At 62.8% G+C, this 115,343-nt stretch carries 95 protein-coding genes and 3 pseudogenes (1 of these 98 running past the window's edge); 51 read left to right on the top strand and 47 right to left on the bottom strand.

What is annotated here, in order from left to right; translation table 11 throughout:
* Together WS61_RS35605 and WS61_RS10210 are read left to right on the top strand one after the other, a co-directional pair.
* Window positions 1-306 (top strand): annotated as a pseudogene (locus WS61_RS35605) (hypothetical protein); the annotation flags it as partial.
* 208 nt (window positions 307-514) lie between these two features.
* Complete coding sequence (locus WS61_RS10210; protein ID WP_257127234.1) at window positions 515-724, top strand: hypothetical protein; 210 nt, start codon at window positions 515-517, stop codon at window positions 722-724.
* A 460-nt stretch (window positions 725-1,184) separates the two neighbouring features.
* Here the strand turns inward: WS61_RS10210 and WS61_RS10215 are convergent, their stop codons facing one another.
* From WS61_RS10215 to WS61_RS10225, 3 genes are all read right to left on the bottom strand, one after another.
* Window positions 1,185-3,488, bottom strand: a complete 2,304-nt coding sequence (locus WS61_RS10215; protein ID WP_059500378.1) for an NADP-dependent malic enzyme — start codon at window positions 3,486-3,488, stop codon at window positions 1,185-1,187.
* A 36-nt stretch (window positions 3,489-3,524) separates the two neighbouring features.
* Window positions 3,525-4,886, bottom strand: coding sequence for a C4-dicarboxylate transporter DctA (gene dctA, locus WS61_RS10220; protein WP_059500379.1), 1,362 nt, complete (start codon window positions 4,884-4,886; stop codon window positions 3,525-3,527).
* A gap of 150 nt (window positions 4,887-5,036) precedes the next feature.
* Entirely contained in the window at window positions 5,037-6,203 is a 1,167-nt protein-coding gene (locus WS61_RS10225) for a mandelate racemase/muconate lactonizing enzyme family protein (protein WP_059500380.1), read from the bottom strand.
* A 130-nt stretch (window positions 6,204-6,333) separates the two neighbouring features.
* Here WS61_RS10225 and WS61_RS10230 point away from each other — a divergent pair, with 130 nt between their 5' ends.
* Window positions 6,334-7,293, top strand: a complete 960-nt coding sequence (locus tag WS61_RS10230; protein WP_059500381.1) for a LysR family transcriptional regulator — start codon at window positions 6,334-6,336, stop codon at window positions 7,291-7,293.
* Window positions 7,294-7,599: 306 nt separating this feature from the next.
* Here the strand turns inward: WS61_RS10230 and WS61_RS10235 are convergent, their stop codons facing one another.
* Window positions 7,600-9,060 (bottom strand): cytosine permease, encoded by a 1,461-nt coding sequence (locus WS61_RS10235; RefSeq protein ID WP_059500382.1) that lies wholly within the window; start codon window positions 9,058-9,060, stop codon window positions 7,600-7,602.
* A 460-nt stretch (window positions 9,061-9,520) separates the two neighbouring features.
* On the opposite strand from WS61_RS10235, the gene WS61_RS10240 reads away from it, so the two are divergent.
* A complete protein-coding gene (locus tag WS61_RS10240; protein WP_059500383.1) occupies window positions 9,521-10,465 on the top strand; it encodes a helix-turn-helix domain-containing protein in 945 nt (314 codons plus the stop codon).
* Between the two features lie 48 nt (window positions 10,466-10,513).
* Here the strand turns inward: WS61_RS10240 and WS61_RS10245 are convergent, their stop codons facing one another.
* Window positions 10,514-11,449 carry a helix-turn-helix domain-containing protein gene (locus WS61_RS10245; RefSeq protein WP_059500384.1) on the bottom strand — a complete coding sequence of 312 codons (936 nt, stop codon included), beginning with the start codon at window positions 11,447-11,449 and terminating at the stop codon, window positions 10,514-10,516.
* Window positions 11,450-11,658: 209 nt separating this feature from the next.
* Here WS61_RS10245 and WS61_RS10250 point away from each other — a divergent pair, with 209 nt between their 5' ends.
* The 7 genes from WS61_RS10250 (at window position 11,659) to WS61_RS10280 (ending at window position 21,974) form a co-directional block, all read left to right on the top strand.
* Window positions 11,659-12,705, top strand: a complete 1,047-nt coding sequence (locus WS61_RS10250) for a tRNA-dihydrouridine synthase (protein ID WP_095211663.1) — start codon at window positions 11,659-11,661, stop codon at window positions 12,703-12,705.
* Window positions 12,706-12,735: 30 nt separating this feature from the next.
* On the top strand, window positions 12,736-13,167 hold the full coding sequence (locus WS61_RS10255) for a nuclear transport factor 2 family protein (protein ID WP_059500385.1): 432 nt from the start codon (window positions 12,736-12,738) through the stop codon (window positions 13,165-13,167).
* A gap of 13 nt (window positions 13,168-13,180) precedes the next feature.
* On the top strand, window positions 13,181-14,824 hold the full coding sequence (locus tag WS61_RS10260; protein ID WP_059500386.1) for a GMC family oxidoreductase: 1,644 nt from the start codon (window positions 13,181-13,183) through the stop codon (window positions 14,822-14,824).
* A gap of 149 nt (window positions 14,825-14,973) precedes the next feature.
* Window positions 14,974-16,692 (top strand): GMC family oxidoreductase, encoded by a 1,719-nt coding sequence (locus WS61_RS10265; RefSeq protein WP_095211664.1) that lies wholly within the window; start codon window positions 14,974-14,976, stop codon window positions 16,690-16,692.
* An 18-nt stretch (window positions 16,693-16,710) separates the two neighbouring features.
* Window positions 16,711-18,060, top strand: a complete 1,350-nt coding sequence (locus WS61_RS10270) for a sugar MFS transporter (protein WP_095211665.1) — start codon at window positions 16,711-16,713, stop codon at window positions 18,058-18,060.
* Window positions 18,061-18,144: 84 nt separating this feature from the next.
* Window positions 18,145-19,248: an alkene reductase gene (locus WS61_RS10275; protein ID WP_059500388.1), complete on the top strand. Its 1,104-nt coding sequence runs from the start codon at window positions 18,145-18,147 to the stop codon at window positions 19,246-19,248.
* 959 nt (window positions 19,249-20,207) lie between these two features.
* Window positions 20,208-21,974 carry a hypothetical protein gene (locus WS61_RS10280; protein WP_059500389.1) on the top strand — a complete coding sequence of 589 codons (1,767 nt, stop codon included), beginning with the start codon at window positions 20,208-20,210 and terminating at the stop codon, window positions 21,972-21,974.
* Between the two features lie 208 nt (window positions 21,975-22,182).
* Here the strand turns inward: WS61_RS10280 and WS61_RS10285 are convergent, their stop codons facing one another.
* The 6 genes from WS61_RS10285 to WS61_RS10310 all read right to left on the bottom strand — a co-directional run bounded on the left by WS61_RS10285 (window position 22,183) and on the right by WS61_RS10310 (window position 29,039).
* The gene (locus tag WS61_RS10285) at window positions 22,183-23,058 is read right to left on the bottom strand and encodes an arginase family protein (protein ID WP_059500390.1); all 876 of its coding nucleotides are present in this window, start codon (window positions 23,056-23,058) and stop codon (window positions 22,183-22,185) included.
* Between the two features lie 204 nt (window positions 23,059-23,262).
* Window positions 23,263-24,225 (bottom strand): ABC transporter permease, encoded by a 963-nt coding sequence (locus WS61_RS10290; protein ID WP_059500391.1) that lies wholly within the window; start codon window positions 24,223-24,225, stop codon window positions 23,263-23,265.
* A gap of 24 nt (window positions 24,226-24,249) precedes the next feature.
* The gene (locus WS61_RS10295; RefSeq protein ID WP_059500392.1) at window positions 24,250-25,257 is read right to left on the bottom strand and encodes an ABC transporter permease; all 1,008 of its coding nucleotides are present in this window, start codon (window positions 25,255-25,257) and stop codon (window positions 24,250-24,252) included.
* Entirely contained in the window at window positions 25,254-26,762 is a 1,509-nt protein-coding gene (locus tag WS61_RS10300) for a sugar ABC transporter ATP-binding protein (RefSeq protein WP_059500393.1), read from the bottom strand. The genes WS61_RS10295 and WS61_RS10300 overlap by 4 nt, the downstream gene beginning before the upstream one ends.
* Window positions 26,763-26,829: 67 nt before the next feature.
* Window positions 26,830-27,828, bottom strand: a complete 999-nt coding sequence (locus WS61_RS10305; protein WP_059500394.1) for a sugar ABC transporter substrate-binding protein — start codon at window positions 27,826-27,828, stop codon at window positions 26,830-26,832.
* 17 nt (window positions 27,829-27,845) lie between these two features.
* Complete coding sequence (locus WS61_RS10310; RefSeq protein WP_059500395.1) at window positions 27,846-29,039, bottom strand: porin; 1,194 nt, start codon at window positions 29,037-29,039, stop codon at window positions 27,846-27,848.
* 421 nt (window positions 29,040-29,460) lie between these two features.
* Here WS61_RS10310 and WS61_RS10315 point away from each other — a divergent pair, with 421 nt between their 5' ends.
* Window positions 29,461-30,402, top strand: a complete 942-nt coding sequence (locus tag WS61_RS10315; protein WP_059500396.1) for a helix-turn-helix domain-containing protein — start codon at window positions 29,461-29,463, stop codon at window positions 30,400-30,402.
* Window positions 30,403-30,520: 118 nt separating this feature from the next.
* Here the strand turns inward: WS61_RS10315 and WS61_RS10320 are convergent, their stop codons facing one another.
* The 12 genes from WS61_RS10320 to WS61_RS10370 form a co-directional block, all read right to left on the bottom strand.
* Complete coding sequence (locus WS61_RS10320; RefSeq protein WP_157692718.1) at window positions 30,521-30,856, bottom strand: EthD domain-containing protein; 336 nt, start codon at window positions 30,854-30,856, stop codon at window positions 30,521-30,523.
* Window positions 30,857-31,097: 241 nt separating this feature from the next.
* Window positions 31,098-32,771: a glycoside hydrolase family 3 protein gene (locus WS61_RS10325; protein ID WP_059500398.1), complete on the bottom strand. Its 1,674-nt coding sequence runs from the start codon at window positions 32,769-32,771 to the stop codon at window positions 31,098-31,100.
* A 62-nt stretch (window positions 32,772-32,833) separates the two neighbouring features.
* Window positions 32,834-34,186, bottom strand: coding sequence for an MFS transporter (locus WS61_RS10330; RefSeq protein ID WP_059500399.1), 1,353 nt, complete (start codon window positions 34,184-34,186; stop codon window positions 32,834-32,836).
* A 50-nt stretch (window positions 34,187-34,236) separates the two neighbouring features.
* Entirely contained in the window at window positions 34,237-35,199 is a 963-nt protein-coding gene (locus tag WS61_RS33035) for a porin (RefSeq protein WP_095211666.1), read from the bottom strand.
* Between the two features lie 1,162 nt (window positions 35,200-36,361).
* Window positions 36,362-37,816, bottom strand: coding sequence for an NAD-dependent succinate-semialdehyde dehydrogenase (locus WS61_RS10335; RefSeq protein ID WP_059500400.1), 1,455 nt, complete (start codon window positions 37,814-37,816; stop codon window positions 36,362-36,364).
* Window positions 37,817-37,837: 21 nt separating this feature from the next.
* Complete coding sequence (gene hpaI, locus WS61_RS10340) at window positions 37,838-38,653, bottom strand: 4-hydroxy-2-oxoheptanedioate aldolase (RefSeq protein WP_059500401.1); 816 nt, start codon at window positions 38,651-38,653, stop codon at window positions 37,838-37,840.
* A gap of 8 nt (window positions 38,654-38,661) precedes the next feature.
* Window positions 38,662-39,465 carry a 2-oxo-hept-4-ene-1,7-dioate hydratase gene (gene hpaH, locus WS61_RS10345; protein ID WP_059500402.1) on the bottom strand — a complete coding sequence of 268 codons (804 nt, stop codon included), beginning with the start codon at window positions 39,463-39,465 and terminating at the stop codon, window positions 38,662-38,664.
* 3 nt (window positions 39,466-39,468) lie between these two features.
* Window positions 39,469-39,915, bottom strand: a complete 447-nt coding sequence (locus tag WS61_RS10350; protein ID WP_059500403.1) for a 5-carboxymethyl-2-hydroxymuconate isomerase — start codon at window positions 39,913-39,915, stop codon at window positions 39,469-39,471.
* Window positions 39,916-39,940: 25 nt separating this feature from the next.
* On the bottom strand, window positions 39,941-40,864 hold the full coding sequence (hpaD, locus tag WS61_RS10355; protein WP_059500404.1) for a 3,4-dihydroxyphenylacetate 2,3-dioxygenase: 924 nt from the start codon (window positions 40,862-40,864) through the stop codon (window positions 39,941-39,943).
* A gap of 22 nt (window positions 40,865-40,886) precedes the next feature.
* Window positions 40,887-42,347: a 5-carboxymethyl-2-hydroxymuconate semialdehyde dehydrogenase gene (gene hpaE, locus WS61_RS10360; RefSeq protein WP_059500405.1), complete on the bottom strand. Its 1,461-nt coding sequence runs from the start codon at window positions 42,345-42,347 to the stop codon at window positions 40,887-40,889.
* A 27-nt stretch (window positions 42,348-42,374) separates the two neighbouring features.
* A complete protein-coding gene (locus tag WS61_RS10365) occupies window positions 42,375-43,130 on the bottom strand; it encodes a fumarylacetoacetate hydrolase family protein (protein WP_059500406.1) in 756 nt (251 codons plus the stop codon).
* Window positions 43,127-43,900, bottom strand: coding sequence for a fumarylacetoacetate hydrolase family protein (locus tag WS61_RS10370; RefSeq protein WP_059500407.1), 774 nt, complete (start codon window positions 43,898-43,900; stop codon window positions 43,127-43,129). The genes WS61_RS10365 and WS61_RS10370 overlap by 4 nt, the downstream gene beginning before the upstream one ends.
* 185 nt (window positions 43,901-44,085) lie before the next feature.
* Between WS61_RS10370 and hpaR the strand changes: the two genes are divergently transcribed.
* The gene (gene hpaR / locus WS61_RS10375; RefSeq protein WP_059500408.1) at window positions 44,086-44,487 is read left to right on the top strand and encodes a homoprotocatechuate degradation operon regulator HpaR; all 402 of its coding nucleotides are present in this window, start codon (window positions 44,086-44,088) and stop codon (window positions 44,485-44,487) included.
* Window positions 44,488-44,500: 13 nt separating this feature from the next.
* Here the strand turns inward: hpaR and WS61_RS10380 are convergent, their stop codons facing one another.
* On the bottom strand, window positions 44,501-45,397 hold the full coding sequence (locus WS61_RS10380; RefSeq protein WP_059500409.1) for a LysR family transcriptional regulator: 897 nt from the start codon (window positions 45,395-45,397) through the stop codon (window positions 44,501-44,503).
* Between the two features lie 91 nt (window positions 45,398-45,488).
* On the opposite strand from WS61_RS10380, the gene WS61_RS10385 reads away from it, so the two are divergent.
* From WS61_RS10385 to WS61_RS10395, 3 genes are all read left to right on the top strand, one after another.
* A complete protein-coding gene (locus WS61_RS10385; protein ID WP_059500410.1) occupies window positions 45,489-46,193 on the top strand; it encodes a DsbA family protein in 705 nt (234 codons plus the stop codon).
* 85 nt (window positions 46,194-46,278) lie between these two features.
* Entirely contained in the window at window positions 46,279-47,256 is a 978-nt protein-coding gene (locus tag WS61_RS10390; protein ID WP_218921203.1) for a zinc-binding alcohol dehydrogenase family protein, read from the top strand.
* Window positions 47,257-47,288: 32 nt separating this feature from the next.
* Window positions 47,289-48,179 (top strand): arginase family protein, encoded by an 891-nt coding sequence (locus WS61_RS10395; RefSeq protein ID WP_059500411.1) that lies wholly within the window; start codon window positions 47,289-47,291, stop codon window positions 48,177-48,179.
* A 95-nt stretch (window positions 48,180-48,274) separates the two neighbouring features.
* On the opposite strand, the gene WS61_RS10400 is transcribed toward WS61_RS10395, so the two are convergent.
* Window positions 48,275-49,210, bottom strand: a complete 936-nt coding sequence (locus WS61_RS10400) for a LysR family transcriptional regulator (protein WP_059500412.1) — start codon at window positions 49,208-49,210, stop codon at window positions 48,275-48,277.
* Window positions 49,211-49,290: 80 nt separating this feature from the next.
* On the opposite strand from WS61_RS10400, the gene WS61_RS10405 reads away from it, so the two are divergent.
* From WS61_RS10405 to WS61_RS10415, 3 genes are all read left to right on the top strand, one after another.
* Window positions 49,291-49,878, top strand: coding sequence for a nuclear transport factor 2 family protein (locus tag WS61_RS10405; protein WP_257127235.1), 588 nt, complete (start codon window positions 49,291-49,293; stop codon window positions 49,876-49,878).
* An 88-nt stretch (window positions 49,879-49,966) separates the two neighbouring features.
* Window positions 49,967-50,578: a YbhB/YbcL family Raf kinase inhibitor-like protein gene (locus tag WS61_RS10410; protein WP_059500413.1), complete on the top strand. Its 612-nt coding sequence runs from the start codon at window positions 49,967-49,969 to the stop codon at window positions 50,576-50,578.
* Between the two features lie 191 nt (window positions 50,579-50,769).
* A complete protein-coding gene (locus WS61_RS10415) occupies window positions 50,770-51,840 on the top strand; it encodes a maleylacetate reductase (protein WP_059500414.1) in 1,071 nt (356 codons plus the stop codon).
* A gap of 132 nt (window positions 51,841-51,972) precedes the next feature.
* Here WS61_RS10415 and WS61_RS10420 read toward each other — a convergent pair whose 3' ends face one another.
* Window positions 51,973-53,040: an MBL fold metallo-hydrolase gene (locus WS61_RS10420; protein ID WP_257127236.1), complete on the bottom strand. Its 1,068-nt coding sequence runs from the start codon at window positions 53,038-53,040 to the stop codon at window positions 51,973-51,975.
* 123 nt (window positions 53,041-53,163) lie between these two features.
* On the opposite strand from WS61_RS10420, the gene WS61_RS10425 reads away from it, so the two are divergent.
* The 4 genes from WS61_RS10425 to WS61_RS10440 all read left to right on the top strand — a co-directional run bounded on the left by WS61_RS10425 (window position 53,164) and on the right by WS61_RS10440 (window position 56,904).
* Window positions 53,164-53,574: a carboxymuconolactone decarboxylase family protein gene (locus WS61_RS10425; RefSeq protein WP_059500415.1), complete on the top strand. Its 411-nt coding sequence runs from the start codon at window positions 53,164-53,166 to the stop codon at window positions 53,572-53,574.
* Between the two features lie 180 nt (window positions 53,575-53,754).
* Window positions 53,755-54,717: a D-2-hydroxyacid dehydrogenase family protein gene (locus WS61_RS10430; RefSeq protein ID WP_059500510.1), complete on the top strand. Its 963-nt coding sequence runs from the start codon at window positions 53,755-53,757 to the stop codon at window positions 54,715-54,717.
* 73 nt (window positions 54,718-54,790) lie between these two features.
* Window positions 54,791-56,131 carry an MFS transporter gene (locus tag WS61_RS10435; protein ID WP_059500416.1) on the top strand — a complete coding sequence of 447 codons (1,341 nt, stop codon included), beginning with the start codon at window positions 54,791-54,793 and terminating at the stop codon, window positions 56,129-56,131.
* 89 nt (window positions 56,132-56,220) lie between these two features.
* Window positions 56,221-56,904, top strand: coding sequence for a GntR family transcriptional regulator (locus tag WS61_RS10440; RefSeq protein ID WP_059500417.1), 684 nt, complete (start codon window positions 56,221-56,223; stop codon window positions 56,902-56,904).
* A gap of 182 nt (window positions 56,905-57,086) precedes the next feature.
* Here the strand turns inward: WS61_RS10440 and WS61_RS10445 are convergent, their stop codons facing one another.
* The 4 genes from WS61_RS10445 to WS61_RS10460 all read right to left on the bottom strand — a co-directional run bounded on the left by WS61_RS10445 (window position 57,087) and on the right by WS61_RS10460 (window position 62,832).
* On the bottom strand, window positions 57,087-59,096 hold the full coding sequence (locus WS61_RS10445; RefSeq protein WP_059500418.1) for an aconitase family protein: 2,010 nt from the start codon (window positions 59,094-59,096) through the stop codon (window positions 57,087-57,089).
* Window positions 59,097-59,138: 42 nt separating this feature from the next.
* Entirely contained in the window at window positions 59,139-60,578 is a 1,440-nt protein-coding gene (locus tag WS61_RS10450; protein WP_059500419.1) for an MFS transporter, read from the bottom strand.
* 135 nt (window positions 60,579-60,713) lie between these two features.
* Entirely contained in the window at window positions 60,714-61,865 is a 1,152-nt protein-coding gene (locus tag WS61_RS10455) for a CaiB/BaiF CoA-transferase family protein (RefSeq protein WP_059500511.1), read from the bottom strand.
* Between the two features lie 7 nt (window positions 61,866-61,872).
* Window positions 61,873-62,832: a hydroxymethylglutaryl-CoA lyase gene (locus tag WS61_RS10460; protein WP_059500420.1), complete on the bottom strand. Its 960-nt coding sequence runs from the start codon at window positions 62,830-62,832 to the stop codon at window positions 61,873-61,875.
* A 138-nt stretch (window positions 62,833-62,970) separates the two neighbouring features.
* Between WS61_RS10460 and WS61_RS10465 the strand changes: the two genes are divergently transcribed.
* The 3 genes from WS61_RS10465 (at window position 62,971) to WS61_RS10475 (ending at window position 67,277) form a co-directional block, all read left to right on the top strand.
* Window positions 62,971-63,882 (top strand): LysR family transcriptional regulator, encoded by a 912-nt coding sequence (locus WS61_RS10465; protein WP_059500421.1) that lies wholly within the window; start codon window positions 62,971-62,973, stop codon window positions 63,880-63,882.
* 864 nt (window positions 63,883-64,746) lie between these two features.
* On the top strand, window positions 64,747-66,204 hold the full coding sequence (locus WS61_RS10470) for a sugar porter family MFS transporter (protein WP_257127237.1): 1,458 nt from the start codon (window positions 64,747-64,749) through the stop codon (window positions 66,202-66,204).
* The gene (locus WS61_RS10475) at window positions 66,201-67,277 is read left to right on the top strand and encodes a LacI family DNA-binding transcriptional regulator (protein ID WP_059500423.1); all 1,077 of its coding nucleotides are present in this window, start codon (window positions 66,201-66,203) and stop codon (window positions 67,275-67,277) included. The genes WS61_RS10470 and WS61_RS10475 overlap by 4 nt, the downstream gene beginning before the upstream one ends.
* 124 nt (window positions 67,278-67,401) lie before the next feature.
* On the opposite strand, the gene iolB is transcribed toward WS61_RS10475, so the two are convergent.
* From iolB to iolD, 4 genes are all read right to left on the bottom strand, one after another.
* Window positions 67,402-68,199, bottom strand: coding sequence for a 5-deoxy-glucuronate isomerase (gene iolB / locus WS61_RS10480; protein WP_059500424.1), 798 nt, complete (start codon window positions 68,197-68,199; stop codon window positions 67,402-67,404).
* Window positions 68,196-70,142, bottom strand: a complete 1,947-nt coding sequence (gene iolC, locus WS61_RS10485) for a 5-dehydro-2-deoxygluconokinase (protein ID WP_257127238.1) — start codon at window positions 70,140-70,142, stop codon at window positions 68,196-68,198. Before iolC ends, iolB begins: the two co-directional genes overlap by 4 nt.
* Before the next feature lie 56 nt (window positions 70,143-70,198).
* On the bottom strand, window positions 70,199-71,062 hold the full coding sequence (locus WS61_RS10490) for a sugar phosphate isomerase/epimerase family protein (RefSeq protein WP_059500425.1): 864 nt from the start codon (window positions 71,060-71,062) through the stop codon (window positions 70,199-70,201).
* Window positions 71,063-71,128: 66 nt separating this feature from the next.
* Window positions 71,129-73,078, bottom strand: a complete 1,950-nt coding sequence (gene iolD / locus WS61_RS10495; RefSeq protein WP_059500426.1) for a 3D-(3,5/4)-trihydroxycyclohexane-1,2-dione acylhydrolase (decyclizing) — start codon at window positions 73,076-73,078, stop codon at window positions 71,129-71,131.
* Between the two features lie 576 nt (window positions 73,079-73,654).
* On the opposite strand from iolD, the gene WS61_RS10500 reads away from it, so the two are divergent.
* The 9 genes and pseudogenes from WS61_RS10500 to WS61_RS33040 form a co-directional block, all read left to right on the top strand.
* Window positions 73,655-74,674, top strand: a complete 1,020-nt coding sequence (locus WS61_RS10500) for a Gfo/Idh/MocA family protein (RefSeq protein ID WP_059500427.1) — start codon at window positions 73,655-73,657, stop codon at window positions 74,672-74,674.
* An 82-nt stretch (window positions 74,675-74,756) separates the two neighbouring features.
* The gene (locus tag WS61_RS10505; RefSeq protein WP_059500428.1) at window positions 74,757-75,698 is read left to right on the top strand and encodes a sugar phosphate isomerase/epimerase; all 942 of its coding nucleotides are present in this window, start codon (window positions 74,757-74,759) and stop codon (window positions 75,696-75,698) included.
* A 179-nt stretch (window positions 75,699-75,877) separates the two neighbouring features.
* Window positions 75,878-77,404, top strand: coding sequence for a sugar ABC transporter ATP-binding protein (locus WS61_RS10510; RefSeq protein ID WP_059500429.1), 1,527 nt, complete (start codon window positions 75,878-75,880; stop codon window positions 77,402-77,404).
* Complete coding sequence (locus WS61_RS10515; RefSeq protein ID WP_218921204.1) at window positions 77,401-78,423, top strand: ABC transporter permease; 1,023 nt, start codon at window positions 77,401-77,403, stop codon at window positions 78,421-78,423. The genes WS61_RS10510 and WS61_RS10515 overlap by 4 nt, the downstream gene beginning before the upstream one ends.
* Before the next feature lie 111 nt (window positions 78,424-78,534).
* The gene (locus WS61_RS10520) at window positions 78,535-79,455 is read left to right on the top strand and encodes a sugar ABC transporter substrate-binding protein (RefSeq protein ID WP_059500430.1); all 921 of its coding nucleotides are present in this window, start codon (window positions 78,535-78,537) and stop codon (window positions 79,453-79,455) included.
* Between the two features lie 88 nt (window positions 79,456-79,543).
* Window positions 79,544-80,740, top strand: coding sequence for a porin (locus tag WS61_RS10525; protein ID WP_257127239.1), 1,197 nt, complete (start codon window positions 79,544-79,546; stop codon window positions 80,738-80,740).
* 134 nt (window positions 80,741-80,874) lie between these two features.
* On the top strand, window positions 80,875-81,339 hold the full coding sequence (locus tag WS61_RS10530) for a hypothetical protein (RefSeq protein WP_157692719.1): 465 nt from the start codon (window positions 80,875-80,877) through the stop codon (window positions 81,337-81,339).
* Window positions 81,340-81,343: 4 nt separating this feature from the next.
* Window positions 81,344-82,249 (top strand): MurR/RpiR family transcriptional regulator, encoded by a 906-nt coding sequence (locus WS61_RS10535; RefSeq protein WP_157692720.1) that lies wholly within the window; start codon window positions 81,344-81,346, stop codon window positions 82,247-82,249.
* Between the two features lie 93 nt (window positions 82,250-82,342).
* Window positions 82,343-82,966: pseudogene (locus WS61_RS33040) on the top strand (transposase); the annotation flags it as partial.
* Here the strand turns inward: WS61_RS33040 and WS61_RS10545 are convergent.
* Window positions 82,966-83,187 (bottom strand): annotated as a pseudogene (locus WS61_RS10545) (transposase); the annotation flags it as partial. The pseudogenes WS61_RS33040 and WS61_RS10545 sit on opposite strands and share 1 nt — an antisense overlap.
* A gap of 147 nt (window positions 83,188-83,334) precedes the next feature.
* Entirely contained in the window at window positions 83,335-84,618 is a 1,284-nt protein-coding gene (locus tag WS61_RS10550) for a lipase family protein (protein WP_095211668.1), read from the bottom strand.
* 385 nt (window positions 84,619-85,003) lie between these two features.
* On the opposite strand from WS61_RS10550, the gene WS61_RS10555 reads away from it, so the two are divergent.
* A complete protein-coding gene (locus WS61_RS10555) occupies window positions 85,004-85,684 on the top strand; it encodes a class II aldolase/adducin family protein (RefSeq protein WP_006491011.1) in 681 nt (226 codons plus the stop codon).
* 120 nt (window positions 85,685-85,804) lie between these two features.
* Window positions 85,805-86,929, top strand: coding sequence for a sigma-54-dependent Fis family transcriptional regulator (locus WS61_RS10560; protein WP_059500435.1), 1,125 nt, complete (start codon window positions 85,805-85,807; stop codon window positions 86,927-86,929).
* On the opposite strand, the gene WS61_RS10565 is transcribed toward WS61_RS10560, so the two are convergent.
* The 4 genes from WS61_RS10565 to WS61_RS10580 are packed head-to-tail and all read right to left on the bottom strand — an operon-like array spanning window position 86,920 to window position 90,763.
* Window positions 86,920-87,708, bottom strand: a complete 789-nt coding sequence (locus tag WS61_RS10565) for an ABC transporter permease (protein WP_006495717.1) — start codon at window positions 87,706-87,708, stop codon at window positions 86,920-86,922. The two genes, WS61_RS10560 and WS61_RS10565, sit on opposite strands and share 10 nt — an antisense overlap.
* A gap of 22 nt (window positions 87,709-87,730) precedes the next feature.
* Window positions 87,731-88,549 (bottom strand): ABC transporter permease, encoded by an 819-nt coding sequence (locus tag WS61_RS10570; RefSeq protein WP_059500436.1) that lies wholly within the window; start codon window positions 88,547-88,549, stop codon window positions 87,731-87,733.
* The gene (locus tag WS61_RS10575; protein WP_059500437.1) at window positions 88,549-89,655 is read right to left on the bottom strand and encodes a PhnD/SsuA/transferrin family substrate-binding protein; all 1,107 of its coding nucleotides are present in this window, start codon (window positions 89,653-89,655) and stop codon (window positions 88,549-88,551) included. The genes WS61_RS10570 and WS61_RS10575 overlap by 1 nt, the downstream gene beginning before the upstream one ends.
* Before the next feature lie 31 nt (window positions 89,656-89,686).
* Entirely contained in the window at window positions 89,687-90,763 is a 1,077-nt protein-coding gene (locus tag WS61_RS10580; protein WP_059500438.1) for an ABC transporter substrate-binding protein, read from the bottom strand.
* A 440-nt stretch (window positions 90,764-91,203) separates the two neighbouring features.
* Between WS61_RS10580 and WS61_RS10585 the strand changes: the two genes are divergently transcribed.
* The 8 genes from WS61_RS10585 (at window position 91,204) to WS61_RS10620 (ending at window position 100,317) form a co-directional block, all read left to right on the top strand.
* Window positions 91,204-92,376 (top strand): LLM class flavin-dependent oxidoreductase, encoded by a 1,173-nt coding sequence (locus tag WS61_RS10585; protein WP_059500439.1) that lies wholly within the window; start codon window positions 91,204-91,206, stop codon window positions 92,374-92,376.
* A 50-nt stretch (window positions 92,377-92,426) separates the two neighbouring features.
* A complete protein-coding gene (locus WS61_RS10590; protein WP_006482991.1) occupies window positions 92,427-93,473 on the top strand; it encodes an ABC transporter substrate-binding protein in 1,047 nt (348 codons plus the stop codon).
* Window positions 93,474-93,506: 33 nt separating this feature from the next.
* Window positions 93,507-94,322 (top strand): energy transducer TonB, encoded by an 816-nt coding sequence (locus WS61_RS10595; protein ID WP_059500440.1) that lies wholly within the window; start codon window positions 93,507-93,509, stop codon window positions 94,320-94,322.
* A gap of 41 nt (window positions 94,323-94,363) precedes the next feature.
* Complete coding sequence (locus WS61_RS10600; protein WP_059500441.1) at window positions 94,364-95,080, top strand: MotA/TolQ/ExbB proton channel family protein; 717 nt, start codon at window positions 94,364-94,366, stop codon at window positions 95,078-95,080.
* Window positions 95,080-95,490, top strand: coding sequence for a biopolymer transporter ExbD (locus tag WS61_RS10605; RefSeq protein WP_059500442.1), 411 nt, complete (start codon window positions 95,080-95,082; stop codon window positions 95,488-95,490). Before WS61_RS10600 ends, WS61_RS10605 begins: the two co-directional genes overlap by 1 nt.
* Before the next feature lie 35 nt (window positions 95,491-95,525).
* On the top strand, window positions 95,526-96,590 hold the full coding sequence (locus WS61_RS10610; protein ID WP_059500443.1) for an ABC transporter substrate-binding protein: 1,065 nt from the start codon (window positions 95,526-95,528) through the stop codon (window positions 96,588-96,590).
* Complete coding sequence (locus tag WS61_RS10615; protein WP_034202781.1) at window positions 96,587-97,804, top strand: MFS transporter; 1,218 nt, start codon at window positions 96,587-96,589, stop codon at window positions 97,802-97,804. The genes WS61_RS10610 and WS61_RS10615 overlap by 4 nt, the downstream gene beginning before the upstream one ends.
* A 197-nt stretch (window positions 97,805-98,001) precedes the next feature.
* The gene (locus WS61_RS10620; RefSeq protein ID WP_059500444.1) at window positions 98,002-100,317 is read left to right on the top strand and encodes a TonB-dependent receptor; all 2,316 of its coding nucleotides are present in this window, start codon (window positions 98,002-98,004) and stop codon (window positions 100,315-100,317) included.
* A 255-nt stretch (window positions 100,318-100,572) separates the two neighbouring features.
* On the opposite strand, the gene WS61_RS10625 is transcribed toward WS61_RS10620, so the two are convergent.
* Together WS61_RS10625 and WS61_RS10630 are read right to left on the bottom strand one after the other, a co-directional pair.
* The gene (locus WS61_RS10625) at window positions 100,573-102,981 is read right to left on the bottom strand and encodes a hypothetical protein (protein ID WP_059500445.1); all 2,409 of its coding nucleotides are present in this window, start codon (window positions 102,979-102,981) and stop codon (window positions 100,573-100,575) included.
* Between the two features lie 38 nt (window positions 102,982-103,019).
* On the bottom strand, window positions 103,020-104,582 hold the full coding sequence (locus WS61_RS10630; RefSeq protein ID WP_257127240.1) for an anion permease: 1,563 nt from the start codon (window positions 104,580-104,582) through the stop codon (window positions 103,020-103,022).
* A 165-nt stretch (window positions 104,583-104,747) separates the two neighbouring features.
* Here WS61_RS10630 and WS61_RS10635 point away from each other — a divergent pair, with 165 nt between their 5' ends.
* From WS61_RS10635 to WS61_RS10645, 3 genes are all read left to right on the top strand, one after another.
* Complete coding sequence (locus tag WS61_RS10635) at window positions 104,748-105,533, top strand: GntR family transcriptional regulator (RefSeq protein ID WP_059500446.1); 786 nt, start codon at window positions 104,748-104,750, stop codon at window positions 105,531-105,533.
* Between the two features lie 368 nt (window positions 105,534-105,901).
* The gene (locus tag WS61_RS10640; protein ID WP_059500447.1) at window positions 105,902-107,257 is read left to right on the top strand and encodes an MmgE/PrpD family protein; all 1,356 of its coding nucleotides are present in this window, start codon (window positions 105,902-105,904) and stop codon (window positions 107,255-107,257) included.
* Entirely contained in the window at window positions 107,254-108,585 is a 1,332-nt protein-coding gene (locus WS61_RS10645; protein WP_059500448.1) for an LLM class flavin-dependent oxidoreductase, read from the top strand. Before WS61_RS10640 ends, WS61_RS10645 begins: the two co-directional genes overlap by 4 nt.
* Before the next feature lies 1 nt (window position 108,586).
* Here the strand turns inward: WS61_RS10645 and WS61_RS10650 are convergent, their stop codons facing one another.
* From WS61_RS10650 to WS61_RS10665, 4 genes are read right to left on the bottom strand one after another with little or no spacing between them, the layout of a single operon-like run.
* On the bottom strand, window positions 108,587-109,426 hold the full coding sequence (locus tag WS61_RS10650; RefSeq protein ID WP_059500449.1) for an amino acid ABC transporter ATP-binding protein: 840 nt from the start codon (window positions 109,424-109,426) through the stop codon (window positions 108,587-108,589).
* Window positions 109,413-110,198 (bottom strand): amino acid ABC transporter permease, encoded by a 786-nt coding sequence (locus WS61_RS10655; RefSeq protein ID WP_006481076.1) that lies wholly within the window; start codon window positions 110,196-110,198, stop codon window positions 109,413-109,415. Before WS61_RS10655 ends, WS61_RS10650 begins: the two co-directional genes overlap by 14 nt.
* Window positions 110,188-110,922, bottom strand: coding sequence for an amino acid ABC transporter permease (locus WS61_RS10660; RefSeq protein ID WP_059500450.1), 735 nt, complete (start codon window positions 110,920-110,922; stop codon window positions 110,188-110,190). Before WS61_RS10660 ends, WS61_RS10655 begins: the two co-directional genes overlap by 11 nt.
* On the bottom strand, window positions 110,919-111,761 hold the full coding sequence (locus WS61_RS10665) for a transporter substrate-binding domain-containing protein (protein WP_006481078.1): 843 nt from the start codon (window positions 111,759-111,761) through the stop codon (window positions 110,919-110,921). Before WS61_RS10665 ends, WS61_RS10660 begins: the two co-directional genes overlap by 4 nt.
* A gap of 414 nt (window positions 111,762-112,175) precedes the next feature.
* Here WS61_RS10665 and WS61_RS10670 point away from each other — a divergent pair, with 414 nt between their 5' ends.
* From WS61_RS10670 to WS61_RS10680, 3 genes are all read left to right on the top strand, one after another.
* Window positions 112,176-112,376, top strand: a complete 201-nt coding sequence (locus WS61_RS10670; protein ID WP_059500451.1) for a hypothetical protein — start codon at window positions 112,176-112,178, stop codon at window positions 112,374-112,376.
* A gap of 14 nt (window positions 112,377-112,390) precedes the next feature.
* A complete protein-coding gene (locus WS61_RS10675) occupies window positions 112,391-113,281 on the top strand; it encodes an AEC family transporter (RefSeq protein ID WP_059500452.1) in 891 nt (296 codons plus the stop codon).
* Window positions 113,282-113,523: 242 nt separating this feature from the next.
* Window positions 113,524-114,609 carry a sigma-54-dependent Fis family transcriptional regulator gene (locus WS61_RS10680; RefSeq protein ID WP_006481080.1) on the top strand — a complete coding sequence of 362 codons (1,086 nt, stop codon included), beginning with the start codon at window positions 113,524-113,526 and terminating at the stop codon, window positions 114,607-114,609.
* 86 nt (window positions 114,610-114,695) lie between these two features.
* On the opposite strand, the gene WS61_RS10685 is transcribed toward WS61_RS10680, so the two are convergent.
* Window positions 114,696-115,343, bottom strand: the 3' portion of a protein-coding gene (locus WS61_RS10685) for an LLM class flavin-dependent oxidoreductase (protein ID WP_059500453.1). 462 nt of this gene lie beyond the right edge of the window; 648 of the gene's 1,110 nt are visible here — the last part of the coding sequence; the start codon falls outside the window, past its right edge — the gene reads right to left on this strand; the stop codon is at window positions 114,696-114,698.

Here is a 115,343-nt window from a genome sequence, read left to right on the forward strand (position 1 = left end):
GGCAGTGGCGATATTGAGTCGATCGCCACGCTGTCCAATATGCTCGCGCTCGCGTTCTATTTGCGTTCCGACGGCGACGCGGAACTGTATCGCTCCGCGGATTTCGCACTCAACCAATGCATTGCGCGGGCGGAGCGGGGTGGCAAGTGGACTTTTACAGACGCGGAACGGACTGCACTCGAAGCGTTGCTTTGTGTTCATGATAAGCAACTTGCTGCGGTGCCGGTCCATCGCTATCTTGAAGCGCTGGAGCACGTGCAGCATGTTGGCACGCCTTCCTTTAACTTGCCGTTCGAATCGGACTGATGCTGGACGTTTTCTGCCTGTCGTGGCGAATACGCCGGCGGTTGATATGCACGGGTAAATCTGTGAGTTGGCACCGCCTCGTAGTCGTCAGTTTCTACGTAGAAACTCTAGGAAGCGAGTCACGGCGTGTGTATTTGTATCGTCAAAGGGCACCGCGTCGCGCAATTTCGGTGTGCAGGAATGGTCAGGGACCGAGCCGCCGAATTTCGTGATTCAGGAACTCAAGGGGCCGAAGGCGGCATTGCTCGATGTATTCCGCGGTCTGCCCGAGTTCCGGAACGGATACGTGTACGCCAACGACAAACCGGGGTTGGGCGTGGATATCGATGAGGTCGAGGCAGCGAAATATCCGTGTGAAAACACGGTGACTACATGGACGCAGACACGGTTGAAGGACGGTACCTTGCAGACTCCGTAGAGTAGAGTGCTTGAGCCCAGCGGCCGATACACATGTCCGCGCGAGTCGCTGACCTCGGAAGAAGGTAGCGACTCGCGGTGAGCCCATGCACCACCAATCTTTGCCACCGCGGCTGATATGGCTCCCCTAGCGTGCACACTTGGTAACGACAGTTGAGCGAACATCGCTTCTCTCGAACCGAATGAGGCTCGTGAAGGCCGCAATAGTGCACGGGCCGCGCGGGGAGGGTGCGTATAGGCACCGCGCGATTGCTGACAACCTAGACGCCGGAATGGATGCGGTCACAGTGTGCCGGAAGTGCTGCTCGAGACTACTAAGCCGCATCCTTGCGAAGTGTGCGAAGTGATTGATCGGTTGCGTCGGCCGCAGCTTGTTCGGAAGCTGGCGACCAGACTCCGACGTAAGTATCTAGTGCCCGAGTCGAGGCGGACGATTGCAGACCGGGGGTAACCGAACGCACTCAATTGGCTGTGGTATCCGAAACGTCCGCCACCAGCAGCGCCGCCATGTTGACGATGCGACGAACGGTCGCCGACTCGGTCAGCACGTGCACCGGCTGCGCCGCACCGAGCAGGATCGGCCCGATCGCGATGTTGTTGCCGGCGGCCGTCTTCAGCAGGTTGTACGCGATGTTCGCGGCGTCGATGTTCGGCAGGATCAGCAGGTTCGCGTCGCCTTCCAGCGTCGATTCCGGCAGGATTTCCTTGCGCAGTGCCGCGTCGAGCGCGACGTCGCCGTGCATTTCGCCGTCGACCTTCAATTCCGGCGCACGTTCTTGCAGGATCGCGAGCGTATCGCGCATCTTCTGCGCCGAAGGCGCGTTGCTCGTGCCGAAGTTGGAGTGCGACAGCAGCGCGACCTTCGGTTCGATGCCGAAGCGGCGCACTTCCTCGGCAGCCATGATCGTGATCTCGGCGAGTTGCTCCGGGGTCGGATCGACGTTCACGTGCGTGTCGACCAGGAAGATCTGGCGGCCCGGCAGCACGAGGCCGTTCATCGCCGCGTACACGCTGCAGCCCGGGCGCTTGCCGATCACCTGGTCGATGAAGTGCAGGTGGCGGTGCGTGGTGCTGATCGTGCCGCAGATCATCCCGTCCGCTTCGCCCTTCTTCACCAGCATCGAGCCGATCAGCGTCGTGCGGCGGCGCATCTCGACACGGGCCAGCTGCTCGCTGATGCCCTTGCGCGCCATCATCTTGTGGTACGTCTGCCAGAAATCGCGGTAGCGCTCGTCGTGCTCGGTGTTGACGACCGTGAAGTCGGTGCCCGGCGTGAGGCGCAGGCCGTAACGCTGGATACGGTGCTCGATCACCGACGGACGGCCGATCAGGATCGGCTTCGCGAGTTTCTCGTCGACGATGATCTGGACGGCGCGCAGCACGCGCTCTTCCTCGCCTTCCGCGAACACGACGCGCTTCTTCTCCGCCGGCGCGCTGCGCGCGAGCTGGAAAATCGGCTTCATCGTCGTGCCGCTGTGATACACGAATTGCTGCAGGTGCTGCTTGTACGCTTCCATGTCCTCGATCGGGCGCGTCGCGACGCCGCCGTCCATCGCGGCCTGCGCGACGGCCGGCGCGATCTTGACGATCAGGCGCGGATCGAACGGCTTCGGGATCAGGTATTCGGGCCCGAACGACAGGTCCTGGATCCCGTAGGCGGTCGCGACGATGTCGCTCTGCTCGTGCTGCGCAAGTTCGGCGATCGCGTTGACGGCCGCGATCTCCATTTCACGCGTGATCGTCGTCGCGCCCACATCCAGCGCGCCGCGGAAGATGAACGGGAAGCACAGGACGTTGTTGACCTGGTTTGGGTAATCCGCTCGCCCGGTAGCAATTATTGCATCGGGACGAACTGAGAGTGCGACGTTTGGCTGAATCTCGGGCGTCGGATTCGCGAGCGCCATAATCAAAGGCTTGGTACCCATCGCCCTGAGCATCTCGGGTTTCAGCACGTTTCCCGCCGAGAGGCCGAGGAAGATGTCCGCGCCGTCGATCACCTCGGCCAGCGTGCGAGCTTGGGTTTCGCGGGCGAAACGCTCCTTGTCCGGATCCATCAGCTCGGTGCGGCCCTTGTAGACCACGCCGGCCAGGTCGGTCACGGTGATGTTCTCGAGCGGCAGGCCGATGTCGACCAGCAGGTCCAGGCACGCGAGTGCGGCCGCACCCGCGCCCGACGCGACGAGCTTGACCTTCTTGATGTCCTTGCCGACGACCTTCAGCCCGTTCGTGACGGCCGCGGCCACGACGATCGCGGTGCCGTGCTGGTCGTCGTGGAACACCGGGATCTTCATCCGCTTGCGCGCTTCGCGCTCGACGATGAAGCAGTCCGGCGCCTTGATGTCTTCCAGGTTGATCCCGCCGAAGGTCGGCTCCAGCGCGGCGATCACGTCGACCAGCTTGTGCGGGTCCGACTCGTTCAGTTCGATGTCGAACACGTCGATGCCGGCGAACTTCTTGAACAGTACCGCCTTGCCTTCCATCACCGGCTTCGACGCGAGCGGGCCGATGTTGCCGAGCCCGAGCACCGCGGTGCCGTTCGTGACGACGCCGACCAGGTTGCTGCGCGCGGTGAAGCGCGCGGCGTTCAGCGGGTTCTCGACGATCTCCTCGCACGCATAGGCGACACCCGGCGAATACGCAAGCGCAAGGTCGCGCTGGTTGGTCATTTGCTTCGTCGGTGCGATCGCGATCTTCCCGGGCGTCGGGAATTCGTGATAGTCGAGCGCAGCCTCTCGGAAGCGCGCGGTGTCGGAGTATGAAGTCATTTCAATAATTTCTGTGATGGCGGGGATCAACACCGGTCAATGAAAATTGGACCGGATTGCAGGCTCGCTTGCAGTAACCGAGCGACCGTCGGACTGCTTTCCAGGAGGCTCAAGCACATCCACGCTCACATCAATATCTCGGTCGAGTACGGCGCGCGCTGTATTCATATCGAGTACGCCTTCCCAGCGGGCGACCACGACGGTAGCGACGCCATTGCCGATCAGGTTCGTAACCGCACGAGCTTCATTCAGGAAGCGGTCGATACCCAGCAGCAACACCAATCCCGAAACCGGAACCGAATGCATCGTGGAGAGCGTAGCCGCCAACGCCACGAAGCCAGCACCGGCAACGCCGGCTGAACCCTTGGACGAAAGAAGCAATACACCGAGCACCAGCAGCTGATCCCAGATCGACAAGTGGATGTTCATCGCTTGTGCAATGAAGAGGGTAGCCATCGTCAGGTAAATGGATGTTCCATCTGCGTTGAATGTGTAGCCCGTTGGAAGCACCATTCCTACGACAGGGCGCGAGCACCCAAGCTTTTCCATCTTGATGAGCATCTGCGGCAATACTGCTTCGGTCGACGCAGTGCCCAATGTGATGAAAATTTCGTCCTTGATGTAGCGAAGGAATTTCCACAGCGAGAGCCCGCACATGCGCATTGCGGCGCCAAGAACGAACACCACGAAGATGATCGATGTAAGGTAAAGGCAGACCATCAATTCACCGAACGACGTCAGCGTACCGATCCCGTACTTGCCGACGGTGAATGCCATCCCACCAAATGCGCCAATGGGAGCCACATACATCACGATTCGGACGACGCCGAACATCCCTTGCAGAAACATGTCCAGCATGTCTACAAACGGGGCCGTACGTGGCCCCAGTTTGGCAAGCGCGATTGCCAGCAGAACCGAGAAGAAGATGATTGGAAGGATCTCGCCGTTCGCGAATGCCCCAACGATGCTGTTCGGCACGATGCTCATGAAAAAATCGAGCATGCCGTGTTGTTGTGCCGTATGGGCGTATCCGGCAATCGCTGAACTATCGATATGAGCTGGATCGATGTTCATCCCCCGGCCGGGCTTCATGATGTTGACGACTACCATCCCGATGGCGAGCGCGATCGTGGATGCCACCTCGAAATAGAGCACGGCTTTAACGCCAACTCGACCAGCTTCATGGAGGTCGTTCATACGCGCTATGCCGACGACGACGGAAGCAAAGATGATAGGCGCCAGCAACATCCGGATCAGCTTGATGAACAGATCACCAAGCGGCTTGAGTTGGGAGCCGATGTCCGGGTAGAAATGTCCGACAAGAATGCCGGCAATGATGCCGATCAGAACTTGGACGTAGAGCTTGGAAAGATACTTCCTGATTTTAGAAACCCGCATGTCTGTCTCCTATGCGTGGCGTCACATTCGGAACCGAGCGATCGGTCACAAGGGCTTCGCCGATGCGACCGATACGGCCGGAATTCGCCTGCTTATTTGTGTTTTTTGCTACGGTGCGCCGGCGTTGTGCCGGCGCGAATCGTTGTCTGCTTATGCGGACAGCTTTTGCATTTCTGCAAAGAGATCGGCTTTACCTTCGAAGCCGATACCAGGCAGGTCAGGCATCGTGATGTAGCCGTTGTCGACCTTGACGCCATCCGGGAATCCGCCGTAGGGCTGGAACAAATCGGGGTACGACTCGTTACCGCCCAAACCCAGACCTGCCGCGATGTTCAGCGACATCTGATGACCGCCGTGCGGAATGCAGCGGCTCGGCGACCATCCGTGCTGGTGCAACATGTCAAGTGTCCGGAGGTATTCGACCAAGCCGTAACTCAGTGCGCAGTCGAATTGCAGCCAGTCGCGATCGGGACGCATCCCGCCGTAACGGATCAGGTTGCGGGCGTCTTGCATCGAGAACAGGTCTTCGCCGGTCGCCATCGGCTTGTCGTAGTAGTTGCGCAGCGTCGCCTGAAGTTCGAAGTCCAGCGGATCGCCCGGCTCCTCATACCAGAACAGGTCGTATTGCGACAGCGCCTTCGCATACTGAATCGCGGTGTCGAGATCGAAGCGGCCGTTTGCATCGACCGCGAGCTTCTGACCATCACCCAGTACGCTGAGGATCGAGTCGATACGGCGCAGGTCTTCGTCGAGCGATGCGCCGCCAATCTTCTTCTTCACGACCGTGTAGCCCCGGTCGATGTAGCTGCGCATTTCGTCTTTCAGCTTTTCGTGGTCCTGGCCCGGATAGTAGTAACCGCCGGCCGCGTACACGAAAATCTTGCGGTCGGGCTGGCCATTGCCATAGCGGTCAGCCAGCAATTGGAACAGAGGCTTGCCTTCGATCTTCGCCACTGCATCCCAGATTGCCATGTCGATCGTGCCGATTGCCACCGAGCGCTCGCCGTGACCGCCAGGCTTCTCGTTGGTGAACATCGTTGCCCAAATCTTGTGGGGATCGAGGTTGTCGCCTGCGTCATTGACGAGGCTTGCGGGTTCGGCTTCCAGAATGCGCGGGATGAAGCGCTCGCGCATGAGCTTGCCCTGACCATAACGGCCGTTGGAATTGAAACCGTAGCCGACGACCGGTTTGCCGTCGCGGATCACGTCGGTGATCACGGCAACGAGGCTCAGCGTCATCTTGCTGAAGTCGATGTAGGCATTCCGGATCGGTGAGCTGATCGGGACGGTTTTTTCGCGGATTTCGACGATTCTCATGACGATGTCTCCTGAGTATTGAGCACGTATTGCATGCATGGGGTTGCAATGGAACGTAGCTTATCCGCGAAATCAGGCGCTATACTTCACCTCAATTCATTTCATTTTTTACCGTGGGTGAATAACGGAAATGGCAACCGACATCGCTCCCGACTTCGAATTTTTCATCCTCCTTGCGAGGCTCAAGAGTATGTCCGGTGCGGCTCGCGCACTTAATCTGACCCCACCTGCGGGTACCAAGCGCTTAGGGTTGATCGAGCAGCGGCTAGGGGTCCGACTGGTCAACAGGACGACTCGAAACGTCAGTTTGACGCCGGAAGGTGAGACTTACCTGCGCTACGCAACCCAAATTGTCGGACAGGTTCGGCAAATGGAGGAGGAGATTTCCGGAGCGCGCATCGATCCACACGGACTACTCCGTATCAACGCGACCCTGGGATTCGGACGCACAACCATATCGCCGCTGGTGTCCGATTTCGCAAAGCGATTTCCGAAGGTCGAGATCCAGTTTGAAGTGACCGACCGCCCGATCGATCTTGTTGCCGAAGGTTTTGACATGGCAATCCGTTTTGGCGAACTTCCCGATAGCCGTCTGAGCGCGCGGCGCATCATGAGCAACCGACGATTTCTTTGTGCCTCTCCGAAGTACTTGGAGCGCTTCGGGACGCCGGAGCATGTCGAAGATCTGGTCAACCATCGTTGCATCATCCATCGTCAGAATGACGACGCGTACGGCGTTTGGAAGTACATACAGGACGATCACCTAGAAGCGCTGAAGGTCAAAGGGGCGCTCTCAAGCAACGATGGCGACATCGTGCTGCGGTGGGCGCTGGACGGGCACGGCATACTGATTCGTTCCGAATGGGACCTTGCGAAGTACGTACAGAGTGGGCGGTTGAGGCTGGTGTTGCCGGATACTCCATTGCCTTCTGCTGACTTGTTCGTGTATTACCCGAGTCACCGAAATCAGACCGCGCGTGCTCGTGCATTCATCGATTTTTTGATCGATCATTTCCGCGCGCCGTTCGTCCCGGTGGAGACAGGGGCGTTGATATATGCCCAGAAGAAGCGGACGGGACGGAAGGGATGAGCGGGACGCCTGGCATGCGTCTCCGCGCTTGGGGCGCGTGGCTGTCGATGCGAGAAAGGCGGCTCCTTTCTTCAAGCTGGCACGCAGCGTATCGTTGATTCCGGGACTGGCGGACCGCGGACGCGGTTATGCGAGGTGACTCAGTGCCTCGCATAACGGCCTAGAGTTGGAGTGGACGGCAACTGGGCAGAAGACCTGGCCGGGAGGCTCCGTATCCGCCGGCCACCGTTGCGGATGTGATCCGCATCGGTGGCGCGATGGCGGTCTGACACGTGCGTCCCGCGTCAGATGAAGGTCGGATTGCGCTTAGTACTGAGCGTGTGCGCGCCGCTCAGTAGCCGTTGTGAACAACGGGGGAGCATCGATCGTATTCAGCTTGGCGGAGGCAACGGCCTTAACTTCTTCCTCAAGATCGAAATTCCGCATGAAGAACAGATATGTGGAGGTTGCCACCAGCAGTCCGACAGCGAAAGCAATATCAGCTTTGTCTAGCAGAAGGGAGACAGGTCCCGTGTATAGCGATGTGCTGAAGAACGGGATCATCGCAATGAAACCGATCGCGTAGCTCGCGATGCCGGCCTTGCCCCATCTACCATAGATTCCGCCATCCGGCCGCATGATGTCGGAAATCGAAAAGACGCCTCGCCGTACAAAGTAGTAGTCCGTGAGATTGACCGCCGTCCATGGGATCAGGAAATAGCCCAGAATGGCGAGGAACGCGGAGAACGAGTCAAGGATGTTCTGCGGGATAAGCAGCGCCGTGACGGTCATGATGGAGCCCCCGCAGACAATTGTCCCTGCACGCAGAGCGATCGTCGATCGAATGGGGCGGAAGCCTTCTGCTGCGCTCAGCAACGCGACAGTTCCGCTATAGAGCGAGATCGCACACGTGATCAGGCACGAGGCCGCGGCGACGATCATCGTGATCGATCCAAGGCCATATCCGAAGCTGTCACCCATACGCCGGATTGCCGCGATGACATCCGTGCCTGGGAATGCGACCGAAAGGATCGCCCCGAGGCTTTCGAGCCACACCGCGGAGATCAATGTGCCGAAGAAGACGGCAGACGAGACCGACGAACCTTTCATCTTGCTCGGCAGATACCGCGTATAGTCGGAAACGATCGGGGCGATAGCGATCTGATACGTCGCCGCCGCACCAAATTGCGCTAGGAACGGCACGAATGCGAAATGCTGTGTCGCGAAAAGCGATCGAATCGGAAGAACGGTCGTCGCAGCAACTGTCAAAAGAATCAAGTTGATCAGCGTCGCATACGAAGCAAGCTTTTCGACTTTCAGAACGAGCTTGTACCCGACAATTGCGATGAGCATCGCGGCGGCCCCGAATACAATCTGCGTGGCTGATGCATGGGTAATGTTCACGACGTCGTCGATGGACTGTGCACCGGTCTGCACGAAGAAGATCGCGAAACCAAATTGGCACAGCGTCGCTGCCAGCAGCGGCAAAACCGCACCGCGTGATCCGAATTGGACCCGTGACTGAATCATCTGAGGAAGACCCATGCGGGGTCCCTGGGCACCATGAAAGGCCTGGAACAGTGTGCCGAACACGCTTCCTGCTACGATCGCGACAAGCGTCCACATGAGATCGAGTTTATAGAGCGACCCGACGGCGCCTGTGAACATGGTGATCAGTGTTGCATTGATCATGAACCACAGTTGAAGCTGGCTTGCCACGCTACCATGGCGCTCACTTTCCGGGATGTGGTCGAACGAGCGAGATTCGACGATATCTGACTGACTCACACTTCCTCCTTCGTAGTCCGATGTATTGTTGTGTTGAATTGCAGAGAGGCGGGGACGAAGCCATCAAGATCGCTTAGCGATCAGAGGGCAATGTCGGCACAATTTCTTCTTACCAGCACGCTTCCGCGTGGCAGTCACGGTGTCGTGTCACGTATGCAAAATGACAGGTTCCATTGCACGTAGACGCCGACGACGCGTACGCAAGCGTAAGCGCGCCAAATTTGGATGGCTGTGCCGCACGTGCTGTAGGTATCGGCTGCGAGTGCCAGTAGCTGCTAACATCGTCTCGGGCGAGCAAGTTGGACTGGGGACAGAGACGACTTCCGTGCGCCGATGGCTGGGCGCGATCTTTGATCCCAGCAAGGAAACGTCACGGTAGCCTCGCCGCGAGCTCGATACCCTGTTGGGGGCGCCGCGAAGGCGGATGTCAATTTAGGCGATCTGGAGTGGTAGATTGGCAATGACTACAGCACAGGTATTAGCAGTGCCAGAGGGAAAGGCCGACTTGGCGTGCTGGATCGATGCGGTTTGTTCTGGGCAAGATCCGGTCGACACACGTGTAATCGGAGAAACGCCATTCAGTGGCTACCTCTCTGTGCAGCAATTCGGAGCCGTCTGGCTACGCCGATTCAGGTCGACGCCAGTCCAATATTCGCGACGTCAGAGAGGTTCAAATTTCGAGTCGAGCGGGTTCTTCGAAGCGTCTCTTACATTGAGTGGCAGATCGATCATCACGCAAAGTGGCCGGGAAGTGGTCCAGAGGCCAGCCGATATTGTTCTGTTCGACAATGCTCGTCCGTACGAGTACGTTTTGCCGGACGGCGACGACCAACTGGTCGTGGGTATCCCGCATGCTTTGCTTCGAGAGCAGTTGCCGAATGCGGATGCGTTGACGTGTACGGTGTTGAGCGGCGCCTCTACCTTTGGGGGGCTTGTGCGCCAGCTACTTCAAGGGCTCGAATCGACTGGGAATCTCGAAGATAGCGCGGCTTCCGGGCGGATTGGTAGCACTATCGTCGATCTTCTGGCTACGGCGTTTGATGTCGAATTTTGCTCCGACGCATCACAAACCCCGGCCTATTCCCGCCCTCTCGAACGAGTCAAGGCCTACATGATCGATCATCTGTCCGATTCAGAATTGGATATAGAGTCGATCGCACGTGCCAACAATATTTCCGTTCGTACTTTGCACCGGCTGTTTTCCGGGCAAGGGACAACGGCGATGCGATGGTTGTGGCAACAGCGGTTGTCAGCGAGTTATAAGGTATTGTCAGTGGGGCGTTTCAAGCGCGTGAGCGACGTTGCGGCAATGCACGGGTTTACCAATTTTTCGCACTTTACGCGCTCGTTCAAGCTGACCTTCGGCATCCTTCCGCAAGCGCTCCTGCGCGAGCGTATGAAGTGAATTACCACCTGCTTGATTTCTCCAGCTGTGTACCCGCAACCTACAGCCTTAGTGTCCTTTGCGCAGTACTTCGTGCGGCAGCCGACCGTATCGTTTTTTGAACGCGCGACTGAAGTGCGAAAGGTCATTGAATCCGCAATCGAAGGCTGCTTGGCTGACTTGTCGGACTTTTCCTTCGCTCAAGATTTTATAGCTCGATGCCAGCCTTCGAGTCCAAATCCAATTGATTGCGGTCGTGCCTTCAGAGGCGAACATTCGGTTTAGCGTCCGTACAGAAACGCTGTGGCGCTTGGCGATTTGCTGAACGTTCAGCTCCGATTCTGAGAGATGGTCTTCGATGTATTGCTTGATATTCGATAGGGCAATATCGAACCTCCCACACGCTTCCGACGGAAGGTTGCTTTCAATTGCGGCGGCAAGAATCTCCAGCAATCCGTTAGTCACCCGTACGTCGTGATGGGGGGTCTCAAGGTAGCCGTTTATACATTCTCGGACGAGGCTTCGGACCAACATGCCGGCCGGTGAGCCAACATCCACCGAAGTTGCTGCGATGCGTTCCGCTGATTTGACACGCTCGCTCAGAAGCGAGCGCGGGATCTTAACGACTTGAGTGGTCGACCCTTCCGGAAATGAAATTTCCGACTGCTCTAGGGAGCTATAGATTACGAGGTCGCCCGGACTAATCGGGGTGCGATTGCCTCGTTGCTCGACGAATCCATGCCCTTCGACGGCAAGCACCAACTGATAATGTTCTTCGCCGCCCGCCTTGATCTCGTCACTGCCTCGATAGTACGTCATGGGAGGGGACGTAACTTCGCTGAGCTCCAGGCAGCCGAAGGGGCGTGCCCGAATGGCGCCGTTCAAGGTACTGCTTCCGAGCCTTCTGCAGTCGACCGTCAGATAAGTCTGAAAGATCGCCTCCTGCCAATAATTCAGCCGCTGGGACTCGGGGACCTTTTGAAGGCTGAAGGTCGAGGCGATCATGGCTACGTCTCCATACTGTCTTCTATGTTGCGTAAACTGCGGAGGATGCGACGCCCTAGTGGTCGTGTCAAATAAGGTGAAACCCTAGGCGCGCATAGTCTATCGATTGGCGCGAAAAGCAGAGTCGGCCTTCCTCTTCCGGCGTAAGTTGAACCTCGAGTCCGTCGCCGACAACTCGGCACGGGTAGCGTTTAATACACCGAGGTCGTATGAGTTTGATATTCAAGCCGCTTACGTTGCGTGGGATCACGATCAAAAACCGAATCGCGATGGCGCCAATGCTGATGTACACGGGAAACGAAGAAGGCGTAGTTACCGATTTGCATTTGGCCCACTACGCTGCACGAGCGCTGGGCGGGGTCGGGCTTATCACAACGGAAGTGGTGGCCGTCGATCCGAGCGGTCGGATCAGCCATAAAGATCTTGGTCTGTGGGATGACGCGCAGATCGATGGACTGCGGCGCCTCGCGGGCATGATCCGAATTTGCGGGGCCACCAGCGCGCTCCAACTGGCTCATGCGGGACGGAAATCCTTGATCGACGGCGAGATTTTTGCGCCTTCAGCAATTCCGCACGGTGCGCAAACGAAAGTCCCGACTGAACTCACTGTCGACCAGATCGTGGCGATTGTCGCGTCGTATCGTGCCTCCGCAGCGCGAGCCGCTGCAACGGGGTTCGATTGCCTGGAGATCCATGCAGCTCACGGGTATCTGATTCATGAGTTCCTCTCACCGATCTCAAATCGTCGGGAGGACCGCTATGGCGGCACAAGGGACAACCGATGGAGACTCATTCTTGAAATCGTCAAGGAAGTGCGGTCGGTATGGCCCGAGGACAAGCCCTTGATTGTGCGACTTTCCGCTGAAGACAAAGCCGGGGGTGGGGGCGGAACGGTCGCTGACACGATAGATCTGGGCCAGAAACTGAAGGAGCTTGGTGTCGATCTGCTTAGCGTTTCGGCTGGAGGGTTGTCACCGACGTTCGACGGTGAAATCTATCCTGGCTATCAAGTGGAATATGCGGCGAAGCTGAGGAATTGCCTCGGAATTCCCGTGGGATGCAATGGATCGATCACATCCAGTGAACTCGTCGAGTCGATTCTCCATAGCGGGTCGTCAGACCTGGTCTATATGGGGAGAGAGCTTCTGAGAAATCCTTTCTGGGTGCTGGGAGTCGCGAAAAGTGCTGGTGTCGACCCGGCGCTGACCATCCCGACTTATGCCCGTGCGACTGGCCCATACGAGCGTGGTCATTAAGAAAGAAAAGACGAGACTAAGGAGACATTCATGGAGCACTTCACTAACGCCGAAGATCGAGCGTTGATTCTCGATTGCATCGCGAAATATGGATGGGGTTACGACGAAGGCGACTTCGCGATGTTGGCGGATGCGTTTACCGAGAACGCAACCACGGGTGGGATCGTGACCGGTACCGACATGTGTTGGGGGCCGGTTACCGGACGCTCCCAGATCGTTGGGACCTTGTCAGCGATTCGTGAGGCGCAGACAGATCAGCGGCGCCATACGATACACACACACCGCTTCGAGGCGCAGACACCGACAACAGCAAGTTTGTCTGCGTACATCGTTGTCCTCGCGTCAGAGAATGGCGAGACGCGGATCGTCACGGCGGGCCGCTACAGTATCGACGCAATCAAGGAAGCTGATCAGGTGTGGCGAATGAGCCGCCTCGACGCAGTTCTGGACAGTCCGTTTTGACAGGCCAGTGCGTATGGACCTGTTTGATTACATTGTCGTCGGCGGTGGCGCGGCGGGATGCGTGGTAGCGGCGCGGCTGAGCGAGGCCGGGAGCGAGCGGGTACTTTTGCTTGAAGAAGGACCCGATGACAAGTCACTGTTCGTCAAAGCTCCAGGCGGGTTCTTCAAGTTGCACGGTACGTCCCGAACCTTCACTTATATGGGTGAACCGGAGCCCGCAAGCGGCTTGAGACCCTACCCGTTCCTGCAGGGGCGGGTGTTGGGTGGCGGACTGTCGATCAACGCCATGGTGTATATCCGGGGGCAGAAAGCTGACTTCGACGAGTGGCGTGAGATGGGGTGCGCGGGCTGGGGATACGAGGACGTTTTGCCATATTTTCGGAAATCCGAAAGCAATGCGCGCTTCTCAGTGCCTTACCACGGTGTCGATGGTCCGCTTAAGATTTCCGACGGTGTGCATCGTCACGAGCTGTCGGACGCATTTGTTCGCGCGGCACAAGAGGCTGGGTACCTTGACGGGCGCTCCATCAGGTTTAATCCGGATTTCAACGGCATGGACCAGGAGGGCGTAGGGTATTACCAGACCTTCACCTATCGAGGCGAGCGGGTGAGTAGCGCTCGAGCGTACCTGGAAAGCGCTCGCTCCAAACCGAACCTGATCGTACAGACAAATTCTATGGTGACACGGGTCATTGTGGAAAATCGCCGTGCGATCGGGGTCGTCGTGCGTACCCGCGACGGCGAGCGCCGGATCGTGGCGCGCAAGGAAGTGATTCTCTGCGCCGGCGCCTTTATGACCCCCAAGATACTGATGCTTTCCGGCATCGGCCCCGCGGATCACCTGGCTGAGTTTGGGATTCGAGTCGAGGCGGACTTGCCGGGTGTTGGATCGAACTACCGGGATCACCTGATCTCGCCGGTGGACGTCGTTCTGAAAGACCCGATCAGCTTGATGGGGCAGGACCGCGGTTGGAATGCGGCAAGAAACGGTTTGCAATGGCTGCTGTTTCGTACCGGAGTTCTATCGTCAACCGTTGTCGAATGTGGTGGCTTCTTCGATATCGACGGCGACGGCCGGCCGGAAATAAATCTGAACGCATTAGCCGTCTCATCAGCTGGGTGGGGCGACCCGCTTCCGCAAGGCGAACACTTCTTTTCGCTCGCTCCCCTTTGTCTGACCTGCCATTCGAAGGGAGAGGTTCGTTTAAGAAGCACAGATGCCGAGCATCCCCCGCGCGTTCTCGGCAACTTCTTTGCGCACGAGCAGGAGATGCGCAATCAGGTTCAAGGTATTCGACTGGCAAGGCGCATCCTGCGCGCCCCATCACTTGAAAAGTATTTGAAGTTCGAGCGATTGCCTGGGACAGGAGTGTCCGACGACACCGCCGAGATTGAGGCTTATGTACGTGCGCGCAGCACGACAGGCCTCCATGCCGCCGGGACGTGTGCGATGGGGGGCACCGACGAGGCCGTAGTGGATCTCGAGCTGCGTGTGCGTGGCATCGACGGGCTGCGCGTTGCGGATGCGTCTGTGATGCCCAATGTGGTGCGCGGCAATACCGCAGCTGCGACGATCATGATTGCGGAGCGGGCCGCGGATTTCATCAAACAGCAGCGGGAACCGCAGCTGGCAGCGGCAAGCGTGCTGCTGGCGTGACTCCTTCGCGGCCAGCCATTTTGATTGCTTGAGGGTGGCGCGACCGGGCCATCGATTGTCGCGCATGTTCGAGAGGTTCAGACGGCTGTCGACTACGCTGGAGACTCCATACTTAGATGCGGGCTCACTATAGGTGAGCATGGAGACAGATGAACAACGATATCTACGACTACATCGTAGTCGGTGGGGGAGCGGCGGGATGTGTCGTCGCCTCGAGACTGAGTGAGAATCCGGCGACTTCGGTCCTGCTCCTCGAGCAAGGCTGCCATGACCGGTCAATCGCAATCAAGGTTAACGGTGCGTACTTCCGCACGATGGGTACGAAGCGAACCGTTCAGTACCTCGCGGAACCCCAACCCTATACGGGCAACCGGCAGATTCAGGTCATGCAGGCCAACACGCTCGGAGGCGGGCATTCGATCAACGCGATGTTGTACGTTCGTGGTCAGCGACAGGACTACGACGGCTGGAGTGCAGCGGGTTGCACGGAATGGAAGTACAGCGACGTTCTACCCTATTTTCGGCGTGCAGAGAACAATTCGCGGATCGTGAACGAGTTTCACGGAAACAGCGGACCCTTGACTGTTTGTGACAGTCGTTACCGCCATGTGTTGAGCGATGCGTTCATTGAAGCGTCGCTGCAGGCTGCGAGTAACGCAGGCCTCCACCTGGATGTCAACGACGACTTCAATGGCGCGACACAGGCAGGCGTTGGTTATTATCAGATTACTAGCAAAAACGGTGAGCGCGTCAGCACGTCGCGTGCCTATCTCAGACCGGCACTCGAGCGCAGTAACCTGACCGTTCGAACCGACACCCGCGTTCTCCGAGTCCTGATCGAGAACGGAAAAGCGACGGGCGTTCTGATTCGCGACGCGCATGGGCAAGAGCGCCGGGTCGCCGCACGGGCCGAGGTGATCGTCGCGGCTGGAGCCGTCATTTCTCCGAAGCTGCTCATGCTGTCCGGCATTGGTAACGCCGCTGAGCTGGAAAAGCTCGGAATTGCGACGCATGCAAACTTGCCTGGCGTCGGCGAAAACTTCCAGGACCATCTTGTTGTGCCCGTGGACGGCGAACTCAAGAACCCGATCAGTCTGCTTGGTCAGGACAGGGGGCTGAATGCATTTCGCCACGGCTTGCGGTGGCTTCTCTCCAGAAGTGGGCTCCTGAGCTCGAATCTTGTTGAGGCTGGCGGCTTCCTCGATCTGGATGGCGACGGTCGCCCGGAAATCCAGATCCATACGCTGGCGATGGCGTCGACAAGTTGGGGAAAACTCGCGGGAGCTGATTCCGTCCACGGATTGTCTGTCGCACCGTGCTGTCTCACCAGCCATTCTCGCGGGTCAATCAAGCTTAAGAGTGCCGATCCCGCTGATGCGCCCGTCATTGTCTCGAATTATCTCAAGGACGATCGCGATGTCGCGAACCTGATTCGCGGCGTCCGGTTTGCACGGACCATCTTGAAGGCGTCTCCGCTGGCGAAATACATCAAGCAAGAAATTATGCCGGGTGGGGACGTCGGCGACGACGACGCGGCGTTGGAGCGCTACGTTCGGGACCATGTGCAGATGGCGTTTCATCCGGCCGGAACGTGCGCCATGGGCACGGATGAGAATTCCGTTGTCGACACTCGGTTGCGCGTGCATGGGATCGAAGGGCTTCGTGTTGCCGATGCATCCATTATGCCGACGCTGGTTCGCGGTAATACGACAGCGCCGGTCGTCATGATCGCGGAACGTGCGGCGGAATTCATCAAGGAAGATGCCGTAGGAAAACGAGCCGTATCCACCGCCGGCGCGTCATGTGGTTCCCATTCGGTTCAAAACGGTCAAGGACAAAACGTGCTGGCGACCTCGGCCACGCTATAAGTAGATGGAGACAAGATCATGAGCATGCTGGATCAACAGAAGACGCTCGACAGCTTAAAGGGCGTGCCGGTAGGCCGGATTTTCGTGGCCGCCTTCATCACCCAGTTCTGCATGGGCTTGGAGATGTTACTGCGAATCAATGCAGCGACGGCTATCAAGGTTCAGTTCTTCGACGCGGTCGATCCGCTGACTTCAGGTGCCCAAATCGGCGAGATTCTGGGCGTTCTGTTTCTCGGCTTTGCCATCGCCAATTTCGTGATGTCTCCGTTTGTTGACGCAATCGGGATGCGGCGATTGCACTTCGTGGGCGTTTGCACGTATCTCGTCGGAACCGTATTGGTTTGCTTCGCGCAACCCGGGACGCAGCACGCCTATGCGTTGCTATGGGCAGGTTCCCTAATGCAGGGGCTGGCGTGGGGCGCACTCGAGAGTGTCCTCAACCCTCTGGTGGTCAGCATCTATCCGACCCGCAAGGTCGGCAAGCTGAACCTTTTCCACGGGGCATATGCGCTGGGCATGATTGTGGCCGCTCCGGTCTGTGTGGTCGTCGAGAAGCTGTCGCTCGGTTGGCGCTTCGAACTGTGTGTCGTCTTCGTTCCTGCCTGCATCGCTCTGGTGCTGATCACGCGGCTGAAGTACCCACTAAGCGAGCGCGTTATTCACGGTGTTTCATTCGGTGAGATGCTGCATCAGACGCTGAAGCGCCCGCTCTTCTATCTGTGCATGGCCGCAATGTTCCTGACGGCAGCGACGGAGCTCGTGCCAAGCAGTTGGATCGACTTGACGCTGACGAAAGTTGTCGGCTTGCAAGGATTCTGGATCGTTGCCTTCATTTACTCGGTCCAGTTCGTTGTCAGGTTGTTTGCAGGGCCGCTGAATCGTCGACTGGGGTCCGCGGGCCTCCTGCTGTTTGCCTCGATTTTCGCATTTGTGGGCTTACTGATGCTCAGTCACGCGACCACGCCCGCCACGGGGTTGTTTGCGGCGTTGTTGTTTGGCGTTGGCACATCGTTTATGTGGCCGACGACACTTGCCGCCGCATCGGAACGATTCCCGGCGGGCGGGTCGTTCGCAATCGGAACCATGGCTTCGGCCGGCATGCTGTCGACGTACGTAATGATGCCGATCTTTGGGAAGATGTTTGATGCCGCGAAGATCAGTGCGGCTGGTGGTGCAGAGGCGTTTCGGCATCTCGCGCTCGGCACACCGGCATTTGACAAGACGCTCGCGGTTGCCGCCGCAACGATATTCCGAAATGGAAGCGTCATGCCTGTCGCGACTTTGATCTTCTTCGCATTGCTATGGCTATACGACAACCGCAGGCGGCAAGTGAAGTACTCGCTTTCGGAGTCCAGGGTGGCTGAGTGACATCGTACGGCCCACTCGGTTGATCGCACTTAGAGCGGGCTGGTCGTCGTTATACCAATTGTGGTGGCTTTATCAGGAGCACATATGAGCAGTTTGTTTGATCGATTTGAGCTAGGAGATCTCGATCTCGCGAATCGTCTAATCATGGCGCCTCTTACTCGCGCACGGGCAGCGCACGGCGACGTGCCGACCGAACTCATGGCTGAGTACTATGCGCAACGGGCGAGCGCGGGCCTGCTGATCTCCGAGGCAACGAACGTGAGCCCGATGTCTCGACCTTTCGATCGTGCGCCGGGGCTGTATACCGAAGACCAGGTAAGAGGGTGGCGCTTGGTGACGGAAAAGGTACACGACGCCGGCGGACGCATCTTCGCGCAGCTCTGGCATGGCGGGCGAATTGGTGCGATGGGGTTGCTGGACTGGCAACAACCGATCTCTCCATCTGGCTTCAACGACGACATCGAGAGCCTCAACGTATGGGGCCTCCTTGCTAACGGCAACTATGTCAGAGTGACGGCGACGCCGTCGCGTGCCATGACGGTGGATGAAGTGCACTCAACCGTGCACGAATATCAGCAGGCGGCTCGAAATGCCGTGGACGCAGGCTTCGACGGTGTGGAAATCCACGCTGCAAGCGGGTATCTTCCTCACCAGTTCCTCTCCGCGCGTGTTAACCGACGTACGGACGAATATGGCGGTTCGGTTGAGAACCGAGTGCGCTTTTTGCGGGAGATCATCGATGCCGTGTCGCAGGTGATTCCGCCTTCGCGAGTGGGTGTGCGGATATCTCCATATGCTGCCTACAATGGCGCGCTCGACGACCAGGTCGAAGAGACGTATGCATATCTTGCCGACTTACTGAATAGGAGGGAGGTTGGCTATTTGCACATCGCCGATACGAACGGATGGTTCGGGACACCTGACCTCGAAAAGATTCTCGGAATCGTGAGGCCTCATTTCAAGGGCGCCTTGATTGCGAATGGCGGGATCTCAGTGGACAGCGCGAAAGCTCTGGTCGAAGACGAGCGAGTGCAGCTCGTTGCGTTTGGGCGAAGCTTCATTTCAAATCCCGATTTGGTCGAGCGCATCAAGGCGGGAGCGCCGTTGAACGCATTCCAAGAGAAGGGGATGTATGCGGGCGGAGAAATCGGGTATACGGATTATCCGCGCTATGGCGAGTACGAGTGATCAGGCTTAGGCAGGGTACGATCATTCACGATTGCGCCTCGTAAGATCCATGCGCACCACAAGTTCGCGAGGACCGACGCGCTGACGAAGTAACGGTGCCAGCCCGTTTCGTTGCCGCGGCCACTACGGCCGCGGCATGATGCCTGGCGATCAAAGCGGGTTTCCTGCAGCTTCTAGCACCCACCACGTTGGACCGCTATCAAACATAGCGCAAACACCGCGTTCCCCGAATCGGATCTGTGCGAGCGTTGACCCTGAAGCTTCGGCCGAAGTTGGGGAACAACTCGACTGGTCTAATGCAGATCATATTGAATTGCGGGTAAGCGGCCGGGCAACCCGTCTTGAGTTTGGCCGCGGCGCTTGGGAGTATCGTGTCCATCTAACGAATAAGCGGACACGTGAACACTATCGAATCGGAAGTACTCCCCGAGCGTCGTCGTCGGCAACGCTACACCGACGAGTTCAAGGCGTAGGTGGTTGCAGCCTGCCAGGGAATCGGCGTATCGGTTGCTGCTGTCGCGCTTGAGCCTAGGCTCAACGCGAACCTGCTGCGGCCCTGGATCGATCAGGCGGAAGGTCGACTTCCCAAGAGACCAACGGGCAGTCCGCCGGCCGCGCCACCGTCGCTGCCAGCCTTTGTCGTGGTGGCACTCGGAACGCCGAGTCCACATTCACCAGAGATCCGCATCGAGGTACGCCGCGGAGATCAGTCGATCGCGGTGAGTTTGCCGGCATCCGAGGAAACCCAGTGTGCCGCCTACCGCATCGCTCGCAGCCTTTCTCGACCGCCGCATAAACTCGCCGTCAAGATGGGTTAGCTGGCCGCTTACTGTCTGATCGCTACTCGTCCAGAAATACGTATGCTAGCCTGCGTTATGCACTCATTCTTGTAGATACATGTGGGCCCAAACAGCTGCCAGCAAGAGACCTTGGGGTTTGGCATTTCAAAGGGATTAGCGATGAACCGAGACTGGATTCTGCAAACAAAAGAAACGCGCCGAACCTTCGCTGGGGCAACTTGGGTTCCTTTGAGGGCGTCGCACAACGACGAGCAGGGTGACGTTCGGAAGGTGGGCTATGTCAGCGAATACTTCGGGTGTGGGTCTGTTGCGTTCCCACCGGAGCATCGTGAGGTCGCGGAACGACTTGGCTGGTCGGATATCGGAATCGGTCACAATGTGCAGCCGTATGCTTACGAGGATGGACACTATTCGCCTATCGATCAGTATCAGTACAACGACAAGGAACCCATCGGAGTCGAACTTGTTTTCGAACATCCACAACCTGTCATTGGTGGAACGCAGTGGATTCTGAATCCCGATCTTGTCGTTGCTCTGCATCTTATAAAGGACGGAAACAACTGGGTAAGGCCGGAAGAAGATTTCGTGGTCGTAGCCCGCGAGGTTCTTGATGAAAAGGGAAAGTTTCATCTGATCGAGATCAAGCGCGAATTTCTCATGGATTATTTGGCAGCTAGGAACCTTTCGCTTCGCCTCTCTTACTACCGCCAAAGAGTCGAAAACGTCGCCGCGCTCGAAGGCAGCGCATACGAGAATCTGGAGGACCGCGAAGAAGAACGGGACGGCGGGCGGTTAGAGCTTCGCGTCCGCAGCTTGGACGATGTGTTCGGCGGAAGTTGGGCAAGCTTCCGGGCATGGCGAACCGATGTTGATGAAGATGAAGACGCTCCTGTGATGGGGCCCGAAAGCGATGACAACACTGATTATGAGACAGCGCAGGGGCATCACAGCGGTTCAGATGGTGTGCGGGTCGAGGGCGAATTTTGGCGCGACGAATGGATCGAACACCAGGGGCAGAGCGTTCGCGTTAGAGGCGACGCGGATCGGAACCTTCCTCAATTCATCGTTGAGACTGACGGAAAGCGAATGGCGTCATCCGATTTAAACAATGAGGATATCGGTCGTTGGCTGTGGTTCCGCTCTAGCATAGTAACCGAACTGCTTGGCCATCGCGGCTTTTCTCTTGAGTGGTACACAGCGGAAACGGGCGGTATTCGCTCCACTTCTGGTTACGTCGCGCACTTCGGAATTAACGCGTCCGATTTAGTCACGGTCTACGCCCATGATGTTGCGCGCGTTTCCGCATGGGAGCAGCACGTTTGGGCGGCTCACAACGTGGTGCCTGATGGAAAGGTTTCCAATGAGTTGCTGTCGGCGCAAGTGAAGGCGCAGGTAGCGCCCACGCATGCTGTCGAAGAATTGTTGTTTGCAAGCATGCGGATGCTAGAAGGGGGCTTTCGCGAGAGCTTCAATGTCGGGCTGTACACACACGAGATTGATGATGCGGAAGTCATGCAGCACGTGTCGCGCTTCGCGAGCAAGGACCAATCTTCATTGCTCAGGCTCGCGAAGGAGCTTGTTCGGGTGTTTTCGGATCGTCTCGATGTGCGCGCACTTCGCAAGCTTTCGACACATGCGGAAAAGGAGAAGCTGGGATCAAACAAGCTCCTTCAGGATATCTTGGCGGAAAAGGTTGGAGCCGAGAAAGCTCGCCACATCTTTGGCCCTATCGCTGGCACCTATGATATGCGGGTAGGTGACGCGCATCCGACCAGTTCGAAGATCGGAGAAGCGCTCAAGCTTGCCGAAATTGATGTGAGCCGTTCGTTCATGCGGCAGGGCGAGCAACTGATCCACAATTTTGGACGATCAATCTGGTGGATAGGCAAATTGCTATTTTCCGAGTTGGAAAAGGAAGGAACCTAGGCGGCGCGATGCGTTATCTAGAGATGCGGGCTTGGGGTCGATGTTCGATAGTGCTCTCGGCCCATTGGCTCTCGGAAATAAATCGACGCTCGCGTGGGAACGTGTTTGTTTAGGCGCAGGGGCCTAATGTGCGGGTGACCGGTGACATGTCCGTATGGACTTGATGGTCGACGCAGATGCCCTGTAGGGCACCTGCACGTGTTGATCGTCAAGCCAGCAAGGGAAGCTGCGTCAACATACGCTTCATCGCAAGAGCGTCCCACGGGAGATGCTCGGTGATACCGAGGCCGACTACGTCGGTCACGTTGGCGACATCGTTGATAAGTCGAACGACCTGCTCGATCGACATGGAGCCTTGAGGGATTCCGTCGAATGTGCCGGCGGGTGCTTGCGGATCAGCGAAGAGAAGGGACCGGAACTGAGCTGCATCCAGGACGTCCAGATCGAAGTGAATCGCGAGATGCTGTGTTTTCGTTTCCTCAAGCCAGCGCAGTACGGGTTCACTGCTGGTCGCGAGTTCTTCGGGACCTGCTCGTCGGAGGGTATGTCGATGGATAAAGGACTCCTCCGGCGGCGAAGCCGGTTTGAGTCCCGCATACATCACCCGTGCAGGCTCCAGCGGACGGCTTACCGCTTCTACGAAATCATGGTCACCTTCGCCGAGGAGGTTTCCGAGGACCATCGCATGGGCGTGCTGGAACTCGCTCGGCGTCATGATGTCCGGATGCGCGTCGATCCATAGAACCGACAATTTGCCGTCGTACCGTTCGTTCAAATAGGCGAACGGTGCCAGATCTACCAGGCAGTCGCCGCCAAGCACTACGATACGGTCCGGCATATGGCGGTCAATGCAACTCCGTGCAGCTCGCAGTTGTTCGAGCAGAGCGGTCCGGGCGACGATACCATCTTCAAGCGGCAACGGGCGGTCGGTCGGTGGTGCAACCTCAACCGTTTCGACAGGGCCGGTTGCCGGTGGGGCGAGCCACGAGAGTAACTGCGCGCCAAAATGGTAAGGGGGGTTGTTGCCACCCTGCCATTGAGGCATCAGCAAGCGCAAGGTGTTTTTCGCATGATCGGAGGACATGATTCCTTCTCCAGTAAAAGAAATAATAGCTTCACTGAAACGGTAGTCCGGAACTGGTCTGTGAGCGTCGATAGATATGCTCGGCGTGTCAATAACCGCGAGTCCCCGGAAATGGGGGTTGAACCAGCTCGGAATGCGGTGGATTGTTGCGACGCGCAGTGCAGGCCTGCCATTGACAGTGACGCCCGTCGCAATCCGGTGTACTCAGCCCCGACTCGGTGTTCGCAGAGATGCAGAAATGCGACGGGGCAGTGTGTCGCGGCGATCCATGACGAGAACGACGAATAACATCGTGCCGTTGAGGAGCAGTATCGTCGACGACGGAACGCCCAGAAGGCTGAGACCATTGTTCAGGATCGCGAGCGTCAATGCTCCGCAGGCAATTCCCGCTGGTGTCCCGACACCTCCCGTGAGTGTGACCCCACCGATAATCGCTGCCGTTGCGGCTTGAAGAACGAGGTCACCTCCGAATCTTGACGACGCGGTCGAGAGGCTGATCGATGTCAGCGCACCTGCTAGTGCGGCCAATCCACCCGACAGTGCAAACGAGGCGTAGAGCGCTATCGATACGTTGGCGCCCGCCATTTCGGCCGCCTTCCGATGGCTACCTGCCGCTCGTATGTCGCGGCCGAGTCGCGTAACGGCAAGGATCAGAGCAACGAGCAGGAAGCAGCCAATCGCGATAAGGCTTCGCGTCGAGAAGATGCCGGCTATCGCCTGATCGAGCAGATCTGCCTCTTCGAAGTTGTTGTAGGCCAGTACCTTGCCACCTTCCAGCCAGACGGCGAGCCCGTTGAGCAAAATCATCGTTCCGAGTGTTGTGACCAGCGACGAGACGCGCAGCGTACGCGTAAGTGCACCATTCACCACACCAATCATGATGCCCGTGGTTATCGCGAGGACGACTCCCAGTATGGCATGTGCTTCTCCCGTTTTCACGAGAACCAGTCCGGCAACGGCCGAAACCGCGCCCACGCTGAGATCGAACTCACCGGCGACCATCGTCATCGAGATGCCCAGCGTAACGAGACCGAGCAGCGCAAATGCCTGCATTAGCGCGTAGACGTTTCCGACAGCGAGAAAGTCGTGGTTGAGAAGAAAGAAGATTATCAACAACGCGATCGGAAGTGCAGGCCGCCAGTTGATGCGCAAAAGGATTGTATTCATGGCAATCGGAGATTCGATAAGCTGTTAGCGACGCTTGCCGCCAAGGACGGCACCAATCGCGACCGACAAGAGCACTGCTGCGCCTTTGACGGCGAGTTGAGCCTCGTACGGAAGGTTCTTTACGAGCAGCAGGTTGCCGATAATCGCGAGGAATAAGGCACCGAATGCCGCGTCCGAGATGCGGCCGCGACCTCCCGCGATCCCGATCCCGCCGACCAGCACAGCGGCGATCGCGCTGAAGTTCAGGTCGCTTCCGACGAGCAGGTTGGCAGTAGCGGACTGTGACGCGATGAGTACACCAGCTGCTGCTGCAGCGCCGCCTGCGAGTGTGCAACTCAAGAGAACGGTCGTCCTGCCTCTCAAACCAGCGATCCGAGCGGCCACACGATTGATGCCAACAAGTCGCAACTCGCGGCCGAATCGCGAGCGTTGAACGACAAGCTCGAGCGTAGCGGTCGCAATCATGAGGATTACCCCCTGATGCGGTAATCCCGGGAATACCACACCGAGGCCCAGCCACGATGCGTCGCCTTCGCCAATCAGAGTACGTCCGCCGGTGAGCAACGAGGCGATACCGGTGATTACCGAGGCCGCCGCGATGGACGTGATAATGGGATTGCACCGCAGAAATCCGATCGCGATTCCCTGAAGGGAGCCAGCAACGAGGCCCGTCGCCAACGCCGCAAGAGAAGCCGGCACTATGCCGAAACCGAGCGTTGAGACGAATACGATTGCGGAAAATGCTGCAGTCGCGCCTGTCGACAGCAGGAACAGTTCGCCACAAAGTGTCACGGCGGCGAGCCCAATGGCCGCGATGCCGATGGCCGCTGTCGAATAGATGATCGCTGCCAGATTGGACGCGGAGGCGAAGTTCGGAACGATGGCTCCGGCGACGAGTAGTACGGCGACGCACAGGATACGGATCGACGTTGCTTGCACGCGGTTGGGGCTGAACTGACTACGGAACCACATATAGAGCCTTGAGTTGGCTTTGCCGGGTGCGTGCGAGACGGAGTGGGCTGCGACTTTCATGCGGCCTCCGAGGCACTCGCGCCGTGCAGGATGTCATGGAGAATGTCGTCGCTTGTCGTTCCGGCCCGCTCGAGGAGACGAACGACATTGCCGCGATAGATTGTTACGATGCGTTGCGCGACCTCCATGATCTCCTCCAGATCTGTCGAATAGAAAATCACGGTCATCCCCGTCCGTGTCATTTCGCGCAGCCGCGCGTAAATTTCTGCGCGCGCCCCGACATCGACACCGCGGGTCGGCTCGTTGAGTACCAGCACGCGAGGTCCAGTGGCGGCTGCTTTCGCGATTGCAACCTTTTGCTGATTCCCACCGCTGAGCGTCGAGACATCGTGAGGGAGCCGGGTAGGGTCGATCTGGAACTCGGTTGCAAGCGAAAAGGCGCGAGCTTGCTCCGCATTCGAAGAGAGCCACCCTTTAGCGCTGACCGTGTCAAGGATCTGTGATGTCAGATTGATCCCGATAGCGGCGTCAAGGAAAACGCCCTTTCCGGCGCGGTCTTCGGGCACGTAGGCGATACCCGAACCGAGCGCGCGTTCGATGCTGTTCAGATGAATCGGCTCGCCGTCCACTTCGACGTGCCCGGTGTATTCGGCGTGCATGCCAGCAAGCGCCTCGACGAAGGTTTCGGCTCCCGAACCAAGTTGTCCCGCGATGGCCACGATTTCGCCTTTGGCAAATGCGAGCTCGACCGAGTTGAACCGGCCAGGAAGCGATAAGGCGCGCGTGCGGACACGGGGAACGCCGGAGGGCTGCAGTTGCGAAGATGGCGCCTGTGCGCCTCGGACCAAGTCGCGGCCGATCATTCCACGTACCAGTTCGGGGCCAGTGATTTCGGGCGTCGGCCGTGTCCATATGTGTTGACCACTCCGGAACACAGTAACTCGGTCCGTCAATGCGAAGATTTCGTCAAGGCGATGACTGATGATCACGAGCGAAGCTCCGTTGTCCCTAAGGCGACGAAGAACCGTAAAGACTCGCTCGATTTCGGCGTCGGACAAGGTGGCAGTCGGCTCGTCCAGCAGTAGGACTTTCGCACCCCGTGCAACGCCGCGTGCAATTTCGACGAGTTGCCGCTCGGCAAGGCTTAAAGTCGAAGCCGGTTGAGCTGGATCGATGTGCGTGAGGCCGACAGCATCAAGATGCTCACGTGCGATTGCTGCATAGCGGTTCCGTAGATAGATCATCCCTACCTCGGATGCCCCGAGCATGATGTTGTCCAGTACGGAGAGGTGGGGAACAATCGACAACTCTTGATGGACGATCGAGATCACCCGGGGATCGACGCGTTCGCCTAGAGGTAACGATTGTCCGTCGACGGTGATCGACCCAGAGTCTGGCTTGACGAATCCGCCGAGGATTTTGACGATCGTGCTTTTGCCGGCGCCATTCTCACCGCATAGCCCATGAATTTCCTGGCGCCCGAGTTCGAAGTTGACATCGCGGAGTGCCTGTATCCCGCCGTATCGCTTGCTCAGATTCTGCGCGATCAATATGGAGTCGGACATGATGCTTCTCTATGAAAGGATGACGGGTATCGCGATGGATACCCGTTTGTTCGTAATGCAGATCAGCTTATCGGGATGCTGCCGGCCAAGGCTTGCAGACGTGGTCGACGTCGTCCTTTGCCGTGACGGCCGGCGAAGGTACGTACCGGACCTTGTCGAGCTTTTTCCCGCCGAGCGCTTCGACCGCGCTGTCGACGGCGTAGTGCGCTTCGTCCATCGGCGACTGAAGAACGGTACCGTACAGTTTTCCGGACTTCAGTAAGCCGACACCGATCGGCTCGCAGCCCATGCCTACGACCGACAGCTTCGAAGGATCCAGGCCGGCTCGCTCAGCGGCGACAACCGCGCCGGCCGCCATTGCGTCTTCTTGTGCGAAGACACCCTTAACGTCCTTCCCGAACTTCGTGAAGAGGCCGGCCGCGGCTGTCGTCGACGTACCTTGGTCCCAATTGCCGGGCTGCGAGCCCACGATTTTGATACCGGGCGCGAGCTTGGCCAGTTCTTCTCGGAAGCCCTTGGATCGCGCGATCACCTGAGCCTGGCCGACATAACCCGTGATCTCGATGATCGAGCCGGTATTCCCGAGGCCCTTTGCCTTGAATCCGTCGACCATCAGACGAGCGGCGGTACGCCCTTCGGCTTCGTGGTCGCCGCCGGTGTACTGCAGCCACATACTGTCGTACTTTTGGTCCGGAAGGACGTCCGTCAGAAGGAGGGGAATGCCAGCCTGCTTGATCTTGTGCATCGATGGGAGGAGTGCCGTGCCATCGATGGCCCAGAGGAGAATTGCGGCAGGCTTTTGGGCGATCGCCTGATCGACTTGGGAGGCTTGCTGTGCCGCATCGAACTTGTTGGTGACCAGTTTGAGGTCGATGCCCTTTTGCCTCGCATACTGCAGGGCGGTCGTGTTGTACGCCGCGCAGTATCCGCATACGTCGTCTGCGGCGAGCAGAATGACTTTCGGGTTCGACTGGGCGGCATGCGCCGGGCTAGCGATCGCAGCCAGGGTCACGACGACCGCGGCCACATGACGCACGAGCGGAACCATGGATTTCTGGATGAACATGGCGATTGGTCCGTAGGTTAGAAGGAGTGGGAAATGCCAGCCATCACGCCATACTGGTTGACCGACTTGAGGTTCGGGTTGTCGGTCCCGGTCCAGTAAAAGATCTGGTCGCGTGCGGCGCCGCCACGGAGACGGTAGGTGTCTGCCTCCAGATAGAGCTTCGTCCGCTTGGACAGAAAGTACTGCGCCGACAGCGCTACTACGTTCGCGTGTCCGGTGCCGCCGCCGGCGCTGATGCCGTAGATCTGTCCGCCGCCGCTGCCGCCGGACGCGGTAATCCCCGGAGTGCACACGCCGTTACACTCCGACTGTTGGTAGTAGAAGTAGCCGCCGGACAGCAGGAACGCCGGGGTTACTTCGTACTGGGCGCCACCGAAGTAGAGATTGCGCCGTTGGCTTTCGGCGCCGCTCATGGCGTTATGCATGTATCCGGCAAACAGCGAGAGCTTGCCGACCGTGTACCGGCCCCCTGCGGTCCAGTCTTGCACAAGAGTGGTACCGTCCGTGCTCTTGAACTGCTCATATGCGCCGCCGATCAAGGCGTTCGACATCGTGTAGGTAGCGCTGCCACCGAAGGTTCTGCCTTTCGCGACACTTCCCGGCTGTCCGCCCAGTCCATAGTCCAACTGAATGGAGACCGGACCGAAAGACTTCTGATACACGGCGCTGCTGTTAGTGCGGTAGCCGAGCGCGAAATTGTCACCGGCAACGTAGAACGGCGATGCACCGTCGACCCAGATCGGTGCGTACCCGAACAGAACGTTCATGGCGTTGTACTGGTGGCCGAACGTCAGCTCACCATACTTGTCGGAATCCAGACCGACGAATGCCTGGCGCCCGAAGAGTTGCGGACTGGTGCTGACGGGCGGCGCAGAACCATTCGCGGCCGAGAATTGGTTTTCGAGCGTGAAGACCGCGCGGGTGCCGCCACCGAGATCTTCGGTGCCTCTGATACCCCATTCGTTCGGATCCATCCCACCGGTGGAAAGATAGGTGTTGGCGTGTTTCCCGTCGAAAGCGGAAACGTATCGAACGCCGGCATCGATTTTCCCGTACAGCGTCACGCTCGACTGCGCGTGGACGCTTCCCGAGCACGCGAGCGCAAGCGCCCCTGCGGCAAAACACGAGAGGCGAACGGAAAGGGATGCGACCTTGTTCCCGTGGCCCGATGCACGACGAATCGTGATGTTTCCCTGCACTTCGATTGACATGAAGCTTTCCCCCAAATGGCGATAAGTGGCGTTTGTCGTTGGCTCCTCGGATGACGATGACTGTACGAATGCGAAATTCGACGCACTCGCTTGAGAACGCCATGTGTTGGACTTGACTCGCCAGTTTTCGCAACAATGATTGATTAGACATTTGGTGTGGGAGGGAAAACGCTCGTTGCTGGAAACCCTCAGATAGAGCAAAGTTACTGTCACCGGTGCGACATTTATGGCGGTGCCCCTACGAGGCACCGGGGGTCTTGGATACCCGTCCAAATTGGTGCCTTCGGCACTCTCGCGGCGCGCTGCCGGACCGACGTTGTGAATCCGATGGCCAGAACGGTTCGACGAAGTGCAAACGGTGCGCTAATAGTTGGTCTGGTTTTTGCTTTGTGTATGGTGTTTATTGTTTTGGTATAGCGCTATGGCGACGACACATTTCTCCACTTCCGAGATCGCACCGCTGGATCGCCTCGAGTTCTGGCAGGACGTGGTTTGTCGCACATACGTGTCGGTGGATTGCGATTCGCTTGATGGGCAACTGGATGCTGAAGTGACCGTGCGTCCGTTTGGCTCAGCGCAATTGACGGATATTTCGTCGACAGCGACGTCTTATGCGCGAACGATGGACACCATCCGGCAGCACCCTAGCGAAGACCTCCAGGTTTGTCTGATCCAGGAGGGCTGTCTTTCGATAGAGCAAGGTGGCCAACGTGCGGTACTCGGCCCCGGTGACATCGGGTTGTACGACGCGGCGCAACCGTTTTCGCTGCTTTTCGGGGAGCGCTACAGAGCGCTGAACATGAAGGTACCGCGGCCGGTTTTGCTGGCGCGCGTTTCGGACGTTGACAAGCTGATGGCCCGGCGATTTCCCGGTGACTCAAAGCTTGGGTCGCTCGTCAATTCACTGCTTCGTGAGTCCGTCAGGGTCGGCGACTTTGCGGATGAGCGACTAGCTGCCCGTCTGAGCGGCTCGGTCGTCGATATCCTGTCAGCCGCGATCGAAAATGAATTGCTCGGGTGCAGAGAGAACGACTCGCGGCAAGGCGCCCAGCTCGAGCGCGTCAAACGCTACATGCTCGATCGCCTTGGCGATGCCGATCTTGATATCGCGGTGATTGCGGCCGAGTGTCATATAGCGCCGCGCACCATACACCGTCTGTTCGCGATCGAGGGGACAACTGCGATCCGGTGGCTGTGGCAGAGACGATTGGCGGCGAGTTACCGTGCGCTCGCCGAAGGACAAGTCCGGCAAGTTTCTGAGGCTGCGATCATCTTCGGTTTCAGCGATTTTTCGCATTTCACTCGTGCCTTCAAGAAGGCGTTCGGTATCGTGCCGAATAGTCTTCTCGGTAAGGCGCATTGATGTCGTAGCCCTGCGGCGCGAGAGTCCTCTACGCGCTTCGCGAGCGCTTTTTCGGTCTTGTTCTCGGATCCCTTCTTTGGTTTGCCGGGTGAATGCGTGGCGTTCACCCGGCAAATGCTCAAACCACCTTGCGAAGCACCAGTGGAAGCGTGACCATCGTGTCGAGATCGATGAATTCGAGGGTGTCCGCCTGAACCGGAATGTTCTCAGGCGAATTCCATGCGGCTTCGGCAGCCTCTTCACTTTCGAACGTGTAGACGGAAAGTGCATCGAAGCCGGGCGGGATGTGTGCGTGAACATCGCCGCGGTTTGCGTCTCGAACGGGGTAATGCCGGTACTCAAGCAGTCCCGGCAGCTTTGCCGCGATGGGACCGTGAACGACTTTGTAGTGGTGCTCGAATTGTTCGCGCGTCAAGCCAGGCTTGCGTTTAAACAGAAAAGCGATGGTATGCATCATATTGTCCAGCAAGTAGAGGTAGTGATCGGAGGTTCTACCAGCCGCTGCGCCTTTGACAGGGCAGTCGACATGATTGACCCAATCAGATTAATGTGAACGGCTTCGGCTGACCTGTCTGAGGGTGACAGTTCGTTGGTTTGATGCTGCCACTGCGGTGGTCATCCAGGCGACTATCCGGTCATGGCGGACGCAGCCTGGTCATGTGGGCGCATCCAATCGGCGAATGCGCCCGGCGTCGTCAAAATCGCGCGTCTCCTAGCCCGCAGAACGCGTCGACAGGGCTATCCGTATTCCACGGTTGCCGCCCCAATAGACATTCGACAACCGCCTTCTGCACTTCATGCAACGTACTGTATGCATTGATGTAGGTCGGGACGCGTGGGGCATCATACAAATGATATGGATGCCCAAACGAAATCATTACCGTAGGAATCCGATGCCAATATCGCTCCATGGCGCGGCCGATTCCGCCGCCGATACTCGCCCAGTCGATGAAAATTCGACTGCGGGTCAGTAGAGATTCGTCGCCTAACGCATAGATGACGAGATCGAAGTCGTCCGGAGAGACTGCCAGCGAAGGGTCGTAAGCAACGACCGTAAAGCCTTCGTCGCGAAGGAGATCAGGGAGCGCGAACTCCGCGGGTCCGACCAACGGATGGGTGATTCCATTCGTAATAAAAAGAACCCTACGAGAAACGGCCGGATCCAAAGGGAAAATCGACTGCGTATCTTTCACCAGCGTTGGTGATCGTGCAATTACGGCCGAAGAGCGTGCAGTGCTCTCGGGCTTGGCGAAGTGTTGGCGTATTGAATCGGGCGGAGCCAACAGGGGGCGACTGGGATCGTGGAGTCGTAGCGCGGCCTTCATGCCAAGCATTCTGACGACTGCCTCGTTGAACCGTGATTCTTCCAGCGTTCCGTTGGCCAGCGCAGAATCAATTGCTGCCATGTCCTTTTCGGGCTCGATGGAGAACAGAACGACGTCGCAACCGCTCGCGATGATCTGCGGGATCGCTTCAGTTCGATCGCACCACGCGCCGAGACCTGCCATTTCGGTTGCATCGGAGACGATGAGGCCGTTGAATCCAAGTTCCTCGCGCAACAGCTTTTGATTGAGCAGGTAATTGATCGATGCCGGACGATATGCCTCGACGCCGGCGTCCGGAACGTGCTTCTTGACGTACGCCGGAAATGCGATGTGTCCGGACATTACCGACATGACGCCGGCGTTGATCATCGTTCGGTAGAGGCGTCCGAAGTGACGTTCCCACGTGTCGACATCAAGCGGATTGATCGTGGTGACCAAATGTTGGTCTCGATCGTCGAATCCTTCGCCGGGCCAGTGCTTCACTGTTGCTGCAACACCGGTTTCCTGCATGCCGCGGATGTGCGCAAGTGCATGTCGTTCGATGCGTGCAATGTCGCTGCCGAATGAGCGCGTTCCAACGATTGCGCTCCGAAACGCAGCGTTGATGTCGATAACCGGAGTAAATGACCATCGGATGCCTAGCGCACGCCCTTCGCTGGCTAGAATGCGGGTACAAGCTTGCGTCGCATCGACATCGTTGACCGCAGCTAACCCTAGCTGATTTAGCACTGCGGTGCCGAAAGGAAAGCTCTGGCGGCTTCCTTCCAGGTCCGCAGTGATCACCGGTGGAACGGTACTCGAGTCGATGATGCTGGCCAATTGTGAACGCTCATACTCGATATCGCTCGTGAAGAACCGGGTCACGCCACCTGGCTTCAGTCGGCGGACGAGGTCGAAATCCTCCTCGCGGGTGCCGAGTAGCAGCAGGATGAAAAGCTGGCTGATGCGTTCAGCGCGCGTAAGCTGCGCGAAGGTTTTTCTTACCCATTCGATTTCCACGTCGCCCAGGTTGAAGGGTGACTTTCTCAACAGTTCATCGTTCACGTGTAGCGTCTCTTAGTCATGGGGTTCGGTATAGAGGAGCGGACAGGGTCGCGCGACCGGCGTCATCCGTTCGCAGCTTCTCGTTTTCGACGGGCAACCTGCAACTGTGACTCGAGCTCGCTTCTTACGGCTTTTGTGACGGGGAAGTACATGGCGGCCACGGAAAAGCACACATAGCCGACGGCTGGGAAGATCGTCATCATCATCGTGATGCCAGCCTGCGTGGTTCCAGATTGTGCTGCGTTTGCGACGTATCCATAGTGGGTCAGCGTGTAGCCAACCAGCGCACCCCCAACCCCCGAGCCGAGCTTCATCGCGAACGAGACCGAGCTTGCAGTGAGGGCGACGACGCGTCGGCCGCTATCCAGCTCGATATAGTCCGCGCAATCCGCGACCATTGCCCAAAGTGCCGGCGCACCAACGCCCACGCCCATCAGTGCGAGAAAGACGCAGGCGTTCAGCGCGATTGCGTGGCCAGGTTCGACGAGATGCATGGCCATTGAAAAAACGGCGCCCCAAAATCCCGCGACTACCGCCAACAAGCGCGAATCTAGAACCTTGACAAGCGCCATGTTGAGAATCGCGCCGAACAGCATTCCGCACGTCGCGACAGTGAAGAAAGTCGATGCTGCGGACTCTTCGAGGAACACATACTTAAGGAAATACATGCCGCTGTAGAACGGGAAGAGCGAGAGGGAAAACATCATGCAGCCCATGATTAGCAGCATCCACCAAGCACGTGAGGCGAATACGGTCCGGAGGTCGGACCGCAGATTCGACGGTTGCCGGTATTGATGCACGACACGCTCCTGCGTCAATCCGAAGCATGCCCACCAGCCGATGACGGCTAATACGGCGAGAAAGGCCGTGGCAAGTTGATAACCGCGTGCGCTGTCGCCACCGAACCAGTGCACGACCGGTAGCGTGACGAGATTGACGACGATGCCGCCAGAGAATGCAAAGATCATTCGATACGTCGTGAGTTCGGCCCGCGCGCGTGGATCGCTCGTGAGAACTGCTGGCATCGAACCGTAAGGGATGTTAACGACGCTATACAGTGTCATGAGCGCGATATATGTCACGTAAGCCCACGCGAGCTTGCCCCCCGACGCCAAGTCCGGCGTCGAATAGGTCATGAGTGCGACGACCGCGATCGGGATTGGCGTGAACAGCAGATACGGCCGAAACTTGCCCCAGCGTGTCCTGGTGCGGTCTGCGGCAGCGCCGACTACCGGGTCGACGATTGCGTCCCAGACGCGTGCCACGAACAACAGCGTACTGGCTGCAGCTGCCGCAAGGCCGAATTTCTCGGTATAGAAGAACAGGAGGTACGTGTTGACGCTATTGAAAATCAGATTGCTCGCGAAATCGCCGAGCCCGTATCCGATTTTTTCGGAAAGTCTCAAGTTCTTCATTTTTTGCCCTGTTGCTCAGGAGGTTTGATAATTTATCGCCGGGATGAATCTCAGAACATGGTTTTCATGCCGAAATCAAATCCGCACTTTCCGCCCGAGATCTTCGAGTCATACGAGAAATCTGTGTAGAGCGTTGTGCTTTTTGAAACATTGTAGAAATATCCGACTCCGAGTTGCTGGGAATCTGTTGTTCTCGCTGTCAGGTTGTCGAATCGATCGAAAGAGAATCGAATTTCGGCCGTGCTCACTGGAACGACAAGCGCAACAATGAGATTGCGCAAAATGTTGTTTGTCGATGCGTCGCGTCCGTAGGAGAACCCAAAATAAGGTTTCGCAATACCAAAGTCGTACTTGGCCGTTGCTGCAGTAAGTCGAGTCTTGGCGATTCCCGAGTCCCACCAGGCAACCGATGCGTAGGCCGGGCCGTCCGAGTATGTTATGCGCGCGCCCTTCGGCATTCGCTGCGCGTCGCCAGCGTCCGGTTGGTAAGGATTGAGGTTTCCCTGCTTCCCCGAGACCTGCGCCGTCACATTAACTGGGCCGAAGTCCTTGCTGTAGGTTACGGAACTATTCGACCACCAGGGGTCATTGTAATTTAGAGAGATTTGCCGGCCATTTCCTGCCACCGTGTCGTACCACCACGGGTCTGCATTAACCATGGTGATCAGCACGGGCGTATATTCCCGTCCGAGCGTCAACTTCCCCCAGTCGCCTTTAAGGCCGACAACGGATTCGCGAATCCAGAATTGCGAGATTAGTTGTCCATTTTGTCCATGGAAGGCGCTTTCAAGAGCGAAGAATGCTTTCGTTCCGTTTCCAAGATCCTCTGTTCCGCGTAGGCCGAATCTGTCGGCTGCTCCGCTTTGCATGACGATCCCTGAGTTACCTGTATTCCGGGCAATGCCCAAATCCATGATTCCCCAAAGCTCAACGCTGGATTGGGCAAAGGAGTGTGAACTTGCAGCTAGCGCAATAGACGCAACTAGCCCAACGGCGATCTTCTTCGTAGACATTTATCATCCAAACAGTTTATTAAGTTTTATTTAAAATGAGATCGTCGAACGAAGAATCGCCGGAAAAATGCGTGCCGATTCAATCGACCGTGTCCCGTACGCTTGCAAGTACGCGCGAACTGTTGGATATACAGTCGCTTGGAGAAAGCCTTCTGCGAAGCTGGAATGTAGTTTAGTTACAAAAAATCGAGCAGCGGATGACTGCGAGTGACTATCTATAGACTCCACGCGCCAATGGTGGCGGTGACAATCATCCGGTGACCGCGTAGGTCACGTAGTTTTCCTACGGGGACGGTTAGGGCGGCGGTTACCCCTGGAGACCAGCTTCGTCCGTTCGGATGCGCAATGGGGTAGCGGAATCGTACTGACCGCCCGACGCCAGATAGTCGGGGAGAGCGGTGCTCGGTGCAGCCGCGTTGGCGACAATCGCAAGCGGTCTTCGATTGTATTAACGGGTCGGTCAGATGCGAGCGTACCGAGAGTCGGCGCTGCAGTGCGGCCGAGAGACGTTGAGTGCGCTGTCTGTGTCAGGTTGTCGTTTCTGCATACACGCGGCATGCCGGGGATTGGCCGAACACGACTGGAAAGCCGCCGGTACCTCTGACCGTAGCTTTTCGAGCTTTAAGGCCAAACGACAATATGACACGGTGCGGTCTCGAAATGCTTCGGCTCAGCAAGGCATCTATCGGGGCCGGCTTGACATCAATGGCGCGGGTATCGCTGTCGATACCGGTCGCGGCCGCCAACGTAACCACGAGCGCCTTGTCTGGCCGCAGCAGGACACCAATGTGGAAATGATGGGCGTTGCGATATACCTGTCGCGGCAGAGTATTCTCCGTGTGCCGCGAGCACTGAACGTCCTGATGCTTCGTTGGCAGAAGCTACCGACCGGGGAATGCAGTCCAGTCAGCAAGACTTCGCAAGCTGTCTCTCTGCCCCACCGACTCGGGTTAAAGGACGCCACACGTGAAATATCGGATGTCTACGGGAGGACACTAGATTTGGCGCGACGCTAAACGGGGTTTCGAAAGTCGCTGCGTGCCGGGAATTGTCGGTGAGTCCAGGATTCGCTAGCCATCGGGACCGATGGCTAGCGAAAGTTCAGTTGCAAGTGCCGGTGCAACTGAGAGTGCGTGGACCGCCGCTGGAAGAGGCCGCGGTTTCAGCCGACTGCGAGACAGAGGTACTTGATCACGACGTAGTCGTCGATGCCGTAGTGCGAGCCTTCGCGGCCGAGGCCCGACTGCTTGACGCCGCCGAACGGCGCGACTTCGTTCGAGATCAGGCCCGTGTTGATGCCGACCATCCCGTATTCGAGCGCTTCGGCGACCTTCCACACGCGGCCGATGTCGCGGCTGTAGAAATACGCGGCGAGACCGAACTCGGTGTCGTTCGCGAGGCGGATCACCTCGTCGTCGCTGCTGAACTTGAACAGCGGCGCGAGCGGCCCGAACGTCTCTTCCTTCGCGACCTTCATCGCGGGCGTCACGCCCGTCAGCACGGTCGGCTCGAAGAAGCCGTGGCCGAGCGCGTGACGCTTGCCGCCCGTCACGACGGTCGCGCCCTTCGCGAGCGCGTCTTCGATGTGCGCCTCGACCTTCAGCACGGCCGCTTCGTTGATCAGCGGACCCTGCGTGACGCCGGGCTCGGTGCCGCGGCCGACCTTCAGCTGGCCGACCGCCGCCGCGAGCTTCTGCGCGAACTGGTCGTACACGGCTTCATGCACGTAGAAGCGGTTCGTGCACACGCACGTCTGGCCGCTGTTGCGGTACTTCGACGCGATCGCGCCCTGCACGGCCGCATCGAGATCGGCGTCGTCGAACACGATGAACGGCGCGTTGCCGCCGAGCTCCAGCGACACCTTCTTGACCGTCGCCGCGCATTGCGACATCAGCAGGCGGCCGACCGGCGTCGAGCCGGTGAACGACAGCTTGCGCACGATCGGGTTCGACGTCAGTTCGCCGCCGATCGCCTTCGGGTCGCCCGTGACGACGCTGAACACGCCGGCCGGCACGCCCGCGCGCTCGGCCAGCACCGCAAGCGCGAGGGCGGTGAGCGGTGTTGCCTCGGCCGGCTTCACGACGATCGGGCAGCCTGCCGCGAGCGCCGGGCCGACCTTGCGCGTGATCATCGCCGCCGGGAAGTTCCACGGCGTGATCGCCGCGCACACGCCGATCGCTTCCTTTGTCACGACGATGCGCTTGTCGCTCGCCGGCGTCGGGATCGTGTCGCCGTACACGCGCTTGCCTTCCTCCGCGAACCACTCGAGGAACGACGCCGCGTAGCCGATCTCGCCCTTCGCCTCGGCCAGCGACTTGCCCTGCTCGGTAGTCAGGATCAGCGCGAGGTCGTCGGCGTTTTCCATCATCAGGTCGTGCCACTTGCGCAGGACCGCCGCGCGTTCTTTCGCGGTCTTCTTGCGCCACGCCGGCCATGCGGCGTTCGCGGCCTCGATAGCGCGACGCGTCTCGATCGAACCCATGTGCGGCACCGACGCAATCAGTTCACCGTTGGCCGGATTGACCACATCGAACGTCTGACCGGCATCGTCTGCCGACTGCCACTGACCGGCAATATAGGCCTTCGGTTGCAGCAGAGCTGCGTCCTTCAAGTTCATCGTCTGTTTACTCCGGTATGTTCAGTAGACGCCCGCGGATGAGGCGTTGTCATCCTCTGCGCGCGCATTCTTCTGCCTGTAGCGTTGCGAGAGCGAGGACGCAGATTGAACGAGCAGCGTGGTATCGACCCCGACCGCGACGAACCTTGCGCCGGCATCGAGGTAAATCTGCGCAACCTCTTGGTTGGCCATCAGCACACCCGCGGTCTTTCCGGCGTCGAGGACGGTGCGAATGCCTTCGATGATCGTTCGCTGCACTTCCGGATGATTGGGTTGTCCACGGTATCCCATCGATGCCGACAAATCGGCCGGACCGAAGAACACGCCGTCCACGCCATCCACCTCTGCAATGTCGCGCAGATTCTCAATGGCTTCCGTCGTCTCCGCCTGCACGAGGAGACACATTTCGTCGTTTGCTCGGTCAAGGTAGTCCTTGATCTGGTTCCATCTCGACGCACGGGCAAGCGCCGCGCCCATGCCGCGGATTCCCTCGGGCGCGTAGCGCATCGCACGCACCGTCTGTTCGGCATATGCGGCGGTGTTGACCATCGGGACCAACAACGTTTGTGCACCGACATCCAGGTACTGCTTGATGAGTGCCGGATCGCCGCAAACTGGCCGGACGATCGGATGAACCGGGTAGGGCGCGAGGGCCCGCAGTTGTTCGAGCACGACGCGCACGTCGTTCGGAGCATGCTCTCCGTCGAGCAGCAACCAGTCGAAGCCACACGTCGCCAGTAGCTCCGCAGCATTGGCATCGGCCAACCCGACCCACAGGCCGATCTGGGTCTGGCCCGCGCGCAGGGCGTCGCGGAACGTGTTCGTTGGGATCTGCATGGCGTCTCTCACGCGAAGCGGAACGAGATCGACCCGAGCGGGCCGTAGTCGACATGAAACGCGTCGCCGGCCACGGCTGCGGTCGGACGGGTGAACGAACCGGCCAGCACGACGTCACCCGCGTTCAGCGATTCGCCGTACGGTGCAATCTTGTTTGCGAGCCATGCAACACCGGTGGCAGGATGATTGAGAACCGCGGCCGCGAGTCCCGTTTCCTCGATCACGCCGTTCTTGTAGAGCATGGCGCCGACCCAGCGAAGATCGATATCCATTGGCTTGACGGGGCGTCCGCCGAGAATGATTCCCGCGTTCGCTGCGAAATCGCTGATTGTGTCGAACACCTTGCGCATCGCACGCGTTTCGCGATCGAACTGCTCGATACGCGCATCGATGATCTCGATTGCCGGCACGACGTAGCCGGTTGCGGACAGTACGTCGAACAGCGTGACTCCCGGCCCTTGAAGCGGCTTGTCGAGAATGAACGCAAGCTCCACCTCGACGCGCGGTGCGATGAAGCGCTCGATCGGAATATCGCCGCCTGCGTCGAAGAACATGTCGTCCATCAGCGGCGCGTAGTCCGGTTCCGTAATCTGGCTCGCCTGTTGCATCGCGCGCGACGTCAGGCCGATTTTGCGTCCCCGGACTACCCGACCGTCCGCGAGTTCGAGCTTTACCCATTCGCGTTGGATGGAATAGCCGTCCTCGATGGTCATCTCCGGATGTTGCTTCGAGAAATGACGCAGTTGCGTGCGCGTTTTGCGCGCGTCGTACAACTGGCGGGCCAGTGACGTGATCGTATCTTGCGGAAGCATGAGTCAGCCTTGTGTGAAAAGCGGATGCAGTGAACTATTGCGCGAGTTGTAGACCTCGTTGCCTTCGTCGATCTGCAGTGTGATACCGATGTGTCGCGTGGCGAGCAGCGGCGCGAAATGTTCTTGAGTCGTCGCGTCGAGCGCACGACCAACGGCCTGGTGCACGGCGGAACTGCGCCCACGTGCGATTCGCAGGTTCAGGTAGACGAATGCGTATTCGCCGGTACCTCCCGCCGCGCGTCCGGCGGCACCGCCGTCCGCGATCGAGCAGTGGGTGGCCGGATACGCGAGCACGCGGATGCCGCCCGTGGGAAACACCGGTTGGCCAGCTTCGTCTCTTTGCGCGTGCATCGTATCGGCGAGCTTCGCGCACAGCGCGTGCATGTCCGTGCCGCCATTTTCGACGGAGCGGTCGAGGTCCGAGGTGTAGAGGATCGTCAGGTGTGGCATCGTGTTCTCCCCGCAGTCGGCCGATTCAAAGGCGCGGAAACGCGCGATATTGCTTGGCCGACGACGCTTCGCTTGCCGGAATCGCATCGCCGGTTTGCGGTGTAACCGGAAATACCGCGTTGATCTGTCCGGTACCCGACGCGGCGAAGTACGGCGTCAGCACTTCCGCGCGACCGTCGTAGTCGGACCAGCCGAGTGCGCCGAGCATCATCGCGGTGTCGTGCATAAAACCTTCGCCGTGTCCCTTCGCTGCATATTCCGGCAGCATCTCGCAGAATGTCTTCCAGTCGCCGCGCTCCCACATGTCGATGACCTGCCGGTCGAGGGTTTCGAGCAACGGACTCCAGATCTTGTACGCGTATTCGGGTGCGAGTCCGTTCTGCGCGAAACGGTGACTCAGGCTGCCGCTTGCAAGGAACGCGACCTTACCTTCGTAGTGCTCTTCGACTGCACGGCGCATCGCCCAGCCGAGCCGCGCGCTGTCGTTCAGGTAATGGGCCATGCAGAGCGCAGAAACCGAAACGACTTTGAAATGTCGATCCGCATTCATATAGCGGAGAGGAACGAGCGTGCCGTACTCGGGCGCGAGCGTTGTCGCGTCATGCGCGAGTGTTTCGACGCCGTAGTCGTTGCAGGTTTTCGCGAGCAGCCGGCCGAGCTCCGGATTCCCCGATGCTTCGAACGGCATGTTCGCGATGAAGTGGGGCAGCTCATTGCTCGTATAGAGCCCTTCGAAGTGCGGCGCGCAGTTGATGTGATAATTCGCGTTTACGAGCCAGTGCGTATCGAACACGACGAGCGTGTCGACGCCAAGCGCCTTGCAGCGCTGTGCGATTTCGCGATGGCCGTCGATCGCGTCCTGGCGGCTGCCTTTTCGTGGCCCGTCGAGTTCCGACAGGAACATCGACGGTACGTGCGTAATTTTCGCAACGAGAGCGAGTTCGCCCATGATCGTCTCCTGATCGCGCCTTTTAGACGCGTCCCCACTGCGGGATGTGATGCGAGCCCAGCGACAGACAGACGTTCTTCGGTTCGAGAAATACCTCGTAGCTCCACGTGCCGCCTTCGCGCCCGACACCAGAGGCCTTCGTGCCGCCGAAAGGCTGACGCAGGTCGCGTACGTTCTGGCTGTTCACGAAGCACATTCCCGCCTCGATTTCCGCTGCGACGCGATGTGCGCGGCCCGTGCTCTCGGTCCACACGTAGCTCGACAGCCCGTATGCAATGTCATTCGCGATCCGGATCGCGTCGGCTTCGTCGTCGAACGGGATCAGGCACGCGACCGGGCCGAAGATCTCCTCCTGGGCGATGCGCATCTTGTTGTCGACGTCGACGAACACGGTCGGCGCGACATAGTTACCCTTTTGCAGCGATGCGGGCAGGTCGAGCGCGTCGAGGCCGCCGCTTGCGAGCGTCGCGCCTTCCTTCGATCCGAGCTTGATGTAGCTTCTTACCTTCGCGAGGTGGCCTTGGCTGATCATCGGGCCGATGATCGTATCGTCGGCGAGCGGATCACCGACCTTGATTCGCTTCGCACGCTCGATGAAACTCTCCGCGAAACGCGCGTAGATCGACTTCTGAACGAGGATCCGCGAGCCAGCCGTGCAGCGTTCGCCATTGTTGGAGAAGATCATGAATACGGCCGCGTCGAGCGCACGCTCGAAATCCGCGTCTTCGAAGATCACGAACGGCGACTTGCCGCCGAGTTCCATCGAATATTTTTTCAGCCCGGCCGCTTGCACGATCCGATTGCCGGTAGCAGTCGAGCCGGTGAACGAAATCGCGCGCACGTCGCGATGCGCAACGAGCGGCTCGCCCGTTTCCTGACCGAAGCCGTGCACGACATTCAACACGCCCGCCGGAATCCCGGCCTCGAGTGCGAGTTCGCCCAGGCGCGCGGCGGTGAGCGGCGAAAGCTCGCTCATCTTCAGGACGGCGGTGTTGCCGAATGCGAGGCACGGCGCGACTTTCCACGTCGCGGTCATGAACGGGACGTTCCACGGCGAGATTAGCGCACACACGCCGACGGGATGAAACAGCGTGTAGTTCAGATGCGTGTCGGTCGGATACGTATGACCGTCGACATGCGAGCAGACCTCCGCGAAATAGTGGAAGTTGTCGGCGGCGCGAGGCACGAGCTGTTTGCGCGTCTGCGAGATCGTTTGGCCCGTGTCGTTCGTCTCCGTTTCCGACAGATCCGGCACGTGCTTCGTGATCAGTTCGCCGAGATTGCGGATCAGCTTCGCACGCTCCTTCGGCGTCTTTTTAGCCCATGCAGGAAACGCGTCCTTCGCAGCCGCGACGGCAGCATTGACGTCATCGGCGTCGCCACGGGCGACCTCGGCGAGCACGTCCTGGTTCGCCGGGTTCACAGTCTCGAAGTAGTCGCGCCCGGCGCGCGCCTTACCATTGATCAGATGCTCGATACGCATGGGATTCCTCTTTCGTTCCTTCGTTCATTAGCGCCCGAATTCCGCGTCCGACGCGATCGCGTTGACGAGACGTCCGAGCCCATCGATTTCACAGACGACCTCGTCGCCCACGTCGACATTCACGATTCCCTCCGGCGTGCCTGTCAGAATCACGTCGCCAGGAGCAAGGGTCATGAAGCTGCTCAGGTATTCGATCAGTGCAGGTATGTCGGTGACCAGATCGCGCGTGTTGCCACGCTGACGCAACGTGCCGTTGACGTAGGTGCGCAACTCGATATCGGATGCGTCGTGTACATCGGCTGCATCGACGAACCACGGCCCGAGTACGGTACCGCCGTCTCGATTCTTCACACGGAGGTTCGGCCGGTAGTAGTTTTCGAGGTAGTCGCGGATCGCGTAGTCGTTCGCGATCATGTAGCCGGCAACGTATTCCATTGCCTGATCGCGGCTGACGTTCTGTGCGGGGCGACCGATCACGACCGCGAGTTCGCACTCGTAATGCATGTAGGTAACGTCGGCCGGCCGGCGCGTGATTCCGCGGTGACCGAGTACGGTGCCGGGACCCTTCAAGAATACGAGAGGTTCGTCCTGCTTCGTGAACTGCAGTTCTTTCGCGTGATCGGCGTAGTTCAGGCCGAGCGCGAAGATGGTGCCGACATCGATCGGCGCGAGCCAGACCACTTCGTCTTCACGACAGATCCGACCGTCGGCGAGCCGTACGCTGCCGTCTTGCGGATACGCTTCGTGAATGGCGCCTGCATAGGCGACGCGACCGCGCATCATTCCGATTCTCCGTTCTGTTGAGGTGCACCGGCGAACGACACGACGAGCGGCGCGAATCCGTCAAACGTGATCGTCGCTTCTTCGCCGGCGTGAGCGATCGGCGTGGCGTGCGGCACGCCCAGCGTGATCACGTCGCCAGCAGCGAGCGTCATGAAATCGGTAACGTCGGCGACCAGTTGCGAAACGCCACGCAATGCCGTTGCCGTGCTTGCTTCGAATGCGGGTTTGCCGGGTATCTCGACACGAATCGCGATGCTGTCCGGGTTGGTGACATGTCGCTTTGCCACGACCGCCGGACCGATGACGCAGAAGCGGTCGCGTGCGCGAAAGCGCACCGACGGGCGATAGACGCTCGAGTGGGGGATGCTCAGATCCGCGACGATCACATAGCCCGCGACGAAGTCGAGTGCGTGTTCGGCGGACACGCGTGTCGCGGTGCGACCAATGACGATGCCGAGCGATGCACCGACCTCAATGCCGCTCGCGTCGACGGGTACCTCGACGCGGGCGCGATGGCCGGCCAGCGTGTTGCGCGGCTTGAGATAGAGGATCGGCGCTTTTGGTGGCGCCTTATAGGGGGCAGCATGCATCGCGTCGCCGAGTGCGTCGAGCGCCGCGCGGTCGTTGAGGAGCGTGCCGTAGACCGCGCCCGATACGGGCGGCCGGCAAGCGACACCGCTTGCGAGCAGCATGCTGACCGCATGGGCATCGATATCGCGCGGCAGCGGATCGCCTTCGACATGAAGCAGGTGATCGGTTACTGAGAACATGGTCGACTTGGTTTTGGGTTTTGCCAAAATCACTAAGATGTTAGTGATAATGCGCCTGATATGATTTCGGGTCAACTGGTTTGTCGTGTGGTCGGGGGCTTTCCCCTAGACGTCCTTTCGCCTTCCCCTTCGGTGTTTTTATGTCTGATTCTTTCGTCGACGGCTCCCTGCATCGCAATCTGCCAATGTTGCTGCTGCGTGCGCGAGAGAAAATGATGGAGCGATTCCGTCCGTTGATCACGGCTCAGGGTCTGACCGAGCAGCAATGGCGGGTGATCCGTGCGCTCAACGAGCAGGGGCCACTCGAGCCTCGGCAGATTTCCGACCTGTGCACGATTTCCAGCCCGAGCATGGCTGGCGTGCTGGCGCGTATGGAACTGCTTGGTCTTGTGACGAAAGAGCGGTTCGAGGATGATCAGCGCCGAGTACGCGTGTCGCTGACCGCGAAGAGCATCAAGCTGGTTCAGGTGCTTTCCCGCGACCTGGAGGCGGAATACGGCGCCATCGAGCGTGCGGTCGGCGCTGACGTGGTTGCTCGGGTCTATCAGGCTGTCGACACGCTGCTCGCAGGTCTGGAAGAGGCGTAGATCCCGCTAGCGTCTAACGGGAGCCAGTCGGAAGATCGAGGTTTTCCGCCAAAAAATCAATCAGTGTGCGCAACGACGACGGCATGCGGTGGCGCGAGAGGTAAACGGCGAAAACGCCCAGTGGCTCTACCTCGAAGTCGGGCGTCAGCTCGATCAGTAGGCTGTCATGAAGGGCTTGCTCGACTGCGAACCGCGGTAGAAGCGCGACACCAGCTCCGCGCAGCGCCGCCCGCACGACAAGGGAGGCCTCATTCGTGACGAAATTGCCCGAAACCGGGACGTCGATGCTTTCGCCATCGGCCTTGAAATGCCATAGGGATCGGCCGTAATGGGAATAGGTGAGGCAATTGTGTGCCGTCAGGTCGCGGACATGTACGGGTGTCCCGTAGGCCGCCAGATAAGCGGGGCTGGCGCATACAACCGACCGGACCTCGCCCAGCTTGCGTGCAATCAGGTTGGGGTCCAGCGCATTGGTGACACGGACAGCAAGGTCGATGCCATCCTCGGCCAGATTTGTCTGGCGATCGACGACTTGCAGGTCGACCGTGATGGCCCGATGGCGCTGCAGGAATGCCATTAGAGCATCGGTCAGGCAATACTCGGCGAAGATGGACGAGGCGGTAACGCGCAACAGCCCTTTGGGGGCATCTCCGGTTTGAGCGCCGACCACGCTCACGTCCCGCGCTAGAGCCAGAATCTCCTTGCAGATCTCCAGTACCTCCTCACCGGTTGCGGTGAGGCTGAGTTTGCGGGTGGTGCGATGGAGCAGCCGGGAGTCGGCCCATTCTTCCATTTGTGCGACGTAACGCGCGGCCATCGCGCGCGACATGCCGAGGCAGACGGCGGCTGACGAAATGCTGCCGCGCGCAACCGTTTCAAGGAACACTTCTGCTGCAGTGATTCGGTCCATCTGATCGATTCATGCGACAAAGCGTCAATTGTAGTCCCGTATTTCTCCTTCCTGTAATCAAATACAGTGTCGGTGTCGCATCGATAACCTGTTGATTGCTATGTCGGAGATACGCCTGCAGTACGTCTTTGACCCCTTGTGCGGCTGGTGCTACGCCAGTGCTCCCGCGCTGAGCGGCTTGGCGACCGCATATCCCGATCTGCTGGAATTGATGCCAAGCGGATTGTTCGCCGATCAAGGCGCGCGTGCATTGACACGGGACTGGGCCAACTACGCGTGGACCAACGATCAGCGTATTGCGTCTTTGACCGGGCAGAAATTCAGCAAGGCCTATCTGCTGGACGTGCTGCTCAGCAATGGGGCGATGTTTGATTCCGATGTGATGAATCGTGCGTTGACAGCCGTGCGCGCGATCGACCGCAGGCTGGAACCCGGTCTGCTGCAGCAACTGCAGATCGTTCGATATGTGGCCGGGCAAGACACTGCGCGCGCCGACGTAGTCGCCAACGTGACGGCAGAGTTCGTCAACGCAGCCGGGCATTCGATCGACGGGGATGAGTTGACCAACCGCCTTGAGCAGGACGTCGTACTTGAGGAGCAGAGTAATGCCCGCATTCGGGCCACGCAGACACTGATGAACGACCTGGGTGTGCGTGGTGTGCCGCAACTGGTCGTGAGCGTCGACGGGGCGGTGACGGTGCTACGCGGAGACGCCCTTTACGAAGGATACGAACCTATGCTGGCCGTACTTCATACGCTGATTGAACGTCCGCGCCCCGGTTCGGCCTTGAGTTGATTCTTCGTGTTCTTGTCTTCTGCGAACGGATGCCATCTGCATCCTGACTGAATAGCACTTCTGCCGTTGCGCGGCGATCCGAGGAATGCTGATGAAAGCTTTAGTTGCCACCCAGTTTGGCTCTGCTCCGCAAATGGTGATCGAACAGAGGCCGGTTCCCGAGGCACGTGAAGGGTACACGCTGGTGAGAATGCACGCGGTAACCGTCAATCCACTGTCGAGCCAGGTTCGATCGGGTGTCGTGGCCATGGCTGCGCCGCCTTTGGTGCTGAGCAACGACGGCGCGGGGATTGTCGAACACAGCACGCGCTTCAAGCGCGGCGCTCGCGTCGCCATTTACGGCGGCGGTCAACTCGGCATCACCGAGGATGGTCTGCAGCAAGAGTGGGCGCTGGTCGAAGACAAACGCATTGTCGAGCTGCCGGACGGTCTTGAGCTCGACGAGGGCGCAGCGCTGCCGATCAACTACGTCACGGCTTACCAGGCGCTGACCCGGACCGGCAAGGTGGTTCGCGGGCAGACCGTCCTGATATCAGGAGCATCAGGTGCCCTCGGGCACGCGCTCACGCAAACAGCTCTCGCACTCGGCGTCGTGCCGATCGGTGTTGTTTCCTCAGCCGAAAAAGTGTCGCGTGCCATGCAATCTGGAGCCCGGGTGGTCATTGACCTGTCGTCGCAGGAACTGCGTGAAGCGGTCCTGGCGGAGACCGATGGGCTGGGTGCTGATTTGGCGTTCGATCCTGTTGGTGGCGCGTTGCTTGGCCAGCTACTCGGCGCGGTTCGTACTCGTGGCGCTGTTGTCTCCATCGGGTACGTCGGCGGCACTGTGGCCGGTTTGGATCTCGCGGATTTGGTGGTTCACGAAAAGCGCGTATTGGGATACGACGCGTGGCTAGAGACCGATGCCGACGTTGCCGACGCGTTGCGGGTGATCGGCCGCTTTATTGACCAGGGATTGTTGCGTCCCTCCGTCGACAGCGTCTTTCCGCTGGACCAGTTCGAGAGCGCCTATGAGCGCCTGGCATCGCGGATGGCCACTGGGGCGATCCTACTTCGCCCCTAGTCAGACAACCCACATTCTCTGGAGCATATTTCATGAGCGCTTTCAACGATAAGACTTTGCGCCTCATTTTTCCGCAGTGGCAGGGCGGTAACAACCCGCCTTACCACTTCGGTGCCAAGCTGCTGTCCTGGCTTGCCCCGGACCCTACCGGGCCGGTTGAAGAGGTTCCGGTGGCTCTACCTTCCGACGAGCCGCTGCAAAAGGAAGAGGGCATCGTGGCGCGTGGCGCTCTGCTCGAGCAGCTGCGTCAGGCTCGGCAACTTATCGACAAGCATCAACCGGATCGCATCGTGATCCTGGGAGGCGATTGTCTGGTGGACCTTGCGCCGTTTGCCTATCTGAATGAGCGTTACGATGGCGACCTGGCCGTGCTATGGGTTGATTCACACCCGGACATCATGACGCCCGAGCAATTCTTTAACGCACACGCGATGGTCCTCGGCAATCTGCTTGGCCAGGGGGATGCCGACTTCGTGAAGGCAGTCGCACGACCAATTGAGCCGCAGAACGTCATGTTCGCGGGCTTGCACGACCCGTCGGAGTGGGAAGCGACCGAGATGAGTCGGCTGGGGCTCAGGAATGTCGGGCCGGCGCAATTGGCAACGGAGGGGAGCAAGCCGGTTTTGGAGTGGTTCGAGTCGACGGGCGCGAAGCACCTGGCCATTCACTTCGACCTCGATGTGCTGGATCCAGCACTGTTTCACGCGTTGTTGTTTGCCAAACCTGGTCTTCCTGAGGATGCGTACGCCGGAGTCGCGCGTGGCGAGATGACGATCGAGCAGGTTGTCCGGCTCTTGAGGGAGGTCGCGGCCGTAGCGGATGTCGTCGGGCTCGGAATTGCCGAACATTTGCCTTGGGATGCGCTCGCGTTGAAGAACATGTTGGCGAGATTGCCGCTGCTCGGGCGGTCGGCAACCGTTTGAGTCAGTGCTCTGCTGATGGCTGACTAGCAAATGCCCTGGATGTTGCAAGCATCTGTGCGAGCAGCAACGCTCACACGTGTCCTTCGGCCATGGCTTTAGAGTGGTTGCGCGACCGGTGATGGGGTGTTTTCGCTCGGCGGGAAAATATTCGACGCCGAGCTAATAGTGCTTTTCACCTCGTCGAGGAAGCGGGTGGTTATCGTATCCGGCGTGTGATCTCGGTTGAACGCGACACCGATCTGGATAAACGCCGGCGGTGTCAGCGGCCGGCTTGCGAGACGGTGGCCGAGGCTTCTGGCGGCGGAGGCAGGCGCCAGCGTCACGCCGAATCCGGCAGCAATGAACTCGGTGCGCAGGTAAGTATCGCTTATGCGAGCGGTCATATCTCGGACATGATCACCCAGCACTTCCTTGATCTTTCGGTTAGTCCCGCATTTTTCTCCCTCGGCGGGCCAAATCACCTGCTCGCTCGCGATTTCGCTTGGCCCGATGCTTTTGTTCCCGACGAGTCGGTGATCGGGAGCCATCAGGACCAGCAGCTCCTCCTGCAAGAGGAGTTCGACTTCGATCTCGCGGTCGGTAGCAGGTGGCACGATGAACCCAAGGTCAATTTCCCCACGCTTCAGCGCTGAGATCTGATCGTCTGTCGTCGATTGGACGAAATCGATGACGACGTCGGGGTAGCGTTGTCGAAACCTCGCCGCTGCAATCGGCAGGAAGCGGAGCGCGGAAGAACCTTCGAAGCCTACGACCAGGTGGCCGATTTCACCGTCAGCACCGCGTTGAGCGATGCGGACGCTCGATTCCATCCTGCCAAGGATGGCTTGCGCTTCCCGAAAAAAAGCCTGCCCGGCACGGGTCGGCTCGACATTTCGCTTGTCGCGCATCAGCAGCAGTACGCCAAGTTCGGCTTCGAGCCCCTGAACCGCTCGCGTAATCGATGGTTGCGCGACGTGCAGCCGCGCCGCGGCCCGGCCGAAGTTGAGTTCCTCGCATACGGCGACGAAGTATCTAAGTTGCCAAATTTCCATGGCTCATGTTTCCCGCTTATCAGTGTGAGACGGACTCTATATTAGACAGCAAAAATGTCATCACGTAGGATTGTCTGACAATGTTTCATCGCGCATGGCGCGACCGCGCAACGGGCGACAACGTGCAGGCTGAATGGAGAGAACGGATGAATAGCCGGAATTTGCGGTTCCGGATTTCGGTCGGCGGCGCGCTGTGCAGCCTGTGCGTCGCGCTGTCGGTGTTGCTTGTCGCGCAAGTTCACGCGCAGGCGGCTGTTGTAGCGAATCCTGATCAGCAACGAATGCTGGCGAGCGGCAATGCCGTATTAGCACGGAACAAGCAACTCGTGTACGACTTCTGGCGAGAGGTGTTCGAGGCGCGGCATATGGAGTTGGCCGACAAGTATCTGACCGAGGCCTATATTCAGCACAACCCAAATGTCGGAAGCGGGCGCGCAGCTTTCGTCGCTTTCTTTTCTAAGCGCGGAAACCCGATAGCCATTGAGCAGCGAATCAAGGGACCGTTGGTTTCGATCGTTGCTGAACGTGACATCGTGGTACTGGCTTTTTCTCGCGACTACGTCGATCCGAAGGACGCCGATCGGCACTACACGTCGACGTGGTTTGACATGTTCCGCATCGAGAACGGAAAGATTGCCGAGCACTGGGATCCGGCCCAGGTTCGATAGCGTCAAGAAATCATCTTGGATGTTGCGCTTGCCTGACGGGCGGGATCGCAACACATCTAATCTCCCACACGCCTTTAAAAGGAATGCGATGAAGCTGCTTTACCGTTTTCTGTCCGTAACAAGCATGGTCGTTAGCCTGGCAGGTGCGGCCGTCGCGGAGTCACCGGCCCGCTTCGAACTCTCGAGCCCCGACATCTCGGCGGGCAGCAAGATCGATAACCGATTTGTGCTTCATGCGTTCGGCTGCACTGGCGAAAACGTATCGCCGGAGCTCATCTGGAAGAATGTACCGGTGGGGACCCGCTCGTTAGCCCTGCAGGTGTACGACCCGGATGCGCCGACAGGGAGCGGCTGGTGGCACTGGGCGGTCTACAACATTCCTGCCTCCGCCACGAAACTGGCGCGCGGCGCCGGTAACGATCCGTCCCGTTTGCCCACCGGCGCCAATCCCGGTGCGAACGATTTTCAGAACACCGGTGCGGTCGGAGAAAACGGCAACTATGGCGGCCCGTGTCCGCCGGTGGGAGACAAGCCTCATCGCTATGTCTTCACACTGTTTGCGCTGTCGGTCGACGATATTTATGCCGCAGCGGGCATTCCAAAGACCGGTACCGCAGCCGTCCATGGCTTCGCGTTGAATAAAGCACTGGGAGACAAGGTGCTCGGCCGGGCGTCGTTCGTCGCTTACTACGGTCGGTAACGCCACAGCGAATGGGGCAATGTGCACGCCACGCCGGATCAAGGCGTCCGCGGTGACTTCTCGGATGGCGTCTGGATGGCCGACATCTTTCATGAACTTGCTTTTGCGTACGTCTAAAACGGCACGGAGGAACAGCACGCATGATCTCGGCGGCAATACGGCGCTCCATGAGACTTGACAGTCGAATCCACATGGAGGCATTCACCTACCAAACTCAGCCGGCGCGTGTCATCTTCGGGGTTGGCACCGTTGAGCGGTTGATCGAGGAAGCCGACAGGCTAGGGCGTCGTCGCCTGCTCGTGCTTTGCACGGCGAGTCAGGTTTCGTTGGAGAGGCGCGTATTGGCCGGACTTGGAAGCCGGGCCGTCGGTGCGTTTACTGATGCAAAAAGGCATACGCCGGCCGAGGTTACCGAACGGGCGCTAGCGGAAGTCCGGGCGCTGAATGCGGACGGTATCGTCTCCGTTGGTGGTGGTTCGGTGATCGGGTTGGGAAAGGCACTCGCATTTCGCACGGACTTGCCACAAATCGTTGTGCCGACGACCTACGCTGGCTCGGAAATGACGCCGATACTGCACGAAACACGTGACGGCGTCAAAACGACTCAGCGTAGCTCTAAGGTTTTGCCGGAAGTCGTCATCTACGACGTTGATCTGACGTTGTCTTTGTCACTCACGCTTTCGGTACTGTCTGCATTCGATGCTCTCGCACATGCCGTAGAGTCGCTCTACGCGCCGGATGGCAACCCTGTTGTATCGATGATGGCCGAAGAGGGCGTTCGCGTGATTGCACGTTCCCTGCCGCACCTGATGACGAATCCGCAGAACGCCTCGGTTCGAAGCGATTTGCTGTTTGGCGCGTGGCTATGCGCATGCTGTCTCGGTACGGTCACGATGGGGCTGCATCACGAGATGTGCCGCGTCCTCGGTGGGCTTTACGATCTTCCGCACGCGCAAATTCACGCCATCGTGTTACCACATGTGCTCGAGTTCAATTCCAGGGCAGCACCAACCGCGATGTCGCGGCTTTCGCATGCACTCAATGCAAGTGATTCGGTCGGCAGAATTTTAGAGCTTCAGCGAGCGTGTTCTGTACCCGTCGCGTTGCGCGACATTGGCATGCCGCGAGAGGGGATCGAACGCGCAGTGGAGCAGTTGATGGCGAATCCCTGCGCGAATCCACGTTCGCTCGGCGCCGACGCTGTCACGATGTTGCTTGAACGAGCGTGGGCGGGTAGTCGGATTCAGCGGAGTGCCGTGTGAAGGGATCGTCACCCAAACGACCTCCGTTCAAGTGAGCAAAACGGGCGGCGATCCGCATGCGACAAGGGTTCCGGCGATTGCTGTCTGCTTTCATCGAACCGATGCCGGTACCCTGGTTCTGGTCGATTCCGCCTATGCGACGGTTGAATAATTTAGGGATACGAAGGAGTAGACGTTTTCACCGTCGGTCCGCAAATGTCCCAGTCCTGGAAACGCCAGATGTGCTCCTCCGACTAGCCAACCATTGTGCGCTGCATCGGCGAAGATCTTGAGGCGTTGCTGAGCTGCCTCGACGTTGTTGTAGTCGTAGGTGATCGTAATCGACGGATCTTCAAATTGCACCGAAGCAACATGAACGGTGTCCCCCCAGAGCAGCAACGTTTCGCCGCGGCTCTCCACCAAATACGTCGTGTGACCGGGCGTATGGCCGTATGCGGACAGGGCACGGATGCCGGGTATCAACACTCGGTCCCCGTCGAACGTCTTCACGTTGCCCGCCCGGAGATACGGAGAGAAGGAAGCAACTGCCGTTTTCGCAACGCTCCTGGTTCGATCAGAAGGTGCGCGGATGCTCGCGTCGCTCAACCAGTAGTCAGCGTCTCGCTGGCTGACGCGCACGATGGCATTGGGATAGGTCGGTCGACCGTCGGCAGTCAGTCCGCCGACATGATCGGGGTGCATATGTGTGATGTAGACCTCGTCGACCTGTTCCGGACCATAACCGGCGGCATGCAGGCTGGCGATGAGATGGCCCGTTCCCGGTACCAGGGTCTTGCCCGCACCGGAATCGATGAGCACCAGCCTGCTACCGGTGTTGATCAGAAAGGCGTTATACGAGGTTTCGACCTGTACGCCGAGATAGTTGCGCTTCAGCGCTTCGGCGATCCGATCGGGATCTCCTTGCAACAGCTTCATCACGGACATCTGTGCCGTTCCGTCGGAGAGGGCGGTGACCTCGAAGTCGCCGACCAGGGCGCGATGATATCCCGGCGCCTGTGTCTTGATGAGTGGCGCCTTGGCAAAAACGGATGCAGGAAAGAGCGACCCGGTAGTGCACAGGCAGGCCACCGCGGTAACAAAGGTTCTTCGATTGATCGTCATGGTTTTTTCCTGATCGATGAAAGCCGCGAGGGCATCGCAATGTTCGGCTGTTTGGTTGCGGTTGAGGTGGCCACATTCCACACGGAATGCCAGAACCATCTCAATTTAACGTTGGCATGATTGTATGACAGCAATACAATCATGCCAACGTCGCCAGGCACAGCCCTCGGAGTGGGGGGCTGTGTGGTCCCGATCAATCTCTCACCGCAATCCGGAGAAGCTATGTCGTTGCCTGCTGAATTCGATAACCCGCAGTTCAAGAAAGGCCTGGAGGTTCGTCGTGCCGTGCTTGGGGCGGAATATGTCGACAAGTCCGTCAATGAAGTCGAGGACTTCATGAAGCCCATGCAAAAAATGACCACCGAGTGGTGTTGGGGCGAAATCTGGACGCGACCGCAAATCGACCGCCGCACACGCAGCATGATCAACATCGCGATGCTGACCGCACTCAATCGGCCGAATGAGGTGGCTCTTCATGTCAAAGGGGCCGTCAACAATGGCGTTACCGCGGAGGAGATTCAGGAGGTGCTGCTCCAGGCATGCATTTATTGCGGGGTTCCCGCCGCGCTCGATAGCTTCAAGATCGCAAACGAAGTTCTGAAGAAACTGGGGCAGGAAGAGGCATCCGTGTAAAGCAACAGGGGCATCGGATGGGCTGAAGCCTCTTTGGCGGATTGCCGGTGTCTCCGCCGCAATGAGTTGGACGCGAGATGAGTTGCTCGGATGCCTCAGCGGCATGCGAATCGCGAATCGTTGGATTCAACAAGACCCAGGTCAAAATTTATGACGAATATTTCAGACGGGAATGCGCGCATGCGTGTTGCCATCCTCGACGACTATCAGGATGCGGTACAGCATCTCGCTGCCTTCAGGCTGTTGGCTGACCATGACGTGTCGATCCAGCGACAGGTCATCGAGGATCGCGCGGCGTTCGCGGCGAGCATAGAAAGTGCTGAGGCGATCGTGCCGATTCGGGAGCGCACGGTGATCGATGAGGCATTGCTCAGTCGTCTCCCGAACCTTCGGTTCATCAGTCAAACAGGGAAGGCCGTGGCCCACATCGACGTAGAGGCATGCACGCGCCGTGGGATTGCCGTCGCGGCAAGCGGCGGGAGCCTGTATGCACCAGCCGAGTTGACGTGGTCGCTTGTTCTCGCCGCTGCCCGAAACCTACCGCGTGAGGTCAACAGCGCGAAGGCGGGCTACTGGCAGGCGGGAACGATAGGGACATGCCTGCGGGGCAGGACGCTCGGGATATTCGGATACGGGTCCATCGGCAAGATCGTCGCTCAATACGGCAAGGCCTTCGGCATGCGCGTGCTGGTCTGGGGGCGTTTTGCGTCCCTGTCAAGTGCGGTTCAAGACGGTTTCGAAGCCGCGCCAACCAAGGAGGCCTTCTTTGAGCAAAGCGACGTGCTGAGCGTTCATCTTCGGTTGAACGCAGAGACACGCGGGATTGTCAGCGCCAGTGATCTGGCTCGGATGAAGTCGTCGGCGGTCTTTGTCAATACCAGCCGCGCGGACCTGGTGGAAAAGGGGGCGCTGGCGTCGGCCCTTGCTGCGGGGCGTCCGGGATTCGCTGCGGTGGACACGTACGAGATCGAACCGGCTTGGGACGATCCTCTGTTTCACCTCGAAAACGCAATTTGCTCACCTCATCTCGGTTATGTCGAGAAGGACACCTACGAGGTCTTCTTTGGTGGCGCGTTCGAGAATCTGCTGGCGTTCGAGGCCGGGAAACCTGTCAATCTCGTGAATCCGCAGGTGTTGGGCTAGCACGGTTGAAAAAGACGAGCGCATGCCGAAAGAGTGCGCGCCGACAGTGAACTCTCATCGGAGACAGAGAGCAATGAATGCACGCACCGCGCCTGATCACGCCGGCGATGCAGCCGAACGTACCCCAGAGGAAAGGAGTCGCAATGCGCTCAAGGGCGCGTTCTTCTCCGAGTTTGTCGACATGTTCGACGTGTTCTTGCCAATTGCGATCCTGTCGCCGGTGCTCTTTCTGTTCCTGCCGCCATCGGCTTCCGGGGCAGCGAGCACGCCCCTTGCGTCGCTTGCGTTTGTCGTCACGCTGCTTGGGCGGCCGGTTGGAGCACTGCTCTTTGGCGTTGTAGCTGACCGCGTGGGCCGCAGGCGAGCATCGATCTGGTCGACCGCCGGATTCAGCGTCTTTACACTGTTGATTGCAGTACTGCCCGGCTACGAGACTATTGGTGCGGCGGCGTATTGGCTCCTTGTGCTTTGTCGATTCATCGACGGGATATTTCTCGGTGGAGGTTATACCGGTGCTGTCCCGCTCGCCTTCGAATATGCGAAGAAGGCGCGTCGGGGTTTTGTCGGGGGGCTCATCATTGCCGGTTTTCCGACCGCGTATCTGACCACGAATCTGCTGGCAGTCTTGATGTTAACGATCGCTCCGCTGGGGGGACACGATTCTCCGTATGCTCGCTGGGGCTGGCGAGTTCCATTCGTGTTCGGCGGAATCCTGGCGGCACTCTTGACGCTCTACTACGTCTACAAGGTTGAGGAGTCGCGCGTCTGGCATGACGAGACGACGCGCGCTTCCAAGTCGGTGCCGCTATCGGATCTTTTCTCCGGCGCGAGCGCTTTTCCATTGCTCCAGGTGTTCGTCATGATGACGGGTTTCTGGCTAACCCAGAATCTGATCACGATCTATCTACCGATGGGTTTGCTTGCCGGTGCGCTGAAGCTCGACCATATTCACGTGAACCTGATACTGGTACTGACGTATTCGGTGATGTCGCTGACGTATGTTGGTGCTGGTGTGCTCAGCCAGCGCATCGGGCGCCGGCTGTTCTTTATCGCAATCGGTCTCGTGATCGCGACGGCCGGGGCCGCGCTCCTCTTCGCATTGTCAAATGCCGGCAGAATGCCGTTCGTTTGGGTTGCACTGCTGGTGTGTTTGCTTGCGGTGATTGTTACTTCGCCGTGGGGTGTCATCCTGACGTACATCAACGAACGCTTCATCACGGACGTTCGAGCGACTGGTTTTGGAGTCGGGTTCAGCTTCTCGATCATCGCACCGTCTTTCTATGCGTACTACATGCATTGGCTCGATGCCGTGTTGTCGCCGGGGTTCGCGCCCTCGGTTCTGATGTGCGTGGGCGGGGTCATTGGTGCCATCGGTGCGACAATCGGCCCTGAAACCCGTGACGTCGAATTTTGAGTCCTTGGTTCCGAGATGCACGCTGCGGTGACGCCACTGATGTCTTGTATGATATGAGCCATCTCGCGTTGTATTACAGGAATACAAGAATGTCGGAAGGGATCGGTTTGCTAAGGCCGGAGACGTTGCGTCACCAAGTGGAACACGCGCTGCGGCAGGGAATCATGTCCGGGCATTTTCCTCCCGGTAGTCGACTCGTCGAGCGCGAACTCTGTGAACTGCTGGGGGTAAGCCGAACGTCGATTCGCGAAGCGCTCCGCAAATTGGAAAGCGAGAAACTGGTTTCGATTGTTCCGCACAAGGGGCCGGTGGTTGCTGTTGTTTCGAAGAAGGAAGCGGCTGAGCTGTATGCGATTCGAGCCCTACTGGAGGGATATGCGGCCGCCGAATTTGCCCGCGGAGCGAACGACGACGCAATCGCGCGACTTGGGGAGTGCATTCGGACATTGAAGGCAAGCGGGGGGACCGCCGATCGAACTTCCATCTTGAAGGCGAAGGCCGAACTCTATGATGTGTTGCTCGACAATTGCGGAAATTCGCTGGCGAAAGAAGTGTTGAACGGGCTCTATTCTCGTATCAACCTTCTGCGAGCGACCTCACTGATGCAGGCGAACAGGCTGCAGGCGAGTCTTAAGGAGCTCGATAAGCTATACCGCGCAATTAAAGCGCGGGATCCTGAGGCAGCTGCGGCGGCGGCGCGGATTCACGTGTTGAACGCAGAGACGGCGGCGATGCGGATGCTCGAGGCGGGAGAGGAAGGCCCCAACTCGTAAGCGGGTCATAGCGGCCGGGGATTCAACTATGTGGCCCAAGACGCCTTTCCAACCCGCCACGTCATCCCGGGAAGATGATCGGGTTGGTCAATATTGCATAATCTTGATGGCCCGAAGGGATTGTGCGGTGAGTGGAGTCCCTCATGTGGCTCTCCCTCTCTAATACCGATGATCTCGCGAGATCATTGCGAATGATTTTTGTTAAGCGCGATCAGTGACGACGCGTTATGCGTCGATTTTCGCAATTGCTCGAAACTGACGATGCGCCCTGCAATGGCGCTTGCCGCAACGGTGGAAGGGCTGGCCAGCCACACTTGGCCCGGCCCCGATCGTCCGTGGAAATTGCGATTGATCGCGCTGACCGTCACCTGGTCCGGCCGCTCCGACACGCCCGGCCCGGCGTTCACGCATGCGCCGCAGCCGGGCTCGATCAGCTCGACGCCTGCCCGCTCGAACGCGTCCATCATCCCTTCGCGCACGCAGTAGTCGCGCACGTCCTGGCTGCCGAACTGCAGCAGGAAACGCGTCGAGCCGGCCACCTTGAGGCCGTGTGCGAGTGCCCATTCGACGACTTCATGGCAGCGCCGCAAGTCCTCGCGCTTGCCGCCTGTGCAGGAACCGCCGTACGCGATGTCCACCGCGACGGTGTCGGCAAGTTCCGACATCGCGATGCCGCGGCCCGGGTCGCCCGGCTGCGCGAGCATCGGTTCCAGTCGCGCGCAATCGACTTCGATCGTGTGCGCGACGTCGGCATCGTCGTCGCTGCACATCCACGGCTCGATCTCGAAGTCGATCCCTCGGCGCTCGCGCAGGAAGCGCCGCGTCTCGTCGTCGGGAATCACGATGCCGGTGAATCCCCCGATTTCCGCGACCATGTTCGTCAGCGTCGCACGTTCGTCGGTCGACAGCGCGGCGAGCGCTTCGCCGCGATATTCGAAGATCTGTCCGATCGCGTGGCCGTCGCGCACGTAAGGCAGGCGCAGCAGATGGAGCACGATGTCCTTCGCCTCGACGCCGGCCGGCAGCCGGCCCTGCAGATCGACGCGGCAGGTCGGCGGCACCTTCACGCGCACGTCGCCGGTGAGCCACGCGTTGGCCATCTCCGTCGCGCCGATGCCGAACGCGACGGCGCCCAGCGCACCGCAGTGCGGCGTGTGCGAATCCGTGCCGACGGCGAGTTGTCCGGGCTTGACGTAGCGCTCGGCCATGATCGAATGGCTGATGCCTTCCGAGCCTTCGCGATCCGCGAGGAAGCCGTGGTGCCGCATGCGATGCTCTTCGCAGAATTGGCGCTGAACCTGCGCCATCGATTGCGCGACGTCCAGCAGCCCGAGCGCGCGGCGCTCGGCGGGCATGCTGCGATGGATGGACGTCAGATGATCGGAGAAGCACACGATGCTCGCGGGGTCGTGCAATTCGATGCGGTCGCCATACTCGCGGCGCAGGAAACTGATCGACATCGGCGACACGTATTCGTGCGCATAGCGCCAGTCGGTTCGCGCAAACACGCTTTGTCCGGGCGCCACGCCCGCGTGGTCGCTCGCCCGCGCGATGATTTTCTCGGCGTAGGTCATCGGGCGCGGCTGCGCGGGCGGCAGCGGCGGCTGCCAGCCCGCGCGCCTGGCTTCGGTCAGCCGGAACAGTCCGCCGCGTCGAATCAGCTCGGCGGTGAGCGCATCTTCGCCACGTATGAGTTCTTCGAGCGGAATGTCCTCGCCGCGCCGGATGCGCTCGATCAGCCCGAAGTCGGTCGACGTGAAGATGCCGAGGTTGTGGCAGTTCTGCCGATAGATGCGCTCGAAGCTTTCCGCGATCACGAGCCGGATCCCCGCGCACCATTCGGCGAACGGGCTGGCTTCGCGTGACGATCCTTTTCCATAGCGGCGTCCGGCGACGGTGACGGCGAAGCCGCCGGCCTTCACGCTGCCCTGGCCGACCGGTCTCGTCCCGGCGCAATCGAGGCCGACGTACGGATAGTCGCCCAGCCTTTCGTCGTAGTAGTAGCAGATCGTCGCGGGCGTGATTTCGTCCGTCGAGATGTCGTAGCGCAGCGGCAGCGCGTCATCGAGCGAAATGTTCTCGCCCTGCAGTTGTCGTTGAATGGCGTGCGCGTTCTGCGACAGGAAAAGGATCCGCCCGTCGAAGCGCACGGTGGTCGGTGAACGGGAAGGCTGCGGTGCGGATGGGGGCACGGTTGTCTCCGGAAAGGGGAGCTTTGCTGGGTGCGCGGCACGTCAGCGGTTGAGTTCCTCGAGCCGCACACCGTTGGTCCGCGGGCCGAACATGCCGATGACTACCGCCACCAGCAGCATGAAGATCGTGATCCCGGTGAAGACGCCGGGCACGCCGAAGTCCTTCAGCAGCGCCGCGATGATGAAGCCGGACATCATCGCGCCGATGCGGCTCGCCGAATACACGATTCCGCTCGCCCGGGAACGCACCGCGGTCGGGAACAGCTCGCACTGGTATGCGTGAAACGATACAGATATCGTCTGCCCTGCGAGGCTGATCAGCACGCCGAGCACGATCAGCGGCACCACCGCCTTCATCTGTCCGAACGCGAACCCGCACACGGTCACGGCGAGCGCACCGCCGACGATCAAATGCTTGCGCTGGATGCGGTCCGCATAGAGCATTGCGAGCAGCGGCCCGGCCGGCATCGCGAACGCGATGATGAACGAGTACAGCAGGCTCTTCGTGACCGTTATCCCCTGGCCGATTAGCAGCGTCGGCACCCAGTTCGCGAATCCGTAATAGCCGATCGCCTGGCAGAAGTTGAACGCGATCAGCATCAGCAGGCGCGAACGGTAGGGCGCGCGCCAGAGCACCGCGAAGGCCGCGCGCGGCACGTCGGGCTGCGTGAGCGCATCGACCACGGACGGCAGCGGCGCGCCGGACTGGCGCTCGACGATCGCTTCCATCTTGCTAACGATCCGCTCGCTTTCCTCGACGTCGCCGTGTGCAGCGAGCCACCGCGGGCTTTCGGGCACCGCGCGGCGAATGAACCAGACGATCACGGCGCCGGCCGAACCGGCGAGCACGACGATGCGCCAGCCGTCGAGCCCGAACACCGTCTGCGGGACGAGCCACCACGACTGGATCGCGGCAACCGGTGCGGCCGCGAACATCACGACCTGATTGAACGCGATTGCGCGGCCGCGCATCTGTTGCGGCACCAGCTCGGTCACGTAGGTGTCGATCGTGACGATTTCCAGGCCGACGCCGATGCCGGCGATGAAGCGCCACAGCAGCACGCCTTCCGGTGTCGTCTGGAACGCCATGATGGCCGAGCCGACCGAGTACCACAGCAGCGAGAACGTGAAGACGGCGCGCCGTCCGTAGCGGTCGGGCATCCAGCCGCACCCGAACGTGCCGACGAACAGCCCGGCGAACGTCGCCGCGATGAACGCGGCGATCCCGGTGAAACCGAAGAATGCCTGCGTCGTCGTCTGGAGCAGGCCGCTCTTCGTCATGCCCGGCGCGATATAGCCGGTGAAGATCAGGTCGTAGACCTCGAAGAAGCCGCCGAGCGAGATGAGCAGCACGAGCACCCACAGATGCCGGGTGGCGGGAAGCCGGTCCATGCGCGCGGAAATTGCCGCGCCGAGATTGGCGCCGGCGCGGGCATCGGGCGTGTCGAGCGCGGCGCTTCCCGCGGTGATGGTCTGCTGCATGTCTGTCTCCTGACATTTTGCATCGGCGGCGTTTTTTATCGACGTGCCTGCCGTGACGAAGGTATAGGGGCGCACGTCGGTCGTGCGCGGGTCCGGCTGCTCGCTAAGGTTCGCCGAGCGCGTTCGAAAGCACGCTCATGCAATCGCCCGGCGCCTCAGGCGCGACAGCACTTCCTGCGTATGCTCGCCGACGCGTGCGAGTGCCTGGCGCACGCCGGGGCGCCGTCCGCCCATCGTGATCGGCAGCAACACGACCTCGGTCGTGCCGCCGTCGTCGGTCTGCATCGGCACGAGGCCGCCGCTCGCTTTCAGGTGCGGATCGCCGAGCAGTTGCTCTGGACGCGCGATCGGCGCGTACGGAATTCCTGCTGCCTCGAGCCTCGGCGACAGCTCGTCCGCGCGATGGTGTTTCAGAATGGCGCCGAGCCGCTCGAGCAGCAGCGGGCGCACTGCGACGCGCGACGCGTTGGTCGCGAAGTCCGGTTCGGCCGCGAGTTCGGCGCATTCGAGCACGTCGCACAGCGTGACGAACTGCTTGTCGCTCACCGCACCGATGAAAAGCTGCTCGTCGTCGGCCAGCGTGAACACGTCGTAGACGCTCCACGCCGACACGCGTGCGGGCATCGGCGGCGGCGCCTCGCGGGTCATCGCGTACTGCTGCATGTGTTGCGCGCACAGAAACACGCAGTTCTCGAACAGCGCGCTTTGTATTTCCTGGCCGCGACCCGTGCGTTCGCGTTCGCGCAGCGCCGCAAGTACGCCGATCGCGCCGAACATGCCGCCCATGATGTCGTTGACCGACGTGCCCGCGCGCAGCGGCCGGCCGACCGGCCCTGTCATGTACGACAGCCCGCCCATCATCTGCACCACTTCGTCGAGCGCGAGGCGCTTGTCGTACGGGCCGGGCAGGAAGCCCTTGTGCGACACGTAGACGAGCGCGGGGTACTGCTTCGACAGCGTCGCATAGTCCAGGCCGAGCTTCGTCATCAGGCCCGGTCGGAAGTTTTCGAGCATCACGTCGCAGGTGCCAATCAGTTCGACCGCGGCTTCCTTGCCTTCCGGCGAATTGATGTCGAGCACGACGCTTTTCTTGTTGCGATTGAACGAACGGAAAAAGCCGATGCCGAGGCCGGGCAGGTTGCGGGTCTTGTCGCCGCCCGGCGGTTCGATCTTGATCACTTCGGCACCGAGGTCGGCGAGGATCATCCCGCAGGTCGGCCCCATCACCATGTGCGTGAATTCGACGACGCGAACGCCATCGAGAGGGAGTAGTGTGTCGTGGTTCATGGCCATGTCAGTCGATCGTGATGGTCGTCGCGGCCGTGGCCGTTGCCGTGGCGTGCGTGCTGGGCAGGCCGGCGCGCCACAGCGCACCGTGCAGCGTCTCGCCGTCGAGCCAGCCGGCGACCTTCGCGCGCAGCGCGAGCAGCGCGGCAATGTCGATGCTGGTTTCGATGCCCATGTCGGCGAGCATGAACGCGAGGTCCTCGCTCGATGCGTTGCCGCTTGCGCCCGGCGCATGCGGACAGCCGCCGATGCCGGCGAGCGTCGCGTCGAAGCGCGTGACGCCCGCTTCGAGCGCCGCATAGACGTTCGCGAGCGCGAGCCCGCGCGTGTCGTGGAAGTGGCCGCACCAGAAGCGCGTACCAGCGATCTCGAGCGCCTTATCGAATAATTCGCGCACGGCGGCCGGGCTCGCATAACCGACGGTATCGGCAAGGCTTACGCGATCGGCGCCCGCATCGAGCAGCGCCTGCATGCAGCGCAGCACCTCCGACTGCTCGACGCGGCCCTGGATCGTGCAGCCGAACGCGGTGCCGATTCCGCCTTCGATCAGTGCGCTGGAACCGGCCGCGTCGCGTGCCGCGCGAATGCGGGCGACTTCGGCGACGACTTCGTCGGGCGTCTTGCGCAGGTTCGCCAGACTGTGTGCGCGGCTCGCCGACAGCGGCACGAGGATCAGGTCGGCGCCCGTCTCAAGCGCGCGTTCGGCACCCTTCAGGTTGGGTACCAGGGTCGACACCAGCAAACCGGGCAGCGTCTTCGCGTACGACACGAGTTCGGCTGTATCGGCGAGTTGCGGCAGCAGCCGCGCCGGCACGAATGAACCGACCTCGATCTCGCGCTGGCCGGCTGCATGCGCGTCGCGGATCCATTCGAGCTTGCGTTCCGTCGGAAGAATGCGCTGGATGCTTTGCAGTCCGTCGCGCAAGCCGACTTCGCGAACGACCACGTGCTTGGGGAACGAGGGCAAGGGGCTGTCTCCATTTGCTTGGCCGGTCGTGGATGCGCCGACGTTGTGCTAACTTTAGACATTCCTATTGAACATTAAAGTGGTATTTCGGAGGCGCCATGCTTCCGAGCCGGAATGTCTGAGCCCTGGAGACGGCGAATGCGCGATATCGACCTGAAGACGCTGCGGCTGCTGGTGGCCGTGTGCGATCACCGCAACATCGCGCGGGCAGCGGAGGAAGCGCATATCGAGCCGTCCGCGATCAGCAAGCGCATCGCGCAACTCGAAAGCGATCTCGGCGTGCCGCTGCTCACGCGTTCGCGGCGCGGTGTCGAACCGACGGCCGCCTGCAATGCGCTGCTCGAGCATGCGCGCAGCATGCTGTTCACGATGGAGCGCATCGCGAGCGATATCGCGGCGTTCGGCGGCGGGTTGAAAGGGCACGTGAGCATCTGCGCGTCGGCGTCCGCGATCGCGGAAGCACTGCTCGACGACATTTCATCGTTCATGCGCGAGCCGGCCAACGAGAACATCCGCGTCGACGTGGAGGAGCGGCTGTCGTCCGAACTCGTGCGGCAGCTGCGCGAAGGCGCGGCGAGCGTGGGCGTGTGCTGGGACAGTGTCGACCTGCAGGGCTTGCAGCACCGGCCGTATCGGCAGGATCGGCTCGCGCTGGCCGTGCATCGCGATCATCCGCTCGCGAACGAGACGTCGTTGTGCTTCGAACAGACGCTCGGCTACGAGCACGTCGGCCTGCTGCCGTCGACGGCCGTGCATACGATGCTGCAACGCGCGGCGGCCAGTGCCGGCAAGACCGTGTCCTACCGCGTGATCGTGTCGAGCTTCGATGCCGCGTTTCGCGTAGTCGCGGCAGGGCTCGGCATCAGCGTCGTGCCTGTCGAAGTGGCCGAGACCTACCGGCCGGTGCTCGGCATCAAGGTGATCCCGCTCACCGACGCGTGGGCGAATCGACGGTTCGTCGTGTGCTTCCGGCGCTTCGATGCGCTGCAGCCGGCGGCGCAGCGTTTAGTTGACTATCTGGTGAGTCGGGCGGGCGTGCAAGCTGACTAATTCTGGTTCAGGGTCACATGAGACGATGGGGCCGTGCCTTGAATGGATCAAGGCAGTGCATTCGTTCGCGCAATTGTGCGGTCTCGTCTCGCGGTCGACTCACCTCTGCTTCAATCTCCGAAGATTGCGTGCGATCGTGCGATTGATGTCCAATGCGTTCAGGTACTGCTGAATGCTTTTCTTGATCAGTTGCAGACGCTTGTCGATCTTGCCCGATGTGAAAATGCGCGCGCATGGTTGATAGCGCTGAACTCACTGCCGCCAATGGCATTGTAGTAGTCCAACGTTCCAGCATCGACGATCGCAATGCACGGCGATGTAACAGCCCATTGTCACTACCGGCTCGTCATCACGATGTTTGGCGGCTCGGCAAAGCGACTCCAAGTCGTTGCAAGACGTCGGCCCGCATGATATCGCGCGCGTTTCGTATCCCGATTCGGGGCCAACTAACAGAAGTTGGTCGCGAGCTGAAGCTGGAAAGCCGCGATAGAACTGGGCGGGCAGTTCACTTCACGGCATCATTGACTAAAAATGGTCAATAGTCGCGTTGCACGTCGATGCCGCTTTGTCTACGGTTAAGTCTCCCACGCAGAATCCGCGCAGAGGTCGCGTCGCGCTGCGGAACGTCGGTTGATATCGCGCGACAACGCAATGACAGCGATTTTGGGGCGTCAATGCCGGACGTCGAGCTTGTCGCCGGAGTTCGATCCAAAGCTCAATTGGCGCCCGGCACGATGACCGCCGGCGGCCCACGTAAATGATCGGTCCGACGTGGGGGCTTACGTGTTTGCGCTGCGTTGGCGCCGCCCGAGCCGCCGCACAGGCAGCGAATGGAGGCAGGACGCTGCCATAAACATACAAATCATGGAGACACTGATGCAGGAAGTCTGTGAGACGCTCTCGTCCGTCGAACCCGCTCCGTCCGCAATGGCCCTGCCCGCTCAGGCGCGCCGCTCGATGCGGTTCATCGCGATGATCGCGACGCTCGGTGGCCTGCTGTTCGGCTATGACACCGGCGTCATCAATGGGGCGCTGGCATACATGACCCAGGATCTCGGGCTGACCCCGCTGACCGAGGGGCTCGTGACCAGTTCGCTGCTGCTCGGCGCCGTGATCGGGTCGGTGGCGTCGGGCTTGGTAGCGGACCGCTACGGGCGCCGGATGAGCATCATGATCTTGGCGGTGCTATTCCTCGGTGGCGCGTTGTCCTGTACCTTCGCCCCTACCGTCGACTTGCTGATTGCCTCGCGATTCGTGCTGGGCATTGCGGTCGGCGGGGCGTCGATCTGCGTGCCGACCTACTTGGCCGAATTGGCGCCCGTGCATCGCCGAGGACAGATCATCACACAAAACGAGCTGATGATCGTGTCCGGGCAAATGATCGCGTTCATCGTCAACGCGACGATCGGCAGCTTGTGGGGTAGCGAGCATGGCGTCTGGCGCTGGATGCTTGCCGTCGCGACGTTGCCGGCGGTCGGGCTGTGGTTCGGCATGCTGGTGATGCCGGAAAGCCCTCGCTGGCTGGCCTCGAAGGGCAAGCTGCACGCGGCCTGGAAGGTATTGCAGCAGGTTCGGGACAGCCAGTCAGCCCAGAAGGAGTTCGATTCGATTCGCAACGCCGGGTACCGCCGCGCCCATCCTACCGACCGTACCGGGCCGGGCTTGTCGACGCCCTGGGTCCGACACGTTTTTTGGGTCGGGATCGGGATTGCCATCGTCATGCAGGCGACCGGCGTCAACTCGATCATGTTCTACGGTACGCAAATCCTGACGAATTCCGGTTTCGGGCGGGAGACGGCGCTGATCGGCAACGTCGCGAACGGAGTAATCTCTGTGGTTGCGACTCTGATCGGCATTCAGGTGCTGGGCAGGATCGGCCGCCGACCAATGTTCTTGATCGGGCTGAGCGGGACGACGCTGTCCTTGCTGATGATCGGCCTGTTCTCGCTATTCCTGCCGGTATCGTTCCTGCGCGCGGGCCTGATTCTGGCCGCCATGGCCTGCTTCCTCGGCTTCATGCAGGCGCTGATTGCGCCGGTGTGCTGGGTGCTGCTGGCCGAACTGTTTCCGCTGCATATCCGCGGCTTCGCGGTGGGTGTGGCCGGCTGCGTGCTCTGGATGGTCAATTTCGTGCTCGGCCTGAGCTTCCCATCGCTGGTTGCCTACGCCGGCATTTCGAGCACCTTCTTCGTATTCTTTGCCATCGGTTTGATGTCGATTGTATTCATCTGGCGCAACCTGCCCGAAACGCGGGGCCGCAGCCTCGAGGAGATCGAAGCGCATTTCCGCAACCTGTGCGGCGGCACGGAGCAGGCGAGATGAGCGAGGACCCGGTCGTGACACCAGCCGGCAGGAGGCGCAAGCGCGACGCCCGGTTCGTCGAGATCGCGGCCGAGGCCGGCGTCAGCGAGGCCACGGTCAATCGGGTCCTCAACGAGCGGGGCAGCGTATCGGAATCGGCGCGCGAGCGCGTGATCGCGGCGGCACGCCGGCTAGGTGTGCGCCGCGTGCTACCGGATAGCCGGCACGGGCTGATTCATATCGACGTGCTCCTCTCGCACGGCGACACGCCGTTTTTCCGTCGCCTGAACGCAGCATTGCAACGGTCGGCGCAGATCCTCGACAAACGCATCGTCCTGCATCGATTGATTCTTCCGGAATCGGACCGGGCGGTGGTCGACGCTATAGGCAACTGCCGCTACCGCAGGGCCGGCATGATCATCACGACGCGCGACACTGCGCCGGTGCGCGCGGCGCTGAGCGATGCGATAGATCGGGGCGAAAAGGTGGTAACCCTGATGACCGACATCAGCGAGATTTCGCGTATTCATTTTGCAGGAATCGACAACGTTGGTGCCGGTCGCACCGCAGGTTACTTCATCGGGCGGCTCGCCAAGCGGGCCGGGCGCGTGCTCAAGCTTTGCGGAAGCCGCAGTTTCGGGGCGCACCGCGACCGGATCGCCGGTTTTCGCGCGGCGCTCGAGGGGGCCGAGACCGAGCTCGAGTATCAGGGCGTCGAAATCGAGACGCTCGACAATGCCGACGCGTGTTATCGCGCCGTATTGCCGGCGCTGAAGCAGGGGGACCTGGTCGGCATCTACAACAGCGGTTACGGTTCGGCGGGCATCGCCGCGGCGCTCAGGGAATTCGATGTGGCCGGCAAGGTAGTATGGGTCGGTCACGAGATGCTGGACGAGCATCGCGACTACATCGACGAAGGCACGATGGATATCGTGATCGACCAGAATCCCGACGCACAGGTGATTTCTGCGTTGCAGCACATGCTGTATGGTTGCGGGGTGCTCGAGGCCCCGCCGCCGGTCGGCCCTGTCGAGTTCGGTGTGTTCTGCGCCGCGAATGTTCGTCGCAGCCCCTATCTTTCCCCCGACGATTAAGCGGCCGCGACAAGTGCCCATGGGGCGGCCAATGGCCGAACCGCATTGCTAACAGTCGTCCGCCGTTGTCCGCAGTGCATGCCAGCCGGCCCCTCTAGCGGGGCCGGCGCTACATCCCGGGCGACTATTTCGCCAGCATCCATTCATGCGCCGGATCATTGCGAAAGTGCCAGACGCGCTTCGGTCCCGCCATTACGTTCAGGTAGTAGCTGCGATAGCCATGCGGCGCGACCACCGGGTGATAGCCTCGCGGCACCATCACCACGTCGTGATTCTCGACCGCATAGGCTTCGTCGATGTCGCGCGAATCGGTGTAGACACGCTGGAATGCGAACCCCTGCTCGGGGTCGAGGCGATGATAGTAGGTCTCTTCCAGCACGCTTTCGACTGGGATTGCATCGACGTCATGCTTGTGCGGCGGATAGCTGGACGCGTGGCCGGCTGGCGTCACCACCTCGACCACCAGCAGCCCTTCGGCCGGTTCCGTTTGCGGAAGGATGTCGCAGACGTAGCGGGTATTTGTGCCGCTGCCGCGTACCGAACGCGTGATCGACGCGGGCTCGATCAGGCGGGCCTCGTATCGGCCGGTGGCAGGCGCCGTGCAGAGCGCGATTTCGGCCGCGTCGGCGGCTTCGATCGACACCCTGCGACCCGACGGCACATATGCCGCATGGGGGGAGAGGTCCTCAAACACACTGCGGCGCCCGCCAATGTCGCGCCAGACTTGTTCGCCGGTTGTGATCGTCACGGTGCCGGTCAGTACCACGATGCACAGCTCGTCAGCGGCCGTGTCGAGCGCGAGTCGCTCGCCGGCGGCGAGCCGTTTGGCGGCGAAACCGACATGACGCCAGCCTGCGCTGGCCGGCGTGACCGTAACGATATCGCGCCCGCTTGCGCGGCCCTTGATGAGCAGATTAGTCATGCTGCCTCCTGTTCCTGTTGCGGGCGAGCCTGGCGCCAGAGGCGGATCAGCGTCTCGAACGACACGCGCACGCGGCGTATTACCTCGTTGTCGTCGATCTCGCCGGCAAACCACCCACGGCTCGGTTCGTAAAAGATTGAGCGACCGACCGTGAAACCGCGGCAGGTCCGGCTGGCGGCAGCGTCGATGAAGCCTTGCGCGAGCGTTTCGAGCGGGGCGTTCAAGCCGAGCAGCACGACGCCACGGCAATACGGATCGTGCGCCTCGATCAGCGCGTCGATGCGGCGCCAGGTTTCAGCCGGCATCGATTCGAGTTTCCACCAGTCGGGCTTGATGCCGAGATCGTAGAGGCGTTCCAGCGCGCGGACCACGGCGTCCTGCGATGCGGGGCGATCCTTGGGCGGGATCACTTCCAGCAGCAGTTCGTGACCGCTGACCGATACCGCCTGCTGGAGCGCCTGCAACTGCGCTTCCTGTTCGAGCCGATGTTCAGGGGCATCGTCGGGGTGGTACTGAACGAGGCACTTCACAATATGCTCGCGCGGCCAGGACAGCAGTGCCGACCCGATCGACCGTCCGTGTTCGAAGCGCAGCGGGTTCGAACCCGGCAGTTCGACAGGGCGGCCGATCCACCAGTTCCGTCCGGTGGCGGCATTGAGTGCATCCTGACCGAATCGGTCGTCGATCAGCACGGCCATCTTGCCCTGGCCACCGATTTGGGCCTCGGTCTCGGCAACGGCTTCGACGAAGAGCTGCTTGAGCGTGCCGATCCGCCGTTCGTCGGCGCCGGCTTGCTGAGCCAGGTCGGCGAGCTGGTCGCGGTGGTCGAACGCAAAGCCGAGCACCTCGTCCCACGGCTTGCGGTTCGGACTGACGCGATGCAGGCGGTTCAGCGCGGGGTCACGGTCGGGCCGGCCCATGCGGGCCGAATTCGCGAGGAAATAGTCGAGTTCGGCCGTCGTCGGCATGGCCGGCGCACAAGCGTGGCGCGAGACCACCAGCGCGCCGCAAGCGTTGGCGTACGCGCAGCAGGTGGTTTCATCGGCGCCGGTCAGCCAGCCCTTGAGGAAGCCGGAGATGAAGGCATCGCCTGCGCCGAGCACGTTCAGCACCTCGACTTGCACGCCGCCATGCAAGCGGCCGTCGTCGATGCTCGCCGGAATCGCCCCGTCGAGTATCGTGCAGCCGAGCGGACCGCGCTTGACCACCAGGGTGGCGGGCGTAGCCTCGCGAACGACGCGTAGGGCGGCCATCAGATCGTCATGGCCGCCGGCGATGCGGAATTCCTCTTCGGTGCCGACGATCAGGTCGAACATCGGCAGGATGCCGCCCAGGTGGCGGCTGACGCTGCCATCCGCGATGAAGCGCGTCTCGCCGTCCGCCTTGCCGGTGAGGCCCCACAGCACGGGCCGGTAATCAATGTCGAGCACTGTGCGCACATCGCGACGTCGCGCGTATTCGAGCGCCTTCATGCTGGCGCGATGGACACGCTCGGTCGAGAAGTGCGTTCCAGTGATCAGCAGGGCGCGGCTCGACGCGATGAACGCCTCGTCAATGTCCTGCTCGTCGATCGCCATGTCGGCGCAATTCTCACGATAGAACACGAGCGGAAACGTGTCGCGATCCTTGAGGCCAAGCAGGACCAGCGCGGTCAGGCGCTCGGGGTCGATGCGGACCTGGCTGACGTCGCAGCCTTCCTGCGTGAGCGCATCGACGAGAAAACGGCCCATGTGATCGTTGCCGACCCGCGAGAGCATCGCCGATTTCAGCCCGAGCCGGGCCGTGCCGAAGGCAATGTTGGCGGACGACCCGCCCAAGTAGCGGGCGAAGCTGGTGACGTCCTCGAGGCGGGCGCCGACCTGCTGGCCGTAGAGATCGACGGCGAGCCGTCCCAGGCAGATCAGGTCGAACTGGCGTTCGGACGCGAGCGTCGGTGTATGCACGATGGTTTCCTGTCGTCTTGAGTCTGAGCGGATAAGCGGTTGAGCGGTGCCGGATGTCAGGCGAGGCCGAGGCCGCGCTTGACGGTCTCCAGCATCATCCGGCTCGATTCGTCGGCCCGGTCTTCCCACGCGAACACGGCCACGGTCGCGATGCCGTCGAAGCCGATCTCACGAACCTTCGAGAAGAACGTGTCCCAGTCGATTTCGCCCTGGCCGATGTCGAGGTGCTGGTGCACGGTGGCTGTGACGCCGGGGGGATTCACGATGTAGCGCAGGTTCGAGGACGCGCGATGGTTGTACGTGTCGGCGATGATCAGGTGCGTGAGCTTCGGCTTTGCATACTCGAGCATCGCGGCGATGTCGCCGACGCCGTCGTCGTAGAAATAGGTGTGCGGTACCGCGTAGAGATAGTTGAGCCACGGTTTGTCGAGGCCGCGGACGATATCGACGGACTCGTTGTTGCGCTCACAGAAATCGTACGGATGCGCCTGGATGTCGAGACTGATGCCTTCGCGCTCGAACACGGGCAGCAGTTCCTCCATCGAGCGCATGAACTGGTTCTCGCTGGCGAGCGCATGGTTCGACTGGCCGCTGAATTCCGTGTTCATCAGCGGGCATTCCATTTCGACTGCCACCTGGATCGCGCGTTTCCAGTTGCGCACCGCCGCCTCGCGCAGCGACTCGTCCGGGCTGGCCCAGTGATACAGCGGTAGGAGCGATGACAACTGCACACCGGTGTCGCGCAGCGCAGCCTTGAATTCCTGAATCCGCGCCTTGTCAACGCGCGGGTATTTGTAGAACGGCAGGAAGTCTTCGCGCGGCGACAGCTCGATATAGCTGTAGCCGAGCTCGGCAACTTTCTCGACCATCTTGGGCAGCGGCAGATGGCGGTACATGTAGGGATCAAGTGCGATACGCATGTCGGTTCCTGGTGAGTGGTGGTGCGGAATGCGGAGGCGCGCCCCGCATTGGATCGATTCGGTGGATCAGTAGCGCCGGGCGGTGGCGAGTGCGGCCTTCATTCGCTCGGCGGCGCGCTCGATGCGCTCGCTGGTAGAGACTTCCGGCACGCCTACGTGCCACCACGAGCCGTACTTGTGCACCATCGTCTTGGGGAGGACCTTGATGTCGATGAGGGTGGACACGCGCTGAGTGCGGGCATCAGTGAGCGCGGTCTCCAGTTCGTCGACGTTGCGCACCGTGTAGGTCTTGCAGCCGTAGGCCGCCGCATTGGCGGCGAAATCGACGGGCACGAATGCACCGTCGAGCCGGCCGGTGTCGGCATTGCGGCGCCGGAACTCGGTGCCGAAGCTGCCCATACCGTGTTCCATCTGCAGGTTGTTGATGCAGCCGAAGGTCATGTTGTCGAACAGCAGGACGTTGATCTTGCGGCCTTCCTGGATCGACGTGACGAGTTCCGAGTGCAGCATCATGTACGACCCGTCGCCGACGAACGCGAACACGTCCTTCTCGGGTTGCGCGAGTTTGACGCCGAGTGCCGCGTTGACTTCGTAGCCCATGCAGGAATAGCCGTATTCGACGTGATAGCTGTCCTCACCCTTGGCCCGCCAGATGCGCTGCAGGTCGCCGGGCAGGCTCCCGGCGGCGGCCACCACCACGTCGTGTTCGGTCAGCTTGCGGTCGAGCACGCCGAGCACGCGCGACTGGGTCAGCGACGAGCCAGTAATGCGCACGAATTCATCGAGCACGGCGCGATCGAGGTGATCGTCGATTTCAGGTACAAAATGTTCGGCGCCGTAAGTTACGGCAAACAGGCGTTCTTCTTCCGCACGCAGGCGGTCGATTGCCTGTGCGATCTCGTCGCGATAGCCGTGCCGGCCGTCGCTCGGATAGCCGGCGCGGTCCAGCGCGGCGGCGAGCGCGCTCAGGCCGGCCTTCGCATCGGCCTGGATCGATAGACCGTCGAGCTTGCCGGCGTCGAAACCGTTGAGGTTGAGGTTGACGAAGCGCACCTCGGGAACCTGGAACAACCATTTCGATGCGGTCGTGAAATCGGTGTAGCGCGTGCCGACGCCGATCACGAGGTTCGCGCGGCGCGCGATCTCGTTGGCTGCCAGCGAGCCCGTTTCGCCGATGCCGCCGAGATTGAGCGGATGGTCCCAGGGCAGCGCGCCCTTGCCGGCCTGCGTATGGGCGACCGGAATGCCGAAGCGCTCGGCGAAGCGGCGCAGCTCGGCAGCGGCGCCGGCGTAGCGTACGCCGCCGCCGCAGATCAGCAGCGGGCGCGTGGCCGGCGCGATCAGGGCCGCGGCACGCGCGATCGATTCCGGTGCGGCGGGGCGACGGTCTAGGTAGTGCACGCGCTCGGCGAGGAAGCTTTCCGGATAGTCGTAGGCCTGGGCCTGCACGTCTTGCGGCAGCGCAAGGACCACCGCGCCGGTGTCGGCCGGATCGGTCAGCACGCGCATCGCGTTGAGGCAGGCGCTCATCAGTTGCTCGGGGCGCACGATGCGATCCCAGTACTTGCTGACCGCGCGGAATGCGTCGTTGGTGCTGATCGACAGGTCATGCGTCTGCTCGATCTGTTGTAGCACCGGGTCCGGCTGGCGCCCAGCATGCACGTCGCCCGGCAGCAGCAACAGTGGAATGCGGTTCGCGCTGGCGGTCGCGGCGGCCGTCACCATGTTGGCCGCGCCGGGGCCGACCGACGAGGTACACGCGTAGATTTGCCGACGGCGCCATTGCTTGGCGAAGCCAATTGCCGCATGCGCCATGCCCTGTTCGTTGCGGCCTTGATGCACGACGAGCCGGCCGGGGTCCTGCTCGAGCGCTTGGCCGAGGCCCAGTACGTTGCCGTGTCCGAAGATCGTGAAGATGCCCTTGACGAACTTGATGCGCTCGCCGTCGATCTCGACATACTGATTGTCGAGAAAGCGTACGAGCGCCTGCGCCATCGTTAGCCTGATATGACCCATGAATGATCTGATCCGTGTGGTGAAAGGATGAATGCGAGGAGGCAACGCGAAGCGATGCCAGCGCGAAAGCGCCGACCTCATCGCTTCGCCTGCAAGCGCAAATGCGTGGCGGGCAGGGACGTGTCTCCGGCATTGTTTTCGCGGCGCAGACAAGGGTGGACCGGCTCGGTTCGCTATGTGGACTGCGTCGCGTTCGTCAATAAATTACGAGGTCCGGCGCTTGCCCATCAACAGAAAGATTGACCATTTATGGTCATCTGTTGGGCGCAAATCCGGTCCCGAGTGTCATGACCATTTATGGTCACGATTGTTGTTGCGGCGGCATTGTGCGCCTCTAAACTTCGATACCGAACAATCGAATGAGGTCTCGAGGCTCACGGTCCGAAACGGCAGTGAGAGAACCAATCGAGTCACCGGAGACATGCAACCGACCCCGTCCGCTTGCCGCGCAAGCGCGCCGCAGGCCCTGCTCATCTCTCTCGTACTTACCCCGTTCGTTTGAATCTTTGCCGGTCGCGCAGGGAATGTACGTACTTCGACCGGCAGGCCAACTAAAAATACTTAGGAATTCGACATATGAGCAAGAAGCTTCGTATCGCGGTCGTCGGGGCCGGTCTGATGGGATCCGATCATGTCGAGCGCATCGCCCGCCGCATCGTCGGCGCCGAGGTCTCGGCCGTGGTCGATATCGATACGGCTCGTGCGCGGGCCGTCGCCGACAAGGCACCGGGCGCCGTGGCGGTCGCAGGGATCGAGCAGGTCCTGGCGGATCGCGTGGCCGATGCGGTCGTCATCGCCACCCCCGGCTTCCTGCACGAAGCCACGCTGCAGCAGGTGCTGTCGCAGGGGTTGCCGATCCTGTGTGAGAAGCCGCTGACGCCCGATGCGCAATCGTCGTGGCGCGTCGTCGAAGCCGAAGTGAAGCTCGGGCGCAAGCTGATCCAGGTCGGCTTCATGCGCCGATTCGACGCCGAATACCGGCAGTTGCGCGAGTTGATCGCCACGCGACGGCTCGGCGATACGCTGATGCTGCATTTCTCGCATCGCAACGCTGCGACGCCGGCAAGCTTCACGAGCCAGATGCTGGTGAACGATTCCGTGGTTCACGAGTTCGACGGCATCCGCTTCCTGACTGGCGAGGAAATCGCGTCGGTGCAGGTCCGGCTGGGCCGTCCGACGCGACATGCGCATCCGGGTCAGCACGATCCGCAGCAGGTCCTGATTGAAACGGCGAGCGGTGTGCTCGCCGATGTCGAGATCTTCGTCAACGCGCGCTTCGGCTATCAGGTGGCCACGCAGGCGGTGTTCGAGGACGGCATCGTGAACATCGGCAACGACGGCGGCCCGTACGTGCGCAGTGCCGGGCAGTGGGGCGGTTCGGTCACCCCGACCTTCGTCGAGCGATTCAGCGCGGCGTTCGATCTCGAAGTGCAGACGTGGGTCGACGCCGCCCGCAACGGCACGATCGACGGCCCGTCCGCTTGGGACGGCTATGCGACGGCGGCCTGCTGCGAGGCGGGCGTCGAGGCCCAGCGCAGCGGCGAGAAGGTCGCCGTGGTCTTGAACGAAAAGCCGGGGCTTTACCGCGACGCCTGACATCGAACGGGTTCGTCCCGCCGCGGCGCGCCGGCAAGTCCTGGCGTGCTTGACCTCATCAACAAGACAGTCGGATAACACCATGAAACTTTCGTTCTGCACTGACAGCCTCGGCCACCTGCCGTATGAAGCAATGCTCGACAAGCTGTGTGAAATGGACGTCTTCGGCGTGGAGATGACCTCAGGCGGATGGTCGTCCGCACCGCATCTCCGCACCGACGAACTGCTGGCCGACGCGGGCAAGCGCCGCGCGCTGCTCGCCGCGCTGGAAAGCCGCGGCATGGAAATTGCCGCGCTGAACGTGTCGGGCAATCCGCTTGATCCCGGCGCGCTCGGCGCCAAGCACAAGGCCGACATGGAGAAGGCGATCCGCCTTGCAGGCGAACTCGGCGTCCGCAAGATCGTCGCGATGAGCGGCCTGCCGCCGGCCAGCCCCGAGGATCGCGTGCCGAACTGGATCACCTATACGGTGAGCTGGCCGGCGACGCTCAAGGGGTGCCTCGACTATCAGTGGAACGACGTGGCGATCCCGTACTGGAAATCGCTGGTTGTCCAGGCGCGCGAATCGGGCGTTGAGAAGTTCGCGCTGGAAAACTTCAGCGCGATGCTAGTCTGGAATCCGGAAACGCTGTTCCGGCTGCGCGACGCGGTCGGTCCGATGGTCGGTCTCAACCTAGATCCGAGCCACCTGATGTGGATGGGCGCCGATCCGATCGCCGCGGCCCGCGCGCTCGGCGACGCGATCCATCACGTACACGGCAAGGACGCGCGCCTCGAACGCGGCATGGTGGACGTCAACGGCCTGCTCGAAACGAAGCGGGTCGAAGATGTCGGCCGGCGCGCGTGGAATTACGTGGCGGTCGGTTGCGGCAAGGATCTCCAGTGGTGGAAGGAATTCTTCTCGGTAGTGCGCATGACCGGCTACAACGACTGGGTTTCGCTCGAGATGGAAGACATGACGATGTCGGTCGATGCCGGTATCGCCACGTCGATCGATGCACTGAAGCAGACCATCAGCCGCTAGGCCGTCTCAGCCCGGCCCGGCAGGGCCGGTGCACGCGACCAGACCAAGAAACACAACGGAGACAGGCATGCCGGGCGCCACCGGCGCGCCGTGGCGGAATCGCCCATGCGCAGCGTCGCGCGGGCGTCTCGCCAGCATGCCATCGGGCCGGCCACAGCCGGCCCAGGAGGAGCAGCCACATGGCTAGCGAAGAACCGCAGTACGTGCTCGAGATGCAGGACGTGTCGAAGGCATTCCCTGGCGTGCTCGCGCTCGACCGAGTCAGCCTCAGGGTGCGTGCGGGCACCACGCACGTGCTGGTCGGCGAGAACGGCGCCGGCAAATCGACGCTGATGAAGATCCTGTCCGGTGAGCATCGCGTCGATTCGGGCGAGATCCGCTTTAAAGGCGCGCCGTATCGTCCCGCCGGCACGAAGGCGGCGCTTGATACCGGCGTCGCGATGATCCATCAGGAACTGAGCCCCGTCCTCGACATGTCGATTGCCGAGAACATCTTTCTCGGTCGTGAGCCGACCTATGCGGGGTTCGGGGCGCTGTCGCGCAGGATGATCGATTTCCGGCGCATGGAGCGCGATACGCAAGCGTTGCTCGACCGTCTAGGGCTCGATTACACACCGCGCCAGAAGATGCGCGAACTGAGCGTGGCAGGCATGCAGTTGATCGAAATCGCGAAGGCGATTTCACGTCAGGCATCAGTCGTCATCATGGACGAACCGACTTCGGCAATTAGCGACACCGAGGTCGGCATGCTGTTCGAGCAGATCCGAGACCTGAAGTCTCGCGGTGTCGCGATCATCTATATCAGCCACAAGATGGACGAGATCTTCCGGATCGCGGACGACATCACGATCATTCGCGACGGCCGCTACGTGGAGTCGGGCCCGGCCAGCGACTACGACGAGGGGCGCCTCATCGCGGCGATGGTCGGCCGGCCGATCTCGAGCATCTTTCCGAAGCTCGACGCGCCGATCGGGGAGACCGTGCTCGAGGTGCGCAACGCGACGCGCCATGGCGTGTTCTCCAACATCGGTTTCAGCGTGCGGCGCGGCGAGATCGTCGGGCTGGCCGGGCTGATTGGTGCCGGGCGGACGGAAGTGGTGCGCGCGATATTCGGGCTCGATGCGCTGGACGACGGCGAGATCGTGCTCGAGGGCGTGCCGTTGCGGATCAAAGGCACGGGCAGCGATGTCGCGATTCGCAGCGGTATAGCGATGGTATCCGAGGATCGCAAGGGCGAAGGGCTCGTACTGTGCCGCTCAGTGATGGAAAACATCTCGCTCGCGAACCTGAAGGGTTTCTCGCGGTGCGGTCTCGTCGATGTGCGCCGCGAGCGCGCCGAGGCGACGCGGATGCGTGAGATGCTGAAGATCAAGACCGCTGACCTGCAGACCGTTACCGGCAATCTCAGTGGCGGCAACCAGCAGAAGATCGCTATCGCGAAATGGCTGGTGCGTGACCTGAAGGTGCTGATCCTCGATGAACCGACGCGCGGCATCGACGTCGGCGCGAAATCCGAAATACACCGCCTGATGTCGCAGTTTGCGCAGCAGGGGCTGGCCATCGTCATGATCTCGTCCGAACTGCCGGAGATTCTCGGCATGAGCGACCGTGTGATTGTGATGCGCGAGGGCAGGGTGGCCGGCGAGCTGAGCCGAAGTGAAGCCTCGCAGGAACGAATCATGAAACTGGCAACTGGAGGTCAATGATGTTGAACAGCATGCAGGAGAATTCGATGCCGCCGCGCGCCGGCATGATGGCCCGGCTCAAGGGCGCGAGCCCGGCCGAGATCTACCGAAAGTACGGCACGATACTGATCTTCATCGGCATCGTGGCGCTCGCGTCGCTGGCCAGCGACGCATTTCTGACCGTCCCGAACCTGACCAACGTGTTGCGGCAGGTGGTGGTGGTCAGCCTGCTCGCATGCGGCGTGACCTTCATCATCATTCTCGGGCAGATCGATGTGTCACTTGGAGCGGTGGTGGCCCTGACCGGTACGATTGCGGCGAGCGTGATGTCGCTTACCGGCAGCATCGCACTGGCAATAGCGGTCGGGCTGGCGATGGGAGTAGTGGTCGGCTTCGTCAACGGCTTCATCGTTACGACCTTCGGCATTCCCTCATTCATTACCACACTCGCGATGACGACAGTGGCGCGCGGCGGCATCCTGCTCTATACCGGCGGTGCGCCCGTCAGCGACCTGGGCGACTTCGCCGTTATCGGCCAAGGCTCGGTCGGACCGGTGCCGATCTCTGTACTCATTTTAATCGCAGTGCTCGCGGTGTCGTGGGTGCTGCTGAATCGCACACGTTTCGGTCGCTACGTCTATGCAACCGGCGGCAACACGCGCGCCGCGGTGGCCTCCGGTATCAATACGCGACGCGTGACGACGATGGCCTTCGTCTATAGCGGCGTGCTGACCGCGATCGCTGGAATCGTGCTGATGTCGCGGATCAATTCTGGCCAACCGGCTGGCGGCGTCGGCTACGAGTTCGATGCGATCACGGCCGTGGTGGTGGGCGGGACCAGCCTGATGGGGGGTACCGGCACGATCATGGGCTCGATGGTCGGAGCGCTGATTATCGGCGTAATCAATAACCTCCTCAACCTTTTGAACGTCAGCTCCTACTGGCAGCAGATTGCCAAGGGGCTGATTATCGCGGTCGCCGTGATTCTGGACGTGAAGACCAAGAACGGCCGCGGCAAGCGAGTGCGGCGTCCGACCTGAGATCGGAACCGAACGAGCCGGGTCTCCGGCAAGCAGTGAAGCAGCAAGTGAAGCATTTGCAGCAAAGTCGATGTTCAACCTGCAGCAGGTCAGACAACAACGGAGGAGCATATGAAGGTTTGGAAACAAATAGCGGTGGCGGTTTTCGGGCTGGCGGTGCTGGCGACATCGGCCAGCGCAGCCGACAAGAAATTCGTGATCGGTTACACGAATCTTGCCGACACCGATGTGTTCACGATGAGCCGGAAGACGGCCTTTGCGGATGCGGTCAAGGCGGACCCGGGCCTGAGCGTGGTCTACACCGATGCGAACGGCGACGTGAGCCGCCAGCTCGACCAGATCGACAACTTCATCGCGCAGAAGGTCAACGTGATCATGATCGTGCCGGTTGACTATCGCGGCATTGTTCCCGGGGTCGAGCGTGCCAACAAGGCCGGCATCCCGGTGATCGCGCTGGGCATCCAGTCCGCCGGCGGAAAGTACACGTTCGTCGGTTCGAAAAACTACGACGCTGGACGGCTGCAGGGCGAGTACTTTGATTCGATCCTGCCGAAGAACGCGCAGATCCTCTACCTGCAGGGTACGCCGGGCCTTTACCACTCCAAGGAACGCCTGGCTGGCTTCGTGCAGACGTTGGCCAAGCGTCCCGACGTCAAGATCCTGTCGAACCTGCCGGCCGACTACGATCGCGCACAGGGCATGAAGGTCACCGAGGACTGGGTGCAGCGGTATCCGAAATTCGATGCGATCGTCGCCGCCAACGACCAGATGGCGCTTGGCGCGCTGGAAGCGCTGAAGACGGCCGGGCGGCTCAAGGGTGTGGCGATCTCCGGTGTTGACGGCACCGCAGACGCGATGCGGGCGATCAAGGCAGGCGAGATGTCTCAGACCATCTTCCAGAACGCGAAGGGCCAGGCACAGGCCGCATACCAGGTTGTCGAAACGCTCAAGAGCGGCAAGCCGGCCCCCGCCGAAGTGATCGTGCCGTTCGAATCCGTAACCCGTAACAACGTGGGAAATTACCTCAAGTAGGCAGGTCGGCCTGCGTATAGCCAATATGCGTCGGCGTATTAATAAAGACGAGAACATCAATAAATTAGGTATACGAAGGAGATTGTCGATGGAGACGAAAATGCTCAGATTCATGACCGGCACGGCGCTGTGTGGCGTCACGGCGTTCGCGCATGCGCAGAGCAGTGTCACGTTGTACGGGATCGTGGATAACGGCCTGCAATATGAAACAGGCCTGCCTGGTGGCAACCGGCTGTCGGCCGAGTCTGGCGGCTGGGGCGAGTCGCGCTTCGGCATGCTCGGCAACGAGGACTTGGGTGGTGGCCTGCAGGCCACGTTCCGGCTGGAGGCGCGCCTGAACACACTGAACGGCTCCGTGGCGAACGGTTCGTTTTTCGAGGGGCAGGCGACCGTCGGGTTGCGACACGACGCGTACGGCGCGATCCGCCTCGGCAATTTCGGTGCGAGCGAGTTACTGCAGGATACCGGGACACTCGACCCGCAGCAGACCAAGAAATATTCATTCGGCACGCTGGTCCGCGGCCGCATGTTCCCGCAGGCGTCGAACGGCATCGAATATACGTCGCCCGATTTCGGCGGCTTCACGGTGAAAGGCCAGTACAACCTCACCAATTCGACCAAATGGAATGCCGGTTCGCCCGGCACGGCGCCGAGCCAGCTGGGCACGGCCACCGGCCTGGGCAGTTCGCAGGGCCGCGCGGATGGCCTGAAATTGCAGTACAAGGCGTCCAACCTCGAAGCGCAGCTGATCTACGACGAGATCCGCGATGGTAACGGCAAGTTCAGCAACGTCTATCTGGCATCGCGCTCGATCTTCGCCGGCGCGTCGTACGGAATCGGGCCAGTGACACTGTATACCGGCTACGTTCACCTGAGTGCACCGGACGCATCGAATGCCGGGTATTACGGAACGGGCACGCCGTCGGCACAGCCCGCCGGCGTTTCCCTGCCGACCGCGGTCGACCAGGAATGGTTCGGCGCGCAATGGGCCGTGACGCCGGCAACCGCCATCATGGGCGCCGTCTATCACGCCAATGCCAATCACGGCAACGGCAATGGGACGCTGTACACGCTGTCCGGCATCTACTCGCTGTCGAAGCGGACGCGGCTTTATACCGAACTCGGGTATCTGCGAAACAGTTCGACGTCGAACCTTGGGCTGAACGGCGGGACCTATGGGGCCAATAACGTGAACGATCCGGTCAACGGCAGCGCATCGAACCTCAATCCGAGTTATGGGCGCAGCCAGTTCGGCGTGTTCGCGGGGATTGCCACGCAGTTCTGACGCACCGTCCGATGCGCGAAACCTCTTGCGTGCGCCGTGCGCGTCGGCCGAAATGGCACGCGGGGCGACGCGCGCAAGAGATCCGGGCGATATTCTGCCGCCGCATGCCGGCGACCTTCCTGACGAGGGGCACCATGAAACCGCTTAAAGTCGGTGTACTAGGCGTGGGCGACATCAGCGACGTCTATCTGCGCAATCTGGCGAAGTACCCGATTGTTGAGCTTGCCGCAGTGGCCGGGCGCTATCTGCTGCTGCGCACGCGTGACGACTATCGATGGGGCGATCTTCCGCGCGGTGATGCCGCACTACGTCCATGGAGAAGAGCCCCGATCGAGCGACCGTTCACGGAGACTAGCCATCGCCAAAACAGCCGCGGCATCGGGCTCATCGACATGGCCGTTTCGATTGTCGAGGGGCGTAAACCGCGTGCCAGCGTCGACATGGAGCTGCATGTTCTCGAGATCATGCACGGCATACCCGAATCGGCGGCCAACAACGTGATCTACCCGCTCGAGACCAGTGTGGCGCGGCCGCAGCCGATGCCGCTGCAGTTCCACGATAGCTTGAGCCTTGAACTGCCCGAGCCGGCTCGCGGCTGACACGATGAGTCTCGATCACATATCCGGGGCCGGATCGGCGAGTATTCCGGACGAACCTTGCCGCAACGGCGCCGACCAACTATTGTTGCGCATTCGCGCCGAGTACGACACGCTGAGCCCGCGACTGAAGTCGATTGCGCACTTCGTCGATACCCACGCCGATCAGGTCGGCATCCTCGATATTCGCAGCATCGCCGACCAGTGTGGCGTGCACCCGTCGGCGGTCGTGCGCTTTGCCCAGCACTTCGGCTTGTCCGGCTATGCGGATCTGCGGCGGCGGCTACGTCAGCAGATCGCGCCACCGCTCCCGCTGCTGCGTGACACAAAGCCCGCGCACGCCGCCGCCGCGGCCGCTGGGTTGGACGGTCTGACTGAGTCGGTGTTGGCGTCCAGCCTGGCCGCGGTTGCGCGTTTGAGCGAACTGCTGGCATCCGACGACTGGAGGCGCGCGCTGGCCATGCTGCGCGACGCCACCACGATCTGGGTGATGGGAGTGCGTCAGGCGTTTCCGGTTGCAGTTCATCTGACGCAGACCTTGCGCCAGACAGGCAAGACAGTTTGCCTATTCGCGACGCTCGGCGGGACGGATATCTGCCAGGTCGGCTCCGTTAGGCCGGGCGACGTTTTCGTGGCTGTCGAATTGCCGACTTACGGCGACGAGACGGCCCGTGTCGCCAGACTCGCGAAGCGCAACGGCGTGCAACTCATCCTGCTTACCGACAGCTGCGTGTCACCGCTGGCGCGCGATGCCGATGCCTTGCTGCGGGTCGAGGACGGTGCTGTATTCGGAGTTCATTCGATTGCCGCTGCTTCGACGGTGGCGCAGCTTCTGTTCGCCTTGCTGTGCTACGGCGAGCGACGTGGCGGCCGCACCAGCCTTTGTCCGACCGGACAAGACGAAGTTCGATAGTCTGAAGGTCTGACGATTCGAGCGCTCATGCCCCGCTGGACCTATCCGTGATTTCGTGCGCGAGGCATATCATGAGGTGTAAAAGTCATGGATATGCCGATGAAGAAGAAAAGGCAAACTGTAGCGCGTCAGGCATCAGCCCACTGGCCGCTGCCAGAGCTGCCCAAGGAGCCGCTGGACCAATTGGTTAAGGGGCCGATGACGCCGGCCGCGGTGCAGGACCTGATGCTGGCGTTCAACAACGCAGTCATCGAACACGCGATGGGCGCCGAGATGAATCTGCATCTAGGCTACCCGCCGGGCCAGCCCAAGCCGCCCGGTCAGGCGAACGAGCGCAACGGCGCCAGCGGCAAGACGGTCATCACCGATCGCCGCTCGGTCCGAGTCGAGGTGCCCCGTGATCGCGACGGCAGCTTCGAGCCGATCCTGATCCCCAAGCACGAGCGTCGTTTCACCGGCTACGACGAACGCATCATCGCGATGTACGCACGCGGCATGAGCGTGCGCGAGATCCAAGGGTTTCTGGCCGAGCACTACGGCACGGAAGTCTCGCCCGACTTCATCAGCTCGGTCACCGACGAGGTGATGGCCGAGGCGCTGAGCTGGCAGAACCGTCCGCTTGAGCCGATGTCTCCCGTGGTGTTCTTCGACGCACTGCGAGTCAAGATCCGCGACGACGGCGTGGTCAGCAACAAGGCCGTCTATCAGGCCTTGGGCAACGACTTCAGGTCAACCGACGGCTCGCTCGACGGCGCACCGGCTGCGCCGAACACATCCGACGCGCGCTCCTGTAACTGCCGCTTCCATTCCGTGATCTGGTTCGGGTGCACATCGAACTGCTGCGCCAGCTCGGCCAGCGTGCGCTCGCCCTTGACTCCTGCCAGGGCAATCTTAGCTTTGAACGCCGCTGAGTGTGTGCGTCGGGTTCGTTTCGTCATTTCCGCGGTTCCTTTGCCGGCATTATCGCTGGCTCAGGCCCCGGCAGCTCCACTTAGCCCGCCTGTCCGAATTTCCGCGGCCACCTCTTGCAGCGAACCGAATTGCCGGATTAGCATGCCTGGCGCGCGCCGCGCACACCGCGCCGGCTATTGTGGTGCGGGTTGCTGTGGCGACGGCGTGCAGACCGGTTGGATTTCTTCTCCCGCGAGAACCCGTTTCACGAATGGAATCGAATCGGCGAGCGACGCGTTCACGGTGCCGTTGTGCTCGCGGCCCGCATACAGGTGCGCCTCGACCGTCGTGCCCGCCGCGCACGCGTCCCTGGCGAGCGCGAGTTCGAGCGGCGCCAGCCCGTCGTCCGCGCCCGCACCGATGAAGACGGGCGTCGCGATCTTCAATGTCGGGTATTTCAGGTAGTCGTCCCACCACGCCTTCAGCCGCGCATCGCCGCCCGGCTTCACGGTTTTCGCGTGCGTGAGATGCGCGAGCGCCGCATCGTCCTCGAGCGATGCGAGGCAACCGATGCGCGCCTGGTCGAGAATCGGCAGCGCGGTGTCGGTCAGTACCTCGTCGGCCCGCAGCGACGGATCGATCTGCTGCGCGGACAGCACCGAGTAGAACTGGTACGCGAGCGTCGGATCGACGCGGTCGGGATCGCGCCGGTACGCCGTTTCGAACTTCGGCAGCGCCGCGAGCGTGGCGTGCGACGCGTTGTAGATCGTGCCGGTCGCGACGGTCGCGCGGATCGCCAGTTCGGGCGCATAGGCCGGCGCGTAGCCGGCTGCCGCGATCACGGCCGAGCCGCCTTGCGACTGGCCGACCAGCACGACCTCGTTCGCGAGGCCAGGCATGCCGCCGAGCACCGCGCGCACGCTGTCGAGCAGCGTGTAGCTGTTCGAACGGTTGTTGAGCTGCGGATTCGGGCCGGGCGTGCCGAGCCCCTGATAGTCGGTGGCGACCACCGCGAACCCTTGCTGAAGCCAGGCGTTCAGGTAGCGCACGTCGCGATACGAGCGGCCGAACCACGACGGCGCGCAGATGTCGGCCATCCCGAACGTGCCGTGCGCCCACGCGACGATCGGCCAGCCGCCGGCCGGCGGCGTGCCGCGCGGCACGAACAGCGCGCCCGACACAGCGATCGGCGCATGGCCGCCGACGCCTTCGGTCGACGCGTACAGGATGCGCAATTGTCGCGCAGCGCTCGCGAGCCCGACCGTCGCGGGCAGCGGCTCGGTGCGCAGCAGCACACCGGGCCTGGCCGGAATGTCGCGGTCCCACGTGTAGAACGCGGATACGCGGCCGTCGCCCTGCAACGGGTCGGGGGCCGGGACGCGGCCGGGCGAAGCCGCGAGCGAAACGACGGAAGAAGCGGCGAGCGTCGATACGAGCAGCGTGCGCGCGGCGACGCCGCGCAGGGAAAGAAGCGTCATGGTCGGATGGAGGTCGATGAGATCGGATGCGCCGGGCAATGCGGGCGCGGGACGACTGTGATGCAAGTTTCGAACCAGAAAGGTCGTTGCGTACGCAACGCGCGGCACGGCGGACGATCGGTCGATGCCGCGCGTATCGCACGCATGCACCGGGCTGCGTGTCGCGCAGCAATCCCGGCCGGCACGGTGTTGCTTCCGCAACAAAACGCGCATGCGCGGGCTGCACGGCGCAACCCTGGCATCGCGTGCCTGCGCCACGCCGGCCGGCCCTCGATACGCAAATCGCAGCGCTGGCACGATTGCTGCTGATCCGTTGACCGTGCGTCGCGGCGTGGCGACGCGAGCCCTTCCGTTCAACCGTTCAACCGATCAAGGAAACGCCCTCATGTCCGTCACCCAAGCCATCGACAGCGGCGAACTCGTGGCCTTCGTCGAGCGCGCCACGCGCGAATTCGCGCAAGCCGCGCGCGTGCTGAAGGAAACGCGCACGCTCAGCGCCACCAACACGTTCCAGGCATTCCAGCGCGTGCCGGGCACGGAGCTCGTCGTCGCGCTGTCCGCGCCCAGCCCGTGGGCCGCGTCGCAGGAGATCCAGCCGGTCGTCGTGACGCTCGACGGCGACGTGCTGCACGGCGACGCACGCGCCGGCGGCAACGGCCCGCGCTACGCAGGCGTATTTCGCGAGGCGCCGGAAGTCGACGTGGTGATTCACGTACACGGCCCGTATCTCGGCGCGTGGGCGAGCGCGCATCGTCCGCTGCCGATCCGTTATGCGCCGGCCGCGCGCTACACGCGGGCGCGTGAAATTCCCGTCTATGTCGATCGCCGCCCCGGCGAGCCGCGCTTCATCGTCGACACGATCCGGCGCGATCCCGACGTGCCGGCGATCATCGAGGCGAACGGCGGCGCGACGTTCTGGGGCAAGTCGATCCTCGACGTGTCGAAGTACATCCTGATCCTCGAGGAAGCCGCGTATTTCCAGGCGCTCGCGGAACCGCTCGGCGGCTCGCTCGAATTCGGGCCGGGCGCGCTCGAACAGCAATGGAAGATGACCGGCCTCGCATGACGCCGCGCGGCGGCCGGCGCAATCCGGCCGCCGTCATACCGATAGCTCGATGAATTGGTTCGTGGCCGGCGTGCGCCTTGCTATCGTCGAACCTTCCCCGTTCAACACGCCGGTCGTGCCATGGCCATCTTCAGCTTGCCGGACCCGACTTCGCACGCGATCACGATCCGTGCGAAGGCACTGACGTTCGACGATCCCAAATCGCGGGTGCTGCTCGAACGCATCCAGCTGGTCGCGCCGAGCGACGCGACGGTGCTCGTCACCGGCGAGAGCGGCACCGGCAAGGAGCTGATCGCGCGCCTCGTGCATTCGCTGAGCGAGCGTCACGACGGGCCGTTCGTCGCGGTGAATTGCGGCGCGTTTTCGGAAACGCTGATCGAAAGCGAACTGTTCGGCCACGAGCGCGGCGCGTTCACCGGCGCAATCAACAGCCAGCCCGGCTGGTTCGAATCCGCGAATCGCGGCACGCTGTTTCTCGACGAAGTGGGCGATCTGCCGCTGTCCGCGCAGGTCAAGCTGCTGCGCGTGCTGCAGGAGCGCGAGGTGACGCCGGTCGGGTCGCGCAAGACCGTGAAGATCGACGTGCGGCTCGTCGCGGCGACCAACGTGAATCTCGAAGCCGCGGTGCGCGCGGGCAATTTCCGCGAGGATCTGTACTACCGGCTCAACGTCGTGAAGCTGAGCCTGCTGCCGCTGCGCGAGCGGCCCGGCGACATCGCGCCGCTGATCGAACACTTCATCGATACCTATGCGAAGCGGCTGCGCGTCGCCGCGCCGACGCTGACCGACGCCGCGCGCAGCAGGCTGCATGCGCACGCGTGGCCCGGCAACATCCGCGAACTGGAGAACGTGATTCATCACGCGGTGCTGATCTGTGCAGGCGGCGCGATCGACGTCGGCGACCTGCAGTTCTCCGCGCTGTCGCTCGCCCCCGACCCGGCAGACGCACCGGCCCCGGCCGCCGCGCCGCCGCGTCGCGCGCGCGACGTGGCCGAGGCGACCGACGCGCTGCGCCGTGCGGTGATCGAGTTGCTGGATCTCGGCACGCCGGCGTTGTGGCAGCACATCGAGGACACCGTGTACCGCAGCGTGTTCGATTACAGCGAGCACAACCAGTTGCGGATGTCGCGCCTGCTCGACCAGTCGCGCAACATCGTGCGTGCCCGGCTCGCGCAACTCGGCATCCTGAAGCCGCGCGACGCAGGCGACGGCGACGCCGACGCGCGGCTGCGCCGTCAGGCGTGATCGCGCCAGCGCAGCGCGCGCCGCGCGATCCGCTCGCATGACGCGCTCATGCCGACGGCCAGCGCCGTCACGCCCAGCACGCACACCAGCAGCACGTCGGCACGCGCGCCGGCCTGCGCGTTCTGCATCAGACTACCGACGCCGGCGCCCGTGTTGAACAGCAACTCGCTGCTGGTCGCGGTGATCCACGCGAACGGCACGGCCTGCAGCACGCCCGCGAACAGGTCGGGCAACGCGCCGGGGATCAGCACGTCGCGCCACAGGCCGATGCGGGTCAGGCGATACGACTGCGCGAGCTCCACATAGCGCGGATCGACGCGGCGCAGCCCGTCGAAGCTGGCGGTGGTCATCGGATAGAACGCGGCGAGCGCGATGATGAACACCTTCGCGAATTCGCCGGTGCCGGCCCACAGGCTCAGCAGCGGAATCAGGCCGAGCAGCGGCACGTAGCGCAGCGCCTGGAACGCCGGCTCGCCGAGCTTGCGCGCGAGCGACGAACGCGCCATCGCCGCGCCGAATACGAGCCCGAATGCGACGCCGAACCCGAGCCCGAGCGTCGTGCGGCGCAGGCTCGCGCCGAGATCGGTCGCAAGTTCGCCGCTGCGCGCGAGTTCGAGCAGCGCGGCGCCGACCTGCTGCAGCGGCACGAACGCATATTGATGGGCCGCGTCGCCGGACGACGCGGCTTGCCACGCGGCCAGCAGCAGCGCCGGCACGACGAGGCCGCGCGCGCGGCGGCGCAGCGGGGCGAACGGGAAAGTACGGGTCACGAAGGTCATTCCGAAGCGATTCCGGTCGGGGTCAGCGCGCGGGCGTTTGCCAGCGCAACGCGTAGCGCTGCACGAGTGCGATCGAACGGTCGAGCGCGAAGCCGATCAGCCCGATGACCGCAACGTCGACGAGCACCACGTCGAGCCGCAGCATCTGCCGGGCGAGTTCCATCATCTGGCCGATGCCGCTGTCCGCACTGAGCAGCTCGACCGCGACGAGCGCGAGCCACGCACGCGCGAGCGCGATCCGTACGCCGGTCAGCAGCGGCGGCAGCGCGGCCGGCAGCAGCACGTCGCGCAGCAGCGCGAAGCGGCCGAGCCCGTAGTGGCGCGCCATCTCGACGAGATCGCGCGGCGCATCGTGCACGCCCGTGTATGCGGCCAGCGCGACCGGGAAGAACACGGCCTTGCCGACCACGACGAGCTTCAACGGCTCGTCGACGCCGATCAGCAGGATCAGCAGCGGAATCAGCGTGAGCGTCGGGAGTTGCCGCAGCAGGTCGAAGGTCGGCCGCAGGTAGTCGGAGAACAGCCGGCTGCGCGCGAGCAGGACGCCGAACGCGGCGCCGCCGGTCGCGCCGATCGCGAAACCGAGCGCAAGACGATGCAGCGTGATCGACAGGTTGTCCCGCAGTTCGCCGGTATCGAGCAGCGTGCGCAGCGTCGCCGCGAGGCGGCCGGGCGGCACGACGAGCTGCGGCGGGAACCAGCGCTGCGCGCTCGCGAGCCACCACAGCGCGGCGAATGCGACGGGCGTGATCCACCACAGCGCGTAGTCGCGGAGCCGCGCGACGCTCGGCAGGCGAACCGCCGCGCGCAGGCCGTTCGGCGCGAGGGCGCGCGTCGCCATCAGCGGCTCGCGACGCGCGGCGCGTCGGCGCGCCAGTAGCCGTCGAGGCCGAGCTGCTTGAGCGCGGTCGACACGAAGGTCGGCGCGAGCAGCGCGTTCACGTCGACCGGCGCGGACGTCAGTCCGGCCTGGCGGCTGTACGCGACGACGTCGCGGTAATGGCCGGTCAGCGCCGGCGTGAAGAGCGGCGTCCATTGCTCCTTCCACGGCGTCGCTTCGTCCGCGTACTCGCGGCGCACGACGCTTTCCGGCTGGCCGGACGCGCTCAGGATCTTCACGTACGCGTCGCGGTTCTGCGGTTGCGAGATCCAGTGCGCGGCGCGCACGTAGGCCGTCGCGACGAGCTGCGTGATGTCGGGGTAGCGCCGCACGAAATCGTCGGACGCCCACAGTTCCGCCCGCATCTTCCAGTCGTCGGGCGCGCGCTTGGTCGACCAGATGATCTTGCCCACGTTCTTGTCGACGAGCGAATACGCGTCGGACAGCGTGAAGAAGCCGTCGACGCGGCCGGCCGCGACCGCAGCCGCGCCGGCCTGCGGATCGAGGTTGTAGATCCTGAAGTCGGACAGCTTCAGCCCGTTCTCGGCGAGCAGCTTGCTGAACGGCACTTCCCACGGCCGGCCGCGATTGAGCGCGATGCGCTTGCCCTTGAGGTCGACGATCGACTTCGCGGTCGAGCCGGCCGGCACGACCAGATACGTATTGCTGCCGACGCCGCCCGGCACGATCAGGCGCGTGTGCGTGCCCGACGCGTTGACGACGACGGACGGCAGGTCGCCGTAGCCGGCGAAATCGATGCTGCCGTTCGTGAATGCCTCGTTGACGAGCGTGCCGACCGCGGCGGTCGACACCGGCACCCATTGCAGCGTCACGTGCCGCGCGGCGAGCGCTTTTTCGAGCGACTTGTCGGCGTCGATCAATGCGGAGGCGCCCGCGTATTGCGTCTTGCCGCCGCTCGAATACGCGACGACGGCAATCCGCACGACCTTGGGTGCGTCTTCCGCGTGCGCGGCCGGGGCGGTGAGCGACGCGGCGGCCAACGGCAGCGCGGCGAGCAGCGCGCGCAGCGGGCGGCGCAGCGAGGCAAGGCAGAGCGTGTGTTTCATGATGGTCCCGAACAGTGAACGGTAAAGGGGCTCACGCACGTTTTTGCAGCGAGGGCTGCAGCACGTCGGCGAGCGGGCGCGGATCGATCCAGTCGGCGACGTCGAAGTCGGCTTCCAGAAAGCCGTGGTCGAGCAGGAAGGTCTTGAACTCGTCGAGCGCGGCGACCGATTCGTCGTCGAGGTTGACGCCGAGGTGCCGGTGCAACTGGTTGCCGTATGCGGCGCGCACCCAGTCGATCGACGACGCGGTTTCGCCGGCCACGTAGTGCGCGGTTTCGTCGGGATGCGTGCCGGCCCATTCGCCGGCGGCGACCACGAGTTTCAGGAAGCCGGCGACGATGTCGGGATGGTTCGCTAGCACGTCCGCGTTGACGGTCAGCGGTCGCGGCGTGCCGTTGTTGTTGCGGATCGAGCGCTCCGGATGAAAGCCGATGTCGATCACGACGTGCGCGCCGATCAGTTGCGCGATTTCGAGGCCCGTCGAACCCTTCACGTAGATCGCGTCGACTTCGCCGCGCAGCAGCGCGCCGGCTTCGGCCGCATACAGCGCGCGGCTCGAGAAGCCGTGCGGCGACGCGAACAGGTTCGCCGCCCGCGCCGGCCCGACGGCTTGCAGCGTGCGGGCGCGCACGTCGACGCGTTCGACGTCGCCGAGCGTCAGCCCGTCGAGGCTCAGTGCGTTGACGAAGCCGCGCAGCGCCGATGCGCGAAAGATGTCGATGCGATCGTCGGGGCGGCTCGGAATCGCGATCCGGCGCCCGCGCAACGCCTTCACGGACCGGATACCCGACTCGGGGCGCGCGAGAATCAACTGCGACTCGTCGACCCACGACAGCCCGATCACGCGCGTATGCGCGTCGTTCGAGCGCGCCCACATCGCCGGGATGCTGCCGCCCTGGCGAAACGATTGCGCGAGCGTGTGATCGCTGATCGACGACACGTCGTGCCGCGTGGCGCCGCGCGGTGAACGGATCGCGACGCCGTCGGCCGACGTCTCGCCGTTGAGCCAGCCGAGATGCACGGCGATGCCGAGCGGCGTCGGCACCGGCGATCGGGCGTACCAGAACGTCTGCTGCTTGACCGATGACGAATCGGGCCTGTCTGTCATGTGTGAGATTCCCCTGTCTGGGTAAGCGTGGTCGAGGCGCGGTGTCGCCCGCGCGGGCCGTTCCACGTTGCAAGTTCCGGGCCAGTGAACGGAAGCGGCCGTATGGCCGGCGGCGCGGGCCTGGCGGGCGACGCGCGGCACGGTGGCCGGCGAGCGGGCTGTTGCGTGAGCAACAGTCGCGTCGGGCGCTGTTGCGCGCGCAGCACCGGTGCGGCGGATGCAGCAGCGGCGCGAGTGCGTGTCGCGACGGGTTCGGCGGCAATCGGCGCACGTGATTCGACCGCCGCCTACGCCCGGCCCGCAAGGCGCGGCGCGCGTTCATCGGCGCCGCCGCGCGCGGCGCGGCGAGCCCGCTGGCACACCGCGTGCTTTACAGCGCTGCATACGCGCGGCACGCCGGTGCCGCACGCAATCCGAACGGGCCGACAAGGAGAATCCCGATGGCTGTTGAATTTCTGTGGCGCCTGCCGATGCACGGCGACGGCCGGCGCGCACACGATCTGCATACGCGCGGCGAATGGAATCGCCAGCGCGCGTCGCGCGTCGCGCCGAAAGTCGACGACGACGCGTTCGGCTACATCGACTATCTGTCGCAGGTCGCGCGTGCGGCCGACATCGCCGGTTTCCACGGCGCGCTGATTCCGATCTTCCGTTTCACCGAGGAGCCGTGGGTCGTGGCGGCCGCGCTGGCGCGCGAGACGCGCCGGCTGCGCCTGCTGATCGCGCTGCAACCGCATTTCGTGCATCCGGTCTATGCGGCGCAAATGGCCGCGAGCCTGCAGCGAATCAGCCGCGGCCGCGTCGAGTGGAACATCGTCACCGGTGGCGGCGGCCCTGACCAGCGCGCGTACGGCGATTTCATCGATCACGACAGCCGCTATGCGCGTACCGACGAATTCCTCGATGTCGTGAAGGGCGTCGCGGCCGGCGCGCCGTTCACGTTCGACGGCCGCTTCTATCGCGTCGAGGCGGGCGGGCTGCTGCCGCCGCTGAGCGGCCAGAAGCCGCCGCGGATCTATCTGGCCGGCGCGAGCGACGCGGCGCTCGCGGTCGCCGCGAAGCACGGCGACGTGCACCTGAGCTGGGGCGAGCCGCTCGCGAAACAGAAGGAAGTGATCGATGCGGCCCGTCGCGCGCTCGACCGGCAGAACGCCGAGCGCGACCTGCGCTTCGGCATGCGCATCGACATCCTGGCGCGCGAGACCGAGGAGCAGGCGTGGGCCGAGCTGCGGCAGATGTTCGCGACGGTGGGCGACACGACGCGCAACGGATTCGGCGGGCGCGGCGAAGCGTCGGAGTCGGTCGGCGCGAAACGCCAGTTCGCCTTGCACCAGGGCAACACGCAACACTTCGACGACCTGATCGTCGGCCCGAACCTGTGGGCCGGGATGTCGCAGATTCGCGGCGGCCCCGGCTGCGTGATCGTCGGCAGCCACGAGCAGGTGGCCGAACGGCTCGCGGAATACGTCGAGATCGGCGTATCGACGTTCATCCTCGCGAGCAACCCGCATCTCGAAGAGGCGTACCGCGTGGGCGAGGAAGTGTTGCCGCTCGTCGACGGCGCGCTGAACGCGCGCGGCACGCAGGCGGCGCTGCGCGTGGCCGGTGCCTGAGCGCGGCGACCCGCCGCGACGCACCCATGACAACGACAAGGATACTCACCATGACGACACTCGCTGCGCAGGCCACGGCTTGCGACGCACTCTGGTACACGCGCTGCCCGGTGCCGACCGCGCTCGGCATCGCCGTACATCGCGGCTGGTTCGACGAGGAGTTCGGGCCGGACGGCATCGCGCTGCATTCGCTGCAGGAGACGGCCGACGCCGACAAGCGCGAATCGCACTTCGATCACAGCCTGCCGCACTCGTTCCGGCAGGGCGGCAACATTCCCGCGCTGTGGGCGCGGGCACGCGGCGCCGATACACGCGTGATCGGCCTGTCGTGGACCAACGAATTCCAGGCGATCGTCACGCTGCCCGAGCGCGGCATTCGCACCGCGCGCGACCTGCGCGGGCGGCGGCTCGGCTTGCCGCGCCATCCGATCAGCATCGACTTCTGGCGCGCGGCCGCGCTGAAGGGTTTCCTGAGCGCGCTCGAACTGGAAGGGCTCGGCCACGGCGACGCCGAATGGGTCGATCTGCCCGATACACACGAGCGCCGCACCGGGCCTGCATCGTTCACGCGCGGGCCGCACGAATACGGACTCGAAATCGCGGCGCTCGTGCGCGGTGACGTCGACGCGGTGTTCGTGAAGGGCGTGGCCGGGCTGGAAACCGTGCATCTGATCGACGCGCAGGTCGTCATCGATCTCGGCGCGCATCCCGATCCGCTGGTGCGGATCGGCAACGGCACGCCCCGCACGCTGACCGTCGATCGCGCGCTGATCGACGCGCGCCCCGATCTCGTGAGCCGCTTCCTGTCGGTCGTGGTCGGCGCGGGCGACTGGGCCGCGCGCCATCCGGCGGAGACGGTCGCCTATATCGGCCGCGAAACGCGCGCATCCGACGAGTGGGTGCGCTACGCGTATGGCGCGGACGTGCACCGCCATCTCGAGACCGGGCTCGCGCCGACGTCGATCGACGGGCTGGTCGCGTTCAAGGATTTTCTCGTCGAGTGGGGCTTTCTCGAACACGATTTCGACGCGCGCGCGTGGATCGATCCGGCGCCGTTCACGCAGATCGACCGGCACCGCCATGCGTGGGTCGCGTAGCGCGCCGCGGCGCGTCATTGCAAGGAGTCGAACATGACAGGGCTGACGATCGAATACGGCGTGCCGCCCGCACGCCGGCATGCGGCGCGGGTCGCGCCGCGCACGGTGAGCGTGACGGCGGCGACCCGGGCGCGACCGCCGTCGGTCGTACCGTCCGCGCAGGCGGACACGCGAGCGGCGCAGGCGAACGGATGGCGCGGCGCGGCCGCGATCGCGCTGGCTGTCGCAGCACTGCATGCGGGCGTTGCGCTGCTGGCCGCGCGCGTGCCTGCCGCACCGCCCGCGCAGCCGCCCCGGCCGTTGCCGATGACGGTCGAATTGACGCGGCCGCCCGAACCGCTGCCGCAGGCCGCGCATCCGCCGCCGCCGGTCGTGCCGCCGAAACCGCCGAAGCAGGCGCCGACCCCGCCGAAGCCGCGCGCGGCCGTCGCGCATCCGGCGCCGGCTGCCACGCCGCAGGCGACGCGCGAAGCCGCACCCGCGCCGGCAACGCCGGCAATCCCGGCCGTCGCCGCGCCCGCCGCCCCGGTTCAGGCACCTGCGCCCGCACCCGCCGCGCCGGTGCGCGAAACCGCGCCGATCGGCGACGCGGCGTACCTGCGCAACCCGGCGCCCGACTATCCGGCGTTCGCGCAGGACCAGGGCTGGGAAGGGCGCGTCGTGCTGCGCGTGCACGTGCTCGCGAACGGCAGGCCGGATTCGGTCGAGGTCCGCACGAGCAGCGGCCGCCGCATGCTCGACAGCGCGGCGGTGGCCGCCGTGAAGCGCTGGACCTTCGTGCCCGCGAAGCGCGGCGACGAAGCGGTCGACGGCTGGGTCAACGTGCCGATCGATTTCAAGCTGGGCTGACCCGCCGGGCCGCCCGCCACATTTTTCAAGGAACTCACATCATGAACGGTATTCCGACCACCTTCATCGTCCAGGGCGCGCTCTGGCTGCTCGTCGTCTTCTCCGTCGTCACATGGACGCTGATCGTCGTGAAGGCGATCCAGAGCCTGCGTTCGAGCGCGCGCAACCGGCGCTACGTCAGCGCATTCTGGGCCGCGAACAGCTTCCACGACGCGGCCGCGCTCGACGGCGCGAACAGCCCGGTGGGCCAGCTCGCCGCGACGGGCTTCGACGCGCTGCGGCGCGCCGACGAGAGCAGCGCGCACGATCTCGAACACAGCTGGAGCCGTCACGACCTGCTCGAACGCCATCTGCGCCAGCAGATCCACGACGCGCGCCGGCGCGAGGAAGCGGGGCTCGCGGTGCTCGCGTCGATCGGCAGCACCGCGCCGTTCGTCGGGCTGTTCGGTACGGTGTTCGGCATCATCCATGCGCTGACCGCGATCACGCACAGTGCGTCGGCGAGCATCGACGTCGTGGCCGGTCCGATCGGCGAAGCGCTCGTCGCGACCGGGATCGGCATCGCGGTCGCGGTGCCGGCCGTGCTCGCGTACAACTTCTTCGTGCGCCGCGTGAAGGCTGCGTCGGCCGATCTCGACGCGTTCGCGACCGACTTCGTCACGCTCGCGCAGAAGGCCGGCTTCCGCGTGCCGGCCGCCGCGCCCGCGGCCGCCCCGGCGCGCCGTTCCGACGACACCCGCCAGGAGGCGTTCGCATAATGGCCTTCTCGTCCTCCTCCGACAACGACGACGTGCTCAGCGAAATCAACATCACGCCGCTCGTCGACGTGATGCTCGTGCTGCTGGTCGCGTTCATCGTCACCGCGCCGCTGCTGAACAACGCGGTGCACGTGAATCTGCCGAACACCGTCGCCACCGCGCCGGCCGACCGCAAGCCGAACGTCACCGTGAGCGTCGACGGCAAGGGCGTCGTGTATCTCGACAAGCGCGCGGTCGCGCTCGACACGGTGCCGGCCGATCTGGCCGCGCTGAAGGCCGGCCGGCCCGACGTCGCGCTCGACCTGCAGGCCGACGAGCATGTGCCGTACGGCACCGTCGCGAAGCTGATGGCGGCGATCGAGCACGCGGGCATCACGCGACTGTCGGTGCTCACCGCGCCGCGCGGCTGATGCGCCCTTCACGACCCCTTTCTGCGAACGCATTCATGAGCACCACGGCTTCACACAACGTCCAGTCGATCTGGTACACGCGCTGTCCTGTGCCGACACCGCTCGGCATCGCCGCCCATCTCGGCTGGCTGGATCACGAATTCGCCGGCGACGGCATCACCGTGCGCGCGCTGCAGGAAAGCCAGCACGCGGCACTGCATCACGCGCACGTCGACCATTCGCTCGACAACGCGTTCCGCCAGGGCGGCAGCATTCCGGCGCTGTGGGCACGCGCGTCCGGCGCCGACACGCGCATGGTCGCGCTGACCTGGGTCGACGAGGCGCAGGCGATCGTCGCGTTGCCGGAAGCCGGCCTCGCGCGACCGAAGGATCTGCGCGGGCGCCGCATCGGCCTGCCGCGCCGCGACGGCGAGCGGATCGACATCTTCCGCGCGGCGGCGCTGCGCGGTTTCGTCAGCGCGTTGTCGCTCGACGGGCTCGGCCCCGGCGACGTCGACTGGGTCGACGTACCGGCCTCGAACCTGCGCGCGCCGGTGTCGACGCCCGCGACCCGCGACGCGGCATTCAGCCATCCGGCGAGCCTGTCGAGCCGGCGGCTCTATGCGGCCGAGGCCGCCGCGCTGGTGCGCGGCGACGTCGATGCGATCTACGTGAAAGGTTCGCTCGGGCTCGAAACCGCGCACCTGATCGGCGCGCAGCCGGTGATCGACATCGGCTTTCATCCCGATCCGCAGATCCGCATCAACAACGGCTCGCCGCGCCCGCTGACCGTCAATGCGTCGACGCTGGAGCGCCACCCCGATATCGTCAGCCGCTTTCTCGCACGCGTGACCGACGTCGAAGGGTGGGCGCGCGAGCACGAGCACGAAGTGGTCGGCTATCTCGGCCGCGAGACGGGCTCGGGCCACGACTGGCTGCGGCTCGCATACGGCGCGGACGTCCACCGGCGGCTGCGCACGGATCTCGACGAAGCGTCGATCGCCGCGCTCGACGATTTCAAGCGCTTCCTGGTCGACTGGCGGTTCCTGCCCGCCGACTTCGACGTGCGCGCATGGATCGACCGGCGCGCGCTCGACGGCATCGCGACGCTGTCGCGGTGAGCACGCCGGCACGCGTCGCCGACGCATGGCGGCGCGAGCGCTTCACCGGCGGCTTCATGCTGCTCGCGCTCGCGAGCGGCACGACGATCAGCATGGCGCAGCTCGCGACGACGCTGTATGCGCTGGCGCTCGGCGTCGACGACGCACGGCTCGGCATCATCGCCGCGATGGAGCCGCTCGGCATCGCGCTGATGACATTGCCGGCCGGGCTGCTGGTCGCGCGCTACGGTGCACGGCGCGTGTACTTCGCCGCGAGCATGGGGCCGATGCTGCTCAATCTCGTCGTGCCGTTCACCGGCGCATGGCCGCTGATCGCACTCACGCAGGGGCTGATCGGGCTGTGCATCCCGTTCCGGATCGTGTCGATCAACGGGGTGTTTCTCGCGCGTCTCGCGCAGATCGGCCTGGCCCGCGCGGGCTGGTATCGCGCGGCGATGTCGGTCGGAACGGGGATGGCGGGGCCGTGGCTGGCGAGCTGGCTGATCGGCACGCACGGTGCGGTCGCGACGTTCTGCGCGGCATCGGCGAGTTTCGCCGGCATGGCGTTGTTCAGCCGCGCGTTGCTCGGCGATGCACCGCCGCCGCCGCGTGGTGATCGAACCGGAACCGGCAGCCTGCGTACGTTGCTCGCGCTCGCGTGGCGCCGCGACATCCGCGAGCAACTCGTCGCGGAAGCGGTGAACAGCGCGACGCGCGCACTCGTCGGCACCTATACGGTCGTGCTCGCGATCCAGTCGCTCGGCCTCGCGCAGACGCATGCCGTCGCGCTGCTGACGTTGCAGGGCGTCGTCGCGGTGCTCGCGCTGTTCGGGCTCGGGCACGTCGCGCAGCGAATGACGGAACGCCGCTGCCATGCACTGAGCGTCGCGGGCGGCGTGGCCGGGCTGCTCGCGCTCGGCCTCGGGCGCGACGCATGGACCGTCGGCGCGGGTCTCGCCGCGCTGTGCGCCGGGTCGTCGCTGCTGCATCTCGTGAACATGCAGCATCTCGGCCGTCACCCGGCCGACAAGAGCCAGGTGTCGAGCCTCTACAACCTCGCGTCGATGACCGGCGCGTTCTGCGGTCCGCTGATCGGCAGCGCGCTCGCGCCACTCGTCGGGCTGCGGGCGGTGTTTCTGTGCTGGCTGCCCGTCGTCGTGCTGGGCGCGCTTGCACTGCGGTTCGCGCATGGACGTCGCGACGCGACGCAGCCGGCGCCTGCAAAGCTGTCCTGACGATTTCGGCATCGGCCGGTGTTGCGTGACCAGCAGTTCGACGTCGTTCACAGATGCGCATGCAGCAACACCGGCGCGGCATGCCCGCCGCAAGCCCCGTGCGACGGGCATGTCGACGCTGGCATCCGAATTGCATGAGAGAACCCGTGCGTCGCGCACGCACGTGCGTTCAACCGATAAAACAGGATGACTCATCGATGTTCAGGAAAAAACTAATCGTCACCGCGCTGGGGGGACTGTTGACGGGCGGCGCCGTATCGTTGCCCGCGTGGGCAGAGGACGGCGCGGCGACGGCGGGCGCGCCGGACGCGCAGCCGGCGCAACAGGCATCGAACGATGCCGCCGCGGCCGGGCCGAAGGCGGTGCGTGCCAACCGCGGCACGGCCGCACGCGAAACGAACCTCGGCACGGTGACCGTGACGGCGCGCCGGCGCAAGGAAAGCATCCAGGACGTACCGGTCGCGGTCACTGCGCTGAGCGGCGATGCGATCAGGAACAACGAACTGCGTGTGATCAACGACGTGACGAAGTACGTGCCGAATTTCACCGGGCAATCGACCGAAGGCCGTGAGCGGCCGCGCTGGTTCCTGCGCGGCGTGGGCAGCAACGATCCGTCGGACCTGTCGCTGAGCCCGATCGGCGTGTACTTCGACGACGTCTATATCAACAGCGTGTTCGGGCAGGGCTTTCCGCTGTTCGACCTCGATCACATCGAAGTGCTGCGCGGGCCGCAAGGCACGCTGTGGGGCAAGAATACGGTCGGCGGCGCGCTCAGCATCACGTCGCAGAAACCGACGTTCGACGTGAGCGGCTACGGAAAAATCGGGCTCGGCCAGTACAACAGCCGGCTCGCGGAAGCGGCGATCGGCGGGCCGATCGGCAAGAACGACGTGCTGGCCGCGCGCGTGTCGGTGTATCACGAGAATGCCGACAGCTTCTACACGAACACGGTGCAGCAAGGGCGCTTCGGCGGCTTCCACGACAACGCGGTGCGCTTCCAGGTGCTCGCCGTGCCGACGTCGGATACCGATTTCCTGTTCAACATCCACGGCCGCAACTATACGGGCGGCGGCAACGCATGGCACGCGGAAGGCGCGGGACGCGGCGGCACGAACCAGTTCGGCTTCGTCGGGTCGAGCGATCCGTATACGGTGTCGCTCAACGCGCCGTCGAGCGATCACATCTCGACGTGGGGTACGTCGCTGACCGCGCACTGGCGCATCAACCCGGCCGTATCGCTGACGTCGATCACCGCGTTCGAGGGGTTGCACCGCTGGTACCAGGACGACGAGGACTATTCGCCCGTCGATGCGGCGCGCTCGCACGATCGCCTGTCGAGCCGGCAGTTTTCGCAGGAATTCCGGCTCGAATCGCCGCAGAACGACCGGCTGAGCTGGATCGTCGGCACGCACCTGTTCACCGAGCAACTGGCCGAGCAGGGCGCCGGCGGCGGGCTGCCGGGCTCGCCGTCGCCCGCGTACTACCATCTGACCGACCTCACGCAGCATACGCAGAGCGCGGCGATCTTCGGCAGCGTCAAGTACCGGTTCACCGACCGCTTCAACGTGACGGGCGGGCTGCGTTACACGATCGAGCGCAAGACCATCAACCTGACCGGGCTGCAGGATACGGGCAACGTGACGTTCAGCAATCCGAACAGCTGGTGGTCGCCGGCGTCGGTATCGTCGCCGCTCGCGGTCAGCGCGCAACAGCACCAGACCAACACCTGGCGCGCGCCGACCTGGGACCTCACGCCCGAATATGCGCTCAGCAGCAATGTGCGCGCGTATTTCCGCTATGCGCGCGGCTTCCGCTCCGGCGGCTACAACGGCAACGCGTATACGCAGAGCACGGTGTCGACCGTGTCGCCGGAGTACCTGAGCGATTACGAAGTCGGTATCAAGAGCGAATGGTTCGACAAGCGGCTGATCGTCAACGCGAGCGTGTTCCACTACGACTATCGCGACATCCAGGTGTTCGCGTTGGCGCCGAACCCGTTCGGCGGGCCGCCGGTGTCGACGCTGTCGAATGCCGGGCAGGGGCGCGCGGACGGTTTCGAACTGGAGCTGAAGGCGCAGCCGGTCAACAGCCTGTACCTGTTCGCGAACCTCGGGATGCTGAACACGCGCTACACGGAATTCCGCAACGTGCCGACGGCCGTCGGCAACTCGTTCGCGCGTTCGCCGCACACGACGCTGAACGCGGGCGTCGACTATCGCGTGCCGGTGTCGTTCGGCACGCTGACGGCGGGCGGCGACGTGAACTACCGCAGCCGCGAGTACTTCAGCGCGACGCGGCAGACGATGCCGCAGCTCTGGCAGGGCGGCTATACGGTGCTGAACGCGCATGTGTCGTACACGACGCCGAACCAGAAGTACATCGTGACCGGCTACGTGACGAACCTGACGAACAAGGTCTACAAGAAACTAGATTTGTTGCCGTCGTTTGGCGCGTATCCGGTGCTGTATGGCGATCCGCGCACGGTCGGCATAACGTTGACGGCGAAGATCTGACGCACAACCGCGTGTGCGGCGCCGGCTGGCGAAACCAGCCGGCGCCAACGAGTTCGCGTAAGAAGGGGCGTTAGATCGTGCGCAAGTGGACGGATCCCTGTCGTGGATGACGTTGCCTGGCGTTGGCGGTGAACTTGGCGATGGGTGTCGTCGTGCCAGCTGCCGAGCCGTCGCGTCTGCGTGGGTCGGCAGTTGCGTGCTCGCGAAAATGCGATCGCGGGATTTGCACAGCGGCCGCGTCTGCTGCGCAATGTGTTATTCGTACGTGATGAACTGTGCCGACGACCATACCTTGCTGTCGTTGCGTTGCCGCCCGAACAAATAGACGGGGCGATAACCGAACGATGCGTTGTCGGGCGCCACGTCGATGCTGCCCGCGAGATCGACTGGCAGCGGCTTGTCCGTCAGCCGTTCGATCGCGACGAATAGCTCCGTGCCGCCGAGTGCGTGTGTCGCCGATTCACGCGCGAGCAACTCCGCGCCGCTGATTTCGAAGCGGAACACAGGGGCGTGCACGAACGGATTGCGCTCCAGCGGGTCGCCCACCTTCGCGAAGCTGTCGATCGTGCCCTCGACCACGATTGTCGCGGCGGCGAGATTGCCGACGTCGAGTTCGATGCTGTCAGCGTCGCCGTAGGTGTCGCTGCGAAACTCGATGTCGGTCGCGCCGGTGCGCCATGCCGACTCCTCGACATGCTCGAACCCGTTCGACCCGAAACGGTGAATCGTGCCGTTGACGATCCGGATCCGGCCGCGCCACGCGGCCCAGCGATAACGGTCGCGGATGCGCGCACCGCCCCAGCGGACCCGGACCAGCCGCTCCGCGTAGCCGAGTTCCGCGTGCAGGTTGCGTTCCCACAGCAAGCCGTCGTGATCATACGCGGCCACGTATTCCCAGCCCGACTGGCCGAGCAGCCGATAGTCGATCCGCGCCGGCCCTTCGTGCGCAAACGCGGCGCCTTGCCAGTGATCGCCGCAGCGCACCAGCAGCGTACTGTGCTCGCCAGTAGTCGCCCACGTGCGGCGCGCGCGTAGCGCTTCGCCGACGTGCTTTCGGTCGAGTACGGGCGCGAGCACGCCCGTCAACCCGCCATGCACGCCGAAGACTTGCACGCCTGGTGCGCCGCCGCCGGGCCGGCCGCGATGTTCGTCACCGCTGGCCGCGACGCCGAGCTGATAACCCCGTGCGATCACGTCCTGGTACAGCCAGCCGAAATGGCCCCACGACGATGCGATCTCGACGAGCCGCTCGAGCTCCGGATGATGCCAGTCGGGGATGTAACGACGACCGCCCACGTGCGGCATGACCAGATGTTGCGCGGCATTGTCCGCATACGCATCCCACAGTTCCTCGACGGGCCAGCGGCCGAGTTCGACCGCATGCCCCTTCATGTCTTCGTTCCAGACCAGCGTGCGGTTATGTTCGCCGCGCTTGTTGTACGGGAAATCCGGTTGCTCGTCGCCGAGGAACACCACGTTGTGGTCGCCCCCTGCGGTCGAGCTGCCGCACCATTCCTGCACCGGATACACGACGAACCGGCCCGGTTCGTTGAAGCGCTCGACCGCGTCGACGCCGAGCCGCCAGTTCTCGTCGGTGATCTGGAAGTCGTTCGCGGTATAGCCGAGCACGTCGATGCCGCCGATGTCGCGTGCGTAGCGCGCGTTATACTCGGGACTGTTGGTGCCGACCGTGTCATGTGCGTGTACATGAAGGTCAGCATACAGCGCGCGCGGCACGGGCAGCGACGCGTCGACCGTCAACCACGCTTCGGCCGCACGCACGTCCGGGTGCGCCGGTACGTCGGCGACGATGCGCAGCGTGCCCGCGTCGACCGGCAGGTCGTCCACCGCGCAACTCGCAAAGCCTGTATCGGGCAGCGCGTGTTCGCGCCGGTAAGCGATCTCGCCGCGGGCGTCGTACGCGACGACCCGGGCATGACCGCCGACATCGCGGCACGCGTTGCCCCAGCGGTCCTGCAGCGACAGCCGGAACGGTGCGTGCGTGCCGGGCTGCACGAAGCGCGGGCCGTTCAGCAGCACGTCGGACGGCGCACCGGCACGGATGTCGATCGACACGTCGCCGGGCACGGCGACGAAGCGCGACGTGCCGAGCGGATCGACGTAGAGCCGGAATCGGAAGTTGTCTTCGACGAAGGTCTGCACGCGCGTGCCGGGGCCGCGGCGGCGGTCGCCGAGGCGGATCACGATCCGGTCGCCCGCATTCACGTAGCCGTCGACGATGTCGACGATCACGGCCTTCTGGAACGGCCGCTCATGTCCCTTCTGGTCGAAGCGCACGTTCAGCGCCTGCACGGTGGCCGGGCTCTGGCCCGGCACGAGCGGCGCCGCGTGGTACTCGGCGCTGATGTAGTTCGCGGCGCTCGGGTCGCTCGTCTGGAACAGCGCCCAGTCGGAATAGAACTTGAAGGTCGCCTTCAGCCAGCCGCCGTCGGCGATGCCGGACGAGCCGACTTCGTAGTCGAGCACGATCTCGCTCCACTCGCCGGCTTCGAGGCGCGTGACGTTGCATTGCACGCGTCCGGCGAACGGCAGGCGCTTGTGGCGCTCGTACAGGCCTTGGGGCGCGACGTGCGGGCCGAGGCGGTCGCGCAGCGCGGCGGCGCGCGCGTCGACGGTATCGATGGCGTCGTTGGATGCGTTCATGGGGAATTCGAGGAGATGTCGATGGGAGACCGAGCGCTTCAGTGCGCGAACGGCCAGGGCGCGCTCGCGTCCCAGACGGGAATGCCCATGTACGCGTACCACGGAGCGATCACGCAGAGGCCGTAGACGATCGCGATCAGCACCGACACCGCGCCGACCTTCGCATAGTCGGCCGTCGAGAACGCGCCGCTGCTGTACGCGATGACGCCGGCGGTGATTTGCGTCGGCAGCAGATACGCGAAGCTGTCGGTATCGCTGACGAGCATCGTGAACGCGACCGGATGCAGCCCGAGGCGCGGCGCGAGTGCGAGCGCGATCGGCGCGATCATCGTGACGGCCGCGACGTTGGACAGCATGCCGATGCGGATCAGGTGCGTGCCGAGCATCACGATCGCGATCGCGAGCCACCAGCCGTGTCCGCGTGCGGCGACATAGACGTGATCGGCGGCCCAGTTCGCGAGCCCCGATGCACTGATCGCCGACGACAGCGACAACGCGCCGGCGAGCAGGAACAGCGTGCCCCAGATCGTGCGCTGTTCGACCTCGGCCCAGCCGAAGCGCAGCACGCCGGGCGCGAACAACAGCGCCAGCGCGATCAGCGCGACGATTTCCGACGGCAGGTGATGCAGCGGCTCGGTGGCCCACAACACGGCGACGGCCGCGAACAGTGCGAGTACGGTCCAGTCGTTGCGTGCCGCGCGCGGCTGCGCGCCGCGCATCGCCGCGATCGCGCAGGGGCCGCCGGGAATCGCGATGGCGCGCGAGCGGAAATGGAACTGCACCCACGCTTGCGTGATCGCGAACATCCCGAGGTACGGCCACTGCAGCTTCAGCCACGTCAGGTACGAGATCCGGATGCCGAGCTGCTTCTCGAGCAGGCCCGACACGACCATGTTCGGCAGATGGGCGGTCAGGATGCACATGCCGCTGATCATCGCGCCGTACACGAGCGTCTGGATCACGATCGCCTTGCGCGCGGCGCGCTCGCGCGGCGTTTCGCCGAACAGCCGGACGATGCCGTTCGTGACCGGCAGCAGCGTCGCGGCGCGTGCGTTCGCGGCCGGCACGACGAGCGCCATCACGCAGTTCACCGCGAACATCGCCCAGATCACGCCGTTGGCCGTGCGCACCTTCAGCCGGTCAAGCAGCAGCAGCGCGATGCGGCGATCGAGCCCGCTCGCCTGCATGATCGCCGAGAACAGGAACGCGGCGAGACACAGGAACACGACCGGCGCGGCGAAGCCGCTGGCCGCCTTCGGAAACGACGGGCTCGCGTGCGACAGCACAAGCAGCATCGGCAGCAGGATGCCGCTCACGCCGACGGGAATCGCCTCGGTGATCCATACGATCGCGACCCACGCGACGACGGCGAGCGTCGCCTTGCCTTCGGCGGACAGATGCGCAGGCGCAGGCAGCCACCATGCGATCGCGAAGAACGCCAGCCATGAGGCGGCGAAGCCGATTGCGGCACGCCACTGTGCGCCGCGCGAGCGGCCCGTCGCGTGCGGATCGGTGCGCGGCGCCGTGGTCGGTTCGGCCCGCGTCGGCCGGCTGGCCTGCGCGCCGTCGAGCGGCGGCGTGCCGATTGCGTTGTCAGTCACTGATATGCTCCCCGTGCGTCGGGCCCCTTGAAACTGAAGCGGCAGCCCCGATCGTGTGTCGAGATGTCATAATACGTATTAATACAAGTTGAGCGATCCAATTGCTTTTCATATCGATATCGGGGATCGCGCATAGCGCGAGCCGAGCACGGAGAGGAACATTCGATGACGCTGGTGCGTGACGACGCGACGTCGCTTTACGAGCAGATCGCGACGACGCTGCGCGACGAAATTGAACGCGGCGTGTACGAGCCGACCGGCAAGCTGCCGTCCGAGGCCCAGTTGAGCGAGCGCTTTCAGGTGAGCCGCGTGACCGTCAGGCTCGCGCTCGACCGCCTGGCCGATGCGCGCATCGTCGAGCGCAAGCAGGGCAAGGGGACGTTCGCCGCGAAGCAGCGCCTGCGGCATCGGCTCGACGTGCTGCGCGGGCTCCACGATTCGATCGCCGGGCAGGGCGCACGCGCGCGAATGGAATTGCTGCGAATGGAAACATGTGACGTACCGCCGGGCTTGCAGCAAGTATTCGCGGCCGACGTCACGCGCTGCATTTATCTCGAACGCCTGCACTGGGTCGACGACGAGCCGATCGCGCTCGCGCAGACCTGTCTGTTGCCTGAGGCACGTGACGTCGCTTATGCGCAGGCCGATAGCATGCCGACTTACGAACTGCTGGAGCAGTTGCTCGGCTGGCGCATTGCCGACGCCGACATGTCGGTGACGGCCGTGGCCGCGCCGGACGATATCGCCGCCCTGCTAAAGACCGGCAAGCAGGAGCCGTTGCTGGTGTTGCGGCGTACGTCTCGTCTGGCTGACGGCCGCACGTGCGAGTCCACGCTGTTTCATATTCGGCCGGAGCGCTTCGACCTGGTCGTGCGAAGCGGTGTCGAAGCGCGATTTGTCGCCTGCGGCGCGCCTTCCGTCGTGGATCATGGCGATGGCGCCGCGCAGTAAAGCGATTGGACAGTTCATTCAGACGCCTGGGAAATCCCGTCCCGATTCAGCTTTCCAATTGATTCTTCCGTGGAATTTCGTCGTTCCGCCATGTCGGCGGCACGGCTCGTGTCGAATGCCGGCCTGACGCATCATGGCAGCAGCACGCTGCCGGTCGGCAATCACCCGGTTCATCGACGGCGTCATGCACGGAGCGAAGTTATCTGGCTCCCCTCAGGCAGCGCTGAATACGCGATATAGAAAGCTCGAATACTTGGTTGGGCCCGTGCGAATGCTTCGCTAGTATCCGACGCTCCCATCGGAGCCGGAACCGGAAGGATCCGGCTGCGCCGCCCATTGCGGCATTTCGCGACTTCCCAACTGCCGACATGTCTTCCCACTCGATTCCCGACGGCATCACGCGCCGGCTGGCCGCCGCGATCGCGTGCGCCGAGCCCGCGCGTGACCCATCCGCCATCGCAGCCGCGCGGCGCGGCCTGCTCGATTTCCTTGCCGCCGCGTTCGCCGGCGCGCGCGACAGCGGTTACCGCAAGCTGCTGGCGGTGTGCGGCCGCGATTCGGCCGGGGCGGCAGCGGTCATCGGTCGCGCGACTCCGGCGTCGCCGCACGATGCGGCGCTGCTCAACGGCTATGCGGGCCACGCGCTCGACTACGACGACGTGCACAGCAGCGTGCGCGGCCATCCGGGCACCGTGCTGCTGCCGGCGCTGCTCGCGCTCGCGCAGGTGCGCGCACGCAGCGCGCTGGACCTGCTCGACGCATACGTCGTCGGCGTCGAGACGATGGCGCGGGTCGGTCTCGCGCTCGGCAGCCGCCACTACGAACTCGGCTTCCACAACACCGCGACACTCGGCACGCTCGGCGCGGCCGCCGCCGCGGCACGTCTGCTCGGGCTCGATGCGGCGGCCACCGACAACGCACTCGGCATGGCCGCGACGCAATCGGCCGGGCTGCGGCTGCAGTTCGGCAGCGAGGTCAAGCCGTTGCACGCGGGCCTGGCGGCGCGCGCGGGCCTGTTCGCCGCCGAACTCGCGGAGGCGGGACTGGCCGGCGCACCGGGCGCACTCGACGGCCCGGAAGGATTCTTCGCCGTGTTCGGCGGCGGCGCGGCGCAGCCGGCGCGCGTGCTGGCCGACTGGGGCGCGCCGTGGCAGATCGTGACGCCCGGCCTGTACTTCAAGCCGTGGCCGTGCTGCACGGCAACCCATTACGCGGTACAGGCCGCGCTCGATCTGCGCGCTCGCCACCGCATCGCGCCGGCGGACATCGATGGCATCGCGGTCACCTTCCCGCCAGGCGGCGACACGCCGCTGTCGAACCGGCTGCCGGCAACCGGCCTCGAAGCACGCTTCAGCGTGGAATACGCGGTGGCCGCCGCGCTGACGGACGGGCCGCCCGGTGTCGCGACGTTCGCCGACGTGCCCGTGCGCGACGACCTGATCGCGCTCGCCGCGCGCGTGTCGCGGCGCCACGATGCCGCGGCGCCGCGCGCGTCGACCGATCCCGCGACGCGCTTCTCGGTCGTCGAGATCGCGCTTCGCGGCGGCGACACGCTGCAGCAGCGCACCGAACGCCTCGCCGGCACCAACGATCTCGCCGCGAAGTTCGCGGATGCAACCGCCCACGATCCCGCGCTCGCGTTCGTGCCGGAACTGATCGACACGATGCGAAGCACGGCCGATCTCGCACGCCTTTTCCACACCTTTACGTCGCTTCAATCATGAGCACCGATCGCAGCACACCTTCCCGCCGCCAGATGCGCCTGGGGCTGTTCCTCCAGGGCGCCGGGCACCACGTCGCCGGCTGGCGCCACCCCGACGCCGAATCCGGCAGCGAGAATTTCGACCTGCTGCGCCGCGTCGTGCAGACCGCCGAGCGTGCGAAGTTCGACATGGTCTTCCTCGCCGACGGCCTGACGAGCGGCCCGGACGCGCACCCGTCGATGGCAATGCGCTTCGAGCCGCTGAGCCTGCTGTCCGCGCTCGCGATGCATACGCGGCACATCGGCCTCGCGGCGACCGCGTCGACGACGTACAGCGAGCCGTACCACATCGCACGCGTGTTCGCATCGCTCGACCACCTGAGCGGCGGGCGCGCGGCATGGAACGTCGTGACGACCTCGTACGACCGCACCGCCGCGAACTTCACGCGCGGCAACCATCCCGATCACGCGCAGCGCTACGAGATGGCCGGCGAATTCGTCGACGTCGTGAAAGGGCTGTGGGACAGCTGGGACGACGACGCGGTCGTCAGGGACAAGGCGCGCGGCGTATATTTCGACCCGGCGAAGGTGCACGTGCTCGATCACGCAGGACGCTTCTTCAACGTGAAGGGGCCGCTGAACGCGTCGCGCCCGCCGCAGGGCCATCCGGTCGTGATTCAGGCCGGCTCGTCGGGCCCCGGTCAGGCGCTTGCCGCGCGCACCGCTGAAGTGGTGTTCACCGCGCAGCAGACGCTCGAGGAAGCACAGGCGTTCTATCGCGACCTGAAGGGGCGGCTCGCGGCATACGGCCGCGCGGAGGACGCACTGGCCGTGATGCCGGGCGTATTTCCGGTGATCGGCCGCACCGAGCAGGAGGCCAAGGACAAGTATGCGCAGCTCCAGCAATGGACGGACACGTCGGGCGCGCTGACGCTGCTGTCCGACCGTCTCGGCCACGACGTGTCGAAGTATCCGCTCGACGGCCCGCTGCCCGACCTGCCCGAATCCGATCAGTTGAAGAGCCGCGCGAAGCTGCTGACCGATCTCGCACGCCGCGAGAACCTCACGCTGCGCGAACTCTACTATCTCGTCGCCGGCGCGCGCGGGCACCGGATCGTGTGGGGCACGCCGACGCAGGTCGCGGACGCGCTGGAGGAATGGTTCGAGGGTGGCGCCGCGGACGGCTTCAACATCATGCCGCCCTACTTCCCGGGCGGACTCGACGATTTCGTCGAGCATGTCGTGCCGGAGCTGCAACGGCGCGGCTTGTTCCGCACCGAATACGAGGGCACGACGCTGCGCGACCATCTCGGGCTCGCGCGCCCGCCGAGCCGCTACGCAGCGCGTTGACTCAGACCGCGAAGCGCGTCAGGTCGAGTGCGATCGGCGCGCTGTCGCGGCTGGCGTGCGGGCCGCCGGCCGGGCCGAGCGCATGCGCGAGGAAAGCCCGCGTGCGCGTGCTTTGCGGCGCCCGGAACAGTTGCGTGGCCGGCCCGTGCTCGACGATCACGCCCGCCTCGGTGAAGTAGACGACGTCGCTGATTTCCTCGGCGAACCGCATCTCGTGCGTGACGAGCACGCAGGTCATGCCGTCGCGCACGAGATCCCGGATCACCGCCAGCACGTCACCGACGGTTTCCGGATCCAGCGCGGACGTCACCTCGTCGAACAGGATCAGGTCGGGCTGCATCGCGAGCGCGCGAGCGATCGCGACGCGCTGTTGCTGGCCGCCCGACAGCTCGCCGGGGTACGCATGCGCCTTGTCGCCGAGGCGCACGCGTTCGAGCAGCGCGTGCGCGGTGCGCACGGCTTCGGTGCGATCGCGGCCGAGAATCCTGACCGGCGCGGCGACGAGGTTGTCGAGCACGCTCAGGTGCGGAAACAGGTTGTACTGCTGGAACACGAAGCCGACGCGCTTGCGCAGCGCGATTTCGTCGCGCTCCGATGCGAGCCGGTCGACGCGCGTGCCGTCGACGTCGATCAGGCCGCGCTGCGGCCGCAACAGCCCCGTGATGCAACGCAGGATCGTCGATTTGCCGGAGCCGGACGGACCGATGATCGACACGGCCTGGCCGCGGTGCACGTCGAGATCGATACCGCGCAGCACGGGCGTCGTGCCGTAGGACAGATGCACGTCGCGCAGGCGGACGAGCGGCTCGTCCGCGCCGCGCGGAGTTTCAGTGGAATGCATGACGTCGTTCGAGAAGGCGGGTGAAACGGGCAATCGGGTAGCAGTACGCGAAAAACAGGCCGAGTACCGTGAAATAGACGACGACGGTGAAGTCGGCGCGCGCGACGGTATTGCTCGCGACCTGCGCGGTGTCGAGCAGGTCGTGCACGCCGACGAGCGACGCGAGCGCGGTGGCCATCGTGATGCTCGCGTACAGGTTCATCCACGGCGGCAGCATGCGGCGCACGCATTGCGGCAGGATGATCCAGCGGAACACCTGCACGCGGCTGAACGCGAGCGAGCGTGCGGCGTCCCACTGCGCATGCGGAATCGACTGGATCGCGCCGCGGAAGATTTCCGCGAAGTTCGCGCTCGCCGGCAGCGCGAGGCCGAGCGTCACCTTGAACCAGTCCGGAAACGGCAGCGACGCATGGCCGAACCTGATTTCGAACGGGAATACATAGGTCGAGAAATAGATCAGCACGAGCAGCGGTGCATTGCGGAACACCTGCACGTAGGCGCGCGCCGCAACGCGTGCGATGCCGAGCCGCGACAGCGTCAACGGGCCGAGCACGAGGCCGGCGAGCGTGCCGAGCGCGATCGCCAGCGCGCTGATGCCGATGTTGACGAGCATCGCGTTGCCGAGCGCGGGCAGCCACGTGACGAGCGCGACGAGCGTCGGGTGGCGGCGACCGGCAACGGCCAGCGCGACGACGGCCAGCGCGGCCAGTGTTGCCGCGACCGCGGGCCAGCGCACGAGGCGCGCGGGCGAAGCGAGCGAGTCAATGGCCATAGCCGGGTATCCTCAAGCGGTGTTCGAGCCAGCGTCCCGCGAGGTTGACCGTGAACGTGAGCGCGCCGAAGAAGAGCAGGATCAGGATCATCAGCTCGAGCACGTTGTCGCGCTGCGTCCAGATCATGATCGACGCATAGGTGACGTCGCCGACCGCGATCGCCGACGCGACCGTCGTCATCTTCACGAGGTCGACCAGGTTGTTGACGAGCGCCGGTAGCGCGAAGCGCACCGCGAGCGGCAGCTGCACGTGCCAGAGCCGCTGGCGGCGGCTGTAGCCGAGCGACTGTGCGGCTTCCAGCGTGGCGCGCGGCACCGCTTCGAGGCCGGCGCGCAGCGCTTCCGCATGGAACGCGCCCTTGTGCAGCGAGATCACGATCACGCTCCAGATGAACGGCGTCAGCGGATTGCCGCCCAGATCGCGCAGTGCGGCGCTGATCAGCATGTTGAAGACGAGGAATGCGCAGAACAACTGGACGAGCGTCGGTGTGTTGCGGGTGACTTCGACGAATGCGCGCGCAGGTCGCGCCAGTGCCGCGCTGGGCGACACCAGCAACGCGGCGAGCGCGACACCGCAGGCGAGGCTGCCGAGCGCGGTCGCGATCGACAGTTCGAGCGTCACGCCCATCCCGTGCACGAACGACGCGCGTTCGTCCGGGGCCAGCACGAAGCTGTAATCGAGGCCGAGCTTGCGGAGCGCGTCGACGGCGGCGGCTGCCGTCATGTGCGCTGTGCCTTGAGCTTCGCGTGCAGGTCGAGCACGCCTTGCGACGGCGTCATGCCGTTCCTGCGCTCGACGTCGAGCAGCCAGCCGCTGCGATGCCAGTCCTGGACGATCCGGTCGAGCGCGCTCTGCGTATCGGTCTCGCCCTTGCGGACCCAGATCACCGCCGGCGACGGAATCAGGTCGGTCGGCAGCGGCGTCGCATAGTCCTTCCAGTCCGGATTGCGCGCGACGAGCATGCGCAACGTCGGCGCGACGTGCACGGCGGCCACGCAGTTGTTGCCGCGAAGCGCGAGCAGCGATTCGGGCTGGCCGCGGAACGCCTTCACCTGCGCGCCGTATTCCGTCGCGAGCGGCTTCGTGTAGTTGCTGCCCTGCGACACGCAGACCGGCTTGCCGCGCACGTCGGCCCAGGTCTTGATGCCGCTGTCCTTGCGCGCGATCAGTGCGCCGCCGATGAACTCGAACGGCGTCGGCGCATACGACAGTATTTCCGCGCGCTCCGTCGTCAGCTCCATGTTGGCGATCAGTGCGTCGACCTTGCCCTGCTGCAGGAACTGCACGCGGTTCGACGGCTGCACCGGTGTCAGCTCGACGTCGACGCCGAGCCGTTTCGCGACGTCGTTCGCCAGATCGACGTTGAAGCCGACCGGCTTTTGCGTCGCGGGATCGAGCGAGCCGAACGGCGGCCCCGACAGGATCACGCCGATCGCGATCTTGTGACGTTGATGGATGCGGTCGAGCGTGCTGTCCGCGCGAGCAACACCGGAAAAAGCGGCAAGAAGGGCGGCGACGAGCAGCGCATGGCCCGACGTAGTGCGAAACGATCTGCTGAACATGGGAAAGAGGGACGTTGTTTGGGTGAAGCGGGGCGGCGCGTCGCGCGCCCGGTTGTCGGGAGCGTGTATTTTCTGGATGCGGTACGCATCCAAGAACCAAGAAATTCTCATACCGTTATCTGGTCCTCCGATTTACGCAGAGGAACACGACGCTCCCGCGGCCGGAATGGCGATGTGGCGGAGGGCTTTCACCAGCATGGGCGGCGACGATCTTCGTGAATCAGTGGTCCGCTCCTGCTACGCGGCCCGGCGTTGCGAGGCTGGAGGCGCGCGCCGTTCTGCCCTCGCGATCGTCCGATCATCCCGACGGTTGTCCAAATTACCTTTGGATCTGGATTTCATATTTTTTATTCTTTTTATGAATTTCACGGTTCTGTCATATTGCTGGGCACCGCCTTTAATCGGACGAGAAAAATGTCAAAGACCACCATCGTCGCGACGATCGGGCCCGTGTCGAATACCGCTGAAACGCCGCTTGCGCTGCACCGTGCGGCGATCTCGCGCGACTACCTGCTGTTCGCGCGGGCCGGTGCGCCGTTGTACGAGCGCGCAATGGCCGCATTCATCGGCGTCCATCGCGCGGTCGTGCTGGCGAAGACGCTTGTCCTCGCGTGACGGGATCCCAACCGATGCAGACCGTCCTGACCGCGCTGGTTCCGATTTTCGTGCTGATCCTGACGGGATTCGTGCTGCGGCAGCGCCGCCTGCTGCCGGACGCATTCTGGCTGCCATGTGAAACGCTGAACTACTACTACATGTTTCCCGCGCTGATGTTCGGCCAGGTCGCGAAAGCCAATCTGACGCAGTTTCCGGTGCGGCCGATCGCGGCCGCGATCCTCGGCGCGGTGGCCGCGAGCGCGGCGCTGCTGTATGCGTGGCGAGCGTGGAGCCGGCAGCCGGGGGCGGTGTTTTCGTCGGTGATCCAGGGCGCGTTGCGGCCCAACACGTATGTGGGCGTCGCGGCGGCCGCCGCGCTGTACGGCAGCGTCGGTCTCACGCTCACGTCGATCAGCATCGCGGTCGCGATTCCGCTGCTGAACGTCGCGTCGATCATCGTGCTGATGCAGCACGGCCGCGGCGGCGCGCTGCTGAGAAACCCGGTCATCATGTCGGTCGTGCTCGGCGCCGCGTTCAACCTCAGCGGGCTGCGTTTGCCGGACGTGGTGGCAAGCGTGCTGTCGATTCTCGGCGCGGCGTCGCTGCCGCTCGGCCTGCTCGCGGTGGGCGCGGGCCTCGACGTGAAAGCCGCGAAGGCAGCGCGCGGGCCAGTATTCCAGTCGTCGGTGATCAAGTTGCTGCTCGTGCCGCTCTTGACCTTCTGGATCGGTTTCAGCCTCGGCATCCGGGGGCCGGCACTCACGACGATCGTGCTGTTCAATGCGCTGCCGTGCACGCCGTCCGCCTACATCATGGCGAAGCTGCTCGGCGGCGATCACCGTTTGTCCGCCGGCATCATCACGGTGCAGACGGTACTTGCGGCCGTCACGATGCCGCTGGTGCTGCTCATGTTCCACGGTTGAACCGGATCGCGCGACCGGGCGTGGCGACGCGCGGAAGGCCGGCAGCGCGCGGCGGACGGCCTTTCAAGCGCCGACATCCGCACGCATCGGACCGCACGCTGCGCGACGCACACGGGATTCGTTATCTGCGCACGACAGCGAAGCATCACAGCAATCGGTATTTTGCGCGCGCTCGAGGTTGACTAAGATCAAACCCTCGAGCGGACGCCCGTATCGCCAACCGGTCCGCCCACGCCCAAATCATGGACAACCGCACAGATTCTCCCCCGCTCATTGCGCTGCCGGAAAGCGAGCAGCGCCCCCTTTCGGTGCGCGCGAAAGCGCTCGTGTTCGCCGATCCCGCGTCGCGTGCGGTACTGCGCTTCGTCGAGCAGATCGGGCCCAGCGTCGCGCCCGCGCTGATTCTCGGCGAAACGGGCACCGGCAAGGAACTGGTCGCCCGCCATATCCACCATGTCAGCGGCCGCACGGGTGCGTTCATCGCGGTCAACTGCGGCGCGATCAACCCGCAGCTCGCGGAGAGCGAACTGTTCGGCCACGAGGCCGGTGCATTCACGGGCGCGCAGGGTCGCCGCATCGGCTATTTCGAGGAAGCGCACGGCGGCACGATCTTTCTCGACGAGATCGGCGATCTCGCGCCGCCGCTGCAGGCGAAGCTGCTGCGCGTGCTCCAGGAAGGCGAAGTGACGCGCGTCGGCGCAACGCGTGCGCGGCCGGTCGACGTGCGCGTCGTCGCGGCCACCAACGTCGATCTCGAACAGGCCGTGCTGGCCGGCAATTTCCGGATGGACCTGTTCTACCGGATCAATCTCGCCCGCGTGCGCCTGCCGCCGCTGCGCGAGCGGCCGCAGGACATCCTGCCGCTCGCCGAGCATTTCCGCGGGCGCTATTGCGCGCAACTGAAGCGGCCGCAGCCGATGCTGTCCGAGGGCACGGTCCAGGCGCTGCATGCGTACCCGTGGCCCGGCAATATCCGCGAGCTGGAAAACGTCATGCATCTCGCGCTGCTCGTGTCGAACGGCAACCTGATCCGCCCGGAGCACCTGAAGTTCTCGGAGGCGCTCGCCGGCTATGCGCGCGCGGACGACGCGGCGGCGCTGCCGCAGGACGACATCCGCGCGGGCGTGCGTCGCCTGTTTCGCGCGCCCGGCGAAAGCCTGTTGCGCGACATCGAGGAACTGGTCGTGTGCGAGGCGTTCGAGCACTGCCGGTTCAGCCAGGTGCGCACCGCGGCGCTGCTCGGCGTCACGCGCAATACGATGCGTACGCTGCTCGCGCGTTACGGGCTGCTGAACGAGCCGCGCGCGGAATCGGCGTTCGACGACTGACCGGCCGGCGCTCCAGCGGCCGGCGAACCGGCGCTCCGGCGGCCCCGCAGCCCCGCAGCCCCGCGTCGCGGCGGTGCTCCAGCCGGTTACGGCACGCTCGTGCGCGCCAGGCGCGTGCGGACGCGCGGCAAGACATCCTCGCCCACGCGTGCCGCTTCCTCGAGGTTCGGATACGACGACAGCAGGAACGTCTCGATGCCGAGCGCGCGGTATTCGTGAATGCGCGCGGCGACCTGGTCGTAGCTGCCGACGATCGCGGTGCCCGCGCCGCCGCGGATCAGGCCGACGCCGGCCCACAGGTTCGGATACACCTCCAGCTCGCGCAACGAGCGCAGCGCGCCGCGGCTGAGCGCGGTCTGCCGCTGCTGGCCGACCGATTCGTACGCGGCCAGCTTGCGCTGCGCGTCGACATAGGTCTGGTCGGAAATCTCGCTGAGCAATTCATCGGCGCGCGCCCACGCGGCGCGTTCGGTCGCGCGGGCGATCACGTGCACGCGCAGCCCGAAGCGCAACCGGCGGCCGTGCATCGCGGCCAGCGCGCGCAGCCGCGCGAGCCGCTCGCGCACGGCGTCGGGCGGCTCGCCCCACAGCAGGTACGTATCGGCCTGGCTCGCGGCCACCTGCTCGGCGAGCGTCGACGCGCCGCCGAGATAGAGCGCGGGCGGGGTCGCGAGCGGCACGCCGGCATGCGCGGGGCTCAGCGTGTAATAGCGGCCGGCGACGGAATGGCCGCC

Origin of the sequence: Burkholderia sp. ABCPW 11, from assembly GCF_001523445.1 — a bacterium.
Lineage (GTDB): Bacteria > Pseudomonadota > Gammaproteobacteria > Burkholderiales > Burkholderiaceae > Burkholderia.

Excerpts from the sequence above, each read along its gene's own strand:
- WS61_RS10215 (WP_059500378.1), bottom strand. The coding sequence starts at position 3,488 with ATGACTTCATACTCCGACACCGCGCGCTTCCGAGAGGCTGCGCTCGAC.
- dctA (WP_059500379.1), bottom strand. The coding sequence starts at position 4,886 with ATGCGGGTTTCTAAAATCAGGAAGTATCTTTCCAAGCTCTACGTCCAA.
- WS61_RS10225 (WP_059500380.1), bottom strand. The coding sequence starts at position 6,203 with ATGAGAATCGTCGAAATCCGCGAAAAAACCGTCCCGATCAGCTCACCG.
- WS61_RS10230 (WP_059500381.1), top strand. The coding sequence starts at position 6,334 with ATGGCAACCGACATCGCTCCCGACTTCGAATTTTTCATCCTCCTTGCG.
- WS61_RS10240 (WP_059500383.1), top strand. The coding sequence starts at position 9,521 with ATGACTACAGCACAGGTATTAGCAGTGCCAGAGGGAAAGGCCGACTTG.
- WS61_RS10245 (WP_059500384.1), bottom strand. The coding sequence starts at position 11,449 with ATGATCGCCTCGACCTTCAGCCTTCAAAAGGTCCCCGAGTCCCAGCGG.
- WS61_RS10250 (WP_095211663.1), top strand. The coding sequence starts at position 11,659 with ATGAGTTTGATATTCAAGCCGCTTACGTTGCGTGGGATCACGATCAAA.
- WS61_RS10255 (WP_059500385.1), top strand. The coding sequence starts at position 12,736 with ATGGAGCACTTCACTAACGCCGAAGATCGAGCGTTGATTCTCGATTGC.
- WS61_RS10260 (WP_059500386.1), top strand. The coding sequence starts at position 13,181 with ATGGACCTGTTTGATTACATTGTCGTCGGCGGTGGCGCGGCGGGATGC.
- WS61_RS10265 (WP_095211664.1), top strand. The coding sequence starts at position 14,974 with ATGAACAACGATATCTACGACTACATCGTAGTCGGTGGGGGAGCGGCG.
- WS61_RS10270 (WP_095211665.1), top strand. The coding sequence starts at position 16,711 with ATGAGCATGCTGGATCAACAGAAGACGCTCGACAGCTTAAAGGGCGTG.
- WS61_RS10275 (WP_059500388.1), top strand. The coding sequence starts at position 18,145 with ATGAGCAGTTTGTTTGATCGATTTGAGCTAGGAGATCTCGATCTCGCG.
- WS61_RS10280 (WP_059500389.1), top strand. The coding sequence starts at position 20,208 with ATGAACCGAGACTGGATTCTGCAAACAAAAGAAACGCGCCGAACCTTC.
- WS61_RS10285 (WP_059500390.1), bottom strand. The coding sequence starts at position 23,058 with ATGTCCTCCGATCATGCGAAAAACACCTTGCGCTTGCTGATGCCTCAA.
- WS61_RS10290 (WP_059500391.1), bottom strand. The coding sequence starts at position 24,225 with ATGAATACAATCCTTTTGCGCATCAACTGGCGGCCTGCACTTCCGATC.
- WS61_RS10295 (WP_059500392.1), bottom strand. The coding sequence starts at position 25,257 with ATGAAAGTCGCAGCCCACTCCGTCTCGCACGCACCCGGCAAAGCCAAC.
- WS61_RS10300 (WP_059500393.1), bottom strand. The coding sequence starts at position 26,762 with ATGTCCGACTCCATATTGATCGCGCAGAATCTGAGCAAGCGATACGGC.
- WS61_RS10305 (WP_059500394.1), bottom strand. The coding sequence starts at position 27,828 with ATGTTCATCCAGAAATCCATGGTTCCGCTCGTGCGTCATGTGGCCGCG.
- WS61_RS10310 (WP_059500395.1), bottom strand. The coding sequence starts at position 29,039 with ATGTCAATCGAAGTGCAGGGAAACATCACGATTCGTCGTGCATCGGGC.
- WS61_RS10315 (WP_059500396.1), top strand. The coding sequence starts at position 29,461 with ATGGCGACGACACATTTCTCCACTTCCGAGATCGCACCGCTGGATCGC.
- WS61_RS10320 (WP_157692718.1), bottom strand. The coding sequence starts at position 30,856 with ATGCATACCATCGCTTTTCTGTTTAAACGCAAGCCTGGCTTGACGCGC.
- WS61_RS10330 (WP_059500399.1), bottom strand. The coding sequence starts at position 34,186 with ATGAAGAACTTGAGACTTTCCGAAAAAATCGGATACGGGCTCGGCGAT.
- WS61_RS33035 (WP_095211666.1), bottom strand. The coding sequence starts at position 35,199 with ATGTCTACGAAGAAGATCGCCGTTGGGCTAGTTGCGTCTATTGCGCTA.
- WS61_RS10335 (WP_059500400.1), bottom strand. The coding sequence starts at position 37,816 with ATGAACTTGAAGGACGCAGCTCTGCTGCAACCGAAGGCCTATATTGCC.
- hpaI (WP_059500401.1), bottom strand. The coding sequence starts at position 38,653 with ATGCAGATCCCAACGAACACGTTCCGCGACGCCCTGCGCGCGGGCCAG.
- hpaH (WP_059500402.1), bottom strand. The coding sequence starts at position 39,465 with ATGCTTCCGCAAGATACGATCACGTCACTGGCCCGCCAGTTGTACGAC.
- WS61_RS10350 (WP_059500403.1), bottom strand. The coding sequence starts at position 39,915 with ATGCCACACCTGACGATCCTCTACACCTCGGACCTCGACCGCTCCGTC.
- hpaD (WP_059500404.1), bottom strand. The coding sequence starts at position 40,864 with ATGGGCGAACTCGCTCTCGTTGCGAAAATTACGCACGTACCGTCGATG.
- hpaE (WP_059500405.1), bottom strand. The coding sequence starts at position 42,347 with ATGCGTATCGAGCATCTGATCAATGGTAAGGCGCGCGCCGGGCGCGAC.
- WS61_RS10365 (WP_059500406.1), bottom strand. The coding sequence starts at position 43,130 with ATGATGCGCGGTCGCGTCGCCTATGCAGGCGCCATTCACGAAGCGTAT.
- WS61_RS10370 (WP_059500407.1), bottom strand. The coding sequence starts at position 43,900 with ATGTTCTCAGTAACCGATCACCTGCTTCATGTCGAAGGCGATCCGCTG.
- hpaR (WP_059500408.1), top strand. The coding sequence starts at position 44,086 with ATGTTGCTGCTGCGTGCGCGAGAGAAAATGATGGAGCGATTCCGTCCG.
- WS61_RS10380 (WP_059500409.1), bottom strand. The coding sequence starts at position 45,397 with ATGGACCGAATCACTGCAGCAGAAGTGTTCCTTGAAACGGTTGCGCGC.
- WS61_RS10390 (WP_218921203.1), top strand. The coding sequence starts at position 46,279 with ATGCTGATGAAAGCTTTAGTTGCCACCCAGTTTGGCTCTGCTCCGCAA.
- WS61_RS10395 (WP_059500411.1), top strand. The coding sequence starts at position 47,289 with ATGAGCGCTTTCAACGATAAGACTTTGCGCCTCATTTTTCCGCAGTGG.
- WS61_RS10400 (WP_059500412.1), bottom strand. The coding sequence starts at position 49,210 with ATGGAAATTTGGCAACTTAGATACTTCGTCGCCGTATGCGAGGAACTC.
- WS61_RS10405 (WP_257127235.1), top strand. The coding sequence starts at position 49,291 with ATGTTTCATCGCGCATGGCGCGACCGCGCAACGGGCGACAACGTGCAG.
- WS61_RS10410 (WP_059500413.1), top strand. The coding sequence starts at position 49,967 with ATGAAGCTGCTTTACCGTTTTCTGTCCGTAACAAGCATGGTCGTTAGC.
- WS61_RS10415 (WP_059500414.1), top strand. The coding sequence starts at position 50,770 with ATGGAGGCATTCACCTACCAAACTCAGCCGGCGCGTGTCATCTTCGGG.
- WS61_RS10420 (WP_257127236.1), bottom strand. The coding sequence starts at position 53,040 with ATGGTTCTGGCATTCCGTGTGGAATGTGGCCACCTCAACCGCAACCAA.
- WS61_RS10425 (WP_059500415.1), top strand. The coding sequence starts at position 53,164 with ATGTCGTTGCCTGCTGAATTCGATAACCCGCAGTTCAAGAAAGGCCTG.
- WS61_RS10430 (WP_059500510.1), top strand. The coding sequence starts at position 53,755 with ATGCGTGTTGCCATCCTCGACGACTATCAGGATGCGGTACAGCATCTC.
- WS61_RS10435 (WP_059500416.1), top strand. The coding sequence starts at position 54,791 with ATGAATGCACGCACCGCGCCTGATCACGCCGGCGATGCAGCCGAACGT.
- WS61_RS10440 (WP_059500417.1), top strand. The coding sequence starts at position 56,221 with ATGTCGGAAGGGATCGGTTTGCTAAGGCCGGAGACGTTGCGTCACCAA.
- WS61_RS10450 (WP_059500419.1), bottom strand. The coding sequence starts at position 60,578 with ATGCAGCAGACCATCACCGCGGGAAGCGCCGCGCTCGACACGCCCGAT.
- WS61_RS10455 (WP_059500511.1), bottom strand. The coding sequence starts at position 61,865 with ATGAACCACGACACACTACTCCCTCTCGATGGCGTTCGCGTCGTCGAA.
- WS61_RS10465 (WP_059500421.1), top strand. The coding sequence starts at position 62,971 with ATGCGCGATATCGACCTGAAGACGCTGCGGCTGCTGGTGGCCGTGTGC.
- WS61_RS10470 (WP_257127237.1), top strand. The coding sequence starts at position 64,747 with ATGGAGACACTGATGCAGGAAGTCTGTGAGACGCTCTCGTCCGTCGAA.
- WS61_RS10475 (WP_059500423.1), top strand. The coding sequence starts at position 66,201 with ATGAGCGAGGACCCGGTCGTGACACCAGCCGGCAGGAGGCGCAAGCGC.
- iolB (WP_059500424.1), bottom strand. The coding sequence starts at position 68,199 with ATGACTAATCTGCTCATCAAGGGCCGCGCAAGCGGGCGCGATATCGTT.
- WS61_RS10490 (WP_059500425.1), bottom strand. The coding sequence starts at position 71,062 with ATGCGTATCGCACTTGATCCCTACATGTACCGCCATCTGCCGCTGCCC.
- iolD (WP_059500426.1), bottom strand. The coding sequence starts at position 73,078 with ATGGGTCATATCAGGCTAACGATGGCGCAGGCGCTCGTACGCTTTCTC.
- WS61_RS10500 (WP_059500427.1), top strand. The coding sequence starts at position 73,655 with ATGAGCAAGAAGCTTCGTATCGCGGTCGTCGGGGCCGGTCTGATGGGA.
- WS61_RS10505 (WP_059500428.1), top strand. The coding sequence starts at position 74,757 with ATGAAACTTTCGTTCTGCACTGACAGCCTCGGCCACCTGCCGTATGAA.
- WS61_RS10510 (WP_059500429.1), top strand. The coding sequence starts at position 75,878 with ATGGCTAGCGAAGAACCGCAGTACGTGCTCGAGATGCAGGACGTGTCG.
- WS61_RS10515 (WP_218921204.1), top strand. The coding sequence starts at position 77,401 with ATGATGTTGAACAGCATGCAGGAGAATTCGATGCCGCCGCGCGCCGGC.
- WS61_RS10520 (WP_059500430.1), top strand. The coding sequence starts at position 78,535 with ATGAAGGTTTGGAAACAAATAGCGGTGGCGGTTTTCGGGCTGGCGGTG.
- WS61_RS10525 (WP_257127239.1), top strand. The coding sequence starts at position 79,544 with ATGGAGACGAAAATGCTCAGATTCATGACCGGCACGGCGCTGTGTGGC.
- WS61_RS10530 (WP_157692719.1), top strand. The coding sequence starts at position 80,875 with ATGAAACCGCTTAAAGTCGGTGTACTAGGCGTGGGCGACATCAGCGAC.
- WS61_RS10535 (WP_157692720.1), top strand. The coding sequence starts at position 81,344 with ATGAGTCTCGATCACATATCCGGGGCCGGATCGGCGAGTATTCCGGAC.
- WS61_RS10550 (WP_095211668.1), bottom strand. The coding sequence starts at position 84,618 with ATGACGCTTCTTTCCCTGCGCGGCGTCGCCGCGCGCACGCTGCTCGTA.
- WS61_RS10555 (WP_006491011.1), top strand. The coding sequence starts at position 85,004 with ATGTCCGTCACCCAAGCCATCGACAGCGGCGAACTCGTGGCCTTCGTC.
- WS61_RS10560 (WP_059500435.1), top strand. The coding sequence starts at position 85,805 with ATGGCCATCTTCAGCTTGCCGGACCCGACTTCGCACGCGATCACGATC.
- WS61_RS10565 (WP_006495717.1), bottom strand. The coding sequence starts at position 87,708 with ATGACCTTCGTGACCCGTACTTTCCCGTTCGCCCCGCTGCGCCGCCGC.
- WS61_RS10570 (WP_059500436.1), bottom strand. The coding sequence starts at position 88,549 with ATGGCGACGCGCGCCCTCGCGCCGAACGGCCTGCGCGCGGCGGTTCGC.
- WS61_RS10575 (WP_059500437.1), bottom strand. The coding sequence starts at position 89,655 with ATGAAACACACGCTCTGCCTTGCCTCGCTGCGCCGCCCGCTGCGCGCG.
- WS61_RS10580 (WP_059500438.1), bottom strand. The coding sequence starts at position 90,763 with ATGACAGACAGGCCCGATTCGTCATCGGTCAAGCAGCAGACGTTCTGG.
- WS61_RS10585 (WP_059500439.1), top strand. The coding sequence starts at position 91,204 with ATGGCTGTTGAATTTCTGTGGCGCCTGCCGATGCACGGCGACGGCCGG.
- WS61_RS10590 (WP_006482991.1), top strand. The coding sequence starts at position 92,427 with ATGACGACACTCGCTGCGCAGGCCACGGCTTGCGACGCACTCTGGTAC.
- WS61_RS10595 (WP_059500440.1), top strand. The coding sequence starts at position 93,507 with ATGACAGGGCTGACGATCGAATACGGCGTGCCGCCCGCACGCCGGCAT.
- WS61_RS10600 (WP_059500441.1), top strand. The coding sequence starts at position 94,364 with ATGAACGGTATTCCGACCACCTTCATCGTCCAGGGCGCGCTCTGGCTG.
- WS61_RS10605 (WP_059500442.1), top strand. The coding sequence starts at position 95,080 with ATGGCCTTCTCGTCCTCCTCCGACAACGACGACGTGCTCAGCGAAATC.
- WS61_RS10610 (WP_059500443.1), top strand. The coding sequence starts at position 95,526 with ATGAGCACCACGGCTTCACACAACGTCCAGTCGATCTGGTACACGCGC.
- WS61_RS10620 (WP_059500444.1), top strand. The coding sequence starts at position 98,002 with ATGTTCAGGAAAAAACTAATCGTCACCGCGCTGGGGGGACTGTTGACG.
- WS61_RS10625 (WP_059500445.1), bottom strand. The coding sequence starts at position 102,981 with ATGAACGCATCCAACGACGCCATCGATACCGTCGACGCGCGCGCCGCC.
- WS61_RS10635 (WP_059500446.1), top strand. The coding sequence starts at position 104,748 with ATGACGCTGGTGCGTGACGACGCGACGTCGCTTTACGAGCAGATCGCG.
- WS61_RS10640 (WP_059500447.1), top strand. The coding sequence starts at position 105,902 with ATGTCTTCCCACTCGATTCCCGACGGCATCACGCGCCGGCTGGCCGCC.
- WS61_RS10645 (WP_059500448.1), top strand. The coding sequence starts at position 107,254 with ATGAGCACCGATCGCAGCACACCTTCCCGCCGCCAGATGCGCCTGGGG.
- WS61_RS10650 (WP_059500449.1), bottom strand. The coding sequence starts at position 109,426 with ATGCATTCCACTGAAACTCCGCGCGGCGCGGACGAGCCGCTCGTCCGC.
- WS61_RS10655 (WP_006481076.1), bottom strand. The coding sequence starts at position 110,198 with ATGGCCATTGACTCGCTCGCTTCGCCCGCGCGCCTCGTGCGCTGGCCC.
- WS61_RS10660 (WP_059500450.1), bottom strand. The coding sequence starts at position 110,922 with ATGACGGCAGCCGCCGCCGTCGACGCGCTCCGCAAGCTCGGCCTCGAT.
- WS61_RS10665 (WP_006481078.1), bottom strand. The coding sequence starts at position 111,761 with ATGTTCAGCAGATCGTTTCGCACTACGTCGGGCCATGCGCTGCTCGTC.
- WS61_RS10670 (WP_059500451.1), top strand. The coding sequence starts at position 112,176 with ATGTCAAAGACCACCATCGTCGCGACGATCGGGCCCGTGTCGAATACC.
- WS61_RS10675 (WP_059500452.1), top strand. The coding sequence starts at position 112,391 with ATGCAGACCGTCCTGACCGCGCTGGTTCCGATTTTCGTGCTGATCCTG.
- WS61_RS10680 (WP_006481080.1), top strand. The coding sequence starts at position 113,524 with ATGGACAACCGCACAGATTCTCCCCCGCTCATTGCGCTGCCGGAAAGC.